This window comes from Streptomyces sp. NPDC086549 (assembly GCF_044746205.1).
GTDB lineage: Bacteria > Actinomycetota > Actinomycetes > Streptomycetales > Streptomycetaceae > Streptomyces.
In genome coordinates this window covers 171,138-283,857 of sequence record NZ_JBIVBS010000013.1, presented here as the reverse complement: position 1 = coordinate 283,857, position 112,720 = coordinate 171,138, and the positions used below count along the sequence as shown (strand labels likewise).

General features: G+C 70.8%; 104 protein-coding genes, 5 tRNA genes and 2 pseudogenes (1 of these 111 running past the window's edge). 76 read left to right on the top strand and 35 right to left on the bottom strand.

Features of this window, described 5'->3' with window-relative positions:
* Positions 1–586, bottom strand: partial view of a TIGR03086 family metal-binding protein gene (locus ACIPSA_RS34670; RefSeq protein WP_402641907.1) — the 5' portion only. It extends 17 nt beyond the left edge of the window; only the first 586 of its 603 coding nucleotides appear in the window; its start codon is at positions 584–586; its stop codon lies beyond the left edge, outside the window.
* A gap of 100 nt (positions 587–686) precedes the next feature.
* Here ACIPSA_RS34670 and ACIPSA_RS34665 point away from each other — a divergent pair, with 100 nt between their 5' ends.
* Both ACIPSA_RS34665 and ACIPSA_RS34660 read left to right on the top strand, forming a co-directional pair.
* The gene (locus ACIPSA_RS34665) at positions 687–1,664 is read left to right on the top strand and encodes a helix-turn-helix transcriptional regulator (protein ID WP_402641904.1); all 978 of its coding nucleotides are present in this window, start codon (positions 687–689) and stop codon (positions 1,662–1,664) included.
* A 140-nt stretch (positions 1,665–1,804) separates the two neighbouring features.
* Positions 1,805–2,167: a hypothetical protein gene (locus ACIPSA_RS34660; protein WP_402641903.1), complete on the top strand. Its 363-nt coding sequence runs from the start codon at positions 1,805–1,807 to the stop codon at positions 2,165–2,167.
* A 103-nt stretch (positions 2,168–2,270) separates the two neighbouring features.
* Here ACIPSA_RS34660 and ACIPSA_RS34655 read toward each other — a convergent pair whose 3' ends face one another.
* Positions 2,271–2,903: a TetR family transcriptional regulator gene (locus ACIPSA_RS34655; RefSeq protein WP_402641900.1), complete on the bottom strand. Its 633-nt coding sequence runs from the start codon at positions 2,901–2,903 to the stop codon at positions 2,271–2,273.
* A gap of 122 nt (positions 2,904–3,025) precedes the next feature.
* On the opposite strand from ACIPSA_RS34655, the gene ACIPSA_RS34650 reads away from it, so the two are divergent.
* The 4 genes from ACIPSA_RS34650 to ACIPSA_RS34635 all read left to right on the top strand — a co-directional run bounded on the left by ACIPSA_RS34650 (position 3,026) and on the right by ACIPSA_RS34635 (position 5,378).
* A complete protein-coding gene (locus tag ACIPSA_RS34650; protein WP_402641899.1) occupies positions 3,026–3,193 on the top strand; it encodes a hypothetical protein in 168 nt (55 codons plus the stop codon).
* 32 nt (positions 3,194–3,225) lie between these two features.
* Positions 3,226–3,504, top strand: coding sequence for a DUF4190 domain-containing protein (locus ACIPSA_RS34645; RefSeq protein WP_402641896.1), 279 nt, complete (start codon positions 3,226–3,228; stop codon positions 3,502–3,504).
* A 119-nt stretch (positions 3,505–3,623) separates the two neighbouring features.
* On the top strand, positions 3,624–4,787 hold the full coding sequence (locus ACIPSA_RS34640) for a cysteine desulfurase family protein (RefSeq protein WP_402641894.1): 1,164 nt from the start codon (positions 3,624–3,626) through the stop codon (positions 4,785–4,787).
* A gap of 276 nt (positions 4,788–5,063) precedes the next feature.
* Entirely contained in the window at positions 5,064–5,378 is a 315-nt protein-coding gene (locus ACIPSA_RS34635; RefSeq protein WP_402641892.1) for an FG-GAP repeat domain-containing protein, read from the top strand.
* A gap of 102 nt (positions 5,379–5,480) precedes the next feature.
* Here the strand turns inward: ACIPSA_RS34635 and ACIPSA_RS34630 are convergent, their stop codons facing one another.
* Positions 5,481–7,049, bottom strand: a complete 1,569-nt coding sequence (locus ACIPSA_RS34630) for a multicopper oxidase family protein (RefSeq protein ID WP_402641890.1) — start codon at positions 7,047–7,049, stop codon at positions 5,481–5,483.
* A 213-nt stretch (positions 7,050–7,262) separates the two neighbouring features.
* Positions 7,263–7,931: an N-acetylmuramoyl-L-alanine amidase gene (locus ACIPSA_RS34625; RefSeq protein WP_402641888.1), complete on the bottom strand. Its 669-nt coding sequence runs from the start codon at positions 7,929–7,931 to the stop codon at positions 7,263–7,265.
* Between the two features lie 60 nt (positions 7,932–7,991).
* Between ACIPSA_RS34625 and mnmA the strand changes: the two genes are divergently transcribed.
* Positions 7,992–9,122, top strand: a complete 1,131-nt coding sequence (gene mnmA / locus ACIPSA_RS34620; RefSeq protein ID WP_402641885.1) for a tRNA 2-thiouridine(34) synthase MnmA — start codon at positions 7,992–7,994, stop codon at positions 9,120–9,122.
* Positions 9,123–9,154: 32 nt separating this feature from the next.
* On the opposite strand, the gene ACIPSA_RS34615 is transcribed toward mnmA, so the two are convergent.
* Together ACIPSA_RS34615 and ACIPSA_RS34610 are read right to left on the bottom strand one after the other, a co-directional pair.
* On the bottom strand, positions 9,155–9,934 hold the full coding sequence (locus ACIPSA_RS34615) for an alpha/beta fold hydrolase (RefSeq protein ID WP_402641883.1): 780 nt from the start codon (positions 9,932–9,934) through the stop codon (positions 9,155–9,157).
* 88 nt (positions 9,935–10,022) lie between these two features.
* Positions 10,023–10,349 carry a DUF427 domain-containing protein gene (locus ACIPSA_RS34610; RefSeq protein ID WP_402641880.1) on the bottom strand — a complete coding sequence of 109 codons (327 nt, stop codon included), beginning with the start codon at positions 10,347–10,349 and terminating at the stop codon, positions 10,023–10,025.
* A gap of 51 nt (positions 10,350–10,400) precedes the next feature.
* Between ACIPSA_RS34610 and ACIPSA_RS34605 the strand changes: the two genes are divergently transcribed.
* The 6 genes from ACIPSA_RS34605 (at position 10,401) to ACIPSA_RS34580 (ending at position 17,953) form a co-directional block, all read left to right on the top strand.
* Entirely contained in the window at positions 10,401–10,940 is a 540-nt protein-coding gene (locus ACIPSA_RS34605) for a TIGR00730 family Rossman fold protein (protein WP_402641877.1), read from the top strand.
* Positions 10,941–10,958: 18 nt separating this feature from the next.
* Positions 10,959–11,657: an SDR family oxidoreductase gene (locus ACIPSA_RS34600; protein WP_402641876.1), complete on the top strand. Its 699-nt coding sequence runs from the start codon at positions 10,959–10,961 to the stop codon at positions 11,655–11,657.
* Positions 11,658–11,661: 4 nt separating this feature from the next.
* Complete coding sequence (locus ACIPSA_RS34595) at positions 11,662–12,063, top strand: hypothetical protein (protein ID WP_402641874.1); 402 nt, start codon at positions 11,662–11,664, stop codon at positions 12,061–12,063.
* A 174-nt stretch (positions 12,064–12,237) separates the two neighbouring features.
* Positions 12,238–13,245, top strand: a complete 1,008-nt coding sequence (locus ACIPSA_RS34590) for a methionine synthase (RefSeq protein ID WP_402641871.1) — start codon at positions 12,238–12,240, stop codon at positions 13,243–13,245.
* Positions 13,246–13,260: 15 nt separating this feature from the next.
* Entirely contained in the window at positions 13,261–15,453 is a 2,193-nt protein-coding gene (ligA, locus tag ACIPSA_RS34585) for an NAD-dependent DNA ligase LigA (protein WP_402641868.1), read from the top strand.
* A 259-nt stretch (positions 15,454–15,712) separates the two neighbouring features.
* A complete protein-coding gene (locus tag ACIPSA_RS34580; protein WP_402641866.1) occupies positions 15,713–17,953 on the top strand; it encodes a putative bifunctional diguanylate cyclase/phosphodiesterase in 2,241 nt (746 codons plus the stop codon).
* A 42-nt stretch (positions 17,954–17,995) separates the two neighbouring features.
* Here ACIPSA_RS34580 and ACIPSA_RS34575 read toward each other — a convergent pair whose 3' ends face one another.
* Positions 17,996–18,580 carry a TetR/AcrR family transcriptional regulator gene (locus ACIPSA_RS34575; protein ID WP_402641863.1) on the bottom strand — a complete coding sequence of 195 codons (585 nt, stop codon included), beginning with the start codon at positions 18,578–18,580 and terminating at the stop codon, positions 17,996–17,998.
* A gap of 87 nt (positions 18,581–18,667) precedes the next feature.
* Here ACIPSA_RS34575 and ACIPSA_RS34570 point away from each other — a divergent pair, with 87 nt between their 5' ends.
* The 6 genes from ACIPSA_RS34570 (at position 18,668) to gatB (ending at position 23,269) form a co-directional block, all read left to right on the top strand.
* Entirely contained in the window at positions 18,668–19,039 is a 372-nt protein-coding gene (locus tag ACIPSA_RS34570; RefSeq protein ID WP_402641860.1) for a DUF4267 domain-containing protein, read from the top strand.
* A 59-nt stretch (positions 19,040–19,098) separates the two neighbouring features.
* A complete protein-coding gene (locus tag ACIPSA_RS34565) occupies positions 19,099–19,593 on the top strand; it encodes a cupin domain-containing protein (protein ID WP_402641857.1) in 495 nt (164 codons plus the stop codon).
* 104 nt (positions 19,594–19,697) lie between these two features.
* Entirely contained in the window at positions 19,698–19,994 is a 297-nt protein-coding gene (gene gatC / locus ACIPSA_RS34560; RefSeq protein WP_007384860.1) for an Asp-tRNA(Asn)/Glu-tRNA(Gln) amidotransferase subunit GatC, read from the top strand.
* Positions 19,995–19,997: 3 nt separating this feature from the next.
* Positions 19,998–21,500: an Asp-tRNA(Asn)/Glu-tRNA(Gln) amidotransferase subunit GatA gene (gatA, locus tag ACIPSA_RS34555; protein WP_402641854.1), complete on the top strand. Its 1,503-nt coding sequence runs from the start codon at positions 19,998–20,000 to the stop codon at positions 21,498–21,500.
* Complete coding sequence (locus ACIPSA_RS34550; RefSeq protein WP_323377045.1) at positions 21,497–21,739, top strand: hypothetical protein; 243 nt, start codon at positions 21,497–21,499, stop codon at positions 21,737–21,739. The genes gatA and ACIPSA_RS34550 overlap by 4 nt, the downstream gene beginning before the upstream one ends.
* 15 nt (positions 21,740–21,754) lie before the next feature.
* A complete protein-coding gene (gene gatB / locus ACIPSA_RS34545) occupies positions 21,755–23,269 on the top strand; it encodes an Asp-tRNA(Asn)/Glu-tRNA(Gln) amidotransferase subunit GatB (RefSeq protein WP_402641851.1) in 1,515 nt (504 codons plus the stop codon).
* Positions 23,270–23,317: 48 nt separating this feature from the next.
* Here gatB and ACIPSA_RS34540 read toward each other — a convergent pair whose 3' ends face one another.
* Positions 23,318–24,121 carry an SAM-dependent methyltransferase gene (locus ACIPSA_RS34540; protein ID WP_402642060.1) on the bottom strand — a complete coding sequence of 268 codons (804 nt, stop codon included), beginning with the start codon at positions 24,119–24,121 and terminating at the stop codon, positions 23,318–23,320.
* A gap of 204 nt (positions 24,122–24,325) precedes the next feature.
* Here ACIPSA_RS34540 and ACIPSA_RS34535 point away from each other — a divergent pair, with 204 nt between their 5' ends.
* The 7 genes from ACIPSA_RS34535 (at position 24,326) to ACIPSA_RS34505 (ending at position 32,116) form a co-directional block, all read left to right on the top strand.
* Entirely contained in the window at positions 24,326–24,679 is a 354-nt protein-coding gene (locus tag ACIPSA_RS34535) for a hypothetical protein (RefSeq protein ID WP_402641848.1), read from the top strand.
* Positions 24,680–24,899: 220 nt separating this feature from the next.
* The gene (locus ACIPSA_RS34530) at positions 24,900–27,128 is read left to right on the top strand and encodes an MMPL family transporter (protein WP_402641846.1); all 2,229 of its coding nucleotides are present in this window, start codon (positions 24,900–24,902) and stop codon (positions 27,126–27,128) included.
* Positions 27,106–27,681: a GNAT family N-acetyltransferase gene (locus ACIPSA_RS34525; protein ID WP_402641844.1), complete on the top strand. Its 576-nt coding sequence runs from the start codon at positions 27,106–27,108 to the stop codon at positions 27,679–27,681. Before ACIPSA_RS34530 ends, ACIPSA_RS34525 begins: the two co-directional genes overlap by 23 nt.
* 35 nt (positions 27,682–27,716) lie before the next feature.
* Positions 27,717–28,316 (top strand): hypothetical protein, encoded by a 600-nt coding sequence (locus ACIPSA_RS34520; RefSeq protein WP_402641841.1) that lies wholly within the window; start codon positions 27,717–27,719, stop codon positions 28,314–28,316.
* Between the two features lie 203 nt (positions 28,317–28,519).
* Positions 28,520–28,705, top strand: a complete 186-nt coding sequence (locus ACIPSA_RS34515; protein ID WP_402641840.1) for a hypothetical protein — start codon at positions 28,520–28,522, stop codon at positions 28,703–28,705.
* 77 nt (positions 28,706–28,782) lie between these two features.
* A complete protein-coding gene (locus ACIPSA_RS34510) occupies positions 28,783–31,830 on the top strand; it encodes an AAA family ATPase (RefSeq protein ID WP_402642058.1) in 3,048 nt (1,015 codons plus the stop codon).
* A 37-nt stretch (positions 31,831–31,867) separates the two neighbouring features.
* The gene (locus ACIPSA_RS34505) at positions 31,868–32,116 is read left to right on the top strand and encodes a DUF6191 domain-containing protein (protein ID WP_402641837.1); all 249 of its coding nucleotides are present in this window, start codon (positions 31,868–31,870) and stop codon (positions 32,114–32,116) included.
* Between the two features lie 8 nt (positions 32,117–32,124).
* On the opposite strand, the gene ACIPSA_RS34500 is transcribed toward ACIPSA_RS34505, so the two are convergent.
* Both ACIPSA_RS34500 and ACIPSA_RS34495 read right to left on the bottom strand, forming a co-directional pair.
* On the bottom strand, positions 32,125–33,273 hold the full coding sequence (locus ACIPSA_RS34500; protein ID WP_402641834.1) for a PQQ-dependent sugar dehydrogenase: 1,149 nt from the start codon (positions 33,271–33,273) through the stop codon (positions 32,125–32,127).
* A 165-nt stretch (positions 33,274–33,438) separates the two neighbouring features.
* Positions 33,439–34,437, bottom strand: coding sequence for an aldo/keto reductase (locus tag ACIPSA_RS34495; RefSeq protein WP_402641831.1), 999 nt, complete (start codon positions 34,435–34,437; stop codon positions 33,439–33,441).
* Between the two features lie 76 nt (positions 34,438–34,513).
* Here ACIPSA_RS34495 and ACIPSA_RS34490 point away from each other — a divergent pair, with 76 nt between their 5' ends.
* The 6 genes from ACIPSA_RS34490 to serA all read left to right on the top strand — a co-directional run bounded on the left by ACIPSA_RS34490 (position 34,514) and on the right by serA (position 44,606).
* A complete protein-coding gene (locus ACIPSA_RS34490; RefSeq protein ID WP_402641829.1) occupies positions 34,514–35,476 on the top strand; it encodes a 2-hydroxyacid dehydrogenase in 963 nt (320 codons plus the stop codon).
* Between the two features lie 412 nt (positions 35,477–35,888).
* Positions 35,889–39,032 carry a putative bifunctional diguanylate cyclase/phosphodiesterase gene (locus ACIPSA_RS34485; RefSeq protein WP_402641827.1) on the top strand — a complete coding sequence of 1,048 codons (3,144 nt, stop codon included), beginning with the start codon at positions 35,889–35,891 and terminating at the stop codon, positions 39,030–39,032.
* Between the two features lie 243 nt (positions 39,033–39,275).
* A complete protein-coding gene (locus ACIPSA_RS34480) occupies positions 39,276–41,126 on the top strand; it encodes an acetolactate synthase large subunit (RefSeq protein WP_402641825.1) in 1,851 nt (616 codons plus the stop codon).
* A gap of 20 nt (positions 41,127–41,146) precedes the next feature.
* A complete protein-coding gene (gene ilvN / locus ACIPSA_RS34475; RefSeq protein WP_402641822.1) occupies positions 41,147–41,671 on the top strand; it encodes an acetolactate synthase small subunit in 525 nt (174 codons plus the stop codon).
* A gap of 111 nt (positions 41,672–41,782) precedes the next feature.
* Entirely contained in the window at positions 41,783–42,781 is a 999-nt protein-coding gene (gene ilvC, locus ACIPSA_RS34470; protein ID WP_402641820.1) for a ketol-acid reductoisomerase, read from the top strand.
* Positions 42,782–43,016: 235 nt separating this feature from the next.
* A complete protein-coding gene (serA, locus tag ACIPSA_RS34465) occupies positions 43,017–44,606 on the top strand; it encodes a phosphoglycerate dehydrogenase (protein WP_402641817.1) in 1,590 nt (529 codons plus the stop codon).
* A 165-nt stretch (positions 44,607–44,771) separates the two neighbouring features.
* Here the strand turns inward: serA and ACIPSA_RS34460 are convergent, their stop codons facing one another.
* On the bottom strand, positions 44,772–46,328 hold the full coding sequence (locus ACIPSA_RS34460; protein WP_402641815.1) for an MFS transporter: 1,557 nt from the start codon (positions 46,326–46,328) through the stop codon (positions 44,772–44,774).
* A gap of 97 nt (positions 46,329–46,425) precedes the next feature.
* Between ACIPSA_RS34460 and ACIPSA_RS34455 the strand changes: the two genes are divergently transcribed.
* A complete protein-coding gene (locus ACIPSA_RS34455) occupies positions 46,426–46,998 on the top strand; it encodes a TetR/AcrR family transcriptional regulator (protein WP_402641813.1) in 573 nt (190 codons plus the stop codon).
* Between the two features lie 178 nt (positions 46,999–47,176).
* Here ACIPSA_RS34455 and ACIPSA_RS34450 read toward each other — a convergent pair whose 3' ends face one another.
* Entirely contained in the window at positions 47,177–48,451 is a 1,275-nt protein-coding gene (locus tag ACIPSA_RS34450; protein ID WP_402641811.1) for a PucR family transcriptional regulator, read from the bottom strand.
* Positions 48,452–48,601: 150 nt separating this feature from the next.
* Between ACIPSA_RS34450 and ACIPSA_RS34445 the strand changes: the two genes are divergently transcribed.
* From ACIPSA_RS34445 to ACIPSA_RS34425, 5 genes are all read left to right on the top strand, one after another.
* A complete protein-coding gene (locus tag ACIPSA_RS34445; RefSeq protein WP_402641808.1) occupies positions 48,602–49,528 on the top strand; it encodes a proline dehydrogenase family protein in 927 nt (308 codons plus the stop codon).
* A gap of 39 nt (positions 49,529–49,567) precedes the next feature.
* The gene (gene pruA, locus ACIPSA_RS34440; protein WP_402641807.1) at positions 49,568–51,199 is read left to right on the top strand and encodes an L-glutamate gamma-semialdehyde dehydrogenase; all 1,632 of its coding nucleotides are present in this window, start codon (positions 49,568–49,570) and stop codon (positions 51,197–51,199) included.
* A 92-nt stretch (positions 51,200–51,291) separates the two neighbouring features.
* On the top strand, positions 51,292–52,137 hold the full coding sequence (locus ACIPSA_RS34435; protein ID WP_402641804.1) for an alpha/beta fold hydrolase: 846 nt from the start codon (positions 51,292–51,294) through the stop codon (positions 52,135–52,137).
* Positions 52,138–52,146: 9 nt separating this feature from the next.
* Positions 52,147–52,686 (top strand): GNAT family N-acetyltransferase, encoded by a 540-nt coding sequence (locus ACIPSA_RS34430; protein ID WP_402641801.1) that lies wholly within the window; start codon positions 52,147–52,149, stop codon positions 52,684–52,686.
* Between the two features lie 282 nt (positions 52,687–52,968).
* Positions 52,969–53,100 (top strand): hypothetical protein, encoded by a 132-nt coding sequence (locus tag ACIPSA_RS34425; RefSeq protein ID WP_015493350.1) that lies wholly within the window; start codon positions 52,969–52,971, stop codon positions 53,098–53,100.
* Positions 53,101–53,155: 55 nt separating this feature from the next.
* Here ACIPSA_RS34425 and ACIPSA_RS34420 read toward each other — a convergent pair whose 3' ends face one another.
* Complete coding sequence (locus tag ACIPSA_RS34420) at positions 53,156–54,718, bottom strand: purple acid phosphatase family protein (protein ID WP_402641797.1); 1,563 nt, start codon at positions 54,716–54,718, stop codon at positions 53,156–53,158.
* A 141-nt stretch (positions 54,719–54,859) separates the two neighbouring features.
* On the opposite strand from ACIPSA_RS34420, the gene ACIPSA_RS34415 reads away from it, so the two are divergent.
* The 9 genes from ACIPSA_RS34415 (at position 54,860) to cimA (ending at position 65,922) form a co-directional block, all read left to right on the top strand.
* On the top strand, positions 54,860–55,903 hold the full coding sequence (locus ACIPSA_RS34415; protein WP_402641796.1) for a 3-isopropylmalate dehydrogenase: 1,044 nt from the start codon (positions 54,860–54,862) through the stop codon (positions 55,901–55,903).
* A gap of 245 nt (positions 55,904–56,148) precedes the next feature.
* Positions 56,149–57,237, top strand: a complete 1,089-nt coding sequence (locus ACIPSA_RS34410) for a branched-chain amino acid aminotransferase (RefSeq protein WP_402641794.1) — start codon at positions 56,149–56,151, stop codon at positions 57,235–57,237.
* 79 nt (positions 57,238–57,316) lie between these two features.
* Positions 57,317–58,390 (top strand): hypothetical protein, encoded by a 1,074-nt coding sequence (locus tag ACIPSA_RS34405; RefSeq protein WP_402641792.1) that lies wholly within the window; start codon positions 57,317–57,319, stop codon positions 58,388–58,390.
* Between the two features lie 14 nt (positions 58,391–58,404).
* On the top strand, positions 58,405–59,706 hold the full coding sequence (locus tag ACIPSA_RS34400) for a KamA family radical SAM protein (RefSeq protein WP_402641791.1): 1,302 nt from the start codon (positions 58,405–58,407) through the stop codon (positions 59,704–59,706).
* 149 nt (positions 59,707–59,855) lie between these two features.
* Positions 59,856–60,560 (top strand): urease subunit gamma, encoded by a 705-nt coding sequence (gene ureA / locus ACIPSA_RS34395; RefSeq protein WP_402641789.1) that lies wholly within the window; start codon positions 59,856–59,858, stop codon positions 60,558–60,560.
* Complete coding sequence (locus ACIPSA_RS34390; RefSeq protein WP_402641786.1) at positions 60,557–62,266, top strand: urease subunit alpha; 1,710 nt, start codon at positions 60,557–60,559, stop codon at positions 62,264–62,266. The genes ureA and ACIPSA_RS34390 overlap by 4 nt, the downstream gene beginning before the upstream one ends.
* A gap of 74 nt (positions 62,267–62,340) precedes the next feature.
* Positions 62,341–63,378 carry an agmatine/peptidylarginine deiminase gene (locus tag ACIPSA_RS34385; RefSeq protein WP_402641785.1) on the top strand — a complete coding sequence of 346 codons (1,038 nt, stop codon included), beginning with the start codon at positions 62,341–62,343 and terminating at the stop codon, positions 63,376–63,378.
* 11 nt (positions 63,379–63,389) lie between these two features.
* Complete coding sequence (locus ACIPSA_RS34380) at positions 63,390–64,007, top strand: TetR/AcrR family transcriptional regulator (RefSeq protein ID WP_402641783.1); 618 nt, start codon at positions 63,390–63,392, stop codon at positions 64,005–64,007.
* A gap of 310 nt (positions 64,008–64,317) precedes the next feature.
* On the top strand, positions 64,318–65,922 hold the full coding sequence (gene cimA, locus ACIPSA_RS34375; RefSeq protein WP_402641781.1) for a citramalate synthase: 1,605 nt from the start codon (positions 64,318–64,320) through the stop codon (positions 65,920–65,922).
* Positions 65,923–65,929: 7 nt separating this feature from the next.
* On the opposite strand, the gene ACIPSA_RS34370 is transcribed toward cimA, so the two are convergent.
* Positions 65,930–66,418 carry a hypothetical protein gene (locus tag ACIPSA_RS34370; protein ID WP_402641779.1) on the bottom strand — a complete coding sequence of 163 codons (489 nt, stop codon included), beginning with the start codon at positions 66,416–66,418 and terminating at the stop codon, positions 65,930–65,932.
* Between the two features lie 35 nt (positions 66,419–66,453).
* A complete protein-coding gene (locus ACIPSA_RS34365) occupies positions 66,454–68,319 on the bottom strand; it encodes a ricin-type beta-trefoil lectin domain protein (RefSeq protein WP_402641776.1) in 1,866 nt (621 codons plus the stop codon).
* A gap of 117 nt (positions 68,320–68,436) precedes the next feature.
* Here ACIPSA_RS34365 and ACIPSA_RS34360 point away from each other — a divergent pair, with 117 nt between their 5' ends.
* Entirely contained in the window at positions 68,437–71,448 is a 3,012-nt protein-coding gene (locus ACIPSA_RS34360; RefSeq protein WP_402641773.1) for a glycoside hydrolase family 3 protein, read from the top strand.
* Between the two features lie 84 nt (positions 71,449–71,532).
* The gene (locus ACIPSA_RS34355) at positions 71,533–72,918 is read left to right on the top strand and encodes a hypothetical protein (protein ID WP_402641771.1); all 1,386 of its coding nucleotides are present in this window, start codon (positions 71,533–71,535) and stop codon (positions 72,916–72,918) included.
* A gap of 58 nt (positions 72,919–72,976) precedes the next feature.
* Here ACIPSA_RS34355 and ACIPSA_RS34350 read toward each other — a convergent pair whose 3' ends face one another.
* Positions 72,977–73,411 (bottom strand): MarR family winged helix-turn-helix transcriptional regulator, encoded by a 435-nt coding sequence (locus tag ACIPSA_RS34350; RefSeq protein WP_402641770.1) that lies wholly within the window; start codon positions 73,409–73,411, stop codon positions 72,977–72,979.
* 71 nt (positions 73,412–73,482) lie between these two features.
* On the opposite strand from ACIPSA_RS34350, the gene ACIPSA_RS34345 reads away from it, so the two are divergent.
* Complete coding sequence (locus tag ACIPSA_RS34345) at positions 73,483–74,535, top strand: FUSC family protein (protein ID WP_402641768.1); 1,053 nt, start codon at positions 73,483–73,485, stop codon at positions 74,533–74,535.
* Here the strand turns inward: ACIPSA_RS34345 and ACIPSA_RS34340 are convergent.
* From ACIPSA_RS34340 to ACIPSA_RS34330, 3 genes and pseudogenes are all read right to left on the bottom strand, one after another.
* Positions 74,516–74,752, bottom strand: a complete 237-nt coding sequence (locus ACIPSA_RS34340) for a hypothetical protein (protein WP_402641765.1) — start codon at positions 74,750–74,752, stop codon at positions 74,516–74,518. The genes ACIPSA_RS34345 and ACIPSA_RS34340 overlap by 20 nt on opposite strands.
* A 112-nt stretch (positions 74,753–74,864) precedes the next feature.
* Entirely contained in the window at positions 74,865–75,044 is a 180-nt protein-coding gene (locus ACIPSA_RS34335; RefSeq protein ID WP_402641762.1) for a DUF397 domain-containing protein, read from the bottom strand.
* A pseudogene (locus ACIPSA_RS34330) lies at positions 75,041–75,854 on the bottom strand (helix-turn-helix domain-containing protein). Before ACIPSA_RS34330 ends, ACIPSA_RS34335 begins: the two are co-directional and overlap by 4 nt.
* Before the next feature lie 112 nt (positions 75,855–75,966).
* Here ACIPSA_RS34330 and ACIPSA_RS34325 point away from each other — a divergent pair.
* Both ACIPSA_RS34325 and ACIPSA_RS34320 read left to right on the top strand, forming a co-directional pair.
* Entirely contained in the window at positions 75,967–76,374 is a 408-nt protein-coding gene (locus tag ACIPSA_RS34325) for an ATP-binding protein (RefSeq protein ID WP_402641760.1), read from the top strand.
* A gap of 37 nt (positions 76,375–76,411) precedes the next feature.
* Entirely contained in the window at positions 76,412–77,032 is a 621-nt protein-coding gene (locus ACIPSA_RS34320; RefSeq protein WP_402641757.1) for a YdeI family protein, read from the top strand.
* A 45-nt stretch (positions 77,033–77,077) separates the two neighbouring features.
* Here ACIPSA_RS34320 and ACIPSA_RS34315 read toward each other — a convergent pair whose 3' ends face one another.
* Positions 77,078–77,686 (bottom strand): YceI family protein, encoded by a 609-nt coding sequence (locus ACIPSA_RS34315; protein ID WP_402641754.1) that lies wholly within the window; start codon positions 77,684–77,686, stop codon positions 77,078–77,080.
* 128 nt (positions 77,687–77,814) lie between these two features.
* Here ACIPSA_RS34315 and ACIPSA_RS34310 point away from each other — a divergent pair, with 128 nt between their 5' ends.
* The 3 genes from ACIPSA_RS34310 to ACIPSA_RS34300 all read left to right on the top strand — a co-directional run bounded on the left by ACIPSA_RS34310 (position 77,815) and on the right by ACIPSA_RS34300 (position 82,137).
* The gene (locus tag ACIPSA_RS34310) at positions 77,815–80,136 is read left to right on the top strand and encodes a polysaccharide lyase 8 family protein (protein ID WP_402641752.1); all 2,322 of its coding nucleotides are present in this window, start codon (positions 77,815–77,817) and stop codon (positions 80,134–80,136) included.
* 154 nt (positions 80,137–80,290) lie between these two features.
* Positions 80,291–81,886 (top strand): acyl-CoA carboxylase subunit beta, encoded by a 1,596-nt coding sequence (locus ACIPSA_RS34305; protein WP_402641750.1) that lies wholly within the window; start codon positions 80,291–80,293, stop codon positions 81,884–81,886.
* A 56-nt stretch (positions 81,887–81,942) separates the two neighbouring features.
* On the top strand, positions 81,943–82,137 hold the full coding sequence (locus tag ACIPSA_RS34300) for an acyl-CoA carboxylase subunit epsilon (protein ID WP_402641748.1): 195 nt from the start codon (positions 81,943–81,945) through the stop codon (positions 82,135–82,137).
* Between the two features lie 142 nt (positions 82,138–82,279).
* Here the strand turns inward: ACIPSA_RS34300 and ACIPSA_RS34295 are convergent, their stop codons facing one another.
* From ACIPSA_RS34295 to ACIPSA_RS34260, 8 genes are all read right to left on the bottom strand, one after another.
* Positions 82,280–82,861: an ATP/GTP-binding protein gene (locus ACIPSA_RS34295; protein WP_054239772.1), complete on the bottom strand. Its 582-nt coding sequence runs from the start codon at positions 82,859–82,861 to the stop codon at positions 82,280–82,282.
* Positions 82,842–83,408: a DUF742 domain-containing protein gene (locus ACIPSA_RS34290; RefSeq protein ID WP_402641745.1), complete on the bottom strand. Its 567-nt coding sequence runs from the start codon at positions 83,406–83,408 to the stop codon at positions 82,842–82,844. Before ACIPSA_RS34290 ends, ACIPSA_RS34295 begins: the two co-directional genes overlap by 20 nt.
* A gap of 96 nt (positions 83,409–83,504) precedes the next feature.
* Complete coding sequence (locus ACIPSA_RS34285; RefSeq protein ID WP_005479603.1) at positions 83,505–83,918, bottom strand: roadblock/LC7 domain-containing protein; 414 nt, start codon at positions 83,916–83,918, stop codon at positions 83,505–83,507.
* 10 nt (positions 83,919–83,928) lie between these two features.
* Positions 83,929–87,162, bottom strand: a complete 3,234-nt coding sequence (locus tag ACIPSA_RS34280) for a nitrate- and nitrite sensing domain-containing protein (protein ID WP_402641743.1) — start codon at positions 87,160–87,162, stop codon at positions 83,929–83,931.
* A gap of 380 nt (positions 87,163–87,542) precedes the next feature.
* Positions 87,543–88,118: a GTP-binding protein gene (locus tag ACIPSA_RS34275; protein ID WP_402641740.1), complete on the bottom strand. Its 576-nt coding sequence runs from the start codon at positions 88,116–88,118 to the stop codon at positions 87,543–87,545.
* The gene (locus tag ACIPSA_RS34270) at positions 88,099–88,497 is read right to left on the bottom strand and encodes a DUF742 domain-containing protein (RefSeq protein ID WP_019058642.1); all 399 of its coding nucleotides are present in this window, start codon (positions 88,495–88,497) and stop codon (positions 88,099–88,101) included. Before ACIPSA_RS34270 ends, ACIPSA_RS34275 begins: the two co-directional genes overlap by 20 nt.
* Positions 88,498–88,608: 111 nt before the next feature.
* The gene (locus ACIPSA_RS34265; RefSeq protein ID WP_003973453.1) at positions 88,609–89,022 is read right to left on the bottom strand and encodes a roadblock/LC7 domain-containing protein; all 414 of its coding nucleotides are present in this window, start codon (positions 89,020–89,022) and stop codon (positions 88,609–88,611) included.
* A gap of 9 nt (positions 89,023–89,031) precedes the next feature.
* On the bottom strand, positions 89,032–92,718 hold the full coding sequence (locus ACIPSA_RS34260) for a nitrate- and nitrite sensing domain-containing protein (protein ID WP_402641738.1): 3,687 nt from the start codon (positions 92,716–92,718) through the stop codon (positions 89,032–89,034).
* Between the two features lie 576 nt (positions 92,719–93,294).
* Between ACIPSA_RS34260 and ACIPSA_RS34255 the strand changes: the two genes are divergently transcribed.
* From ACIPSA_RS34255 to ACIPSA_RS34215, 9 genes are all read left to right on the top strand, one after another.
* Positions 93,295–93,483 (top strand): hypothetical protein, encoded by a 189-nt coding sequence (locus ACIPSA_RS34255; RefSeq protein ID WP_402641736.1) that lies wholly within the window; start codon positions 93,295–93,297, stop codon positions 93,481–93,483.
* A 129-nt stretch (positions 93,484–93,612) separates the two neighbouring features.
* Positions 93,613–94,398 carry a fumarylacetoacetate hydrolase family protein gene (locus ACIPSA_RS34250; RefSeq protein ID WP_402641734.1) on the top strand — a complete coding sequence of 262 codons (786 nt, stop codon included), beginning with the start codon at positions 93,613–93,615 and terminating at the stop codon, positions 94,396–94,398.
* Positions 94,391–95,875, top strand: coding sequence for a glutamate--tRNA ligase (gene gltX / locus ACIPSA_RS34245; RefSeq protein WP_402641732.1), 1,485 nt, complete (start codon positions 94,391–94,393; stop codon positions 95,873–95,875). The genes ACIPSA_RS34250 and gltX overlap by 8 nt, the downstream gene beginning before the upstream one ends.
* Before the next feature lie 148 nt (positions 95,876–96,023).
* Positions 96,024–96,755, top strand: a complete 732-nt coding sequence (locus ACIPSA_RS34240; protein WP_402641729.1) for an HAD family hydrolase — start codon at positions 96,024–96,026, stop codon at positions 96,753–96,755.
* A gap of 91 nt (positions 96,756–96,846) precedes the next feature.
* Positions 96,847–96,918 (top strand) — tRNA-Gln (locus ACIPSA_RS34235).
* A 39-nt stretch (positions 96,919–96,957) separates the two neighbouring features.
* Positions 96,958–97,030: transfer RNA gene (locus ACIPSA_RS34230), tRNA-Glu, on the top strand.
* 29 nt (positions 97,031–97,059) lie between these two features.
* A tRNA-Glu gene (locus tag ACIPSA_RS34225) sits at positions 97,060–97,132 on the top strand.
* A gap of 20 nt (positions 97,133–97,152) precedes the next feature.
* Positions 97,153–97,224 (top strand) — tRNA-Gln (locus ACIPSA_RS34220).
* Between the two features lie 28 nt (positions 97,225–97,252).
* Positions 97,253–97,325: transfer RNA gene (locus ACIPSA_RS34215), tRNA-Glu, on the top strand.
* A gap of 53 nt (positions 97,326–97,378) precedes the next feature.
* Here ACIPSA_RS34215 and ACIPSA_RS34210 read toward each other — a convergent pair.
* Positions 97,379–98,023, bottom strand: a complete 645-nt coding sequence (locus ACIPSA_RS34210; RefSeq protein WP_402641727.1) for a MerR family transcriptional regulator — start codon at positions 98,021–98,023, stop codon at positions 97,379–97,381.
* 79 nt (positions 98,024–98,102) lie between these two features.
* On the opposite strand from ACIPSA_RS34210, the gene ACIPSA_RS34205 reads away from it, so the two are divergent.
* The gene (locus ACIPSA_RS34205; protein ID WP_402641724.1) at positions 98,103–98,621 is read left to right on the top strand and encodes a DUF4188 domain-containing protein; all 519 of its coding nucleotides are present in this window, start codon (positions 98,103–98,105) and stop codon (positions 98,619–98,621) included.
* A gap of 123 nt (positions 98,622–98,744) precedes the next feature.
* On the opposite strand, the gene ndgR is transcribed toward ACIPSA_RS34205, so the two are convergent.
* Positions 98,745–99,464, bottom strand: coding sequence for an IclR family transcriptional regulator NdgR (gene ndgR, locus ACIPSA_RS34200; protein ID WP_402641721.1), 720 nt, complete (start codon positions 99,462–99,464; stop codon positions 98,745–98,747).
* Positions 99,465–99,651: 187 nt separating this feature from the next.
* Here ndgR and leuC point away from each other — a divergent pair, with 187 nt between their 5' ends.
* The 4 genes from leuC to ACIPSA_RS34180 all read left to right on the top strand — a co-directional run bounded on the left by leuC (position 99,652) and on the right by ACIPSA_RS34180 (position 102,942).
* A complete protein-coding gene (gene leuC / locus ACIPSA_RS34195; RefSeq protein ID WP_402641719.1) occupies positions 99,652–101,079 on the top strand; it encodes a 3-isopropylmalate dehydratase large subunit in 1,428 nt (475 codons plus the stop codon).
* A 6-nt stretch (positions 101,080–101,085) separates the two neighbouring features.
* A complete protein-coding gene (leuD, locus tag ACIPSA_RS34190) occupies positions 101,086–101,679 on the top strand; it encodes a 3-isopropylmalate dehydratase small subunit (RefSeq protein WP_402641717.1) in 594 nt (197 codons plus the stop codon).
* A 263-nt stretch (positions 101,680–101,942) separates the two neighbouring features.
* Entirely contained in the window at positions 101,943–102,173 is a 231-nt protein-coding gene (locus ACIPSA_RS34185) for a hypothetical protein (protein ID WP_402641714.1), read from the top strand.
* Between the two features lie 136 nt (positions 102,174–102,309).
* Complete coding sequence (locus ACIPSA_RS34180) at positions 102,310–102,942, top strand: HU family DNA-binding protein (protein WP_402641711.1); 633 nt, start codon at positions 102,310–102,312, stop codon at positions 102,940–102,942.
* Positions 102,943–103,012: 70 nt separating this feature from the next.
* On the opposite strand, the gene ACIPSA_RS34175 is transcribed toward ACIPSA_RS34180, so the two are convergent.
* Positions 103,013–103,225, bottom strand: a complete 213-nt coding sequence (locus ACIPSA_RS34175; protein ID WP_402641708.1) for a hypothetical protein — start codon at positions 103,223–103,225, stop codon at positions 103,013–103,015.
* Between the two features lie 280 nt (positions 103,226–103,505).
* The gene (gene cofC, locus ACIPSA_RS34170; protein WP_402641706.1) at positions 103,506–104,144 is read right to left on the bottom strand and encodes a 2-phospho-L-lactate guanylyltransferase; all 639 of its coding nucleotides are present in this window, start codon (positions 104,142–104,144) and stop codon (positions 103,506–103,508) included.
* A 156-nt stretch (positions 104,145–104,300) separates the two neighbouring features.
* Between cofC and ACIPSA_RS34165 the strand changes: the two genes are divergently transcribed.
* Genes ACIPSA_RS34165 through ACIPSA_RS34155 form a run of 3 tightly spaced genes read left to right on the top strand, consistent with a single transcriptional unit; the run spans position 104,301 to position 107,289 of the window.
* Entirely contained in the window at positions 104,301–105,065 is a 765-nt protein-coding gene (locus ACIPSA_RS34165) for a lysophospholipid acyltransferase family protein (protein WP_402641703.1), read from the top strand.
* Positions 105,062–106,072 carry an NAD(P)H-dependent glycerol-3-phosphate dehydrogenase gene (locus ACIPSA_RS34160; protein WP_402641701.1) on the top strand — a complete coding sequence of 337 codons (1,011 nt, stop codon included), beginning with the start codon at positions 105,062–105,064 and terminating at the stop codon, positions 106,070–106,072. The genes ACIPSA_RS34165 and ACIPSA_RS34160 overlap by 4 nt, the downstream gene beginning before the upstream one ends.
* A 59-nt stretch (positions 106,073–106,131) precedes the next feature.
* A complete protein-coding gene (locus ACIPSA_RS34155; protein ID WP_402641698.1) occupies positions 106,132–107,289 on the top strand; it encodes a D-alanine--D-alanine ligase family protein in 1,158 nt (385 codons plus the stop codon).
* A 49-nt stretch (positions 107,290–107,338) separates the two neighbouring features.
* On the opposite strand, the gene ACIPSA_RS34150 is transcribed toward ACIPSA_RS34155, so the two are convergent.
* Together ACIPSA_RS34150 and ACIPSA_RS34145 are read right to left on the bottom strand one after the other, a co-directional pair.
* The gene (locus ACIPSA_RS34150) at positions 107,339–107,857 is read right to left on the bottom strand and encodes a DUF3515 domain-containing protein (protein WP_402641695.1); all 519 of its coding nucleotides are present in this window, start codon (positions 107,855–107,857) and stop codon (positions 107,339–107,341) included.
* Positions 107,858–107,877: 20 nt separating this feature from the next.
* Positions 107,878–108,111, bottom strand: a complete 234-nt coding sequence (locus tag ACIPSA_RS34145; RefSeq protein WP_003993216.1) for an Lrp/AsnC family transcriptional regulator — start codon at positions 108,109–108,111, stop codon at positions 107,878–107,880.
* Positions 108,112–108,317: 206 nt separating this feature from the next.
* Here ACIPSA_RS34145 and ACIPSA_RS34140 point away from each other — a divergent pair, with 206 nt between their 5' ends.
* Entirely contained in the window at positions 108,318–109,283 is a 966-nt protein-coding gene (locus tag ACIPSA_RS34140; RefSeq protein WP_402641692.1) for a thiamine-phosphate kinase, read from the top strand.
* Positions 109,280–110,077, top strand: a complete 798-nt coding sequence (gene thiD, locus ACIPSA_RS34135; RefSeq protein ID WP_402641689.1) for a bifunctional hydroxymethylpyrimidine kinase/phosphomethylpyrimidine kinase — start codon at positions 109,280–109,282, stop codon at positions 110,075–110,077. The genes ACIPSA_RS34140 and thiD overlap by 4 nt, the downstream gene beginning before the upstream one ends.
* A gap of 122 nt (positions 110,078–110,199) precedes the next feature.
* Here thiD and rpmB read toward each other — a convergent pair whose 3' ends face one another.
* Entirely contained in the window at positions 110,200–110,385 is a 186-nt protein-coding gene (gene rpmB, locus ACIPSA_RS34130) for a 50S ribosomal protein L28 (protein ID WP_003993230.1), read from the bottom strand.
* Positions 110,386–110,641: 256 nt separating this feature from the next.
* Here rpmB and ACIPSA_RS34125 point away from each other — a divergent pair, with 256 nt between their 5' ends.
* Both ACIPSA_RS34125 and ACIPSA_RS34120 read left to right on the top strand, forming a co-directional pair.
* Positions 110,642–112,333, top strand: a complete 1,692-nt coding sequence (locus ACIPSA_RS34125) for a DAK2 domain-containing protein (RefSeq protein ID WP_402641686.1) — start codon at positions 110,642–110,644, stop codon at positions 112,331–112,333.
* A gap of 51 nt (positions 112,334–112,384) precedes the next feature.
* Positions 112,385–112,720, top strand: a pseudogene (locus ACIPSA_RS34120) (hypothetical protein); the annotation flags it as partial.

Below are 112,720 nucleotides of genomic sequence, written 5' to 3'. Positions count from 1 at the left end.
GCTTGCGGCCCAGCCAGGAGGCCAGCTGTCCGTAGGGGCCGGAGCCGTCGGGGGTCTCGACCGCGGAGGCGAAGGGGGTCTCCGCGTCGCGCTCGGGGTCGGGCAGGACCCTGCGGGCGGTGGTGAGGGCGAACTCGGCGAGTTCCGGGTCGAGTCCGTGCGGGTGGCCGAGGGCCTCGGAGAGGTCCCAGGTGTGGGTCACCAGCTCCATCGTGTAGCCGGAGAGCGCCGCGCGCCCGGGGACCTCGCCCCACGGCACGCGGACCGGCGCGGCCATGCGTCCGTCGGCCGACCAGGCCCGGAGCACCCGCTCCCTGACCTCGTCGTACGCGGCCGCCCAGCCGTCGTCCCCGACGCCTTCCGCGAACGGGTGCACGGCCATGCCGTCGCCGCCCTCGCCGACCACCGCGATCCGCAGCGTGCCGCCGACCATGTGGCTCAGCAGGGTGCGGACGTCGAACTCGGTACAGGGCGTCGGCCCCGCCAGCTGCTCGGGTCGTACGGTCTTGATGAGCGCGGCCGCCTGCTCCGTGGCGCGGGCGTAGAGGGGACGGGGGTCGATGGGCAGGGTGTTCGTGGCGTTCATGCGAGCCTCTCCTCGGGTCGATGCGTCGAGGATCGCCGGATAACCTGACAGTTTCCGTCAACATTTGCGCCCGGTCCGTGCGCGGCGGGATTCTGGGCGGGTGAAGTCCGACCGCCTGCTGTCGATCCTGCTGCTCCTGCAGACCCGGGGCCGCGTCCCGGCGCACGAACTCGCCGACCGCCTGGAGGTGTCGGTGCGCACCATCTACCGCGACATCGAGGCCCTGTCGGCCTCCGGCGTCCCCGTGTACGCCGAGCGCGGCCGGCACGGCGGCATCGAACTCCTCGCCGGATTCCGCACGGACGTCACCGGCCTGACCGCCGACGAGTCCCGGGCCCTGTTCATCCTGGCCGCCCAGGGCGCGCACGCCGCGCTCGGTCTGGACGCGGCGCTCGGCTCGGCGCTGCGCAAGGTGATGGCGGCGCTGCCCGCGCCGCACCGGCCGGCCGCGGAAGCCACCAGCCGTCGTGTCCTGGTCGACGCCACGCGCTGGAAGAGCGGTCCGCAGAAGGCCGTCGACCTGGAGGTGCTCCAGGACGCGGTGTTCTCCGACCGCCGCCTGAGGCTGCGCTACCGGCACGGCGGGGAGCGGGAGGCGCGGACGTACACCGTCGACCCGTACGGCCTCGTCGCCAAGGCGGGCGTCTGGTACCTGGTCGCCGACCGGCGGGCGCGGCCGCAGCTGTTCCGGGCCGACCGCGTGCGGTCCGCCAGGCTGCTGGACGACCCGGTGCGGCGTCGCCCGGGCGTCGAACTCGCCGACGTCTGGGAGGTGCTGCGCCGACAGGTCGAGGAGCGTCCGGGCGGGGTCGTGGTGACCGTGCGGGTCCGCAGGGAGCGCCTCGACATGTTCCAGCGCATGCTGGCCTCGGCGCTGACCGAACTCCCGGACGACGACGGCGGGAGCGAGTGGGTGACCGCCCGGCTGTCGTTCCCGTTCGTCCTCGCCGCCCGCCAACTGCTGGCGTTCACCGACCAGGTGGAGGTGCTGTCGCCGCCCGAGGCGCGCGCGGAGCTGGCGGCCGCGGCCCGTTCTGTCACGGACTTGTACCAGCCAGTAGTCGAGGGGCGCGGCTGAAAGCCCAGGTCGGCGCGGTCTCTTGGGCTTCGCTTTACCCGATTGACAGGCAGGGGACAGGGCGGGCCCAAGAATGCCCTAAGCGCCGTTGATTGAGTTCCCGCCTCAGGACTCCCTCAGCATCCGTGGAGCTGTCTCTCATGAAGCGTGTACGTCTCGTCCCCGCCGTCGCCCTGTTGGCGCTGTCCCCGCTGCTGCTGACCGCGTGCGGTTCGGGCGACTCGTCGTCCTCGAACAGCAACTCCGGGCAGCAGGGTTGTCAGGCACCGTCCGGCATGCCCTCCGGCGGTGCGTCGGGCCGCCCGAGCGGTGCCCCGTCCGGCGCGCCCTCGGGCAAGCCGACCGGTACTCCCACCGGCACCCCGACCGGTGTCCCCTCGGGCATGCCGAGCGGTGGCCCCGGTGGCGGCGGCCAGGGCGGACCCGGCGGCGGCCAGGGCGGCGGCTGCGGCGGTCCGGGCGGCGGGCAGCAGGGCCAGGGGCAGCAGGCCCAGCAGGGCTGACCCGGGATTTCGTACGACAGGGGCGGCGCGCTCGGTGAACGGGCGCGCCGCCCCTGTGCGCTGTATTGCCCGGGTGCCGTATTGCCTGCGTGCCGTATTCGGGTCAGTCCAGCCAGTGGCCGCGGCCGAGGCTGATCAGCCGCATCTGACGGGCCGCGATCTGGGCGACCCGCTCCCGCTCCTTCTCCGAGGCCGACGTCTCCAGGGCCTCCAGGAACAGGGAGGCCGTGATGAGCATCTGGTCGACGTAGAGGTGCGCGAGCATCAGCAGGTCGTCGTCGCTCCAGCCGACGGCCTCCGGGTCCTTGGCCAGTTCGGTCCGCACCTCCTCGGCGAACCTGGTCAGCTGGGACCGGATGGCCTCCCGTACCGGCTGGACGCCGCCGTGCCGTTCGCGGGCGATGAAGCGGACGTGGGCGGGGTGCGTCTCCACATGCCGGGCGATCAGGTGGATGGCGCGGGTGATGCGCTCGTCGGTGTCGCCGGCCGTGGACACCGTCGTCCGCACCATCGGGTGCAGGCTGCCCAGCGCCTCGTCGACCAGGGCCACTCCGAGGTCCGCCGTGGAGCGGAAGTGCCGGTAGAAGGCGGTCGGGGCGACGCCGACGGCGCGGGTGACCTCGCGCAGGCCCAGGCTGCTCAGGCTCTGCTCCTCCAGCAGCCTCAACGCCGCGTCCAGGAGCGCCTGCCGGGTCTTCTGTTTCTGGGCCTGCCGGATGCCGAGGGTGTGACTCATGTCATCCAGTTAACAACTGTTCTCCGGAATTTAAAAGCCGTCGGACGCGCTAGACTCAAAGTCAGTGAACAATTGTTACTACAACCGTTCACCGAAACTTCACGGAGGGGGGATCGAATCCCATGCTGTTCCTCGTCGCCGCACTCATGCTGCTCGGTGTGGTGCTGGGCACCGTCGCCCACGCGCCGCTGGCCGTCAGTGCCGCCGTGGCCGCGGTCATCGCCGTCTGGCTCGGCATCTTCGCGCTCCGCGAGCGCCACAGCCGTCGTCGCCGCACCTCGGCCAACTGACCGTCCGAACCGCCCTACAGGAGCTGAGTACCATGCAACTCACCGCACCGGTCACGGGTCGCACCGACGTCCGCCCGACCACCCGCGACGCCGACGGCATGGCCGTGGCGTCCTTCATCCTCGGCCTCCTCGGCCTTCTCGTCCTCAACGTCTTCCTCGGTCCGATCGCCCTCGTGCTGGCGGGTGTCGCCCTCTGGCGCGGCACGGCCCGCCGCGGCCGTGCGTACCTCGGACTGGCGCTGGGCGCGGCCGACCTGGCGGTCCTGGTGATCGCCATGCAGGTGACCAACACCATCTCGTGGAGCCTGTGATCCCGCAGAACAAACCTTGAACGACGGCCGACGCCCCGAGGACGACGGGGCGCCGTCGGTCACACCGTCCGGCCTGGACACCGGGCCGCCGCCCAGGGCCCCGTAGAATCGGGCTCACCATGGCTTACCTCGACCACGCCGCGACGACCCCGATGCTCCCGGAGGCGGCAGAGGCACTGACCGCCGCGCTGAGCGTCACCGGCAACGCCTCCTCCCTCCACGCGTCCGGCCGCAAGGCCCGCCGAACGGTCGAGGAGTCTCGAGAGACGCTCGCCGAAGCGCTCGGCGCTCGCCCCAGCGAGGTCGTCTTCACCTCCGGCGGCACCGAGGCCGACAACCTCGCGGTCAAGGGCCTCTACTGGTCCCGGCGCGACGCGGACCCGGCCAGAAACCGTGTCCTCGCCAGCCCCGTCGAACACCACGCGGTGCTCGACGCCGTCCACTGGCTCGGCGAACACGAGGGCGCCACCGTCGAGTACCTGCCCGTCGACACGTACGGCCGGGTGCACCCGGAAGCGCTGCGCGAGGCGATCGCCCGCAACCCCGACGACGTCGCCCTGGCGACGGTCATGTGGGCCAACAACGAGATCGGCACGGTGCTGCCGGTCCCCGAACTCGCGGAGGCCGCCGCCGAGTTCGGTGTCCCGCTGCATGCCGACGCCGTTCAGGCCTTCGGTCAGATCCCCGTCGACTTCGCCGCGTCCGGCCTCGCCGCGATGACGGTCTCCGGCCACAAGATCGGCGGCCCGTACGGCATCGGGGCCCTCCTCCTCGGGCGTGAGTACACCCCCGTACCCGTCCTGCACGGCGGCGGCCAGGAGCGCCATGTGCGCTCCGGCACCCTCGACGTCCCGGCGATCGCCTCCTTCGCGGTCGCCGCCCGCCTGGCCGCCGAGCAGCGCGAGTGGTTCGCCCGGGAGATCGGCGCCCTGCGGGACGACCTGATCAAGGCCGTCCGTACGGCGGTTCCGGACGCGATCCTCGGCGGTGACCCGGTGGACCGCCTCCCGGCCAACGCCCACTTCACCTTCCCGGGCTGCGAGGGCGACTCCCTGCTGCTCCTGCTGGACGCCCAGGGCATCGAGTGCTCCACCGGCTCCGCCTGCACCGCCGGCGTCGCCCAGCCCAGCCACGTCCTCCTCGCCACCGGCACCGACCCGGACCTGGCCCGCGGCACCCTCCGCTTCTCCCTCGGCCATACCTCCAGGGAGGCGGACGTGGACGCGGTGGCGAGGGCGATCGGCCCGGCGGTGGAGCGGGCCCGAGTGGCGGGCCTGACCTGAGGCTCGCCGCGGACGCGGCAACGAGGGCACGCGGACGCCAGGCGCGTCCCCCGCGTGCGCCCGCACCAACTCTCGGACCGGCGCCGCCGCCGACGCTGCGGACGCGGGGGCGTCGCGGCGTGATCCGTGGTGCTGCCCTCCCATGAGTCTCACGGCTTCCACACCCGTGTCACGCGAGGCCGTGTCATGCGCGGCCCTGCCGCTCGCGGTGCGCCCCGGAGACACGCGGATTGCATCCCAACTCCCTTATAAGAAAGAGGAGTTGGTGGCTAGTTGGTGGCTCTCTCCTCAGCTTCATGGGCGCGGTCCGCGGGCGCCACGTACGCGGTCGGGACGCACCCCTACCAGACCGTGGTCGCCGACTTCGACGGCGACGGACACCCGGACCTCGCGACCGCCGACTTCGGCGGCGCCCAGGTCAGCGTGCTGTTGAATGCCGGCGACGGCACCTTCGGTACCGCCTCCGCCCTCGCGGTGAGCGGGTCGCCGCGTTCGCTTGCCACTGGTGACCTGGACGGCGACGGTGTCCGTGACCTCGCGGTGGCGAACAGCAGCGGCGGCCAGGTCGACGTGTTCCGGGGGACGTGCTAGCCGCCGGAACCTCCCGACTGGCTGCCGCCGGCACTTCCACTGCCGGCGGCAGCCTCCCGGAGAGGCCGAACGGGCCGTCCCTCGCGGCCTTCCAGCGGCCTTCTAGCTGTCCGTGACCATGAGGGAGGCCATCATTCCCTCGTCCTCGTGCTGCAGGAGATGGCAGTGGAGCATGTACATGTAGGTGTCGTCGGAGAAGTCGGTGAACTCCATGGCGATCTCGATGGAACCGCCGCCGACCACTTCGTAGGTGTCGTACCAGCCGAGTTCCACGCCGGTGGGATCCTCGCCGTTGATGGAGATCAGCTGGTACGGCACGTCATGCAGGTGGAAGGAGTGTTCCAGCTGTGTGTTGTTCTTGATCGTCCAGATCTCCTTGGACCCGACCGTGGTGCTGATCATGGCCATCGAGGACATGCTCGTCCCCGCCGACCCGTTGATCAGCATCGTCGCGCCGCTCTGCCCGAGCGTGATCGTCCGCGCGGTGAAGTCGCTGGTGTCGTACCGGTCGATCGTCTGGAGCGTGCTCGGCAGGTCGTCCGGGGTGTCCGTGCCGCTCGCGGTGACGGTCAGGAAGTCGTACGTACCGCTGCCGCCGCGCACCCAGCCGGTGGTGACGACCGCCTGCAGGGTCACGTCGTCCGAGAGGTCCATGACCACCTCGGCGCGGGCGCCGGCCACCAGACGGACCGACGTCACGTCGACGGGCTCGGCCAGATAGCCCTGGTCCGAGGCGATCTGGCTCATCGTGCCGCCGTCGCTGCGCTGGACGGTGATGATGTCGGACGGCGAGGCGTTCAGGATCCGGAAGCGGTTGCGGGTCTTCGTGGCCTCGAAGGTGAGCGTGGTGTCGTCGACGTTCGTGCCGTTGCACAGCACCGGGTAGACCAGGCCGCTGCCGAGGTAGCCGGACAGGTCGTACTTGATGTCGCCCGAGCTGTCGGACGCCAGGCACTGGAGGATGATCGGGATGTCGTCGACGCCGTAGTCGCTGGGCAGCGCCGAGGAGGTGTCCGTGCTGTCCTCGACGATGATCATGCCCGCCAGACCGTGCACGGCCTGCTTGGCCGTGGTGCCGAGGGCGTGCGGGTGGTACCAGAGGGTCTTGGCCTCGTCCTTCACCTCGAAGGTGGGGGACCAGGTCTCGCCGTCGGCGAAGGCGACCTGCGGCCCGCCGTCCATCTTGGCCGGGACGTGGGCGCCGTGGAAGTGGACGGTGGTGTCCTCGCCAAGGCTGTTGGTGATGTTCAGCAGGACGGTGTTGCCGTTGGTCCACTTCATGGTCGGGCCCAGGTACGACTGGTTGTAGCCCATGGTGGTGCTGCTGACGCCGCTGACGACCTCGCTGGTGCCGGTCTTGGCCTCGAGGGTGAACGTGGTCGTGCTGTCCGAGGTGGTGCCCTCCAGGAGGTCGGGGATGGTGAGCGTGCTGGTGCTGGACGCGGCGGACGCCTTGTCGCCGCCTTTGCTCAGCAGGGTGAAGGTCGTGCCGGCCGCCCCGACGGCCGCCAGGCCCAGCCCGACCGTCCCGCCGAGGAACTTGCGCCGGTGCAGGCCCTTGCCGCCCTTGGCCCTGCTGGTCTTGGAGTGCTCGCGCTTGCCGCGCCTGCCCGTGGTGCCCGTGTCGCCCGTGGTGTCGTTGGAGCCGGCGGGCTCTGTGATGTTGTCCATGGCCCGGGATGTTTGGCCTAAGGACTGTGTGAAGACTGGGACGAAGTTAGGAGGGAACCCCACGGGCTGTGAGGTCTCAGTGATTGACGGGCTCCATCAACTCTCCTGAAACAAAGCCAAGTTGAAGCGCCGCAGGTTGAGCGCGGGGCCAGGGACGCATCGGACACTTGATGTACGGAGGCCGCTCACAGCAAAGGGTTGGTATGGCGTACATCATGTCGCGCGGGTTTGCCGGACCAGCCTGATGTACCGCTCCCAGTCCCAGTACCGCCCCGGATCCGTGTGGTCCGTCCCCGGAACCTCCACATGCCCGATGATGTGCTCCCGGTCGACGGGTATGCCGTAGCGCCCGCATATTGCGGCCGTCAGCCGCGCCGAGGACGCGTACATCGCGTCCGTGAAGGACGAGGCCCGCTCCACGAACCCCTCGTGCTCGATGCCGACACTGCGCTCGTTGTAGGCCCGGTTGCCCGCGTGGAACGCCACGTCCAGTTCGCGGATCAGCTGGGTGACGCGCCCGTCCCTGCGCACGATGTAGTGGGCCGCCGCCCCGTGCGACGGGTCCTGGAAGACCTTCACCGCGCTCTTGTAGCCGCCCTGGGTGACGTGGATGACCACCCGGTCGATCGGATAGTCGTCCGGCCGGTCCGCCCGCCGGTAGTTCGCCGGGGACGCGGCCACCCACCGCGCACCCCGGAAGTCCACCGCGCCCTCGACCCGCGGCTTCTCCACTCCGGGCAGCCGCCACCACAGATGGGAGAGCTCCTCGCGGGCCAGCGCCGCGGTCCCCACGGCGGCCGCGACACCGCCGACGAGCAGGGCCCGCCGCCCCAGCCGCCGATCCGAGTCGCCCTTCGCCGCACCCGTCTGAATCGCCCCCATGTGATCGTCAACGGATACTCGCGGGTCCAGGTTCCCGCGCCCCCGTACCCTGGAAGGGCTATGACTGACACCCCGCAGCGCACCCGACCCCTCCGTGTCCTCGCCGCCATGTCCGGCGGCGTGGACTCCGCCGTCGCCGCCGCCCGCGCGGCCGAGGCGGGCCACGACGTGACCGGCGTCCACCTCGCGCTCTCCGCCAACCCGCAGTCGTTCCGCACCGGAGCGCGGGGCTGCTGCACCATCGAGGACTCGCGCGACGCCCGCCGGGCCGCCGACGTCATCGGCATCCCGTTCTACGTCTGGGACCTCGCCGACCGCTTCCGCGAGGACGTCGTCGAGGACTTCATCGCCGAGTACGAGGCCGGCCGCACCCCGAACCCGTGCCTGCGCTGCAACGAGAAGATCAAGTTCGCCGCGCTCCTGGACAAGGCGCTGGCCCTCGGCTTCGACGCCGTCTGCACCGGCCACTACGCCCAGGTGATCGTGAACGAGGACGGCAGCCGGGAGCTGCACCGGGCCTCCGACATGGCCAAGGACCAGTCGTACGTCCTCGGCGTCCTGGACGAGAAGCAGCTCGCGCACGCCCTGTTCCCGCTGGGCGACACGGTGACGACCAAGGACGAGATCCGCGCGGAGGCCGAGCGTCGCGGCCTCGCGGTCGCCAAGAAGCCCGACTCGCACGACATCTGCTTCATCGCCGACGGCGACACCCAGGGCTTCCTCGCATCCCGCCTCGGCAAGTCCGACGGCGACATCGTCGACGAGTCCGGCGCCAAGGTGGGCACGCACGAGGGCGCGTACGGCTTCACCATCGGCCAGCGCAAGGGCCTGCGCATCGGCACCCCCGCCGCCGACGGCAAGCCGCGCTACGTCCTCGACATCTCCCCGGTGACCAACACGGTGACGGTCGGCCCGGCCGCCGCCCTGGACGTCACCGCCCTGACCGCGATCAAGCCCCGCTGGTGCGGCGCGGCCCCGGCCGGCCCCGGCACCTACACCGCCCAGCTCCGCGCACACGGCGGCGAGACCGAGGTGACGGCGGAGCCGGTCGACGGCGAGCTGCGGGTCACCTTCACCGAGCCGGTCCGCGGCGTCGCCCCCGGCCAGGCGATCGTCCTGTACGACGGCACGCGCGTGGTGGGGTCGGCGACGATCGCGACGACGGCCAGGGCCACGTCCGCGACGGTGTAGCCACTGGCAGCCGGCGGTGTGGCCACTGGCAGCTACTGCGTGAAGAACTCCGCCAGCACCGGCGCCAGGACGTCCGGGTCCACCATGTGGGTCTGGTCCTCCAGCGTGCGGTACGTCCCCTCGGGCGCCGCTTCCGCGACCGCCCGCGCCGCCTCGCGCAGCCAGGCCGGGCTCGCCCGGCCCGCGACGGCCAGCACGGGGACGGTGATCGCGGTCAGCCGGTCCCGGGGCACCAGGCCGTCGCCCATCACGGAGTCGTCGTACGCCAGGGTCGGGGCGATCGCCTCCATGTCGGCCCACATGGGGGACTGGCGGGCGCCCCGGATCATCCCCTCGGCCAGGCCCGTGAGCCGCAGGAAGTGCTCCACCGCGTCTCCCCGCCGCCCCTGCGCGAGGGCCTCGGTCAGGTTCCGGGTGTACTCCGCGCGCTCCTTCGCGCCGTCCTCGTGGACGGCGAACGGCGGCTCGTACACGGCCACCTGGCGGACCGGCAGTCCGCTCGCCGCCGCCTCCAGCGCCAGCGCGCCGCCCGACGAGATGCCGTAGAGCGCCGCGTCCCCGCCCACCGCCTCGATCAGCGCCGCCAGGTCCTCGACCTCGCGGGCGACGGCGTACGGCGCCGTGTCCCCGCTCGCACCGCGACCCCGGCGGTCGTACGGCACGACCGTGCAGCGGTCGGCGAGCCGTGCGGCCAGCGGGGCCACCGTGGCGCCCGTGGACATCGCGCCGCTCACGAGGACGACCGTCGGGCCCCGCCCGCGGCGCTCGTACGCGATACGGGTGCCGTCGCGCGAAATGATCTGCTTGTCCATGTCTGAGGAGACTGCCATCAGGGACGCGACCGATCGGTCAGGACACCGCTACTCGTGTCCCCTCGTGTCCCCTCGTGTCCCCTCGTGTCTACTCCTGGACCTCCACTTCGTAGAAGCACAGGTGGTCCTTGATCCGGGCGACCCCGTCCTTGGGCTCGGGATAGGCCCATACGAGGTCGGGGGCGTCCGGCAGGGACCAGTAGGACGCCGTCCCCTTGAAGGGGCATTCGGTGTGGGTGTCGGAGGGGGAGAGAAGGTCGAGGCGCACGTCCTCGGGCGGGATGTAGTACCGGACGGGAGAGCCGGTCTCGCGCAGCACCAGGGGGCGGTCGGTCTCCGCCAGCACCTGGCCCCCGTGCACCACGCGCACGTGCTGCTCGCCCTGCTCGATCGTGATCGTGTGTCCATTGGCCATACTGGGAAAAGCGCTCGCGTGGCCCCGCTTCTTCCCCCCTAGGCTGACCGCATGAGAATCTGCGTCTTCCTCTCCGCCGCCGACCTCGACGACCGCTACACGCGCCCCGCGCGCGAGTTCGCGAAACTGATCGGCAAGGGCGGGCACACCCTGGTGTGGGGAGGGTCGGACGTCGGTCTGATGAAGGTGGTCGCCGACGGCGTCCAGGACGCGGGCGGCAGGCTGCTGGGCGTCTCCGTCGAGTTCCTGGCGGCGAAGGCGCGGCCCGGCGCCGACGAGATGGTGATCGCGAAGGACCTCGCAGAGCGAAAGAGGCTGCTGCTGGAGAATGCCGACGCGGTGGTCGTCATGGTGGGCGGCACCGGAACGCTCGACGAGGCCACCGAGATCCTGGAACTCAAGAAGCACGGGCACACGGACAAGCCCGTCGTCCTGCTCAACACCGAGGGCTTCTACGACGGCCTGAAGGAGCAGTTCCGCCGGATGGAGGACGAGGGATTCCTGCCCCGTCCACTCACGGACCTGGTGTTCTTCGCGGACGAGCCGGTGGGCGCGCTCGCCTACCTGGAGGAGAGCCAGGGCATCGCGTAGGCGTCCGGTGATGCGAGCATGGCGGACATGGCTACTCATGTGATCACCGGGGCGGGTTCCGGCATCGGCGCCGCCGTCGCTCGCCGCCTGCACGCGCGCGGGGACGAACTCGTGCTGCACGCGCGCGACGCGGGCCGCGCGAAGGAACTGGCGGCGGAGTTCCCCGGGGCCCGCACCCTGGTCGGCGACCTCTCCGACCCGGACAAGCTCTCCTGGGCCTTCTCCCACCAGGCGCTCCCGGACCGCGTGGACTCGCTGCTGCACATCGCCGGGGTCGTCGACCTGGGCCAGGTCGGCGAGCTGACCCCCAAGGCCTGGCGTCACCAGCTCAACGTCAACCTGATCGCGCCCGCCGAGCTGACCCGGCACTTCCTGCCGCAGCTCCGCGCCGCCCGCGGCCATGTGGTCTTCGTGAACTCCGGCGCGGGCCTCAACGCCGCCGCGGGCTGGTCCGCGTACGCCGCCTCCAAGCACGGCCTCAAGGCCCTGGCCGACTCCCTCCGCCAGGAGGAGCACGACCACGGCGTCCGCGTCACCTCCGTCTACCCGGGCCGCACCGCGAGCCCCATGCAGGCCAAGGTCCACCAGCAGGAGGGCAAGGACTACGAGCCGGGCCGGTGGATCGACCCGGAGTCGGTGGCGACGACGATCCTGATGGCCATCGACCTGCCCGGCGACGCGGAGGTCAACGACCTGACGGTGCGGCCGGGGCGGTGACACGGTGACCTCCGAAGGACGCGGCGGTCGTGGTGGTGACGAGATCCGTGTCTGGCTGGACGACGTCTGGGACCGCGCCGAGGCCGCGGTGATCCTGCGCGGCGGGGACTACGCCGGGCCGCTCGCCCGGCGCCCCGTCCTGGCCGAGATCTATGACGACGGCACGCTCGCCGAGCTGCGCGCCCTGACCACGGCCGGCGACTTCACGGGCGACATCTGCCGCTGCCACGGCAGCCTGACCGTCGCCCTGCTGGACGCCTACGGCGACTTCATCGGCAGCGGCAGCTACCACGGGCAGACCGACATGGCCTGGGAACGCGGCCGCTTCCGCAACAACCTCGAGGTCGCCGATCCGGCCCGGCTGCTCGCCTTCCTGGAACGGCACGGGGTGTACCGGCTGTCGTGACCGGGTATCGGCCGGCAACATCCAGCCCGTCCGGCGTTCGAGGACGAGGCCGTCCAGGCCGAAGCGGGGGTCTGGGGGCGGCAGCCCCCAGCAGCGGCCCGCGCGGACGCCGGGTACGAGGCACCGGACGGCGCCCCCAATTCGGCTGAACCGCCGGAGGCATAGGCTTCCGGGGTGAGCGATGACAGCCAGTTCAGGTTCGGTGCCGCCACCGGCGTCGGGTCCATGCCCGGTGGGGACGCCCGGGAAGCCGCCAAGACCGTCACCGGGTCCTTCGAGGACTTCCCGTTCCTGCCCGAGCTGCCGGCCCGCGGCCCCGGCGCGGACATGATCGGTCGCACGGCCGGGATGCTCGTCGAGCTGTACGCGCGCGTGGAGCCGAGCGGCTGGCGGATCGGGGACCGGCCCGGCCGGGACACCAAACGGGCCCGGTCCTGGCTGGGCGAGGACCTCGACGCCCTTGAGGAGTTCACCCAGGAGTACGCGGGGCCGCTGAAGGTGCAGGCGGTCGGGCCGTGGACGCTGGCCGCCGCCCTCGAACTGAAGAACGGCGAGGCCGCCCTCTCCGACCCCGGCGCCTGCCGCGACCTCGCCGCCTCCCTCGCCGAGGGACTGCGCCTGCACCTGGCCGAGGTGCGCCGCCGCGTTCCCGGCGCGCAGCTCGTCCTGCAGCTCGACGAGCCCTCGCTCACCGCCGTGCTGCGTGGTCAGGTGAAGAGCGCCAGCGGCTACCGGACCCACCGGGCGGTGGACCGGCAGGTCGTCGAGGCCACCCTCCGGGATCTCGTCGCGGTGCACGGCGACGGGCCGGTCGTGGTCCACTCCTGCGCCCCGGACGTGCCGTTCGCGCTGCTCCGCCGCGCGGGCGCCGCCGCGGTCTCCTTCGACTTCTCTCTCCTCACCGAGCGTGACGACGACGCGATCGGCGAGGCCGTGGAAGGCGGCACGCGGCTGTTCGCCGGTGTGGTGCCCGGCACGGATGCACCGTTGTCAGACCCTGCCGGTAGCGTCATGGGTGTCAGGACGCTGTGGCGCAGGCTGGGGCTGCATCCGGGGCTTCTCGCGGAGGCGGTCACGGTCACGCCGTCGTGCGGACTCGCGGGCGCTTCCCCCGCGTACGCGCGCCAGGCACTCGCCCATTGCGCCCGGGCGGCGAGATCCCTCGCGGACAACCCAGAGTAACGGGAGGACAACACGGTGGCCGGCGACAAGCAAGCGGAGACGACGGTGCCCGCCGAGGCACGGGAGAAGCACGCGCTGCTCGCTGAGCAGATCGAGGAGCACCGCTTCCGGTACTACGTGAAGGACGCTCCCGTCATCAGCGACGCGGAGTTCGACAAGCTCCTGCGCGCCCTTGAGGCGCTGGAGGAGGAGTATCCCGGGCTGCGCACGCCCGACTCGCCGACCCAGAAGGTCGCGGGAGCGTACGAGACCGAATTCACTTCCGTCGAGCACCGCGAGCGCATGCTCTCCCTGGACAACGCCTTCAACGACGAGGAACTGGCCGCCTGGGCCGAGCGCGTCGCCAAGGACGTCGGCACCTCCGACTACCACTTCCTGTGCGAGCTCAAGGTCGACGGCCTCGCCGTCAACCTCACCTATGAGCACGGCCGTCTCACCCGCGCGGCGACGCGGGGCGACGGCCGCACGGGCGAGGACATCACGCCCAACGTCCGTACGATCGCGGAGATCCCGGACCGGCTGACGGGCGACCACGTCCCCGACCTCGTGGAGGTCCGCGGCGAGGTCTACTTCCCGATGGAGAAGTTCCTCGAACTCAACGAGCGCCTGGTCGCGGCCGGTGACAAGCCCTTCGCCAACCCGCGCAACGCGGCGGCCGGTTCGCTGCGTCAGAAGGACCCGCGCGTCACCGCGACCCGCCCGCTGCACATGGTCGTCCACGGCATCGGCGCCCTGGCGGGGTACGAGGGCCTCACCCGTCTCTCCCAGGCCTACGACCTGCTGAAGACCTGGGGTCTGCCCACCTCCACGCACAACAGGGTGGTCGACGACCTCGACGGCGTACGGGAGTTCATCGCGTACTACGGCGAGAACCGCCACTCCGTGGAGCACGAGATCGACGGCGTGGTCGTCAAGCTCGACGAGATCCGCCTCCAGGGCCGCCTCGGCTCCACGGCCCGCGCACCGCGCTGGGCGATCGCGTACAAGTACGCGCCCGAAGAGGTCAACACCAAGCTGATCGACATCAAGGTCGGCGTGGGCCGCACCGGCCGCGTCACGCCGTACGCCCAGGTCGAACCGGTCACGGTCGCCGGCTCCGAGGTCGAGTTCGCCACCCTGCACAACCAGGAGGTGGTCAAGGCCAAGGGCGTCCTCATCGGTGACACGGTGGTGATCCGCAAGGCCGGCGACGTCATCCCGGAGATCCTCGGCCCGGTCGTCGATCTGCGCGACGGCGGCGAGCGGGAGTTCGTGATGCCCGCCGAGTGCCCCGAGTGCGGGACGCCCCTGCGGCCCATGAAGGAGGGCGACATCGACCTCCGCTGCCCCAACGCCCGTACCTGCCCGGCCCAGTTGAGGGAGCGCGTCTCGTATCTCGCGGGCCGCGAGTGCCTGGACATCGAGCACTTCGGCGAGGTGGCGGCGGCCGCCCTCACCCGCCCGCTGGAGCCGGCCGACCCGCCACTGGCCGACGAGGGCGACCTGTTCGACCTGACGGTGGAGAGGCTGCTGCCCATCAAGGCGTACGTCCTCGACCCGGACAGCGGACTGCCCAAGCGGGACCCCAGGACGGGCGAGGAGAAGGTCGTCACCGTCTTCGCCAACCAGAAGGGCGAGCCGAAGAAGAACACCCTCGCCCTGCTGGAGAACATCGAGGCGGCCAGGCAGCGCCCGTTGGCGCGCTTCATCAACGGACTGTCCATCCGGCACGTCGGCCCGGTCGCGGCCGAGGCGCTCGCCCGCGCCTTCCGCTCCATCGACCGCATCGAAGAGGCCACCGAGGAGGAACTGAAGAACACCGACGGCGTCGGCCCGATCGTGGCCGCCGCGGTCAAGGAGTGGTTCGCCGAGGAGTGGCACCGGGAGATCATCCGCAAGTGGAAGGCCGCTGGAGTCCGGCTGGAGGACGAGGCTTCCGGAGAGGACGAAGGACCCCGTCCCCTGGAAGGGCTTACCGTCGTCGTCACCGGCACGCTGGAGAACTTCACCCGCGACGGCGCCAAGGAGGCGCTGCAGAGCCGCGGAGCGAAAGTGACCGGTTCGGTGTCGAAGAAGACGTCCTTTGTCGTCGTGGGTGAGAATCCCGGATCGAAGTACGACAAGGCCATGCAGCTCAAGGTGCCCGTTCTGAACGAGGACGGCTTCGGCGTCCTGTTGGAGCAGGGACCGGAAGCCGCGGCCGAAGTCGCCCTTCCGACCGGGGAGTAGCGGTTGAAGGCCACCCGATCGGCGCATATCAGATGCATACGGGTGGCCGGGGCGCATTCGGGCAACCGTAGACGACCGCTGCCCGTGGAAGCCTTCTGCGGCCTACTGTTGAGATGTGCGCCTGCCGTGCCCAGCTGCGGTTGGGGCATCCCCGTGCTCATGGTGAGCACGGGGAAGGGTTTTCCAACGCGAAGCCGTTGATGGTCGTCGGGCAGCGGACCGCGTGGCGTGGGCACCGCCGGCTGTGAGAGGGACGGGAATGGAACCGACCGAGAGCGCCGCCCCGGACTCATGGCTGCGCCTGCGCCGCAGGGTGGGCGCATGGCGGGGGAACCGGTGGCCGGCGCGGGCCGCGGCACGGACGGGCGCGGAGGTCCGCGCCGCCGCACCGCGCAGCGTGACGGACCCGCGTGTCCCCATACCCCTGGCCATCGAGGCCGCCCCCGCACTCCCGGGCAGTGACCACGAACGGCACCTGTCCTGGCCCGCGCTGCCCGCCGCCGTCGTCGCGGCCGCCGGGTTCGCACTGGGCGCAGGCTTCCTCCGCGCCTTCACCGGGAACCACGCCCTCTTCCCGTCCGGCGCGGTCGGCTGGTCGCTGGCCGTGCTGACCGGCATCATCGTCGGCCACCTGGTCATGCTCGGCCGCTCCCGCTGGTGGGGCGGCACCGGCTCCGGCGCCGCCCTCACCCTCGCCGTGCTCCTGCTGTACGGCTGGGTGCCCGCCGGAATGGTCAGCCTGACCGTCGTCGTCCTGGTCGGCGCAGCCCGCCGCAACCGCTGGCGCCAGGGCGTGCTGCAGGGCGCGGTGGACATCCTCGGCATCGGCGCCGGCGCCCTGGTCCTGGGCGCCTTCGGCCGCGTACCGAGCGTCGAGAAGCCCTGGAACCCCCACAACTGGACCGTCACCACCGCTCCCGAGGTCGTACTCGTGGCGGCCGCCTACCTCGCGGTCACCCGCACCCTGCTGTGGTACCTGCACGCCCCGCGCGGCGGTGGACTGCCCACCGTCGCCCGCACCGCCCTGATCAGACAAGGCCTGGTCGCGGTCGCGCTGCTCGGCATCGCGCCCCTGGTCTGTGTGGTCGCCGAGGCCCAGCCGGTCCTGCTCCCGCTGTTCTCCATCCCCCTCATCGCCCTCGACTCCACCCTGTGGATAGCCCGGGCCCGGGCGGAGGAGCAGTTGCGCGACCCGCTGACCGGGCTGCCCAACCGGCAGTGGCTCCTGGAACGGATCTGGACCGCCCTCGACGACGCCGAACGCATCGGCGCGCGGGCCGCCCTGATGCTCATCGACCTCGACCGCTTCCGCTCGGTCAACGACACCCTCGGTCATCTCGCCGGCGACCGGCTGCTGCTGCAGATAGCCGACCGGCTGCGGCTGGCGCTGCCGCGCGGCGCGGAGGCCGCCCGGCTCGGCGGTGACGAGTTCGCCGTGTTACTGCCCGTCGCCGACTCCACGACGTCGGCGACCCGGGTCGCCCGCAATCTCGTCGCCGCCCTCAGTTCCCCGCTCGACCTCGACGGGCTCACGCTCGTCCTGGAGGCCAGCGCGGGCGTCGCCGTCTTCCCCGACCACGCCCTGGACGCCGAGGGGTTGCTGCGCCGGGCGGACGTGGCGATGTACCAGGCGAAGCGGGACCGTACGGGTGTCGAGGTGTACGAGTCGAAGCGGGACTCCAACACCCCGGACCGGCTCGGGCTGCTCGCCGATCTGCGCCGGGCCCTGGACGCGCACGAGGTCCAGCTGCACTACCAGCCCAAGGTCCGCTTCGACGGACAGGTCGCTGGGCTGGAGGCCCTGGTGCGCTGGGTGCATCCCGAGCGCGGGAAGGTGCCGCCGGACGAGTTCATAGCGATCGCCGAGTCCTCGGGACTGATGCCCCATCTGACCGAGTACGTCCTGGAGACGGCGCTCGGGCAGGTCGCCAAGTGGCGCGCCCAGGGCCTGCGGGTGCCGGTCGCGGTCAACGTCTCCCCGCGTGACGTCCACACGCCCGGCTTCGCGGGCTCGGTGGCCGCACGCCTTGCCCGGCACGGGGTTCCGGCGGGAGCGCTCCAACTGGAGATAACGGAGCACGTGCTGCTGGAGGACCCGCAGCGGGCCGCCGACACCCTGGCCGGGCTGACCGGGCACGGCGTGAAGATGTCCCTGGACGACTTCGGCACCGGGTACTCGTCGCTGGTGCATCTGCGCCGGCTGCCGGTGAGCGAGCTGAAGATCGACCGGTCGTTCGTGGCCCGGCTGGCCGTGGACACGGAGGACGCGGAGATCGTGCGGTGCACGGTCGACCTCGCCCACTCCCTCGGGTTGTTGGTCGTCGCCGAGGGGGTCGAGGACGACGAGACCTGGGAGCGGCTGCGGGACCTCGGGTGTGACGCTGTGCAGGGGTGGCTGGTCGCCGCCGCGATGCCGCCGGAGGAGACGACGGCGTGGCTGCGGGCGCGGGGCTCTCGCGGGTGGCAGCGGCCGCGGGCCGCCTTGCCGGCGGGGGAGTGACGGTTCGTTCCCCCCTCGATGTCGGCGGCCACGGGTCGTCCCTCAGGTCGCGCACGCCGTGAAGCGGGCCGTCAGCAGGGACAGGCGGTCGGCGTGGGCCTCCTTCGGGAGGCGGCCGCTGCGCATCAGGGTCGCCAGGCCGTGCAGGCTCGCCCAGTAGGTTTCCGTGAGGAAGCCGGGGTTCTCGCCCTCCGCCGCGATCGGCTCGACCGCGAGGAGCAGTTCACCGAACGCCTCCCGTAGCGGTGCGGGTGCCTCCTCCGTGGCGAACGGCAGGTCCACGAGGTGGGTGAACATCGCGTCGTAGAGGGCGGGCCGGCGCCGGGCGAAGTCTGTGTACGCCTCGCCGACCGCCGCCAATGACTCCCGTGTGCCCTCGGCCGCCGTACGCGCCTCCCGCAGCTCCACCGCCAGGTCCGCGCAGCCCTGTACCGCGACCGCGGCCATGATCGCGTCCTTGCCCTTGAAGTGGCTGTAGAGGACCGGCTGGCTGTACTCGATCTCGGCGGCCAGCCGGCGTGTGGTCACCGCGTCCCAGCCCTCCGCCTCGGCCAGCTCCCGTGCGGCCGTCACGATCAGCCGCTCGCGTTCCGCTCGTTCGCGCTCCCGGCGCGTCTGGATCGCCATGACCTCGATTCTAGCGTCGCTAGCATTTCTGTCGACGCTCTGCTAGTTTCACTCTTGTTCCTAGCGCTGCTAGCAAGGGGAGATGTCATGACCGTCACCGCCTACACCCTGGCCGTCGTGCTCGATCTGTTCTGCGTGTTCCTCGGGTACCGGTTCCTGTTCCAGCCCGCATCCGCCGCCACCGGCTACGGCCTCCCCGCCCGGCCGGACGGCGACGCCGGTCCCTACCTGACGATCAAGGGCCTCAAGGACGGCGTCTACGGCCTGCTCGGCCTGGCGCTGCTGGCCTTCGTCGGGGCGCGGGCCGAGGCCTGGTTCATGGTCTGCGTGGCTCTGGTCCCGCTCGGCGACACGCTGATAGTCCTGCGCAACGGTGGTACGAAGGCCGTCGCCTTCGGGATCCACTTCGCCACCGCGGTCGTTGTACTGATCAGCGCCGCGCTGCTCTTCCTCGTCTGACCACGGCACCACCGTCACCACGTCTGACCACGGCACCACCGTCACCAGGGGGTTTCGAGATGTCGCTGTTCGTTCCGAAGTTCGACGAGTCCGTGATCGTCCGCGAGGCCGAGGCCGAGGTCGTCGGCCGCGCGCCCACCACCATGCGCCTGCTGGCCGACAGCAGCCGGACGGGCGGCGCCCTGTCCACCCAGCGCGTCACCCTCACGGCGGGCGCCGACGGCGCCAAGCCGCACTGGCACGACAACTCCGCCGAGATGTTCTTCCTGCTCGACGGAGCCGCTGAGATCCTCTCCGGCGAGGAGGTCGTCACCGCCGGCCCCGGTGATCTCGTCATCGTCCCGCCCGGCAAGCCGCACGCCTTCGCCGCCGTACCCGGCGCCGACGCCGACCTGCTCATCGTCATCACGCCGGGCGTCGAGCGCTTCGAGTACTTCCGCCACCTGCAGCGCATCGCCCTCGGAGAGATCCCCCCGGAGAGCCTCCTGGACGTGCAGGAGCTGTACGACAACCACTTCCTGAGGAGCGAGGTCTGGGCCGCGAGGCAGCGCTGACGGAGTGCTGTCGGAGGGGCCCCGGCAAACCGTTTCACGGCTACCGGGGCCCGACCCATAGGATTGGGCCCTAACCACACACACTCACCCCAGAGGATCGCTGCATGCCTGGCATCACGCGCGAGGAGGTCGCCCACCTCGCCCGGCTGGCGCGTCTGGAGCTGAAGCCCGAAGAACTCGAACACTTCGCAGGCCAGCTGGACGACATCATCGGCGCGGTCGCACGCGTCAGCGAGGTCGCCGACCAAGACGTACCGCCGACCTCTCACCCGCTCCCGCTGACGAACGTCATGCGCGCGGACGAGGTCCGTCCCTCGCTCACCCCCGAGCAGGCGCTCTCCGGCGCCCCGGCCCAGGAGCAGCAGCGTTTCAAGGTGCCGCAGATCCTGGGGGAGGACTGACCCATGACGGACAACGTCAACATCATCAAGCTCACGGCCGCCGAGACCGCCGAGAAGATCGCCTCCGGCGAGCTCACGGCCGTCCAGGTCACCGAGGCCCACCTCGCCCGGATCGAGGCCGTCGACGAGAAGGTGCACGCCTTCCTGCACGTCGACCGAGAGGGCGCCCTGGCGCAGGCCCGTGCCGTCGACGAGAAGCGGGCACGGGGGGAGAAGCTCGGTCCGCTGGCCGGCGTTCCCCTCGCGCTCAAGGACATCTTCACCACCGAGGGCGTTCCGACCACCGTCGGTTCGAAGATCCTCGAGGGCTGGATCCCGCCGTACGACGCGACGCTCACCAAGCGCCTGAAGGCCGCCGACGTCGTCATCCTCGGCAAGACCAACATGGACGAGTTCGCCATGGGGTCCTCCACCGAGAACAGCGCGTACGGGCCGACCGGCAACCCGTGGGACCTCACCAAGATCCCCGGCGGCTCCGGCGGCGGCTCCTCCGCCGCCCTCGCCTCCTTCCAGGCCCCGCTGGCCATCGGCACCGACACCGGCGGCTCCATCCGCCAGCCGGCCGCCGTCACCGGCACGGTCGGCGTGAAGCCGACGTACGGCGCGGTCTCCCGCTTCGGCATGGTCGCCTTCTCGTCCTCCCTCGACCAGGGCGGTCCCTGCGCCCGTACGGTCCTGGACGCGGCGCTCCTGCACGAGGTGATCGCCGGGCACGACCCGCTCGACTCCACCTCCATCGACGCCCCGGTCCCGCCGGTCGTCGAGGCCGCCCGCAACGGCAGCGTCCAGGGCATGCGGGTCGGTGTCGTCAAGCAGTTCCGCGGCGAGGGCTACCAGGCCGGCGTCATCCAGCGCTTCGACGAGTCCGTCGAACTGCTGAAGGAGCTGGGCGCCGAGATCGTCGAGCTGGACTGCCCGTCCTTCGACCTGGCGCTGTCGGCGTACTACCTGATCGCCCCGTCCGAGTGCTCGTCCAACCTCGCCCGCTTCGACGGCCTGCGCTACGGCCTGCGTACGGGCGACGACGGCTCCCACTCGGCCGAGGAGGTCACCTCGCTCACCCGTGAGGCGGGCTTCGGTCCCGAGGTCAAGCGCCGCATCATCCTCGGCACGTACGCGCTCAGCTCCGGCTACTACGACGCGTACTACGGCTCCGCCCAGAAGGTCCGCACGCTCATCACGCGGGACTTCGAGAAGGCCTTCGAGCAGGTCGACGTGATCGTCTCCCCGACGACCCCGACCACGGCCTTCGCGATCGGCGAGCGCGCCGACGACCCGATGGCGATGTACCTGGCCGACCTGTGCACCATCCCGACCAACCTGGCGGGCAACGCGGCCATGTCACTTCCCTGCGGTCTCGCCCCGGAGGACAACCTCCCGGTCGGCCTGCAGATCATCGCCCCGGCGCTGAAGGACGACCGCCTTTACAAGGTCGGCGCCGCCGTCGAGGCCGCCTTCGTGGAAAAGTGGGGGCACCCGCTTCTGGAGGAGGCTCCGTCGCTGTGAGCAAGGCACTGTCGAAGGCCAAGGGCTTCAAGAAGTCCAAGTCCGGTACGTACCTGTCGATGGCCACCACCGCCTTCGGTGCGGTCGGTGTCGCCAAGCAGATCAAGAAGGCCCGCGCCGAGCACGACACGCTGCGGCTCATCGACGCCACCGTCTCCGCGGTCGCGATCGTCACCGGCCTCGCCATCCTGTACCGCGAACTGAAGCGGCTGGGCGACGACGACGTCCTGCTGGGCTGAGAGGGAAGTTTCACCGTGACCACCACGACCGACCTGGTGCCGTACGAGGACGCGCTCGCGTCGTACGACCCCGTCATGGGCCTTGAGGTCCATGTCGAACTCGGCACCAAGACCAAGATGTTCTGCGGGTGTTCGACCGAGCTGGGCGCCGAGCCCAACTCGCAGACCTGCCCGACCTGCCTCGGCCTGCCCGGCGCGCTCCCGGTCGTCAACGCGACCGGCGTCGAGTCCGCGATCAAGATCGGTCTCGCGCTCCACTGCGAGATCGCCGAGTGGTGCCGCTTCGCCCGGAAGAACTACTTCTATCCGGACATGCCGAAGAACTTCCAGACCTCCCAGTACGACGAGCCGATCGCCTTCAACGGCTACCTCGACGTGCAGTTGGAGGACGGCGAGACCTTCCGCGTGGAGATCGAGCGCGCCCACATGGAGGAGGACACCGGCAAGTCGACGCACGTCGGCGGCGCCACCGGCCGAATCCACGGCGCGCAGCACTCGCTGCTGGACTACAACCGCGCCGGCATCCCGCTCATCGAGATCGTCACCAAGCCGATCGTCGGCGCGGGCGACCGTGCCCCCGAGGTGGCGAAGGCGTACGTCCGTGAGCTGCGCGAGCTCATCAAGGCGCTCGGCGTCTCCGAGGCCCGTATGGAGATGGGCCAGATGCGCTGCGACGTGAACCTGTCGCTGATGCCCAAGGACGCCGACAAGTTCGGCACGCGCTCCGAGACGAAGAACGTCAACTCGCTGCGTTCCGTGGAGCGTGCGGCCCGCTTCGAGATCATGCGGCACGCGGCCGTGCTCTCCTCCGGCGGCACGATCATCCAGGAGACCCGTCACTTCCACGAGGACACGGGGTCGACGACCTCCGGCCGCGTGAAGGAGGAGGCCGAGGACTACCGGTACTTCCCGGAGCCCGACCTCGTCCCGGTGGCGCCGTCCCGTGAGTGGGTCGAGGAGATCCGGACCGCGCTCCCGGAGATGCCGCTGGCCCGCCGCACCCGTCTGCTCGCGGAGTGGGGCGTCTCGGCCACCGACATGCAGGCGATCCTCAACGCCGGCGCGCTGGACCCGATCGTGGCCACGATCGAGGCCGGTGCCGACGCGGCCTCCGCCCGCAAGTGGTGGATGGGCGAACTGGCGCGCAGCGCCAACGAGTCGGGCAAGGCGCTGGACGAGCTGGCCATCACGCCCGAGCAGGTCGCCCGGGTCGCGCAGCTGGTCTCTTCCGGTGACCTGAACGACAAGCTGGCCCGCCAGGTCATCGAGGGCGTCCTCGCGGGCGAGGGCACCCCGGACGAGGTCGTCGAGAAGCGCGGTCTGAAGGTCGTCTCCGACGAGGGCGCGCTGACGGCCGCCGTCGAGGAGGCCATCGCCGGCAACCCGGGCATCGCCGACAAGATCCGCGGCGGCAAGGTGGCCGCGGTCGGTGCCCTGGTCGGCGCGGTCATGAAGGCCACGCGCGGCCAGGCCGACGCGGCCCGCGTCAAGGAGCTGATCCTGGAGCAGCTGGGCGTCAGCGAGGGCTGAGCGGACGCGCGGTACGGCCCCGGAGGCATCGCCTCCGGGGCCGTACGGCTACTTACGGCGGCCCACGACCCGTACGAAGCCCAGCGCGCGGCCCTCGTCCGCCCGCACCATCTCGCCGACCCGGCGGGCCATGGTGCGGTGGAACTCCTCCGGGCTCTCCTCGGCGACCACGTCGCACCACAGCAGCCAGTCCCGCCAGCCGTCCGGCTGCCAGTCGGCCGCCTCGACCTCGACGGCCCCGCTGCGCGTCCAGTGGCGCCGCCACCAGCCGGGGGAGTGGAAGCACCAGAAGTCCGGCTCCCACCAAGGCTTGAGATGCGCCGGCGGCTCCGTGCCCTCCGGCTCCTCCCGAAGTGCCGGTACGACGGCACCGATCCGCCCGCCGGGCTTCAGCAGCCGGGTCAGCGTGGGCAGATACAGGTCGTTCGTGCCGAAGTACTGGTACGCGTCGACGGAGACGATCGCGTCGAACGTCCCCTCGCCGAAGGGCAGATCGTGTGCCTCGGCGAACACGGGCAGCACGCGGTCGGCGACGCCGGCCTCGGCGACGCGCGCGGCGTTGTCGTCGGGTTTCACCCACAGGTCGGCGGCGACGACCTGGACGCCGTACTCCTTCGCGAGGAAGACGGAGGTCATGGCGCGGCCGCAGCCGAGGTCGAGGACGCGCGCCCCGGGGCGCAGCTCCTCCAGGCCGAGGGCGGGGGCCAGCCACTCCAGCAGCCACAGGGCGTGCGGGCCCATCTGGTTCTCGATGGCCCAGCGGACGTCGTAGCGGTCGCTGCGCGGGTGACGGGGGTGGGTCAGGCGGTCAGCCAGAGGGTCGTTCGAGGTCCTGGATGTGGCGTTGGACATGGTGTCGGACATCGGTGAACGGGCTCCTTGAGTCCTTCGTAGGGAAAAGGTATGCGTAGGAGCTCGGTCGGACCTTCAAACAATGCACCTGCTTCGGTCGGCGGCGATGTGCCGGCTGCCGGGACTGCGGACGGCGGGACGCTAACAGCTGTCCCCGCGTCCCACACCCGGATTTCTCAGGTGCAGGTACTACGCTCGCCCGCCATGAGTGGACGCACCGATTCCGACACGCGACCCGAGACGGCCGGGGCGAAAGACGTGAACGACGTGAACGACACGGACGACGTGGACGACGACGGGGACGACCCCGCCGAGGACGCGCGCCGGGCCCGCTGGACGGCGACCGGCACCGGAGCCCTGCTGACCCTCGCGGGCCTCGCCGCGTCGTTGATGCGCCTCACCGGCTCGGCCCCTGCCCTCGTCCCGGCCGCCTACGCGTTCGGAGCCGCGGTGTGCGCGTTCGCCGCGGTCCTGGGCTCCCGGGGCCGTACCCGCCGGGCCCTGTGGCTGCTGATCGTCGGGACGATGATCATGGCGCTCGGAGACCAGTTCGACTGAAGTACCCGTCGCGGCGCCAGAGTTCACCGGACTGTCCTGTGACGTGTCTCCCACTCTTGTGGACAACCCCGCGAAGGCGGCGAACGGTCACTTTCGCCTGCAAGAGTGTCCTGCGATTGCTCATACGTTCTTTCTGCTCATACGTTCTTTGCGGGCTGTTCAGTACCTGGACGATCTCTCCCGGTCAAAGATCCACAAATCGTCACCTGGGAGCATGTCCGTGGCAGCCCTTGCACGTTGGTGTGTCCGGCACCGCCTGGTAGCCGTCCTGCTGTGGCTCCTCGCCTTCGGCGGCGTCACCGCGGCCGCCGCCGTCACCGGCTCCGCGTACTCGAACGACTACGAGGTCCCCGGCACCGAGTCGGGCCGCGCCACCCAGCTGCTGAGGGACGGGTTCCCGGGCCTCGGCGGCGACACCGACACCGTCGTCTGGCACACCACCTCCGGCACGGTCCGCGCCTCCGACGTCGAGCAGACGATGAGCCGCACGCTGGACGAGATCGCCGACCTGCCCGGGGTGTCGTCCGTGACCGGCCCCTACGACACTTCGGCAGGCCGCCGGATCAGCCGTGACGGACATACGGCGTACGCCACCGTCACCTTCGGCCGGCCGGCCGAGGACATCACGAAGTCCGAGGCACAGGCCGTCGTGCGCGCCGCCAAGTCCGCGGAGACCGACGGCCTCCAGGTGGAGCTGGGCGGCAGCGCCATCGGGCTCACCGAGTCGTCGAGCGGGCACGTCGCTGAGACGGTCGGCGTGGTCGTCGCCGCCGTCGTGCTGTTCCTCGCCTTCGGCTCGCTCGTCGCCTCGCTGCTGCCCATCGCCACCGCGCTGGTGAGCGTCGGCACCGCGTACGCCGCGATCGTGCTGCTCGGGCACGCCATGACGGTCGCCGACTTCGCGCCCATGCTCGGCATGCTCGTCGGGCTCGGCGTCGGCATCGACTACGCGCTGTTCATCGTGACCAGACACCGGCGCGGCCTGAAACGCGGCCTCACCGTCGCCGAGGCCGCCACCAACGCCGTCGCCACCACCGGACGCGCGGTCGTGTTCGCCGGCGCCACCGTCTGCATCGCCCTACTGGGCATGCTGATCCTGCGGCTGGGCTTCCTCAACGGCGTCGCCGTCGCCGCCTCGTCGACCGTCGTGCTCACCGTCGCCGCCTCGGTGACCCTGCTGCCCGCACTGCTGTCCTGGATCGGACCGCGCGCCCTCAGCCGCCGCGAACGGCGCCGACTGGCCGAGCACGGGCCGCAGCCGGAGCTGCCGACCGGCTTCGCCGCCCGCTGGTCCGCGTTCGTCGAACGTCATCCCAAGCTCCTCGGCTCCGTCGCCGTGGCCGTCATCGCGCTCCTCGCGCTGCCCACGCTCTCCCTCCGCCTCGGCACCTCCGACCAGGGCAACGACCCCAGGACGTCGACCACACGGCAGGCGTACGACCTCCTCGCCGAGGGCTTCGGCCCCGGTGTGAACGGCCCGCTGACCCTGGTGACCCGGGTCGACGGCGCCGCGGACAGGCTCGCCCTGGACAACCTCGACACCACCCTGCGCGACACCGCGGGCGTCGCGTCGGCGACACCGGTGAGGTACGACACCGGGGGCGACACAGCCTGGCTGACCGTCGTCCCCGACTCCGCGCCCCAGTCGCAGCGGACCAGCGACCTCGTCGACCGGCTGCGCGCCGAGGTCCTCCCGCGCGCGGAGACCGGCACCTCGCTCGACCTGTACGTCGGCGGAGTGACGGCCGGCTACGACGACTTCGCCGCCGTGATCGTCGGCAAGCTGCCGCTGTTCGTCGGAGTCGTCATCGGGCTCGGCTGCCTGCTGCTCCTGCTCGCCTTCCGGTCGCTCGGCATCCCGCTGAAGGCTGCCGCCATGAACATCGCCGCCGTCGCCGCCGCCTTCGGCGTCGTCGTCGCGGTCTTCCAGTGGGGCTGGGGCAGCGAACTCCTCGGCCTCGGCCGCGCCGGCCCCATCGAGCCGTTCCTCCCCGTGATCATGGTGTCGGTCCTCTTCGGACTCTCCATGGACTACCAGGTCTTCCTGGTCAGCCGGATGTACGAGGAGTGGCTGGAGACCGGCGACAACCGGCGGGCCGTCCGCGTCGGACTCGCCGAGACCAGCCGGGTGATCAACTCCGCCGCGGTCATCATGATCTCGGTCTTCCTCGCCTTCGTACTCAGCGGCGACCGCGTGATCGCCATGTTCGGCATCGCCCTGGCCTCCGCGGTCGCCCTGGACGCCTTCGTCCTGCGCACCCTGCTCGTGCCCGCCCTGATGCATCTGCTCGGCGGGGCCAACTGGTGGCTGCCGGGCTGGCTGGACCGCCGTATGCCACGGCTCAGCATCGAACCGCCCGAGTGCCGCGCCGCGCATGAGAGGCTCACCGAGGCCGTGGAGGAACTGACGAAGGAGCGGCGGCAGGATGTACGCGATATCCCTGGGTGACGACGGAGCGGAACTGCGTCCCCTGGAGTCCTGGCACGCCGGGGAGTTCCTCGCGCACCTAGACCGGGGGCGGGAGTTCATCGGGCAGTACATCGGCTTCGGCGCGCGCGAGACCGACGTCGAGTCCGCGCGGGCCCTGCTCACCTCGTACGCCGACAAGCGAGCCGCCGACAGCGGCGGACTGCACGGGATCTGGCTGGACGGGGAGTTGGTCGGCGGGGTGCTGTTCCGGACGTTCGACGCCGTGCAGGGCACCTGCGAGGTCGGCTGCTGGCTGGAGCCCGCCGCGGCCGGGCGGGGCCTGGTCACCCGCGCCGTCACGGTGCTCATCGACTGGGCGGTCGACGTGCGCGGCATCCACCGTGTGGAGTGGTACGCGGCCTCCGCCAACCGGCCGAGCATCAACGTCGCCCGGCGGCTGGGGATGACACGGGACGCGGTGCTCCGCGAGTGCCGCCTCCACCGGGGCGTCCGGCACGACATCGAGGTGTGGTCGGTGCTGGCACCCGAGTGGCGTGCGGCACGCGCGCGTACCGCCCACGACGATCATTAAGAGACCTCTCAGACAGCGTCCGTACGGTGCGGGGCATGGGAATGAAGACAGTTGACGGCGCCGGGACCGGCACCGAGGCGAAGAGCGACGACGCGAAGATCGACGAGGCGACGGAGACCGAGGTGACGGACTCCTCGGTGACGGACTCCTCGGTGACGGAGACCGAGGAGACGGAGTCCGAGGAGACGGACGAGGCCGAAGCCGAAGCCGAGGCTGAAGCTGAGGCCGAGGCTCAGGGCCCCTCCGGTGTCGGACAGGGCGCCGCCGCCGTCGTCTCCGCCGCACTGGGCCTCGTCTCGCTCAGCGGCGGCTGGATCGGCACCGTGGCCGCCGCCCGCGAGACCCTGGTCGGCCAGCTCCAGACCTCGTCCACCGCGAGCGTCGCCAAGCAGGTCAAGGAGGTGTACGGCGACGCCTGGCACACCACCGCGCTGTGGGCCGGGCTGTTCGCGCTGACCGCGCTGATAACCGGCGTCGTCGTCCTGGCCCGGCCCGCGTTCGGCGCCCCCGGCAGGCCGCAGGCACCCTGGATCAAGTCGGTCGCCTGGGCGGGCCTCTCGCTCGGCGTCATCGGCCTGCTGCTGGCCGTCCTCAAGTACTCCGACGCACTCCTCGCGCTGCCCTCCACGAGCTGAATCACCGCAGATCACAAGGGGTCTTAGGGCGTCCGTAAGTACCTTACGGACGCCCTAAGACCCCTTACGCGCGTCAAGGGCCCGTCACCCGCCCGAAGATGCGGAACTCTCCCGATGTGGCACACCCCCCTGGGAGACGAAGGTGGAGGCATCGCGGAAAGCGAAGCCCGAAACCCGACTCCCGAACTCTCAGGGGACACACCATGTTCGCGTACGAACTCCACCGCATCCGTTCCGCCGAACTGCGCCGCCAGGCGGAGCTCGACCGCCTGGCCCGCGAGGTGGTACGGGGCCGCCGCGCCGCCCGCCACGCGGAGCAGGCCCGCCGGGCCGCGACCGAAGCCCATACCGACCGCCCCCACCGGCACCGACTCGCCCGCGCCGCATGAGCGCCGGCGGACTCGCCGGTACGACGAATCCCCTGGGGCTGTGGAAAACCGATGCCGTACCGTCCGAGCCCCGTGCGATGCTCGGACTCGTGGAGACCAGGTCCGTCAGTCCCGTCTTCGTCGGCCGCGCCGACGAGTTGGACACGCTGAACGACGCGCTCGCCCGTGCCGCCGCGGGCGAGCCGCAGGCATTGGTGGTCGGCGGCGAGGCGGGCGTCGGCAAGACCCGCCTCGTCGAGGAGTTCGCCACCGCCGCTTGCCGTCGGGGCGCCGTCGTGGCGCTCGGCGGCTGTGTGGAGATCGGCGCCGACGGACTGCCGTTCGCCCCCTTCTCCACCGCGCTGCGCGCCCTGCGCCGCGCCCTGCCCGGCGAACTCGCCGCCGCGGCCGCCGGACAGGAGGAGGAACTGGCCCGGCTCCTGCCCGAACTGGACGAAGCCGCGCCCACCCGGACCACCGGCCGGCACGACGAGGAGGGCATGGCCCGCCTCTTCGAACTCACCGCCCGCCTGCTGGAACGGGTCGCCGCCGACCGCACGGTCGTCGTCGCCCTGGAGGACCTCCACTGGGCCGACGCCTCCACCCGCCACCTCCTCTCCTACCTCCTGCGCACCCTGCGCACCGGCCGCCTGGTCGTCCTCGCCACCTACCGCTCCGACGACATCCACCGCCGCCACCCGCTGCGCCCCCTGCTCGCCGAACTCGACCGGCTGCGCACCGTCCGCCGCGTCGAACTCGCCCGCTTCAACCGTGCGGAGGTCGGCTGCCAGATCGCCGGCATCCGCGCCACCGAACCGGACCCCGCCTGGGTCGACGAGATCTTCGAACGCTCCGACGGCAACGCCTTCTTCGTCGAGGAGCTCGCCGTCGCCACCCACGAGGGCTGTTGCACGGGACTCACCGACTCCCTGCGCGACCTGCTCCTCGTGCGCGTCGAGGCACTGCCCGAGACCACCCAGCGGGTCGCCCGGATCGTCGCCGAGGGCGGCTCCACCGTCGAGTACCGGCTGCTCGCCGCCGTCGCCCGGCTCGCCGAGGACGACCTCATCGAGGCGCTGCGGGCCGCCGTGAACGCCAACATCCTCACCGCCGCACCCGGCGGCGACGGCTACCGCTTCCGTCACTCCCTGGTCCGCGAGGCCGTCGCCGACGACCTGCTGCCCGGCGAACGCTCCCGTCTCAACCGCCGCTATGCCGAAGCCCTCGAAGCCGACCCGACGCTCGTCCCCGCCGACGAACGCCAGATGCGCCAGGCCAGCTACTGGTACCACGCCCACGACCCAGCCAAGGCCCTCCCCGCCGTCCTGGACGCCTCCGTCGTCGCCCGCCGCCGACACGCCTACAGCGAGCAACTACGGCTCCTGGAACGGGCAATGGAGCTGTGGGACAACGCCCCCGAGGAGGTACGGGCCGCACTGCGCCCCGCCGACTACACCGACTGCCCCGCCTGCGGCTGCGACCCCGCCACCACCCCCCTGCGCTACCTCGACCTGATGGCGGAGGCCGCCGTCGCGGGACGGCTGTGCGGGGAACGCGAACGCGCCCTGAAGATCACCAAGAGGGCGCTGCGCCTGCTGGAGGACGAGGGCGACCCCCTGCGCGCCGCCTGGTTCTGGACCCAGTGCTCCAGCCTGGTCCAGGCACAGGGCCGAGGCGACGGACGGCAGGAACTGGCCACCGCCGAGGAACTGCTGCGAGGCCTGCCGCCCTCCGAGGTGCACGCCGAGGTGCTGGGCAGCGTCGCCAACTGGTCGATGCTGCACGAGCCGGGACCCGAGGCTCTCGCCGCCGCCGAACGGGCCGTGGAGTACGCGCGCATGGTCGACGCCCGCGAGATCGAGCTGAACGCGCGCGTCACCCGAGGCAGCCTGATGGTCGACTCGGGCGCGGTCGAGGCAGGCCTCGCCGAGCTGTACCGGGCCAAGGAGCGATCCCTCCAGGAGGGCTTCCCCTACGTCGCCGGCCGTGCCTATGTGAACCTCCCCTCCAAGCTCCAAGCGGTCGGCCGCTCCCGGGAAGCCGCCCCCATCCTGGAGGAAGGCACCCGCTTCACCCAGAAGTTCGGTCTGCTGGGCTCCGAGGCCTGGGTCTGGGCCAACTTCTGCGAGTCGCTGTACTCCCTCGGCCGCTGGGAGGAGGCCGCCCGGGCCGCGGCCAACGCGGCACGCCGGGGGCCGAGCGCCAAACCCCTGGGCACGGCCGCCATGTGCCTGGCCCACCTCGCCCTGGGCCGTGGCGACCTGGCCGAGGCCGCCCGCCAACTCGCCGCCGCCCGCCGATACTTCGGCACCCACGATCCCATGCCCCAGCAGTGGCTGCCGCTGGCCCGCACAGCCGTCGGAGTGGCCGCCGCGGAGGGCCACCTGCTCGACGCGCGCGCCGAGCTCGAACGGGCCCTGGACTGCGGCATCCCGCCCGGCACACACCACTGTGCCTGGCCCCTGCTCCTGGCCGCCGCCACCGCGGAGGCGGACGCCCGCGTCCTGCCCGCCGCGCAAGCGGGCCGCGCCGAAGCCCTCGAACGCATCCGCGAGGCCGCCCGGACCCTCACCACCGGCGCACCCGTCTGGCTCGCTCATGACGAGTGGGTCCGCGCCGAACTCCGCCGCGCCGAGGGCACGGACACCCCGGACACCTGGTCGGAGGTGGTCACCGCCTTCGAGGCACTGGAACGCCCCTACGACCTCGCCCGCGTCCGCCACCGCCTCGCCCAGGCCCTCCTGTCCGAGGGGGGCGACGACGAGCGCGACCGCGCCGCGGAACTGCTGCGCCTCGCCCGTGCCGTCGCCGGCCACCTCGGCGCCCGCCCGCTCGCCGACTCCGCGGCACTCCTCGCCCAGCGCGCCCGCCTGCCCCTGACCTGCGCCGCGCGACAGGCGCCCGCCGACCCCGTCGAGGCCCTCGGCCTCACCAGCCGGGAACGCGACGTGCTCCGCCTGGTCTCCGTCGGCCGCACCAACCGCCAGATCGCCGAGGAACTCTTCATCTCCCCGAAGACCGCGAGCGTCCACGTATCGAACATCCTGGGCAAGCTCGGCGTCTCAGGAAGGGGCGAGGCGGCGGCGGTGGCCCATCGACTGGGGCTGTTTCCGTCCGGCCCGCACCCCGCCGCGACGGCGGGGTGAGTCCGGCACCGCTGAAAACCGGCATGGGGGAGGCGCTGTGTTCAACATCTTCGAGGAACTGTTCGCACCGGGCCGTAAGCACACGGACGAGGAGCGGAACAGGCTTGAGCTGACCCGGGAGGACGTCGGGGACAACGATCCCGGGCGCGGGCCGATAGACCTCGCATCCGGGAAGGTCGTCGTGCGCCGGCCCAAACCCTCGGACGAGTCCGAGTCCGAGTCCGAGTCCGAGTCCGAGTCCGAGTCCGAGTCCGAGACAGAGGGAGAGGCGGAGGTGGAGGAGTAGGCCGGCTGTCAGTGCACCTCCAGCTCCAGGATCCGGTCGTCGCCCTTCTTCGGTGTGCCCCGGCCGTCGGTGTTACTGGTGACCAGCCAGACCTTGTCGCCGCCCGCCGCGACCACCGTGCGCAGCCGGCCGTACCGGCCGGTGAGGAAGTCCTGGGGGGCCGCCGAGGCCGCCGTGCCGTCAAGGGGGATGCGCCACAGGCGTTGCCCCTTCAGAGCGGCCATCCAGATGACCCCGTCGACATGGGCGATGCCGCTGGGGGAGGCCTCGTCGGTGTGCCACTGGGCTATCGGGTTGTGGTAGGCGGGGTCGGACGACCTGCCCTCGGCCTCCGGCCAGCCGTAGTTGTCGCCGGGCTTGATCGCGTTCAGCTCGTCCCAGGTGTCCTGGCCGAACTCCGAGGCGAACAGCCGCTGTCTGTCGTCCCAGGCGAGCCCCTGCACATTGCGGTGGCCGTAGCTGTACACGGGGGAGTCGGGGAACGGGTTGCCCGGGGCCGGCTCGCCCTCCGGGGTCATGCGCAGGATCTTGCCGCCCAGGGACTCCTTGTCCTGGGCCAGGCCCCGTCGGCCGCTCTCGCCCGTGCCGGCGTAGAGCATGCCGTCCGGGCCGAACGCGATCCGGCCGCCATTGTGGATGCGGCCCTTGGGGATGCCCTTGAAGATCGTGTCCGGCGCGCCAAGCTGTTCACCGGCGGGCTTTCGCTCGTCGTACAGCATGCGGACGATGCGGTTGTCCGAGGCCGAGGTGAAGTACGCGTAGATCATGTGGTCCGAGGCGTAGCCGGGGGAGAGGGCGATGCCGAGGAGGCCGCCCTCGCCCGCCGGGGACACCCCGGAGACCTTGCCCAGCTCGGTCCGCCCGCCCGTCTTCTCGTCGACCCGGGTGATCGTCCCGTCGTCGCGCGAGGAGACGAGCAGGGCGCCGTCCGGCAGGGGAGCCAGGCCCCACGGGGTCCTCAGGCCGTCGGTGACCGTGCGCAGCACCTCGACCGAGCCCTTCGCGGGCGGGGTCGCGCCGCTCGCCCGCCCGGAGGGGGAGGCACTGGCCGCCGTCCCCTTCGACGCCGTGCCCCCGCCCCCGAACGGTGAGCCTCCTCCGCCCGAGGAGCAGCCGGCCGTCAGCAGGAGTGCGGCCGTGGCCAATCCGGCCGTCACAGCTCGACGTTGCACGATCAGGTCCCTTCGACACGGCGGTCCGGCGGCGTCTTCTCCCTGTCATACACCGCTCGCGCCACCCGGGTTCCCGATCCCCGGCACCGAATCCGGCCCGCCGGTCACCGTGCGGGGCCGGAGCCCGCCCGGCAGGCCCTGGGACCGGTCTCAGTCCCAGGAGCCCTGCGCGGGCGGCAGCTGGGCCAGTTCCATCAGGTCTTCCGCGGTCAGGTGCACGTCGGTCGCGGCGGCGTTCTCCGTGGCCCAGCGTTCCTGTTTGGTGCCGGGCACCGGGACCACGTGGCGGCCCTGCGCCAGTACCCAGGCCAGCGCCACCTGGGCGGGAGTGACCTCCGCGCCGTGCCGGCGGGCCACGCGGCGCAGGCCGGCGACGACGGGCTGGTTGGCGGCCATCATGTCGGCCGTGAAGCGGGGATGGCGGGCACGCACGTCATCGGGTTCGAAGCCCTCGCCCGGGGTCAGGGTGCCGGTCAGGAAGCCGTTGCCCAGCGGCATCGCCGCCAGGAAGCCGACGCCCCGCGCCGCGCACCAGGGGAGCAGGGACTCCAGGGCCTCCGGCGACCACACCGACAGCTCGGCCTGCACCGCGCTCACCGGGAAGACCTGCTGCACCCGCCTCAACTGGCGGAGCGTGGCGTCGTGCAGACGGGTGCCCGAGCGGCGCCCGCCGCGCGCGCCCACCGCGCACAACCCCAGCGCACGCACCTTTCCGGCCTGCACCAGTTCCGCCATCGCGCCCCACGTCTCCTCGACCGGGACCTCCGGATCGGCACGGTGCAGCTGGTAAAGGTCGATCACGTCCGTCTGGAGGCGCCTGAGCGACGCGTCGCACGCCCGCCTCACATACCCCGGGCGGCCGTTCGCCACGATGTGCTGCTCGCCGACGAGCAGGCCGACCTTCGTCGACACGAAGGCGTCCTCGCGTCGTTCCTTCAGCACCCGGCCGAGCAGCAGTTCATTTGTGAACGGGCCGTACATGTCGGCTGTGTCCAGGAGCGTCGAGCCCAGGTCCAGCGCCCGGTGCGCGGCCCTCAGCGACTCGTCGCCCCGCTGCCGTGACCCGCTGTACGCCCAGCTCATCGGCATGCATCCAAGTCCGACGGCCCCCACCGCGAGTGCCCCCGCGCCGATCGTCCTGCGCTCCACCTGCTCGTGAACCTCCCTCTCCTGCCACCCCAACCTAACCTCTGTGCACACGCACTCCTGACATAGCCTCCTGAGCATGACTGCAGACGTGTGGCTTCCCATTCCGCCGGCGGACATCGAGGGGCTTCCCGAGGGGCTCCACTACCTGTTCTGGGACGGGGGTGAGGACGGGCAGCAGGAGTTTCCCGGCGATCCCGGGGAGTGCGTCGTGTACGTGGTGCCGTACATGAAGCGACAGCCGGTGAAGGTGCGCCCCCTGGAGCAGATGCGGAACCTCCAGGTCATCCAGACCCTCACGGCCGGAGTCGACGACATCACCGCGCGGCAGTCGTGCATCGTGCCGGGCGTACGGCTCTGCAACGCGCGCGGTGTGCACGAGGCGAGCACGGCCGAGCTCGCGCTCACCCTGACCCTCGCCTCCCTGCGCGGCATCCCGCAGTTCGTCAGGGAGCAGCAGCAGGACACATGGCAGGGGGAGTTCCGGCCGGCCCTCGCCGACAAGTCCGTCCTCATCGTCGGCTACGGCGCCATCGGCTCCGCCATCGAGGACCGGCTCACGCCCTTCGAGGTGGCGCGGGTGGCGCGCGTCGCGCGCTCTGAGCGCACCACGGCGCGCGGACCGGTGCATCCGCTCACCGAACTGCCCAAGCTGCTCCCGGAGGCGGACGTCGTCATCCTGTCCACCCCACTCACGGAGACCACGCGGGGCCTGGTCAACGCCGACTTCCTCACGCTGATGAAGGACGGAGCGCTGCTCGTCAACATCGCCCGCGGGCCCGTCGTCGACACCAAGGCGCTGCTCACGGAGCTGGAGACCGGGCGGATCACCGCGGCCCTGGACGTCACCGATCCGGAGCCGCTGCCCCCGGGACATCCCTTGTGGCAGGCGCCCGGTGTGCTGATCACCCCGCATGTCGGCGGGCCCACCTCGGCCTTCCTGCCGCGGGCCAAGCGGCTGCTGGTGGACCAGTTGCACCGCTTCGTGAACCGGGAGCCCCTGCGCAACGTGATCCTTACGACGGGCTCCACCGGCGTGTGACGACCAGGGCGACGCTCTTGTGATCCGGTTCGGTCACCCTCCGCAATCTTCCGAACGCGGTGTGTGCGCGCATTGCCTTTGATCGTCACGGAGCGTAGAGAAGCTATGTCCCTGAGTGACGAGACTGGTGTATCGTCCCGACAGGGGCTGCGCCGCGCACCGTTTCGGCGCCGGGGATGAACATTTCAGATCTGTGAGGGGGGCGACGGGCGATGCACGGCCTATGGACGAACGATCCGACGCGGCGGAGCCGCCGACGGAGGCCCTGGCGCACAGCTGCGCGCAGACGCGGCCACCACACCAGCCACCACCACACCAGCCACCACCGCAGGCACAGCGGACGCAGGGGGCATGCTCACTCAGCGCACCGGGACCCGCGGGACCCGGGAGCGGCGCGGACCGGGAGGCCCCGGTGAGTTCCCCGCCGACTGTGACGACCGCCCTCAACGGAGCGCTGCGGGCACAGCCTTCGTCGGGGACGCCGCTGTCCCGCCCGCCGGCCCTCGGCGGCGGGTCCGGCCTGGTCCACCAACTGGTCCTGGCCCTGCTGTGCGCGGCATACGCCGTCGGTTCCGCGCTCGGCTGGGGTTCGGACGTGCTTGCGCTGATCATGGGCGACTTCGGACTGACCGCCGCGGCGGGCACCGCCGCCGTCTCGTGCTTCCTCTACGCCCGAAGCTCCGGTGTCCGCTTTCGACCCGCCTGGCTGCTGTTCGCCCTCTCCTCGGCGATGGCGGCCCTGGGCAACGCGATCTGGGGGTGGTACGAGGTCGTCCTGCAGCGGCCCGTGCCCAGCCCCAGCTACGCCGACCTGTTCTTCCTGTGCTTCGCGCCGCCCGCCATCGTGGGGCTGCTGGTGCTGGCCAAGCGGCCGGTGTCGAAGGCGGGATGGATGTGCCTGGCGCTGGACGCCTGGCTGATCGGCGGCTCGCTGCTCACCCTGTCCTGGAGCCTCGCGCTCGCCCAGGCCGCAAAGTTCGACGGGCCGAGCGTGGCGCACACCGCGCTGTCACTGGCGTACCCGCTGCTCGACATCGCGCTGGTCAGCATGGTGCTCGCGACGCACTTCCGGCGCTCACCGGGCAACCGCACGGCGGTCAACACCGCCATCGGCGCGCTCGCCCTGACCGTGATGTGCGACGCCCTGTTCACCTCGCCGCTGCTGCACAGCAGCTACCACTCCGGCCAGCTGCTCGACGCGGGCTGGTTCGCCGGCTCGCTGCTCCTCGCGTACGCCCCCTGGGCCGCACCCCGGCGCCAGGGCCAGCAGGAGTCCGACCGGCACGGCGACGACCGGCACAGCGGCGACGGCCACACGCGCGTGGTCCACGAGCACCTGCCCGGACAGCGGACAGCCGGCCACCTCCAGACGCCCGCGCCCGCCCCGGGGGGTGATCACAGCCGGTATCCGGCCGGCCCGCCCATCACCGGCTCCCTGGCCGCGCTCACCCCGTACCTGGCCGCGGCCGTGTGCACCCTGGGCATCCTCTACAACGTCCTCAACGGCCGCAGTCCGGACCACGTCGTGCTCATCACCGCCGGTGCCGTCGTGCTCGCGCTCGTCGTGCGGCAGGGCATCATGCTGCTCGACAACATCATCCTCACCCAGGAACTGGCCCAGACCGAGAGCCACTTCCGCTCCCTGGTGCAGGGATCCAGCGACGTCATCATGATCGCCGCGCCCAACGGCATCCTCCGGTACGTCTCCCCGGCCGCCGCCGGGGTCTACGGGCGGTCCGCGGAGGACCTGGTGGGCACGGAACTCGCCAATCTCATCCATCCGGAGGACCTGGGCTGCGTGGTGCACGAGGTGCGCCGCTTCCTCGCCGCCAGCCCCCTCGAAGAACCCACCACCCGCATCGAATGCCGCTTCCGGTCCGGCGGTGGGGGCACCTCCCGCTCTGGGGGCACCTCCCGGCCGGAGGCTGGGGGAGAAGCCGGGAGTGGGGGAGGCTGGCTCAACGTCGAGTCCACCGTCAACCGCCACCACGGCGGCCTCATCTTCAACAGCCGAGACGTGACCGAGCGCGTACGTCTGCAGGCGCAGCTCCAGCACAACGCCGAGCACGACCCGCTCACCGACCTGCCCAACCGCGCGCTGTTCACCAAGCGTGTGCAGCAGGCACTGTCCGGCCGCCGTGCCTCCGACCGCGGCGCCCACCTGCGCGGCACCGCCGTCCTCTTCATCGACCTGGACGGATTCAAGGCCGTCAACGACACGATCGGGCACCAGGCCGGGGACGAGCTGCTCGTCCAGGCCGCCCGCAGACTCCATGAGGCGGTGCGGCACGGGGACACCGCCTCCCGGCTGGGCGGCGACGAGTTCGCGGCCCTGTTCGTCGGGGACGGTACCCGTGACCGCAGTGCCCGGGAGCGGCACATCCTGGAGCTCGCCGACCGCCTCAGGATGACCCTCTCCCAGCCGTACCTCATTGACGGCAACGATGTCCGTGTCAACGCCTCCATCGGCGTCGCCTTCGCCGAGCCAGGTCTGGGAGCGGGCGAGTTGCTGCGCAACGCCGACCTCGCCATGTACCGCGCCAAGTCGGCGGGAAAGGGCAGGGTCGAGCTGTACAAGCCGCAGATGCAGCAGGACGTCGTACGGAAGGCGGAGCTGGCCACGCGGCTGCGTGCCGCACTGCACGACGGCGAGTTCACCCTGCTGCACCAGCCGGTGGTGTGTCTGGAGAACGGCCGGATCGCATCGGTCTCCGCGCAGGCGCGCTGGCGCTCCTCCCAGGGGGTGCTGTTCACACCGGCCGAGTTCCTGCGGGTCGCCGAGGACAGCGACAAGACCTCCGAACTGGACCGCTGGATCCTGGAGGAGGCCGTGGAACAGGCCGCCGAACGCGCCGCGACCGGGCTCACCGTGCCCGTGGCCGTCCGGATGAGCGCCCGGCGGCTGCTCGACCGGTCGATGCCGCTCGGCTCGGTGGAGGCCCTGCTCACCCGGTACGGGCTGCCCTCCGGCTCCCTGATGATCGAGCTGGCCGACACCGACCCACGGGTCTCCCTGGACGAGCTGGAGCGCCGTCTCGGGGCCCTCAGGCGCCTGGGCGTCCGGATCGCGCTGGACGGCTTCGGCAGCGGCTACGCGGCGATCACCGCGCTCCGCCGGCTCCCCGTCGACGTGCTGAAGCTCGACCGGGGTCTGGTCGAGGGCGTCGTCGAGTCCGCACGGATGCACAAGATCACCTATGGGCTGCTGCGCATCGCCGCCGACCTGGGCATGCAGTCCGTGGCCGAGGGCGTGGACCTCCCGGAGCAGGTCGTCGCGCTCCGCTCGATGGGCTGCACCCACGGGCAGGGCATGGCGTTCGCCGGGCCGCTGGACGAGTACCCGCTGCGCCGGGCGCTCGGATCCGGCCAATATCCGGTTCCCCATGGACCGGTCGAGCCGGCGTTCGCGGGCGCCGCGAGAGAGCCGGAGGGGCGCCCCGGAGGTGAACGTGCCATGAAAAGCGGCGCGGGGGTGTACACAGGTGGTGTGCCCGCTGTCTTCGGAGGCGGAAATGCCCTTCGCTCACATAATGAGACTCCCGTCCCACCCACTTGACACGTGGTACGCGTCGGGGGGAGGGTCAGTGCCATGCGCACCCGAATTCTCGTACTTGGACAGCGCGTCGGCTGAGCTGGGACCCACCGGAGGACGATCCGGAACTCCCAGCGACCACACCGGCGCGCTCCCCTCGCTTGCCTTTTGGCACGAGGGGTTTTTTGTTGCACCAGCACCATCCGTACGGACGTAAAAACCCGTACGAACTTCGCGAAAACCCTCAGCATCGAGAAGAGAATGCCGATGACCGAGCAGGCCACCGGGGCCCGCCATCCGCACCCGCGGCCCCGTTCCGGAGGACAGCAGTCCGCGACCGTCGAGCACGTCACGGGTGCGCAGTCCCTCATCCGTTCGCTTGAGGAGGTCGGCGCGGACACGGTATTCGGCATTCCCGGTGGCGCGATCCTGCCCGCCTACGACCCGCTGATGGACTCCACCAGGGTCCGCCACGTCCTGGTCCGCCACGAGCAGGGCGCCGGCCACGCGGCCACGGGCTACGCGCAGGCCACCGGCAAGGTCGGTGTCTGCATGGCGACCTCGGGCCCGGGTGCGACGAACCTGGTCACGCCGATCGCGGACGCGCACATGGACTCGGTGCCGCTCGTGGCGATCACCGGGCAGGTCGCGTCCAAGGCGATCGGCACGGACGCCTTCCAGGAGGCGGACATCGTCGGCATCACGATGCCCGTCACCAAGCACAACTTCCTGGTCACCAAGGCCGAGGACATCCCGCGGGTGATCGCGCAGGCGTTCCACATCGCCTCCACCGGACGCCCCGGCCCGGTCCTGGTCGACATCGCCAAGGACGCGCTGCAGGCGAGGACCACCTTCTCCTGGCCGCCCACCATGGACCTGCCCGGCTACCGCCCGGTGACCAAGCCGCACGCCAAGCAGATCCGCGAGGCGGCCAAGCTGATCACCTCCGCCAAGCGGCCCGTCCTCTACGTCGGCGGCGGTGTCCTCAAGTCACACGCCACGGCGGAGCTCAAGGTCCTCGCCGAGCTCACCGGAGCGCCCGTCACCACCACCCTGATGGCGCTCGGCGCATTCCCCGACAGCCACCCGCTGCACGTGGGAATGCCGGGCATGCACGGTTCGGTCGCCGCCGTCACCGCGCTGCAGAAGGCCGACCTGATCGTCGCCCTCGGAGCCCGCTTCGACGACCGCGTCACCGGCAAGCTGGACAGCTTCGCCCCGTACGCCAAGATCGTCCATGCCGACATCGACCCGGCCGAGATCGGCAAGAACCGCGAGGCCGACGTGCCGATCGTCGGTGACGCCCGCGAGGTCATCGCCGACCTGATCCAGGCCGTCCAGAAGGAGCACAGCGAGGGCCACAAGGGCGACTACACCGCCTGGTGGAAGGACCTCAGCCGCTGGCGCGACACCTACCCGCTCGGCTACGACCAGCCCGAGGACGGCTCCCTGTCCCCGCAGCAGGTCATCGAGCGCATCGGGCAGCTCGCCCCGGAGGGCACGATCTTCGCGGCGGGCGTCGGCCAGCACCAGATGTGGGCCGCGCACTTCATCCAGTACGAGAAGCCCGCCACCTGGCTGAACTCCGGCGGCGCCGGGACGATGGGCTACGCGGTCCCGGCCGCGATGGGCGCCAAGGCCGGCGTGCCGGACAGGGCCGTCTGGGCGATCGACGGCGACGGCTGTTTCCAGATGACCAATCAGGAGCTCACCACCTGCGCCCTGAACAACATCCCGATCAAGGTCGCCATCATCAACAACGGCGCCCTCGGGATGGTCCGCCAGTGGCAGACCCTCTTCTACAACCAGCGTTACTCCAACACCGTCCTGCACAGCGGCCCGGGCGACGTCAACCCGGAGGCCAGGGGCACCCGCGTCCCCGACTTCGTGAAGCTGTCGGAGGCCATGGGCTGCTACGCGATCCGCTGCGAGCGGCCGGAGGACCTGGACAAGGTCATCGAAGAGGCGAACTCCATCAACGACCGCCCCGTCGTCGTCGACTTCATCGTCCACGAGGACGCGATGGTGTGGCCGATGGTCGCCGCCGGCACCTCCAACGACGAGATCATGGCCGCCCGGGACGTCCGCCCCGACTTCGGCGACAACGAAGACGACTGAGCGAGAGAGACCACAGAGAAATGTCCAAGCACACGCTCTCCGTCCTGGTGGAGAACACGCCGGGCATCCTGGCCCGGATCGCCGCCCTCTTCTCGCGCCGCGGCTTCAACATCGACTCGCTCGCGGTCGGTGTCACCGAGCACCCCGACATCTCCCGCATCACCATCGTGGTGAACGTCGAGGACCTGCCGCTGGAGCAGGTGACGAAGCAGCTCAACAAGCTCGTCAACGTGCTGAAGATCGTCGAACTGGAGCCTTCGCAGGCCGTTCAGCGTGAACTCGTTCTGGTGAAGGTCCGCGCCGACAACGAGACGCGCTCCCAGATCGTCGAGATCGTCCAGCTGTTCCGCGCCAAGACCGTCGACGTCTCGCCGGAGGCCGTGACCATCGAGGCCACCGGGAGCACCGACAAGCTGACCGCCATGCTCAAGATGCTGGAGCCGTACGGCATCAAGGAGCTGGTGCAGTCCGGCACGATCGCGATCGGCCGCGGCGCCCGCTCGATCACGGACCGCTCGCTGCGCGCGCTCGACCGATCCGCGTAAGGCTGGATACGGGCGGTCCACGGCCGCCCGTATACCGAGACCCCGAAACGTCACTTCCGCCCGCCGTCATACGGTGGGAGCAACATCTGCACCCCAAGGAGAGAACCCAAAGTGGCCGAGCTGTTCTACGACGCTGACGCCGACCTGTCCATCATCCAGGGCCGCAAGGTCGCGGTCATCGGCTACGGCAGCCAGGGCCACGCGCACGCCCTGTCGCTGCGCGACTCCGGTGTCGACGTCCGTGTCGGTCTGCACGAGGGCTCCAAGTCCAAGGCCAAGGCCGAGGAGCAGGGCCTGCGCGTGGTGAGCCCGGCCGAGGCCGCCGCCGAGGCCGACGTCATCATGATCCTCATCCCGGACCCGATCCAGGCCCAGGTCTACGAGGAGTCCATCGCCCCGAACCTGAACGACGGCGACGCGCTGTTCTTCGCCCACGGCTTCAACATCCGCTTCGGCTTCATCAAGCCCCCGGCCGGTGCCGACGTCGCGCTGGTCGCCCCGAAGGGCCCGGGCCACCTGGTCCGCCGCCAGTACGAGGAGGGCCGCGGCGTTCCGGCGATCGCCGCCGTCGAGCAGGACGCCACCGGCAACGCCTTCGCGCTGGCCCTGTCGTACGCCAAGGCGATCGGCGGCACCCGTGCCGGCGTCATCAAGACGACCTTCACCGAGGAGACCGAGACCGACCTGTTCGGTGAGCAGGCCGTGCTGTGCGGCGGCACCTCCGCCCTGGTCAAGGCCGGCTTCGAGACCCTCGTCGAGGCGGGCTACCAGCCGGAGATCGCCTACTTCGAGTGCCTGCACGAGCTGAAGCTGATCGTCGACCTCATGTATGAGGGCGGCCTGGAGAAGATGCGCTGGTCCGTCTCCGAGACCGCCGAGTGGGGCGACTACGTCACCGGCCCGCGCATCATCACGGACGCCACCAAGGCCGAGATGAAGCAGGTCCTCGCCGAGATCCAGGACGGCACGTTCGCGCAGAACTGGATGGACGAGTACCACGGCGGTCTGAAGAAGTACAACGAGTACAAGAAGCAGGACTCCGAGCACCTGCTGGAGACCACCGGCAAGCAGCTGCGCAAGCTGATGAGCTGGGTGAACGAGGAGGCGTAAGCCCCACGTCAGGGGGGTCGGGGCACACTGCTCCGGCCCCCTTTGTCCACCCCGTCCAGCCACGGACGGGTGATCCTTCCGCAGAGGCGCAAGACGCCCTAGGGCACGCCACTACACTGCTGCACAACATACGCGTCAGGCCCACAGCGTCGTGCGTCTTCCGCGGCTAGCCCCCTCCTCCGCCTGCGGCCGTCGGGACGGCCGTCCGCACGCATTGGACTTGTGAGGACCTCACGTGAGCTCGAAACCTGTCGTACTCATCGCTGAAGAGCTGTCGCCCGCGACCGTGGACGCACTCGGCCCGGACTTCGAGATCCGGCACTGCAACGGCGCCGACCGCGCCGAGCTGATCCCCGCCATCGCCGACGTGGACGCGATCCTGATCCGCTCCGCCACCAAGGTCGACGCCGAGGCGATCGCCGCCGCGAAGAAGCTGAAGGTCGTCGCGCGCGCCGGCGTCGGCCTGGACAACGTCGACGTCTCCGCCGCCACCAAGGCCGGCGTGATGGTCGTCAACGCCCCGACCTCCAACATCGTGACCGCCGCCGAGCTGGCCTGCGGTCTCCTCGTCGCCACCGCCCGCCACATCCCGCAGGCCAACGCCGCGCTGAAGAACGGCGAGTGGAAGCGCAGCAAGTACACGGGCGTGGAGCTGGCCGAGAAGACCCTCGGTGTCGTGGGCCTCGGCCGCATCGGCGCGCTCGTTGCCCAGCGCATGTCCGCCTTCGGCATGAAGGTCGTCGCGTACGACCCCTACATCCAGCCCGCTCGCGCCGCGCAGATGGGCGTCAAGGTGCTGTCGCTGGACGAGCTGCTGGAGGTCTCCGACTTCATCACCGTCCACCTGCCGAAGACCCCCGAGACCCTCGGCCTCATCGGCGATGAGGCGCTGCGCAAGGTCAAGCCGAGCGTGCGCATCGTCAACGCGGCGCGTGGCGGGATCGTCGACGAGGAGGCGCTGTACGCGGCGCTGAAGGAGGGCCGGGTCGCCGGCGCCGGCCTCGACGTCTACGCGAAGGAGCCCTGCACGGACTCCCCGCTGTTCCAGTTCGACCAGGTCGTCTGCACCCCGCACCTCGGTGCCTCCACCGACGAGGCGCAGGAGAAGGCCGGAATCGCCGTCGCCAAGTCGGTGCGCCTCGCGCTCGCCGGTGAGCTGGTGCCGGACGCGGTGAACGTCCAGGGCGGTGTCATCGCCGAGGACGTCAAGCCGGGTCTGCCGCTCGCGGAGCGCCTCGGCCGCATCTTCACCGCGCTCGCGGGCGAGGTCGCGGTCCGCCTCGACGTCGAGGTGTACGGCGAGATCACCCAGCACGACGTGAAGGTGCTGGAGCTGTCCGCGCTCAAGGGCGTCTTCGAGGACGTCGTCGACGAGACGGTGTCGTACGTCAACGCCCCGCTGTTCGCCCAGGAGCGCGGTGTCGAGGTCCGCCTCACCACCAGCTCCGAGGCGACGGACCACCGCAACGTCGTGACCGTGCGCGGCACCCTCGGCAACGGCGAGGAGGTGTCGGTCTCCGGCACCCTGTCCGGCCCGAAGCACCAGCAGAAGATCGTCGCGGTCGGCGACTACGACGTCGACCTCGCGCTCGCCGAGCACATGGTCGTCCTGCGGTACGAGGACCGTCCGGGCGTCGTCGGCACCGTCGGCCGCATCCTCGGCGAGGCGGGCATCAACATCGCCGGCATGCAGGTCGCCCGCTCGGTGGCGGGCGGCGAGGCGCTGGCCGTGCTGACCGTCGACGACACGGTGGCCGCCGGCGTGCTGGGTGATGTCGCCGAGGAGATCGGGGCGACGTTCGCCCGTTCGGTGAACCTCGTCTGAGGTGACCGTCCCTGGGGGCTGCCGCCCCCAGGCCCCCGCTTCGGCCTGAAAGACCTCGTCCGCACGCCGGACGGCCGAGACGGGTCGCCCCGTGACAAAGCGCCGGGCGGGCTGGTGGATCCAGCCCGCCCGGTGCTTTCGCGTGTCGTGTCGGTCGGTGTCGTGTCAGTCGGCTACCGGCTCCGGCTCCGGGACGGCCACCGCCTCCGGCTCAAGCAGGTGGATCCGGCGCAGGGTCAGCGCCGCCCCGGCCGCCGCCCCCGCCAGCAGCACCGCCCCGGCGATCGCCGCGCCCTGCATCCCGCTGACGAACGCCTCCCGCGCCGCCGTGACCAGGGCGTCGCCCGCGTGGCCCGGAAGGCGGGCGGCGGTCGCCAGCGCGCCACCGAGGGTCTCGTGGGCCGCGGCCGGGGCCGAGTCCGGGATCTCGTGGCGGTAGACGGCGGTGCCGATGGAGCCGAGGACCGCCATCCCGAGCGCGCCGCCGAACTCCGTGCCGGTCTCCAGCAGGGAGGAGGCCGTGCCCGCCTGCTCGACCGGGGCGGTGCCCATCGCGAGGTCGGTCAGCTGGGACATGACCACCACGACCCCGCAGGCCAGGACGCCGGACGCGGCGAGCACCAGCCACAGGGAGTCGGTCCCTGCGAGGGTGAGCATCGCGTAGCCGCCCGCCGTGATGGCGAAGCCGGCGGCGACGACGTACCCGCGGTTGACGCCCTTCTGGACGATCTGCGTCGTCACCGGTGCCGCCACACCGATGAACACCGACGGGAGCAGGCTCCACAGCGCGGCCTGGAGCGGGGTCTTGCCGAGCACGGACTGCAGGTACTGGGTGGTGAAGATGGCCGAGCCCATCATGCCGAACGCGGACACGAGGGTCAGGACCACCGCCGGGGTGAAGCCGTGGCCGCGGAGCAGGGCCGGCGGGATCAGCGGAGAGGCCGCGGTGCGCTGCCGGCGGACGAACAGCGCGGCGAAGAGCAGGCCGACGGCGATCGAGGCGCCGTAACGGATGTCCCAGCCCTCGGACGGGATCTCCTTCAGGCCGTAGATGACGGGGAGCACGGCGGCCATCGACAGGGGGATGCTCGGCCAGTCGAAGCGGCCGGGGTTCGGGTTCTTCGACTCGGGGAGCAGGAACGGGCCGAGGACCAGCAGCAGCGCCATCGCGGGCAGGTTGACCAGGAAGACCGAGCCCCACCAGAAGTGCTCGACGAGGACGCCGCTCATCACCGAGCCGAGCGCGATCCCGCCTGTCATCACGCCGGACCACAGGCCGATCGCCTTCGCGCGCTCGCCGGGGTCGGTGAACATCGTGCGCAGCAGGGCCATCGTCGACGGCATCAGGGTCGCGCCGCCGATGCCGAGGATCGCGCGGGCCGCGATCAGGGTCTCGGCGCTGTTCGCGTACGCCGCCAGCAGCGAGGCGGCGCTGAAGGCGGCGGCGCCCATGAGCAGGAGCCGGCGGCGGCCGATGCGGTCGCCCAGCGAGCCCATCGTCATCAGCAGGCCGGCCAGGACGAAGCCGTAGATGTCGAAGATCCACAGCTGCTGGGTGCCGGTCGGCCGCAGGTCCGCGCTCATGGCCGGGACCGCGAAGTAGAGGACCGAGACATCCATCGAGACCAGCAGCAGCGGAAGCATCAGCACGCCGAGCGCCGTCCATTCGCGGCGGCCGGCACGGGCGGTCGGGGTCGTGGTGGTGCTCGTCGAGTTCGTCATGACAGCGAATGTACAGGCGTCTTAAACGCTTGTCTAGAACGTTTGTATAGGTCATGCGTCTAGGACGCTCGTATGGATCGGAGGTAGGCTGGTCCGCATGGGACACCGTGAGGATCTGCTCGAAGGCGCCAAGCGCTGCCTTCTGGAGAAGGGCTTCGCGCGCACGACGGCGCGCGACATCGTCAAGGAGTCGGGGACGAACCTGGCCTCGATCGGCTATCACTACGGCTCGAAGGACACGCTCCTCGCACAGGCGTACATCTCCCTGGTGGACGAGATGTCCTTCGAAGGTGGTGGGGACGCGGGGCTCAGCGGTGCGCCCGGCTCGTTGGAGCGGTTCCGCGAGGTGTGGTCGAACATCGTCGACTCCATGCGGGAGCCCGGCTCGATCTGGCGGCTCAGCATGGAGGTCATGACCATCGATCTGCCCGAGGTGCGCGACCATCTGGCCCGTGCGCAGCGCGAGGGCGGGCGGGGCATGGTCGCGCTGCTCATGGACGTACCGGAGGAGGACGTGTCCGACGAGACCGCGGACACGCTGGGCCGGTTCTACCTGACGCTGATGTCGGGCCTCATCGCGCAGTGGATCTTCGACCCGAAGACCGCCCCCGACGGGGACGTCCTGACGGAGGGCCTGCGCCAGGTCGTCGAGGCCGCCACGCGGACGTGACCGGTCCCTCCCGCGGCTCCTCCGCCCGGCGGCGGCGGGCGACCCGCAGTCCGTCCGGGTACGGCATGAAAGCCTGCCGATCCCCGGGTGCCACCGAACCGGCCCGGCTCGTCCCGGGATTCGGCGATGCGACGGAGCGTCCGATCGCCGTGGGGACGGCCGCCGCGGGGGACGGGTTCTAGAGCCGCGCCCCCTTCAACGCCATGTGCAGCAGCAGCCGGTCCTCGCCGTCGTCCAGGTCGAGGCCCGTCAGCTGTTCCACGCGGGACAGCCGGTAGTAGAGGGTCTGGCGGTGGATGCCCAGTTCGGCGGCGGCACGCCCGGCCTGGCCCGCGCGGTCCAGATAGACCTCGGCGGTGCGGGCCAGCTCCTGGTGCGCAGGGGAGAGGAGCGGGCCGACCACGGGGTCGTGGACGGACTTGGGGGGCAGCGCGGTCAGCATCCGGTACGGCCCGATGCGCCCCCACTCGGCGACGGGCCCGAGCCGCGGCTCGGCCAGCGCGGCCCGCGCGGCGGCGGAGGCCTCCCGCCAGACGGCGCCGAGGTCGGCGAGGCCGGCGCGGGGTTCGCCGATACCGGCGGCGGCCCCGGCCGCGTGCCCGCGCGTCCCCTCCGCCTCCTTCAGCAGCCGCGTGGCCGCCGTCAGCGCGGGTGCGGCCACATCCGTCGAGCGCAGCCGCACCAGGATCGCGAGGCTCTGACCAGTCTCCCCCGCTGCCTTGAGGGCGTGGGAGGCACCCCCACCCCACGGCACCGTGCACAGGGCGGTGGCGTGCGGGACCGTACGCGGGGACGGGGCCTGCTCCGGGTCCGCGGAGGGCCAGGGGGCGACACAGACCACCGTGTGGGGGCCGTCCGCGCGGGGGCCGAGGGCGGTGCGCAGCTCCACCACCGCCATGTCCCGCTGCCAGCCGCTCTCCGCGGTCAGCACCGCCCGCAGCTCCCGGCTCAGATCGGCCCCCGCCCGCGCCTCGTCGGCGAGCAGCGCGCCGATCCGGCCCGTCACCCGCATGGCGGCGGCCAGCTGCGCGTCCGTCGGACCCGGGTCGTCGTCCAGCAGCCAGACATAGCCGAGGACGACACCCCGATGGCGCACCGGCAGGCAGATGCGCCCGCGGTAGACGCCGGCCTCGGGCGTCGGCGGGATCCGCACCGGTTCCGTGGCCCGGGTGATGCCGAAGCCCTCGAACCACGTCCGCACCGCCGCCGTGGAGCGCCGGGTCAGGATCGAGCGGGTGCGCACCGGGTCCAGGGCCGAGGGATCCAGGTCGCCCTCGCTGTCGTACGCCCCGAAGGCGATCAGCTCGAAGTCCCGGTTCTCCAGGGTCGCGGGCGCCCCCAGCAGCTCCGAGATCTCGTCCACCAGCTCCTGGTAGCCGCCCGCGTAGTGAAAAGGTCCAGCATCCGTCGCCACTCGGGCATTCTGTCGCAATTCCGGTCTGCCTTCATACATCTGTCTGAGATCCCGCACGCGGATGCGTGACAGCTGTCGATGGCAGACGATCGGAGGGATCCTTAGATTTCACGGTGGTTCTCCGTGCCGTACCCAAAAAATCATCTGCGTCGGGTCGGCATTCCGTAGGTCTTGTTGTGGAGGTGCCCCGTGCTGGGTCCCGTGATTCTCGCCGCTTCGCGCAGCGACCGGATGCGACGCCTGATCTCGGCGGCCCCGGTGACCAAGCAGGTCGTCGACCGCTTCATCCCCGGCGAGACCGTCGGTGACATCGTCCCGATCATCCGGGAGCTCACCGCCAAGGGCCTGGAGCTGACCATGGACGTGGTCGGCGAGGACATCACCACCCGTGAGCAGGCCACCGCCGCCCGGGACGCGTACCTGCTGCTCATCGACCGCATCAAGGACCTGGGGCTCGGCACCAAGGTCGAGATGTCGGTCAAGCTGTCGATGTTCGGCCAGGCGCTGGAGGGCGGCCACGAGCTCGCCCTGGAGAACGTCCGCCCCGTCGTCGAGGCCGCCGCCGCGATCGGCACCACGGTCACCCTCGACGCCGAGGACCACACCACCCTCGACTCGATGTTCGCCATCCACGAGGAGCTGCGGAAGGACTTCCCGCAGACCGGCTGCGTCATCCAGGCCTACCTCTTCCGCACCGAGGCCGACGCCCGCCGCCTCGCCGCGGCCGGCAGCCGGGTGCGGCTCGTGAAGGGCGCGTACAAGGAGCCCGCCGAGGTCGCCTACCAGCAGAAGCACGAGATCGACAAGGCGTACGTCCGCATCCTGAAGACGCTGATGGAGGGCGAGGGGTACCCGATGATCGGGTCCCACGACCCGCGCCTGATCTCCATCGCCCAGGAGCTCGCCCACCAGGCCGGGCGCAAACTGGACGAGTACGAGTTCCAGATGCTCTACGGCATCCGCGGCGAGGAGCACCTGCGCCTCGCCGCCGAGGGCCACCGCATGCGCGTCTACACCGCCTACGGCACCGACTGGTACGGCTACTTCATGCGCCGCCTCGCGGAGAAGCCGGCGAACCTGCGCTTCTTCGTCCGCAGCATGATCACCAAGGGCTGAGCCCGAACACCCGCTCACGTACAAGGAGTCAAGGATCTCATGGACGCTGTGACCCAGGTCCCCACCCCCGTCAACGAGCCGGTGCACGGCTACGCCCCCGGCTCGCCCGAGCGTGCCCGCCTGGAGGTCAAGCTGAAGGAGCTGGCCGAGAACCCGATCGACCTGCCGATGACCATCGGCGGGGAGAAGCGGATGGGCGGCGGCGAGGCCTTCCAGGTCGTCCAGCCGCACAACCACAAGGCCGTCCTCGGCACGCTCCGCAACGCCACCCAGCAGGACGCGCGGGACGCCGTCGACGCGGCCCTCGCCGCCGCGCCCGCCTGGCGCGCGATGTCCTTCGACGACCGCGCGGCGATCATCCTGCGCGCCGCCGAGCTGCTGGCCGGCCCCTGGCGCGAGACCATCGCGGCCTCCACCATGCTCGGCCAGTCCAAGACCGCCCAGCAGGCCGAGATCGACAGCCCCTGCGAGCTGGTCGACTTCTGGCGCTTCAACGTCCACTACGCCCGCCAGATCCTGGCCGAGCAGCCCCCGGCCAACTCCCCGGGCGTGTGGAACCGCATGGACCACCGCCCGCTGGAGGGCTTCGTCTACGCGATCACGCCGTTCAACTTCAGCGCCATCGCGGGCAACCTGCCCACCGCGCCCGCGCTGATGGGCAACGTGGTGGTCTGGAAGCCGTCCCCGACGCAGACCCACGCCGCTGTCCTCCTCATGCAGCTGCTGGAGGAGGCCGGTCTGCCCAAGGGCGTCATCAACCTCGTCACCGGCGACGGCATCGAGGTCTCCAAGGTCGCCCTTGAGCACCGCGACCTCGCCGGCATCCACTTCACCGGCTCGACCAGGACCTTCCAGTACCTGTGGAAGACGGTCGGCAACAACATCGAGAAGTACCGCACCTACCCCCGCCTGGTCGGCGAGACCGGTGGCAAGGACTTCCTGGTCGCCCACCCGAGCGCCGACCGCGCCGTCCTGAAGACCGCCCTCACCCGCGGTGCCTTCGAGTACCAGGGCCAGAAGTGCAGCGCGACCTCCCGCGCCTACATCCCGGCCTCCATCTGGAACTCGGGCTTCAAGGAGGAGTTCGCCGCCGAGGTCGACTACCTCACCATGGGTGACGTCACCGACCTGTCGAACTTCATCGGCGCCGTGATCGACGACCGTGCCTTCGCCAAGAACAAGGCCGCCATCGACCGCGCCGAGGAGGACCCGACCTGCACGATCGTCGCGGGCGGCTCCTACGACGACTCCGTCGGCTACTTCGTCCGTCCGACCGTCATCGAGTGCACCGACCCGGAGAACGAGGTCTTCCGCACCGAGTACTTCGGCCCGGTCCTCGGTGTGTACGTCTACGAGGACGACAAGTACGACGAGATGCTGGAGCAGATGGAGTCGGTCTCCGACTACGCCCTGACCGGCGCGGTCATCTCCAACGACCGCGCCGCGGCGGCCCACACGATGGAGAAGCTCCGCTACGCGGCGGGCAACTTCTACATCAACGACAAGTCGACCGGCGCCGTGGTCGGCCAGCAGCCCTTCGGCGGCGGCCGCGCCTCCGGCACCAACGACAAGGCCGGCGCCCCGCAGAACCTGCTGCGCTGGACCCTGGCCCGCGCCATCAAGGAGACGCTGGTCCCGCCGACCGACTACACGTACCCGCACATGGGCTGATCAGCCCTCCCCCCGAGCAACGGGCCGGGAAGCCTGCCACCCGAACAGGCTTCCCGGCCCGTTTCCAATTGCCCGGCAGTCAAACTGGGCCCATGACGGTGACGACGGACGACGGGATACGGCTGTGGGCGCGGCGCTCGGGCGGCGCGGGTGACCCGCTGGTGCTGTGCCACGGCGGGCCGGGCCTGTGGGACATGTTCGGTGACGTGGCCGAGCTGCTCGCGGACGTGACCCCGGTGATCCGCTGGGACCAGCGCGGGTGCGGGCGCTCGCAGCGCTGTGACGGGCCGTGGACGAGCCAGCGGTTCGTCGCGGATCTGGACGCCGTACGACGGCACTTCGGGCCGGCGCGGATGGCGGTGCTCGGCCATTCCTGGGGCGCGCAGCTGGCACTGAGCTACACCCTGGCGCACCCGGACCGGGTGAGCACGCTGGTGTACGTCGCGGGCACGGGCATCGGTCCGGACACCGACTGGCACCCCGGCTACCGCCATGGCTTCCGCACCCGTCTCGCCGACCATCCCGAACGCCTCGCCCGCTGGCAGGAGTTGACCGATCGCGCCGAGCGTACGGAGGACGAGGAACGGGAGCGGGCCGTCCTGCAGTGGTCCGTGGAGTTCGAGGACCGGGACGGGGCCCTGGAGCCCGCCCGGCGCATGGCCGACCCGTGGTTCGGCATCAACCATGCGTGCGGCAGGGCGCTCAACGAGGAACGCGAGCGCACCTGGGGCACTCCCGAGCTGGCCACCGCCTGCCGGGCCCTCGACGTGCCGGTGCTGATCGTCGACGGCGCCCGGGACATCCGCCCCCGCGCCGCCGTCGACTCCCTCGCCGAAGCCCTGCCCCACGTCCGCCGGGTGACCCTCCCGGACGCGGGCCACCAGCCGTGGGCGGAGGACCCGGAAGGCTTCCGGACAGCGGTGGCGAGCGCGCTCTAGCGTGATCCCATGACTCTCCGGCTGCGCACCGCCCACACCGCCGAGCTCGACCCCGCCGACCTGCGCGCCGCCCGCGCCCTGCTGGACGCGGCGTTCGAGGGGGACTTCGACGACCAGGACTGGGAGCACGGCCTCGGCGGCATCCACGCCCTCGTGTACGACGGCACCGGGCTCGCCGCGCACGGCTCGGTCGTGATGCGGCGGACACGACACCGGGGGCGCTGGCTGCGCACCGGATACGTGGAGGCCGTCGGCGTACGGCCCGACGCGCGCCGTACCGGACTGGGCGGGCGGGTGATGGAGGCGCTGGAGCGGTTCGTCGACCGGGCCTACGACCTCGGTGCGCTCTCCGCGAGCGACGACGGCGCCCGGCTCTACGCCGCCCGTGGCTGGCAGCTGTGGACCGGACGCGTCCACGCGCTCTCGCCGGACGGGATCGTCCGCCTTTCGGAGGAGGAGGGCAGCACCTTTGTGCGGCCCGCGCTCGCCGGTCCGCTCGACCCCGCCCACGAGCTGTTGTTCGACTGGCGGGACGGTGACGTGCTCTGACGGCCGGCCTCACCCCGTATGAAGAAAGGCCAGCTCACGGCGGTGTGACCGGATCGGCCGTCTCAGATAGTAGGAAGTCCGAGTAATTGTGGAGACAGGAGCGCGTCCCTCCTTTAGCTTTGTAGAAGCCGAACGTCTCGCTCGATCAAGCGAATGGCGGTCGTGAGCCGGGCCCCGTGCAGGCAACCCCTGCGGCACCGCTCCCCGCCCCTTCCGGCGTCTCGTATCCCCCCTTGCCGAACCTTGCCGAACCTCCAGGTTTGCCGAAGGAGTCGATTTCCCATGGCCGAGACGACCGTCCGCCGCCGAGTCCGCCACGTGTCCCGCACGAGCGAGTCCGACCGCAAGAACGCCGCAGCCGCCCTCCAGCGCGCCCTCGACCGCCGCGACAACGGCGGCGAGACCGGCCACTGAGCCGAGCCGCGCCACCCCACAGCCGGGAGCCGCACCCGTGAGGTGCGGCGCGGCCTCATCCGCCGCGCCGCACCTCGAAGTGGTCGATCCGCTCGCCGCTCTGCGCCAGGGCCGACACCTTCAGCCTCGGGGTCGTACCCGCCTCCGCCTCGACCGAGAGGAAGGAGAAGCCGGTGTACCGGACGCGCGACCACTCCACCGTCTCCGCGCTGGGGGCCTGGGACTTCGTCCAGTGGAAGGTCTTCACCTCGTTGTGCCGGGTGACGTGTCCCTCGTAGCTGTCCTTGACGCCCGTGGGGAACGAGTAGAGGTTCCGGCCGCCGCCGCCCGCGGTGACGTAGACGATTCCGTCCCGCTGCGGATCCGTCGACGCGCCGATCGGCACGGTCCTGCCGACCTCCCCCTGCCTGATCGCGTCCGTGCGCTCATACACATGGTTGTGCCCGTTGATCACCAGGTCCACCTGGTGCTTCGCGAACAGCGGCAGCCACTCCTTGCGGACACCGCCGTCCGAGGCGTGCTGCGAGGTCGAGTACGCGCAGTGGTGGAAGAAGACGACCACGAAGTCGACGTCCTTCGCCGCCCGCAGCTCGCCGAGCGTGCGGTCCAGCCACTTGGTCTGCCGGCCTCCGGTGTGGCCGAAGTTGGCGGGGATCTCGTACGACACGTCGTTCGCGTCCAACGCCACGAAGCCGACGTTGCCGTAGGTGAACGCGTACACGCCCGGCGCCCCGTGCGGGTCGAAGCCGCTGTCCGGGAGGGAGAAGCGGGCCAGCTGGCCGCCGTAGCCGTCCGGTGAGTACCAGGCCTCCATGTCGTGGTTGCCGGTGGTCACCATCCACGGCACCGACTTCGCGACCGTCTCGGTCTGCTTGAGGAACAGGTCCCAGAACTGGGGGTCGTACCCGTCCGTCTTCTTGCCCGCGCCGTTGACGTCGGCGTAGCAGATGTCGCCCGCGTGCAGATGGAAGGCCGGCTTCTGGCGCAGCAGGACGTGGTCGTTGGTGCTCGCGGCCGTGCCGACGCCCTGGTCGCCGAAGGCGGTGAACACGAACCGCTCCGGGGTCGCGGGGGCGGTACGGAACGAGGTGATCGTCGAGCGGTGGACGGGGGAGACCGGGTCCCAGCCGTCGTGGCCGACGCCGTAGTAGTACGTCGTGCCGGGCTTCAGGCCGTCCAGGGCCGCGTGCACGTAGTACTGCTCGACCGCCGGCCGCACCCCCTGTACCCCCGGCGTGTGCAGGTTGCGCACCTCGGCCTCGACACGGCGGCTCAGGTCGTCGGGCCGCAGCCCCACCCGGACGAACGGCCGCTCGACCGCGAACGGCACCTGCCAGGAGATCCGCATCCGGGTCTTCGGGTCCGCGCCGAAGGCGAGGTGACGGCCGAAGGGGCGGACGGCCGCGCCGCGGACCCGCGACGTGGCCGGGGCCGGGGCCGGGCTCGCGACCGTGCTGCCGGACGCCGTCGAGCAGCCGGCCAGCAGCCCGCTCGCCACCGCGCCCGCCGTCACCAGGGTGCGGCGCCGGGTGAGCCGGGTGCGCAGGTACTCGTACTGCTCGGCCATGCTCATCCGGCGGGCGAGCTGCGGCGGAATGCCGAAGTCAGGGGTCTCCATGCGGGAGAAGTTCCCAGCGAATCCCAACACCGGCCCCACATACGGGTGAACGGCGGCCAACAGGATGACGCCGACCCCCGCCCGGCGTCCGTATGGCGGACAGTGTGTGTCATCCCATGGGACGAGGAGTAGGGTGCCGACATGTCTCGCAGCATCAATCTCGCAGTGATTCCCGGTGACGGCATCGGCCAGGAAGTCGTGGCCGAAGGCCTCAAGGTCCTCTCCGCCGTCCTTCCGCAGGATGTGAAGCTGGAGACCCAGGAGTACGACTTCGGCGCCAAGCGCTACCACGCCACCGGTGAGACCCTCACCGGCGCCGACCTCGACGCGCTGAAGCGGCACGACGCCATCCTGCTCGGCGCCATCGGCGACCCGAGCGTTCCCTCCGGCGTCCTGGAGCGCGGCTTCCTGCTCAAGCTCCGCTTCGCCTTCGACCACCACGTCAACCTGCGTCCGTCGAAGCTCCTCCCGGGCGTCGCCACCCCGCTGGCCGGCCAGCCCGAGATCGACTTCGTCGTCGTCCGCGAGGGCACCGAGGGCCCGTACACCGGCAACGGCGGCACCATCCGCAAGGGCACGCCGCACGAGGTCGCCACCGAGGTCTCCGTGAACACGGCCTTCGGTGTCGAGCGCGTGGTCCGTGACGCCTTCGCACGCGCCCAGGCCCGCCCGCGCAAGAAGCTCACGCTGGTCCACAAGAACAACGTGCTGGCCTTCGCCGGGCACCTGTGGACGAACATCTTCAACCAGGTGGCCGCGGAGTACCCCGAGGTCACCACCGAGTACATCCACGTCGACGCGGCGACCATCTACCTGGTCACCCAGCCCGAGCGGTTCGACGTGATCGTCACCGACAACCTCTTCGGCGACATCATCACCGACCTCGCCGCGGCCGTCTCCGGCGGCATCGGCGTGGCCGCCTCCGGCAACATCAACCCGAGCGGCGAGTTCCCGTCCATGTTCGAGCCGGTCCACGGCTCGGCCCCGGACATCGCCGGCCAGGGCAAGGCCGACCCCACCGCCACGGTCCTGTCGGTCGCCCTCCTGCTGCGCCACCTCGGCTACGAGGCCGAGGCCGCCCGCATCGAGGACGCCGTCTCCGCCGACCTCGCGGAGCGCGGCGCGCTGCCCGCCCGCTCCACCTCCGAGATCGGTGACGCGCTCTCCGTACGAGTAGCCGGCTGACCCGCCGCGCCGCACGAAGCCGTCGGGTAGCCCAGGCGCCCGGCGGCTTCCCCATGTCCCCGCCGGGGTGCCACCATCGACCCCTGGGTCGCATTCACGCCGATTCCTTCCGCCCACGCCTCCGCGCGATAATCGAACGCGGAGCCGCGGTATGAGGTAATGCTCGGACGTCCTAACACTGGCCACCGGCCGTGCGGGCGTGAGCGCGGCCCGTCACTTACAACCCCGGTGAAGGACAACCACTCATGACGACGCCCACGATCGAGCTCAAGCCCTCCGCCCATCCGCTCGCCGCAGCGGAGCGCGAGGCGATGCTGGCCAACCCCGGGTTCGGCCGCCACTTCACCGACCACATGGTGACGATCAAGTGGACCGAGGGCCGGGGCTGGCACGACGGCCAGCTCGTTCCGTACGCGCCGATCCCCCTCGACCCGGCGACCAACGTCCTGCACTACGCCCAGGAGATCTTCGAGGGGCTGAAGGCCTACCGTCGCCCCGACGGCTCGGTCGCCACCTTCCGCCCGGACCAGAACGCCAAGCGCTTCCAGCGCTCCGCCAAGCGCCTGGCGATGCCGGAGCTGCCGGTCGAGACGTTCATCGAGGCCTGCGACGCCCTGGTCCAGCAGGACAAGGACTGGGTGCCCGCGCACGGCGGCGAGGACTCCCTCTACCTGCGTCCCTTCATGATCGCGACCGAGGTCGGCCTGGGCGTGAAGCCCGCCAACGAGTACCTCTTCATCGTCATCGCCTCCCCGGCGGGCGCCTACTTCCCGGGCGGTGTGAAGCCGGTCTCCATCTGGGCGTCCGAGGACCGCGTCCGCGCCGTCCCCGGCGGCATGGGTGACGCCAAGACGGGCGGCAACTACGCGGCCTCCCTGCTCGCCCAGGCAGAGGCCGCCGCGCAGGGCTGTGACCAGGTCTGCTACCTCGACGCGGTCGAGCACAAGTGGGTCGAGGAACTCGGCGGCATGAACCTGTACTTCGTGTACGGCAACAAGATCCTCACCCCGACCCTCACCGGCTCCATCCTGGAGGGCGTCACCCGTGACTCCCTGCTGACCGTCGCCCGCGACCTCGGCTACGAGTCGGTGGAGGCCCGCGTCTCCATCGACCAGTGGCAGACCGACTCCGAGAACGGCACCCTGACCGAGGTCTTCGCCTGCGGCACCGCCGCCGTCATCACCCCGGTCGGCACGGTCAAGCGTGCCACCGCCGAGTGGAAGCAGTCCGACGGCGAGCCGGGCGAGGTCACCCTCAGGCTCCGCCAGGCCCTCCTCGACATCCAGCGCGGCATCACGGAGGACAAGCACGGCTGGATGCACCCGCTGGGCTGACCGAACCCCGCCCGTCCGTTCGACGCGTATCGCCTCCCCCGTGCGGGTATCTCCTGATTCCACGGGGGAGGGAGCACGCGTGAGCGGACGGTCGCCGATGCCACGGCTGCGCTGGCTCATGCGGACGTTACGGACGCCGCGCCGCCCGCAGAGTCTCACCGTGCTCGCGCTGCTCACCGCCGTCGCGGGCCTGCTGCTGTGGCGGGCCTCGACGATGGGCAACTACGGCCAGAACCTCGCCCTCAACCTCGGCACCGACATCATCGGCGTGGTCGTCACCGTGTTCGTCATCGGACCGCTGATATCCCGGGCCCAGGAGGGCCGCGTCCGCGAACACACCCGGCTGGACTACGAGTGGTTCGCCGCACAGGTGTACGGCTCGACGTCCAATGTGAAGGTCCTGGACACCTTCTCCAACCTGTTCGGCCCGCAGTTCTCCGAGCGTCTCTTCCGGGGCATCAGGTCCGCCACCGCGCACGGCACCCGCGTCCAGATCCTCCTCCTCGACCCGGACTCCCTCGCCGTCATCCTGCGCGGCCGGGAACTCGGCGAGCAGAGCGCCGACATCCGCCGCGACATCATGCGCAACCTGCGCACCCTCGACGAGTTCGCGCGCCGTCTGGACGACACCTCCCGGCAACTGCTGGAGGTACGGCTGTGCTCGACGTCCCCCGGCGTCACCCTCTACCGCTGGGACGAGCGCTGCCTGGTGTCCTTCCTCACCGTCGGCCGGCTCTCCGGCGAGGGCGTCCAGCTGGAGGTCGCGGTCCGCTCCCCGCTCGGCACCTTCGTGGAGCAGCGCTTCGACGAACTGTGGCAGCAGGGCATGCCGATGGAACGGTTCACCCGTCTCCCCGTCACCCTCGTCGACGCCACCGACGGGCGGCGCGAGTTCACCTGCCGCTTCGTCTTCGCCGACGACCGCCTGTACGTCGCCGCGCCCGACCTCGTCACCTATCTGGCCCGCCGCCGGCTCGACCGACTCAGCGCGTACAGCCCGGCGCTGAGCGGGTCCGGGGCGCACGAGGTCATCGTCGTCGACGACGAGAGCGAGCTGCATCGACGGCTCATCCACCACTTCGGGGAGAAGTACGATGCGCAGGCGGCCGCCTTCGTGGAGTTGCGGCCGTCTACGGTCCTGGTCACGGAATAGAGGGCCCCGGCACCATGAGTTCAGCGCACCACCCCCGTTTCCGCGCCTTCACGCCCCGTGACCTGGACGGTCTGCTGCGGCGTGTGTCCCTGACGGACGATCAGCGACTGGCGCTGCGGGCGGTCTCGTCGGTCCTGCCGTTCCGTACGAACGCGTATGTCGTCGACGAGTTGATCGACTGGTCGGCCGTGCCCGAGGATCCGATCTTCCGGCTGACGTTCCCGCAGGCCGGGATGCTGCCCGCGCCCGATGTCCGCCGGATGGCCGGCCTGCTCGCCCGTCAGGCGCCCAAGGCCGAAGTCCTGCGTGCGGCCCACGAGATCCGGATGAGGCTCAACCCGCACCCCTCGGGCCAGCTCGACGCCAACGTCCCCGTGCACGAGGGCCGCCGCCTCACGGGCCTCCAGCACAAGTACCCGGAGACCGTGCTGGTCTTCCCGCGCCAGGGCCAGACCTGCCACGCCTACTGCACCTACTGCTTCCGCTGGCCGCAGTTCGTCGGCGAGGCCGACCTGCGCATCGCCACCGACGACATCGCCGCCACCAGCGCCTATCTGCGCGCCCACCCGGAGGTGGCCAGCGCCCTGATCACCGGCGGCGACCCGCTGGTGATGAGCACGGACGTGCTGCGCCGCTATGTCGAGCCGCTCCTGGAGATCGACACGATCCGCTCGGTGCGCATCGGCACCAAGTCGCTCGCCTTCTGGCCGTACCGCTTCACGACCGACCGCGATGCCGACGAGCTGCTCCGCCTCTTCGAGCAGGTCGTGGCGAGCGGCCGCCATCTCGCCCTGATGGCCCACTTCACGCACCCGCAGGAGCTCCGCCCGCCCGTCGTGCGGGAGGCGATGCGCCGCGTCCGCGACACCGGAGCCGTGATCCGCTGCCAGGGCCCGCTGGTGGCCGGGATCAACGACAGCGCGGACGCCTGGGCCGAGCTGTGGGAGGAGACGACCAGCCTGGGCGCGGTGCCGTACTACCAGTTCGTGGAGCGGGACACCGGTCCGCAGGGCTGGTTCGGCGTCCCCCTGGCCCGTGGCCACGCCATCTTCCGCAACGCCTACGCCCGCGTCTCCGGCCTCGCCCGCACCGTCCGGGGCCCGGTCATGTCGGCGATGCCCGGCAAGGTCTGCGTGGACGGCGTCGCCGAGGTGGCAGGCGAGAAGGTCTTCGTCCTGCACCTGATCCAGGCCCGCGACCCGGACCTGGTCGACCGCCCGTTCTTCGCGGCGTACGACGAGGGCGCGACCTGGTTCACGGACCTGAAGCCGGCGTTCGGCGCCGCCCGGTTCCTCCCTGGGCTGGAAGCGGGCTGACCAGCGCTCGGCACCCCGCGACGGCCGCCTGACACTTTGAGCGACGTTCAATGTGACGTGACCTGCGCTCCTCCATCGATGCTTCTGTTTCGCGAACCCTGTGTTTAGAGTGGTGCTCTAAGTGGGTGGAAGCAAGGAGGTGCCGCGTCGTGAGACTGACCCCCACGGAACGTGACCGGCTGCTGCTCTTCGGAGCCGCCGAGCTGGCCCGCGCCCGCCGCGCCCGCGGCCTGCGGCTGAACGTGCCGGAGGCCACCGCGCTGATCGCGGACACCGTCTGCGAGGCCGCCCGGGACGGCGCCCGGCTCGCCGAGGCCATCGAGCGCGCCCGCGCGGTCCTCGGCCCGGCCGACGTGCTGCCTGGCGTCGCCGACGTCGTCACCGAGGTGCATGTCGAGGCCGTATTCGACGACGGTTCGCGGCTCGCGGTCGTCAGCGACCCGATCGGCGGCGGGCTGGGCGAGGACGGCCCGGGCGCGCTGCTGCCGGGGCCCGAGCACACCGAGCCCGAGCCGGTCGTACGGCTGACGGTCACCAACACCGCGACCGTGCCCGTCTCCGTCACCTCCCACTTCCACTTCTTCGAGGCCAACCCGCGGCTCGACTTCGCCCGCGCCGACGCCTACGGGATGCGGCTGGCCGTGCCCGCCGGCTCGTCGGTGCGGTTCGGGCCGGGGGAGTCGCTGGAGGTCGGCCTCGTGCCGGTCGGCGGTGCCCGCGTCGCCGTCGGCTTCGCCGGTCTCGTCGACGGACCGCTGGACGCGCCCGGCGCCCGCGAGGAGGCGCTGCGCCGCGCCGCCGCCTGCGGCTACCTCGGCGTACCGGAAACCCCTGACCGGGAGGTCGAGCGATGAGCCGCCCCGGAGGCCACCCCGCCGAGGCCCGCCACCTCACCCCGTACGAGTACGCCGCCACCCACGGCCCCCGCGCCGGCGACCGCGTCCGCCTCGGCGACTCCGGGCTGACGGTCAAGGTCGAGTCGGACTCCCAGTCGTACGGCGACGAGTTCCTCGCCGGGTTCGGCAAGACCGCCCGCGACGGGCTGCACCTCAAGGCCGCCGCCGTACGCGAGACCTGTGACGTGGTGATCAGCAACGTCGTCGTGATCGACGCGGCGCAGGGCATCCGGAAGGTGTCCATCGGGATCCGGGAGGGGCGGATCTGCTCGATCGGGCGCGCCGGGAACCCCGACACGCTCGACGGGGTGGACGTCGTCGTCGGCACGGGCACCTCGATCGTGTCCGGCGAGGGGCTGATCGCCACCGCCGGTGCCGTCGACACGCATGTCCACCTGCTGTCCCCGCGCATCATGGAGGCCTCGCTCGCCTCCGGGGTGACCACGATCATCGGGCAGGAGTTCGGACCGGTGTGGGGCGTCGGCGTCAACTCGCCCTGGGCGCTGCGGCACGCGTTCAACGCGTTCGACGCCTGGCCGGTCAACATCGGGTTCCTGGGCCGCGGTTCGTCGTCCCACTCCGCACCGCTCGTCGAGGCCCTCGCCGAGGGCGGCGCGTCCGGCTTCAAGGTGCACGAGGACATGGGCGCCCACACCCGCGCCCTCGACACCGCGCTGCGCGTCGCCGAGGAGCACGACGTCCAGGTCGCCCTGCACAGCGACGGGCTGAACGAGTGCCTCTCGGTGGAGGACACCCTCAGGGTGCTGGAGGGCCGTACGATCCACGCCTTCCACATCGAGGGCTGCGGCGGCGGACACGTGCCGAACGTGCTGAAGATGGCGGGCGTGCCGAACGTCATCGGCTCCTCCACCAACCCCACCCTCCCCTTCGGCCGGGACGCGGTCGCCGAGCACTACGGCATGATCGTCTCCGTCCACGACCTGAAGACCGACCTGCCCGGCGACGCCGCCATGGCCCGCGACCGCATCCGCGCCGGGACCATGGGCGCCGAGGACGTGCTGCACGACCTGGGCGCGATCGGCATCACCTCCTCGGACGCGCAGGGCATGGGCCGGGCGGGGGAGACGGTCCGCCGTACCTTCGCGATGGCCGGGAAGATGAAGGCCCAGTTCGGCGCCCCCGAGGACCACGACAACGAACGCGTGCTGCGCTACATGGCCAAGCTCACGATCAACCCCGCCATCGCGCACGGCCTCGCCCACGAGGTCGGCTCCATCGAGGTCGGCAAGCTCGCCGACATCGTGCTGTGGCGCCCGGAGTTCTTCGGCGCCAAGCCGCAGCTCGTCCTGAAGGCCGGCTTCCCGGCGTACGGCGTGACCGGCGACCCCAACGCGGCCACCGATACTTGCGAACCCCTCGTCCTCGGCCCGCAGTTCGGCGCGCACGGCGCCACGCCCGCCGACCTCTCCGTCGCCTTCGTCGCCCGCGCCGCCCTGGACCAGGGCAACGACTCGATGCCGACGCGCAGAAGGCGGGTCGCCGTCCGCGGCACGCGCGGCATCGGCCCCGCGGACCTGCGCCTCAACTCCCGTACCGGTGCCGTCGACGTCGACCAGCGCACCGGCCTGGTCACCCTCGACGGCGACCCGATCGGCTCGGAGCCCGCCGACTCGGTCTCCCTGAACCGTCTCTACTTCCTCTAGTCCTCACTTCCTCCAGTCCTCACTTCCTCCAGTCCTCACTTCCTCCAGTCCTCCGATTCCTCCAAGGACCCCTGATGTCTGCTGCCGCCGACGGCTTCCGCATGCCCGCCGAGTGGACCCCGCACGAGCGCACCTGGATGGCGTGGCCGGGCCCGAACCCCACCTTCGACGACCTCGACGACCTCGCCGCCTCCCGTGCCGCCTGGGCGTCGGTCGCCCGCACCGTCCGCCGCTTCGAACCGGTGACGGTGGTGTGCGGCCCCGGACAGTCCGCCGAGGCCCGCGCCCTGCTCGGCCCGGACGTCGACACCGTCGAGCGCGACCTCGACGACGCCTGGATGCGGGACATCGGTCCCACGTTCCTGACCAACGGCAAGGGCGAACTGGCCGCCGTGGACTGGACGTTCAACGGCTGGGGCGCCCAGGCGTGGGCCCGCTGGGAGCACGACGCGAAGATCGCCTCGTACGTCGCGGACCTCGCGGGGGCCAGGACGTACGCCTCGAAGCTGGTCAACGAGGGCGGCGCGATCCACGTCGACGGCGAGGGGACGGTCCTGCTGACCGAGACCGTGCAGCTGGGCCCCGAGCGCAACCCGCACTGGAGCCGCGAGGAGGTCGAGGCCGAGATCCACGACCGGCTCGGCACCCGCAAGGCGATCTGGCTGCCGCGCGGCCTCACCGGTGACTACCCCCCGCACGGCTTCGGCACCCTCGGCCATGTCGACATCGTCGCCGCCTTCGCCCGCCCCGGCGTCGTGGTCGCCCACCACCAGCCGGACCCGGCGCACCCCGACCACGAGGTGACGAAGGAGGCCATCGGCATCCTGCGCGCCCAGACGGACGCGCACGGCCGCCCTCTGGAGGTCGTCGAGGTGGCCGCCCCGACCGTCCTGGAGGCCGACGGCCACTGGGCCGACTACTCCTACATCAACCACTACCTCTGCAACGGCGGCGTCGTGCTCTGCGCCTTCGACGACCCGCGCGACGAGCTCGCCGCCGATGTCTTCCGCCGTCTCTTCCCGGAGCGGACGGTGACCCTGGTGGACGCCCGTACGATCTTCTCCGGTGGCGGTGGCATCCACTGCATCACACAACAGCAGCCGAAGGTCTGAAGGAGTCACGGATGGCCGGTGCGCGCAGGAACGCGCCGCCGCGCGAGGAGGTACTCGCCGCCGCCATGGGCATGATCGCCGAGCGCGGTCTGGAGAAGCTCACCATGGCGGCGCTGGGCCGCGAGGTCGGCATGAGCAGCGGCCATCTCCTTTACTACTTCCGCACCAAGGACGAGCTGCTGCTCCAGGCCCTGGAGTGGAGCGAGGGCAGACTGGGCGCCGAGCGCGGCCGGCTGCTCACCCGCACGGCCCCCGCCCGTGAGCGCCTCGACGCCTATGTCGACCTGTACGTCCCCGACGGCCACCGCGACCCGCACTGGACGCTGTGGCTGGAGGTCTGGAACCGCTCGCAGAACGCTGCCGCCGACGCCGACGCCCGCGATCGCCAGGCCGCCATCGAGGGCGCCTGGCACCGCGACCTCGTCGCCCTGATCGCGGAGGGCATCTCCCGCGGTGAGTTCCGCCCAGTCGATGCCGACCGCTACGCCGCCCGGCTGCGCGCCCTCCTCGACGGCTTCTCCATCCACGTCGCGGTGGGCCTGCGCGGTACGGACCGCGGGCAGATCCTCGCCCACGTACGGGAGTTCCTGGACGACTCCCTCGGCCGGCCGAAGATCACGGACCGTTGATCACCCATATGCGTACCGCATCCTGAGACAGTCGGTGAGCCGGGGGCGGGGGTGTGCCAAACTGCCTCCGTGCTCTCGTTCGCCACGATTATTGGCAGCAGGCGCGCCGGTCCGCAGTGACCACCACGTACGACCAGGTACGGGTGGCCACCGTCGTCCTCGACCCGCGCGCAGACCTCTCGCACCCGCGAGGGGTTTTTTCGTTTTCCTGGCCCACCTTCAGCCGGGGGCGGAGCGCGAGGGAGTATGGAGGGACGGTGGAGCCGGTCATTCCGGTAAGACCGAGATTCAACACAGGAGCCTTGAGACCATGACCGCAACCAGCGAGCTCGACGATTCGTTCCACGTCTTCGACACCACGCTGCGCGACGGCGCGCAGCGCGAGGGCATCAACCTCACCGTCGCGGACAAGCTCGCCATCGCACGGCACCTGGACGACTTCGGCGTGGGCTTCATCGAGGGCGGCTGGCCGGGTGCCAACCCGCGGGACACCGAGTTCTTCTCCCGCGCCCAGCAGGAGATCGACTTCAGGCACGCCCAGCTGGTCGCCTTCGGCGCCACCCGCCGGGCGGGCGCGAAGGCTGCCGACGACCCCCAGGTGAGGGCGCTGCTGGAGTCCGGCGCCCCGGTGATCACCCTCGTGGCCAAGTCGCACGACCGGCACGTGGAGCTGGCGCTGCGCACCACGCTCGACGAGAACCTGGAGATGGTCCGCGACACCGTCTCCTACCTGCGCGAGCAGGGCCGCCGCGTCTTCGTCGACTGCGAGCACTTCTTCGACGGCTACCGGGCGAACCCGGAGTACGCGAAGGCGGTCGTCCGGGCGGCCTCGCAGGCCGGCGCGGACGTGGTGATCCTCTGCGACACCAACGGCGGCATGCTCCCCGCGCAGGTACAGGCGGTCGTCTCGACCGTCCTTGCGGACACCGGCGCCCGCCTCGGCATCCACGCCCAGGACGACACCGGCTGCGCCGTGGCCAACACCCTCGCGGCGGTGGACGCGGGCGCGACCCACGTGCAGTGCACGGCGAACGGCTACGGCGAGCGGGTCGGCAACGCCAACCTCTTCCCGGTGGTCGCGGCCCTGGAGCTCAAGTACGGCAAGAAGGTCCTGCCGGACGGCCACCTGCGCGAGATGACCCGCATCTCGCACGCCATCGCCGAGGTCGTCAACCTCACCCCCTCCACCCACCAGCCGTACGTCGGCGTCTCCGCCTTCGCCCACAAGGCAGGACTGCACGCCTCCGCGATCAAGGTCGACCCGGACCTGTACCAGCACATCGACCCCGAGCTGGTCGGCAACACCATGCGGATGCTGGTCTCGGACATGGCGGGCCGCGCCTCGGTCGAGCTCAAGGGCAAGGAGCTCGGCATCGACCTGGGCGGCGACCGCGAGCTGGTCGGCCGGGTGGTCGAGCGGGTCAAGGAGCGCGAGCTCAAGGGCTACACCTACGAGGCGGCGGACGCGAGCTTCGAACTGCTGCTGCGCGAGGAGGTCGAGGGCAAGCCCCTCAAGTACTTCGAGGTCGAGTCCTGGCGCGCCATCGTCGAGGACCGCCCCGACGGCACCCACGCCAACGAGGCCACGGTCAAGCTGTGGGCCAAGAGCGAGCGCATCGTCGCCACGGCGGAGGGCAACGGCCCGGTCAATGCCCTGGACCGGGCCCTGCGCGTCGCCCTGGAGAAGATCTACCCCCAGCTGGCCAAGCTGGAGCTCGTTGACTACAAGGTCCGCATCCTGGAGGGCAAGCACGGCACCCAGTCCACCACCCGGGTCCTCATCTCCACGTCCGACGGCGCGGGCGAGTGGTCCACGGTGGGCGTGGCGGAGAACGTGATCGCCGCCTCGTGGCAGGCCCTGGAGGACGCGTACGCGTACGGCCTGCTCCGGGCCGGCGTCGAGCCCGCCGCGTAGCGGACGCTCAGCAGGAGTCCTCGGCGAGTTTCTCGAACTCGCCGAGGCTCATCGCCCGGTCGTCGGCCCAGACCTGACCGGGCTTCAGCCTGCCGATGTCCTCGGCGGAGAACTCGACGATCCCGTTGTACGAGTCGCCGGTGACGTAGTGCCCGAAGCCCAGCGAGTAGCGATGCTTCGGGAGCAGCCGCTGCGCGCCCCGGTGCCGGGCCCGCCAGGCGTCCGGCGGCGAGAAGAGCGGGAACTCGGCGTCCCCGCTCAGCTTCTCCTTCCGCACGTCCCACCCCGTGGTGACCGGCCCGTCCCCGCCGCCCTCGGCCCATCCGTCGAGCGAAGGCGTGCGGTACTCGTCGTCACCACAGGGCCGGATCAGCGCGTACGGCTTCCCGTCCGCCCCGGCCCGCACCCCGGCGAGCGGCAGATCGACCGCAGCGCACCCGCTGAGCAGCAGCGCCCCGGCGACGACACCCGCCGCTGCGGCACCCGCACGTCTCATGTCCCGTCCCCCTCATGGACGGGACACGGCCCGCCCTACTGCAAGTGCCACTTCTGGTTGGCCGCCCCGGAGCACGACCAGATCTGCGCCCGAGCCCCGTTCGCCGACGAGTTGTCCGTCACGTCCAGGCACTTGTTCGCCGCCGTGTTCACGACATCACCGGTGGAGGAGTTGTACGACCACCGTTGCGCACCGGTTCCGTTGCAGTCGTACAACTGCGCCTTGGCGCCGTTCGCGGTCGAACCCGACGTCACGTCAAGGCACTTGCCGAGCGCCTGGACGGAGCCGTCGGCCGCCACGGTCCACTGTTGTGCCGTGCTGCCGTTGCAGTCGTAGAGCTGCACCGCGGTCCCGTTGGCGCTCGAACCGCCCGCTACGTCCAGGCACTTGCCCGCGAGCCCCACGAAGGTCCCCGACTGGCCGCCCCCGCCCGACTGCGTGCCCGACCAGGTGAAGGTGGCCGATGTCTTGCCCGGCAGTGAGTAAGTCGCGTGCTGCGAGCCCCAGTTGATCGTCATCGTCTTGGCCGCCGACGAGTCGTTGTAGGCGATCAGCGCCTTCGAACCGTCGGGGTTGCGCCATGCCACGTTCGGCACGGCCGACGACGCCGTCGACGCGATCCGCTGGGCGCCCGGCCGGACGAACTTCGTCAGGTGGCCCATCGTGTAGTACTCGACCGTGTAGTCGACGCTCCCGCTCTGACCGTCCCCGTTGTGCACGGTGATCAGCCCGCTGCACGTCCCGCAGCCGCCGTTGTGCGGGCCCCGGTTCTGGTCCACCGCCAACGACCACTTCGTCACCGACTTCGCCCAGTTCCGGGTGTAGTCGACGATGTTGAGCATGTCCTCGCGCTGCTGGTTGGCGATCCAGGTACCGCCCGAGTGCTCGGTGCCGAACGCGTCCAGCTGCGGGTACTGGTTGTGCACGGTGGTCTGCTTGGCGACGTCCCCGCCGTAGCCGTGCCAGGCGATTCCGCCGAAGTTGGGGTGGTTGCGGATCGCCGCGTCGTCGACCGTCTGGGCGGCGTAGGAGTCGTACACGTCCCAGTTCCAGTCGTGCGCCAGCACCTTCGTCGACAGGCCGGCCGCCTGGAGCTTCGGCAGCAGCTCGCTCTTGAGGAAGTACTGCAGGCCGGAGGCGTTCCAGCTCATCGACGGATAGCCGGAGCAACACGTGGGTTCGTTCTGCGGGGTGACATACGAGACGTTGATGCCCTGGTCCCGGTACGCCTGGAGGTACTTCACGAAGTACGAGGCGTACGCCCCGTAGTCCTCCGACTTCAGCCAGCCCCCGTTGAGCTGCCCGCTGTCCTTCATCCAGGCGGGCGCGGTCCACGGCGAGGCCATGACGGTGAGGGACGGGTTCAGCTGGAGGGCCTGCTTGGTGAGCGGGACGACGTCCGCGAGGTCGTGCGAGATCGAGAAACCGGTCAGGTTCGGGTCGGTCTGGCCGGCCGCCACGTCGTCGTACGTGTACCCGTACCGAGCCAGGTCCGACGCGCCCATCGGATTGCGCAGGAACGACAGCCCGATCCCGTCCGTCGGCGAGAACAGCTTGCGCATGGTCGCGTCGCGCGTCGTCTGGGACAGCGCCCCGCTGCTGTTCATCAGCCAGGCCGCGGTGTCCGTGAAGGACGCGCCGCCTCCGGTGAAGGTCTGGTAGCGGGTGTTCTCGTCGACGGTGATGTTCTCGCCGCCGCCTGAGGTGCCGGACTGGAAGGCGAACGGCGTCTGGGCCTGGAGCCCGCGGACCACATGGCGTCCGCCGTCGTCGTCGGTGGTGGTGAGCCAGGCGGTGACCTGTTCACCGGCCGCGTGTGCGGGAGTGGTGGCCGCGGTGATGCCGGCCGTGGAGAGCAGTCCGGCCAGCAACAGCCGGACGGCGCGGGGGGTTCTCCTCATGATGCGTCGCCTTTCCCGAAATGTGTGACGCGACGTCTTGACGGTTCTGTGGGGCCGTTAGTTAACTCACGGCGTGATCTAAGTCATGAGTGAAACACGAGAGTTGAGGGTTGGTCTATGCCAAGAACCGCTCTGCTCGTCTCCGCGGCGCTCCTCGCCGCCCTAGTGCCGCTCTCCTCGGCTCGCGCGGCCGACGACCCCGCCCCCGTCCCCGTCGACCGCTTCGAGGGAGAGGTCCCCTTCGCCTCCCAGCCCGCCGACGGCATCTTCACCTGGGGCGGCGACAGCGACGACCCGCCCGCGCTCCAGCTGACCGCCCGCGCCGACGCCCCCGAGGGCGAGAAGGTCCTCACCGGCACCTACGACATCAGCGGCTACGGCGGCTTCACCCACGACTTCGCCGCGACCGGACCCGCCCACGACTGGTCCGCCCACAAGGGCATCCGCTTCTGGTGGGACGGCCAGGACAACGGCAAGAAGATCGCCTTCGAGATCAAGGACGGCGGCGCGAACGGCGAGGCCTCCGAGCTGTGGACGACCTCCTTCACCGATGACTTCACCGGCTGGAAGCAGATCGAGATCCCCTTCACCGACTTCGTCTACCGCACGGACTACCAGCCCGTCGGCGGCATCGACCACGTCCTCGGGCTGACCGGGATGTGGGGGTACGCCGTCACGCTCCCCGTCGGCGTGCACGGCCGGTTCGCCATGGACGACGTGGAGTTGTACGGCAGGGCCGACCAGTCCCTGCGCGCCTCCGTCACCACCGACGCCGCCGTGTACCCGGTGAAGGAGGGCGGTACGGCCGCCGTCAAGGTCACCGTCGCCACCACCGGCGCCGCCCCGATCGACGACCCGGTGACCGTCACGTACGAGACCACCGGCGGCACCGCCGATCCCGGCAAGGACTACACCCCGGTCTCCGGCACCGTCACCTTCCCGGCGGGCACGGCCTCCGGCGTCTCGCGGACCATCCAGGTCCCCACCCTGAAGGACCGGACCGCCGAGTCCGCCGAGACCGTACCCCTCAAGCTCACGGTGACCGGCGCCAAGGCCCCCGCCGAGACACCGCAGGTCGTCATCGGCGCGCACGGACTGCCGTATCTGAACGCCAAGTTGCCGGTGAAGAAGCGCGTCGCCGATCTCCTCTCCCGCATGTCCCTGGAGGAGAAGGCCGGCCAGATGACCCAGGCCGAGCGCGGCGCGATCGGCACCGGCGGCGACCTCACGACGTACGGCCTCGGCTCACTGCTCTCCGGCGGCGGCTCCACCCCGACGCCCAACACCCCCGAGGCCTGGGCGAAGATGATCGACGGCTTCCAGCTGAGGGCACAGGCCACCCGCTTCCAGATCCCGCTGATCTACGGCGTCGACGCGGTCCACGGCCACAACAACCTGGCCGGCGCCACGATCATGCCCCACAACATCGGCATCGGCGCCACGAGGGATCCCCGACTCGCCGGGAAGACAGGCGCGGTGACGGCGGCCGAGGTGCGCGCCACCGGCATCCCCTGGGACTTCGCCCCCTGCCTCTGCGTCAGCCGCGACGAACGCTGGGGCCGCTCCTATGAGTCCTTCGGTGAGGACCCGGCGCTCGTCCAGTCCATGGAGACGATCATCCAGGGCCTCCAAGGGCGGGCGAACGGCAAGGACTTGAGCCGGAACGACAAGGTCCTCGCCACCGCCAAGCACTTCGTCGGCGACGGCGGTACCGAGTACGGCTCGTCGACGACAGGGAAGTACAAGATCGACCAGGGTGTCACCAAGGTCACCCGGCAGCAGCTGGAGGCCGTGCACCTGGCGCCGTTCCAGACCGCCGTCGACCGGGGCATCGGCACGGTCATGCCCTCGTACTCCTCCCTCGACATCATCGGCGACGGTCTGGGCCCGGTGAAGATGCACGCCCGCGCCGACATGATCAACGGCGTGCTCAAGGACCGCATGGGCTTCGACGGCTTCGTCATCAGCGACTGGAACGCCATCGACCAGCTCCCCGGCGACTACGCCTCCCACGTCCGCACGTCGGTCGATGCGGGCGTGGACATGATGATGGTGCCGTACAGCTACAAGGACTTCACCGCGGCCCTGATCGCCGAGGTGAAGGCGGGCCGGATCGGCGAGCAGCGGATCGACGACGCGGTCTCCCGCATCCTCACCCAGAAGTTCAGGCTGGGCCTCTTCGAGCACCCGTACGCCGACACCACCGGCGCCGCCGCGATCGGCTCGCCGGAACACCGGGCCGTCGCCCGCCGGGCCGCCGCCGAGTCCCAGGTGCTGCTGAAGAACGACGGCGGGGTGCTGCCGCTGAAGAAGAGCCAGAAGGTCTACGTCGCCGGCTCCAACGCCGACGACATCGGCAACCAGACCGGCGGCTGGACCATCACCTGGCAGGGCTCCTCCGGCAACATCACCAAGGGCACGACCATCCTGCAGGGCCTGCGCAACGCCGGCGGTGACGTCACCTACTCCAAGGACGCCTCGGCACCGACCGGCGGCTACGACGTCGGCGTGGTCGTCGTCGGCGAGACCCCGTACGCCGAGGGCGTCGGAGACGTCGGCAATGGCCACGACCTGGAGCTGTCCGCCGCCGACAAGGCGGCCGTGGACAAGGTGTGCGCGGCCATGAAGTGCGCGGTGCTGATCGTCTCCGGGCGGCCGCAGCTGATCGGCGACCGGCTCGGCGAGATCGGCGCGCTGGTCGCCTCCTGGCTGCCGGGCACGGAGGGCGACGGCGTGGCCGACGTGCTGTACGGCAAGCGGCCCTTCACCGGGCAGCTTCCGGTCACCTGGCCCCGGTCCGAGGCCCAGCTGCCGATCAACGTCGGCGACTCGTCGTACGACCCGCAGTTCCCCTACGGCTGGGGGCTCACCACCCTGACCAAGGCGCCGGGGGGCGGCGCGGCGACACTGCGGGCGCTCGGCGTCGCGGCGGCGAAGGCCGAGAAGGCGGGCGCGGACGAGACCGGGCGCGCGCTGGTCGCCAAGGCGCGGCTGATCGTGCAGAACAAGGTCGGCGAGCGCATCACGGCGGCGGTGGCGAAACCCTTCGCCGACGCGGACCACTCGCTGCTGACCGGGCGGTACGCACAGGCCGTGCGACAGCTGACGGAGGCCTATCGGGCCGCCTGAGCCGCAGGTGGGAGGCGCACTCGACGGTGGGCGCCTCCCACCTGCTCCCGTGCCCATCCGAACGGGTTCGGGTAGCGTCGAATCATGAAGGCCGTCGTGCGGACCCGAAGCCTGGCCGGACTGTTGCTGGCGCTGGCGCTCACCGTGTTCATCGTTCTCGCGCCGGGCGCCTCGGCGGCCACCGGTGTCTCGGCGGCCAAAGGCGTCTCGGCGATCGCCGAATCCCTCCGCAAGAGCCCGGTCTACGTCGACCCGGCGGCCTCCGGACAACTGACGCCGGCGGGCACGGCGGCCCTCAGCCGACAGATCAAGCGCGCCGGCAAGCCTCTCTTCATCGCGGTCCTCCCGGCCGACTACCCCACCCGGAACCTCTTCACCGACCTGCGCACCGCCACCGGCATCACCGGCCTGTACGCCATCCGCCTCGGCGACCGTTTCGACGCCCGCGCCGACTCCTCGGTCATGTCGCGCACGGCCGTGCGGAACCTGGTCACCAGCGTCCAGGGCGAGAACGCCAGGACCCAGCTGACCGACTTCACCGACCGTGCCCTGGCCAACATGGGCGGCCATGCCCCCGCGTCCTGGGGATCCCCCGGCGGCCACGGCGTCTCCAGCACGGCGCTGATCACGGCCGGTGCCGTGGTGGTGGCTGGCGGCGCGGGCGCGTACGCCCTGGTCCGGCGCAACCGCCGGCGCCACGAGGAGGAGCAGCGGGCCGCCCTCGAGCGGCTGCGGGTGGTGGTCGACGAGGACATCACCGCCTTCGGCGAGGAACTGGACCGGCTGGACTTCCATCCGGCGGAGGCGGGTGCCGACGACGCGATGCGCGCGGACTACGAGCGTGCGCTGGACGCCTACGAGCAGGCCAAGCAGTCCATGGCCGAGGCCCGCAGACCGGAGGACGTCCGGGCCGTCACCCAGGCACTGGAGGACGGCCGTTTCTCCCTGGCCCAGCTGGCCGCCCGCCGGGAGGGCCGCCCGCTGCCCGAACGCCGGCCGCCCTGCTTCTTCGACCCGCGCCACGGCCCCTCGGTCGCCGACGCGACGTGGACCCCGCCCGGAGGCGCCGCCCGTGAGGTCCCGGTCTGCGCGGCGGACCGGACCCGCCTGGCCGACGGCCGCGACCCCGTCGTCCGGGAGGTGGACACCGACTACGGCCGCCGCCCCTACTGGGACGCGGGCCCGGCCTACGGTCCCTGGGCGGGCGGCTACTTCGGCGGCGGCATCCTGCCCGGCCTGCTCGTTGGCACCCTGCTCGGCAGCGCGATGGCCACCCCGTCCTACGCGGCCGACTACGGCACCGGGTACGGCGACTTCGGCGGCGGCTACGAGGGCGGCGACGTCTCCGGCGCGGACTTCGACCCCGGCGACTTCGGGGGCGGGTTCGGGGACGGCGGGGGCGGTGGCGGGGACTTCGGCGGTGGCGGCGACTTCGGTGGGGGCGGCGACTTCGGCGGCGGCGGTTTCTGAGCGGACGTCCTGACCGGGGCGGTGGTCCGCCGCTGGTTCACGCCTCCCGGCCGGTGGTTCACGCCTCCTGTCCGGGCAGGTCGGCCAGCCGCTCCAGCAGCGCGGCCGCCAGCGCCAGCACCCCGCGCTCGGTCTCCCCGAGGGACGCCAGCGCGGTGGCCAGCCAGGCGTCGCGTTCGGCCATGTCCCGCTCCAGTGCCCGCCGTCCGTGAGCCGTGAGCGTCAGCACCGACCGGCGTCGGTCCTCCGGGCCCGGCTCCCGCACGATCAGCCCCTCGGTCTCCAGTTCCGCGAAGACCCGGGTGAGCGACTGCGGCCGCTGCCGCTCGGCCGCCGCGATCTCACCGGGGGTGGCGGAGCCGTGCCGGTGCAGATGTCCGAGGACGACGAGCTGGTTGAGGGTCAGGCTCCCGTCCCCACGCTCCTGCCGCAGGCGGCGGTTCAGCCGCACGAGACCGTGTCGGATGCGGGCGGCTTCGGAGAGATGGTCCATGACCCGGATCGTACGCGAGAACTTACTATTCTGACGGAGGAACAGCCTGAACGGCCCGTAATATCGGCCGAGTGACCGCCAAACTAATACGCAATGCGTACGAAGCAGCGCTGACGATGACGGCCGTGCTGCTCTGCTGGGCCGCCACCCTCCGGCTGGAGGGCGCCGCCGGACTGCACACGGACTCCCTCGTCCTCGCGGTCGCCCTGACCTTCACTCTCGCCAGGAGCCAACGGACGGCCGACTTACGCGGACGGCTCACCGCCCTCGCACTGCTCCCCGCGGTCGCCGCGGTCTGCACGCTGGTCGGCCGACTGATCGCCGCGCACTACGCGCTGGGCGCGGCCGTCTTCACCGCCGGAATCTCGCTGCCCATCTGGATCCGCCGCTACGGCCCCGCCGCCACCAGGGCGGGCACGCTGATGACCCTGCCGTTCGTCGCGCTGCTGGTCGTCCCCGGCCCTGCACTGCCGTCCGAGGCGCAGGGAGCCCTGGTGGGCTGGGCCTGGTCGGCGCTGATCGGGGTCATGGCGTGCTGCTCCGTCTGGCTGGTGCAGGGGCTCGCCGACCGGTACGGCCCCTGGCCCGCCGAGCCCGGCACCGGGCCCGCCCCTCGGCGTCCCTCCCGCCTCCACCCCCGCCCCAGCACACGCATGGCCGTGCAGATGGCGGTGGCCGTGGCCGCCGCCTTCGCCCTCGGCCGGTTCTTCTTCGGCCAGCACTGGCCGTGGGCGGTGCTCACCGCGTACGTCACCGCGAGCGGCAACCGAGGCCGAACCGACGTGCTCCGCAAGGGAGTCGAACGGTTCGTCGGAGCCTGCGCGGGCACGCTGCTGGCCACCGGCGTGGCGGCGGCCGGGATCGGCGGGCACGCCGCGGTGGCGGTCATGTTCGCGGTCCTGGCCGTGGCCCTGTGGCTGCGCCCGCTGAGCTACGCCTACTGGGCGGCCGGCATGACCGCAGCCCTCGCCCTGCTCCTCGGCTACTTCGGCCAGGACGCGACCACCCTGCTCCCCACCCGCCTCGCCGGGATCGGCCTCGGCGCGGCCCTCTCGGTCGCGGTGGCGTGGTGGCTGCTTCCGGTTCCGAAGCGGCGCGTGCCGCTCAGGACGCGTGACGCTTGACGACGGGCTGCGGCCGGAGGGCGTAGCGCTCACCTGCGGCATGCCACCAGGCGGGCGGCGAGGGCCCGTCGACGACGGAGGTCGGCTGATCCGGGTGCAGCCCGAGCCGCCGTAGGGCGCGGGCATCGACGGAGAGGCCGATCCGGTTGTCCCAGTGCCCCGATGTCTCGCGGCGGCACCAAAGATCGCACCGGATCTCTTTCATCTCGAACGGCATCCAGTCGATGCCGCGTTCACGCAGTCAAGCGCAGAGGGTAGTGATCCCGTGAGGACGCCCCGGCGCGTTCTCGAACGAGAACATGTACACCCAGTCGACCTGCTCGGCCTGTTCAGCGGGTGACGCGGTCAAGGAACTCACTCCAGGTGGAGGGGGAGACGGTGAGGATGGGGCCGTCGGACGTCTTGGAATCACGGACGTGCACGGTGGCGGGGGCGGTGGCGACCTCGACGCAGTTGCCGCCCTCGTCGCTGCTGTAGCTGGACTTGAACCACTCAAGTGCGGTGCTCATCGGTCTCCTAACAGTCCGTTCAGGAGGCGCGCGCTCTCGTCGGGTGAGAGGGCCTGTGACCGCAGCATTCCATATTTGTGGTGATAGTCGCTGACGTCATCGGGGTCGTCTACGAGGAAGCTGGCACGGTGTACCTCCAGGTACGCCAGACGCTCGTGTTCGGGAGTCTCCAGCAACATCATGGGCCCCGCGAGTCCACAGTGCGGCGTCCGATCCATGGGCATGACCTGCATGCTCATGTGGACGGGCTCGGTGTACTCCAGGATCTGACGGATCTGCTCCCGCATCACTTCAGGACTGCCAACGTTTCGCCGCAGGATGCTCTCCTCCAGGATGAAGTGACCCACAGGCGGCCGCTCACACCAGCTGCCGCTCCATGCGGGCGTTCACCCACTGCTCGGCCGTCTCGCTCCCGAGCGCGGGGTAGCGATAGTCGAATACGGCACGGCAGTAGTCCCGGGTCTGAAGCAGGCCTGGGACCACCTGAACCTCGTACGAGAGGAGACTGGCCGCCTCCTGTTCGTGATCGACCAATCCCTGAGCGAACTGTACGATCCGCTCCCGCACCGGCATCTTCGCCACCAGCACGGCCAACGCCCCTCCAGTACCCAGCAGTTCATCGAACTGTTCGGCACGATCCGGCTGAAGGGCCAGCCTCCCCTGCTCGATGGATCCCACCGTGTCCACGTGCACGCTCGCCAATTCGGCGAACTGCTCCTGCGTGAGCCGCGCCTGCCTCCGATAGTGGGCGACCAGCGCCCCAACCGCCTGCCACGAACCGACCTTCTTGGGCTTCCTCGCCACGTGCATGCGTGGTCCCTTCCCCCGTGCACACTCGAAGTCCTCGTAGTGGAGTCGTAGCAATCAGAACTACGACTTCACCCATTGGTCCACTGTAGTGACACACGGTGACACTGGCCTCATGAGCGCGGAACCCCAACACCCCCACACCCGGGAGGTGTTCTACCGCCGAGACCGCAGATCGGTCCGGCTGGCCCGGGACTTCACCCGCGAGGCCCTCACCGACTGGGCCGTGGCCGAGCGCAGCGACGACGTACTGCTCTGTGTGAGCGAACTGGCCACCAACGCGTTACTGCATGGCGTACCGCCGGGCCGGGGCTTCGGTCTGCGTCTCGCCCTGGACGGCGACGGAGTGCTGCGGGTGGAACTCCACGACAGCGGCCCCGGCGCGGTCCGGATCCCGGACCCGTCCCCGGAGTCGGAGCACGGCCGCGGGCTCCTGCTCGTGAGTGTCCTCGCGGACAAGTGGGGCGTGGGGGAGCGGGACCCGGGCAAGTTCGTGTGGTGCGAGTTCGGCGTGCGGAACTAGGGCGTTTTCTGACCTATTTGGCGCCTACGTTGGCCTCATGACGCCTACTCCCAGCACCCCGCACCCCCTCGCCTTCGAGACCGCGGCCCACCTGGACGCCTGGCTGACCGGCCGGCCCGCCCCGCACCTCGGCCTCTGGGTGAAGGTCGCCAAGAAGGGTTCGGGACTGCCCTCCGTCACCGCTGCCGAGGTCAACGACGTCGCCCTCTGCCACGGGTGGATCACGGGGCAGCGCAAGGGGCTCGACGCCTCGTACTACCTGCAGAGGATCACTCCGCGCCGGCCGGGGAGCCTCTGGTCGATGGTGAATGCCCGGAGGGTGGGGGAGCTCACCGACGAAGGGCGGATGCGGCCGGGCGGCATCGCCGAGGTCGAGGCCGCCAAGACGGACGGGCGGTGGGACGCGGCGTACGAGTCGCAGAAGGATGCCGCCGTACCCGAGGAACTGGCGGCCGCGCTCCATGGCGACCCCAGCGCTCAGGCGGCCTTCGGCTCGCTCGGCAGGACCGACCGGTACCTCGCCATGCTCGGCGTGCTCCGCGCCCGGACCCCGGAGAGCCGGGCTGCCCAGGTGACGGCCGCTGTCGCGAAGTTGCGGGTACGCGAGCGCCCGCCCTTCGTACGGGGGAGTGAAGGGCGGGCGCGCTCGGGGGCGTGAGATGTCGGGCGAGGCGACGGCCGTTCAGGCGGCCCCGCCGGAGGGTCACGCGTTCTTGATCGCCGAGATGTCGAACTTCAGCTTGATCTTGTCGGAGACGAGGACGCCACCGGTCTCCAGCGCGGCGTTCCAGGTGAGGCCCCACTCGGAGCGCAGGATCTCCGCCTTGCCCTCGAAGCCGACGCGCTCGTTGCCGAAGGGGTCCTTCGCGGCGCCGTTGAACTCCAGGTCGATGGTCAGCGGCTTGGTGACGCCGAGGATCGTGAGGTCGCCGGTGATGCGGTAGTCGTCGCCGCCCACGATCTCCGCCTTGGTGGAGCGGAAGGTCATCGTCGGGTGCTGGTCCGTCGTGAAGAAGTCCGCCGACTTCAGGTGACCGTCGCGGTCGGCGTTGCCCGTGTCGATGCTCTCCATCTTGACGTCGAGGGACGCGGTGGACTTCGACGGGTTGGAGCCGTTCAGGTGCAGCGAGCCGCTGAAATCGAGGAACCCGCCCTTGACGTTCGTGACCATGGCATGGCGGGCCACGAAGCCGAGCGTGGTGTGGGACGGGTCGATCGTGTAGTCGCCGGTCAGCGCGGCCAGCTCCGGGTTCACGGCGGTCTGCGTGGCGGTGGCGGACTCGGAGGTGTTCTTGCGGCCGAAGATGCCCATGTCGTGCTCCTTGGGGGACGGAGATCCTGAAGTTGAATGTTCAACGAGGTCAACATGGACGACCATAGACCTATTCCGTTCAACATTCAACATCATCCATCCGCGTGTTTCCGCCGATACGGTGCGTCATGGCCTCCACGCGTCGCACCTTCCTCTCCGCCGCCCTCCTCGCGACGGCCCTGGCCGGGGCGGCGGCCGTGTCCGCCCGCGCCGCCGCCGGTGACGCCCCCTACGACAGCCTCCGTCGCCGCTGGCTCGACATCACCCTCGGTGCCGGTTACGACCCGGCCGCCGAGCCCTACGCCTCCCGCCTCGCCTGGACCGGCGAGGCCGCCCGCGCCTTACACGCCACCATGGCTCCGACCGCCGCCTCCCTCTGGCCGGACCGCCCCTTCGACCCGCCCTCCGGCATCACCGGGAGCTACCGCCGTCTGTGGACGATGGCCCAGGCGTACGCCCAGGCGGGCACCGGGTCCACCGGCGACGAGACCCTCCTCGCGGGCCTCCTCCGCGGCCTCGACCACCTCTCCGCCACCGTCTACAACCCCGCCACCACCCGCTACGGCAACTGGTGGGAATGGCAGATCGGCAGCCCCCGCCTCCTCATGGACATCACGGCCGCCCTGTACGACCACCTCGGCGACGCCCGTGTCACCGCGGCCTGCGCGGCCGTCGACCACTTCATCCCGGACAGCGCGCTCACGGACTACTCCGGCACCTCCACCGGCGCCAACCGCGTGGACCTGTGCCGCTCCGTCGCCCTGCGCGGCGTCCTCGGCAGGGCCGGGGACCGCATCGCGCTCGCCCGTGACGGGCTCTCGCCCGTGTTCCCGTACGGGACGAAGGGGGACGGGCTGTATGCCGACGGCTCGTTCGTCCAGCACACCTGGGTCGCCTACTCCGGGACGTACGGGCAGGTCGTGCTCGACGGGCTCGGTCGGCTCTTCGCGCTGCTCGCCGGGTCCGCGTGGGAGGTCACCGATCCCGGCAGACGGAATGTCCTGGACAGCGTCGAGCGGGCCTACGCACCGCTCGTCCACGACGGGCTGGTGATGGACAGCGTCAACGGCCGTGCCATCAGCCGCGGTTACCTGACCGACGACGACCAGCACGTCATGCGCGGCGACCACTTCCACGGGCACGCGCTCATCGCGGCCGTCGCGCTGCTCGCGGGCGGGGCGGACGAGGAGGAGCGGGAGCGGTGGTACGGCCGGATCAAGGGGTGGATCGAACGGGACGATGTCACCCCGATCCTGACGAGCCGTCAGTTCGACGTCGCCGATCTCGCCCGGCTGCACGCCGTCGCCGGCTCACCCGCGCCCGCCGCCCCCGATCCGGTCGGTCACCACCTCTTCGCGGCCATGGACCGCGCCGTGCACCGCCGCCCCGGGTTCGTGGCCAACATTTCCATGAGCAGCGACCGCATCGCGTACTACGAGTGCGGCAACGGCGAGAACCCGCGCGGCTGGCACACGGGCGCCGGAATGCTCCACTGGTGGGCCGGCGGAGGCGGTGGCCAGTACACGGACTGGTTCTGGCCCACGGTCGACTGGTACCGGCTGCCCGGCACCACCGTGTCCACCAGGCGGCTGGCCGACCGGGCCGGCGGGGAGTGGGGCGCGCCCAGGCCGGACGTGCGGTGGGTGGGCGGCACGACGGACGGCGAGTACGCGGCGGTCGGGCAGCACCTGAAGGGCCTCGGCTCGACCCTGGAGGCCCGCAAGTCGTGGTTCTGCGCCGCGGACGCGGTGATCTGCCTGGGCGCCGGGATCACCTGCGCCGACGGGGTCCCGGTCGAGACGGTCGTGGACAACCGGAACCTGGGGGAGGGCGGCACGCAGGCCTTCGTACGGGGCGGGACCTGGGCCCACCTGGAGGGACATGGCGGCTGGATCCTGCCGTACGGCGGAGACCTGCGCGCCCTCCGCGAGGACCGCACCGGGGCCTGGTCGGACATCAACACCGCGAGTACGGCGGAGCGCCGCACCCGGCGCTGGCAGACGCTGTGGCTGGACCACGGAACCGACCCCACGGACGCCGCGTACGTCTACGTCCTCCTCCCCGGTGCTTCCCGGCACACCGTCGCCGCCCGCGCGGCCGACCGACGCTGGCTGTCCGTCCTCGCCAACGACGCCCGGGGACAGGCCGTCGCGGTCCCGTCCCTGGGGCTGACGGCCGCCAACTTCTGGCAGGCCGGGACGGCAGGACCCCTGACCGCGTCCCGGGGTGCGAGCGTCCTGGTCCGGCACCACGGCCGTACGGCTACGCTCTGTGTGAGCGAGCCCCCGCGCACGGGCGAGCCGCTGGAGATCGTCTGGGACCGTCCCGTGCGCTCGGTGGTGCGGGCGGACGACACGGTCGAGGTGGTGTCGGCAGGGCGCCGTTTGAGGCTCCGTGTCACTCCGGGGATGGCATGTGCCACGCATGAATGTGAGGCGGCTCTCAGGTGACCGCTTTGTGGCACCCCTACAACGGCGACGCCCCCCAAGCAGTCGGAACGCCTGCATGCGGTTGAGGTTCTGTTCAGTGGCACCAGGAAAACGGGCCGGAGACTGTACGGAGTCGACGGCTCGCTTTGCTTGCTGTCCTTCGTAAGGTCGCTACATGACCGTTTTGGAAGAGAAGACGGGTGAGCCGACCGGCGAGCCGACGGACGCACGCGGGCGGGTCGCCGAGCTGCACGAGATCCGTGCGCAGGTCGTGGCGGGCCCCAGCGAGAAGGCGACCGAGGCGCAGCACGCCAAGGGCAAGCTGACGGCCCGGGAGCGCATCGAGCTGCTCCTGGACCCGGGTTCCTTCCAGGAGGTCGAGCAGCTGCGCCGGCACCGTGCGACGGGGTTCGGCCTGGAGGCGAAGAAGCCGTACACGGACGGTGTGATCACCGGCTGGGGCACGGTGGAGGGCCGTACGGTCTTCGTCTACGCCCACGACTTCCGGATCTTCGGCGGCGCGCTGGGCGAGGCCCACGCGACGAAGATCCACAAGATCATGGACATGGCCATCGCGGCCGGCGCTCCGCTCGTCTCGCTCAACGACGGCGCCGGCGCCCGTATCCAGGAGGGCGTCAGCGCGCTCGCGGGCTACGGCGGCATCTTCCAGCGCAACACCAAGGCGTCGGGCGTCATCCCGCAGATCAGCGTGATGCTCGGCCCGTGCGCGGGCGGCGCGGCCTACAGCCCCGCCCTGACGGACTTCGTGTTCATGGTCCGCGAGACCTCGCAGATGTTCATCACCGGCCCGGACGTGGTCAAGGCGGTGACGGGCGAGGAGATCTCCCAGAACGGCCTGGGCGGCGCGGACGTGCACGCGGAGACCTCCGGTGTCTGCCACTTCGCGTACGACGACGAGGAGACCTGCATCGCGGAGGTGCGCTACCTCCTGTCGCTCCTCCCGCAGAACAACCGCGAGAACCCGCCGCGTGCGGAGTCCTCCGATCCGGCCGAGCGCCGCAGCGACGTCCTGCTGGACCTTGTCCCGGCGGACGGCAACCGGCCGTACGACATGACCAAGGTCATCGAGGAGATCGTCGACGACGGCGACTACCTGGAGGTCCACGAGCGCTGGGCCCGCAACATCATCTGCGCCCTCGCCCGGATGGACGGTCAGGTCGTCGGCATCATCGCCAACCAGCCCCAGGTGCTGGCGGGCGTCCTGGACATCGAGGCGAGCGAAAAAGCTGCGCGCTTTGTCCAGATGTGTGACGCTTTCAATATCCCGATCGTCACGTTCTTGGACGTTCCGGGGTTCCTCCCCGGTGTCGACCAGGAGCACGGCGGAATCATTCGGCACGGCGCGAAGCTGCTGTACGCGTACTGCAACGCGACGGTGCCGAGGATCTCGCTCATCCTGCGCAAGGCGTACGGCGGTGCCTACATCGTCATGGACAGCCAGTCCATCGGTGCCGACCTGACGTATGCCTGGCCCACCAACGAGATCGCCGTCATGGGCGCGGAAGGCGCGGCCAACGTCATCTTCCGGCGTCAGATCGCCGGGGCCGAGGACCCCGAGGCGATGCGTCAGAAGATGGTCAAGGAGTACAAGGCCGAGCTGATGCACCCGTACTACGCGGCGGAGCGCGGTCTGGTCGACGACGTCATCGACCCGGCCGAGACCCGCGAGGTGCTCATCAAGTCACTGGCGATGCTGCACTCCAAGCACGCCGACCTGCCGTCGCGCAAGCACGGCAACCCCCCGCAGTAACCCGGCGGATTTTCCGCGGTACCCCCGCGGAAACCTCTCTCACGGAGACTGAACTTATGAACACCCCTGACATTCGCGTCGAGAAGGGCCACGCCGAGCCCGAGGAAGTCGCCGCCATCACGGCCGTCCTCCTGGCCCGCGCCGCCGCCCGCAGCTCCGAGCCCACGGCGACGCACCGCGGCCGTGCCAAGGCCGGCTGGCGCCGGCTGGAGCGCGAGCCCGGCTTCCGCGCCCCGCACAGCTGGCACTGAAGCCTGTACGACGGAAGAAGGAGAAGGGCCCCTCTGCTCAGAGGGGCCCTTCTCGGTGTCCTTGTACGGCCGTACAGCGCCGCGGGAGACAGAAGGGGCGCCCTCCCACCGGAGGGCGCCCCTTCTGTGCGTACGGGTCCCGCTACCGCAGGCGCGCCATCAGCGCGTGCTCCACGAGAGTGATGAGCGCCGACTTGGCGTCCGCGCGGTGGCGGGCGTCGGTCGTGATGATCGGGGTGTCGGGGCCGATCTGCAGGGCCTCACGGACCTCGTCCGGCTGGTACGGCTGGCTGCCGTCGAAACCGTTGAGGGCGACGACGAAGGGCAGGCCCGAGTTCTCGAAGTAGTCGACCGCGGGGAAGCAGTCGGCGAGACGGCGGGTGTCCACGAGGACGATCGCGCCGATCGCGCCGCGCACCAGGTCGTCCCACATGAACCAGAAGCGGTCCTGACCGGGCGTACCGAAGAGGTACAGGATGAGGTCCTGGTCCAGGGTGATACGGCCGAAGTCCATGGCGACCGTCGTGGTCGTCTTGTCTCCGGTGTGGGTGAGGTCGTCGATGCCTGCCGAAGCGGACGTCATGACGGCCTCTGTGCGCAGCGGGTTGATCTCCGAGACGGCGCCGACGAACGTGGTCTTGCCCACGCCGAAGCCGCCCGCCACCACGATCTTCGCGGAGGTGGTGGAGCGGGAAGGACCGCCGCTAGAGCTTGCGAAGTCCACTGAGCACCCTTTCGAGCAGTGTCACGTCTGGCTGGCCACCGGCGTTCTCGTCGCCGCCGGGCTGATGGATGGCGACCAGGCCCGCCTCCGCCAAGTCGGCGACGAGGATCCTGGCCACGCCGAGGGGAATGGTCAGCAACGCCGAGATCTCGGCGACCGACTTGATCTCTCGGCAGAGGTTGCAGATCCGCTGATGCTCGGGCAACTGGCCCTGCATCTGGTGCGGCTGCGCAGTGGTGTGCACCAGCGCCTCGATGGCGAGCTGGTACCGGGGGCGGGTCCGGCCGCCGGTCATGGCGTACGGACGCACCAAGGGGTTGTTCGACGCCGTGGCGGGCGCCGGCTCGGGACGACGCTGCGGCTGCACCGGCTGAATGCGCGGTGCCGACGGCTGGTCGTACGGCGAGGGCCCGGGGCCCTGCGGCGCGTACGGCTGCCGGTGGCTGGGGGCGGAGGGGAAGTTGTACCGGTTCGAACCGTCGCCCTGGCCCTGGGCAGGGCCGTACGACCAGTTGCCCGAATTCGAACCACCTGGGGGTGTTGCCACTTTCTCTCCTCCTCCGACCGTGCCGGGCACCCATCCTTGTGGAGCCGCGTCCCGAAACCTTACGGCCCCGGGACGCTAAAACGCACCGTCTGACTATTAGTTGAGAAGGCTTCCCTGGAGTTCCGCACGAAGATCCGGGGTAAGAACCGTCCCCGCGCGGTCCACAAGGAGCGCCATTTCGTACCCGATGAGGCCGATGTCCGCCTCGGGGTGGGCCAGGACCGCCAGCGATGAACCATCGGAAACGGACATGATGAACAGGAATCCCCGCTCCATCTCCACAACCGTCTGGTTCACGCTGCCTCCCTCGAAGATCCGGGAGGCGCCTGCCGTCAGCGACGTCAGACCGGAGGCGACGGCCGCGAGCTGATCGGCGCGGTCGCGGGGGAAGCCTTCGGACATAGCCAGAAGGAGTCCGTCGGCGGAGACCACCACCGTGTGGGACACCCCCGGGGTGTTGTCCACGAAGTTGGTGATCAACCAGTTCAGGTTCTGTGCCGCCTGGCTCATCGGGCTCACACTAACGCTCCTGGTTGTAGGTGCTGTCAGGGCCGAAGCCCTGGCCGTTCGTTTCACTGCCTGCGTTGCGTCCGCGCTGGACGCCTCGACGCAGGTTGCTCAGCCTGCCCCGGACATCCTCCGGGGCGCGGGAGACCTGTGGGCCTCCCTGAGGGGTGCTCTCGGCGGCGCCCTCGACCAGGTTGGCCTTGGGAACCCGCCGCGGCAGGCCGGAGGAGGTGACCCCGCCCGCCTTGGGCTTCCGGAGACCGGAGGCCTGCTGCCAGCGCTCGTCGTTCGCCGAACGCCAGCCGTTGTCGCCGTTGCTCTCCGGTGCGGAGGCCGGCGCTTCCTGACGTGCGCGCCCCACACCGTTCGTGCCGTTCGCACCGTTCGGGGTGGATCCGCGGCGAGGCAGCCCGGCGTCGGTCAGCTGGTGGGAGGCGGCGGAGGCCGTTCCCGGACGGTCGAAGCCTACGCGGTTCCGCTCACTCACGTCACCGGCCTGCGCCGATTCCGCTTCCGGAGCGTACTGGGCGGGGTACCCGTTCTGGTAACTGTCCTGCTGCGGCCAGTCGTCCTGGTAGGACTGCTCCTCGTAGGCCGGGTACGTCTCGGCGGCGGCAGCGTGCGCGGCCGCGGGCTCCTCCCGGAGCGCCTCCGGATACGAGGGCTCCGGGTAACCGCCGGCGGGCGCGAACCCGCCGTTCTGCGGCTGGCCGGCGTTCTGCGGCAGGCCGCCGTTCGGCGCGAAGTACTGCTCCTCGTAAGCCGGTTGCTGCGGCTCGTCGTACGCCGGCTGCGAGTCGTGGGCCTGGGGCTGCTCCTGGTAGCCGGTACGGCTGCCGTCGTAGCCCTGCTGGGCGTCGAACTCGTCGGCGTACGCCGGGGCCTCGGGAGCCTCCGGGCCGTGGGACTGGGCCTCCAGGGCCGCACGGCGCTCCTCACGCATCAGCGAGCGGCCCACGGGGTCCAGGTCGCGGATGTCGTCGGGGATCTCGGCGTAGCGGCTGTCGTCGAAGCCGAGCTCGGCCGCCGTGCGCATCGCCGGCTGCTGCTGCTGGAGCTGGTTGAAGCTCTCACCCTGGAACTGCTGCTCCGGGATGATCTGGGAGACCGTGAACTCCTCGCGGTCCAGCTGCTGTTCGCCACCGCCACCGTGGGTGATCGCGTCCGGCAGCATGACCAGGGAGGTCGTGCCGGCCTGCTCGCCCGAGGGACGCAGCTGGACACGGATGCCGTGCCGGTCGGACAGCCGGCCGACCACGAAGAGGCCCATGCGCTGGGAGATCGCGGCGTCCACGGTCGGCGGGTTGGCCAGCTTGTGGTTGATGTCCGCGAAGTCCTCGGCGGTCAGGCCGATGCCCTTGTCGTGGATCTCGATCATCACGCGGCCGTCGGGGAGACGGGTCGCGGTGACGCGGACCTTGGTCTGCGGCGAGGAGAACGTCGTGGCGTTCTCCAGGAGCTCGGCGAGCAGGTGCACGAGGTCGGTCACGGCACGGCCGTGGATCTCGGCCTCCGGGACGCCGGAGAGCTCGATGCGCTCGTACTGCTCCACCTCGGAGGAGGCGGCGCGCAGGACGTCGACCAGCGGGACCGGCTGGTCCCAGCGGCGGCCGGGCTCCTCGCCCGCGAGGACCAGGAGGTTCTCGCCGTTGCGGCGCATACGGGTCGCGAGGTGGTCCAGGCGGAAGAGGTTCTCCAGCTGGTCCGGGTCGGCCTCGTTGTTCTCCAGGTCGGTGATCAGGGTCAGCTGGCCCTCGATCAGCGACTGGTTGCGGCGCGAGAGGTTGGTGAAGATCGCGTTGATGTTGCCCCGCAGCAGGGCCTGCTCGGCGGCGAGCCGGACGGCCTCGCGGTGGACCTGGTCGAAGGCACGGGCGACTTCGCCGATCTCGTCGGTCGAGGTGATCGGGATCGGCGCCACCCGGGTGTCGACCCGGCCGGGGTCGGTGCGGGAGAGCTGGTCGACCAGCATCGGCAGGCGCTGCTCGGCGATGCCGAAGGCGGCGTTGCGCAGCTGGCGCATCGAGCGGCTCATCTGGCGGGCCACCATGCCGGCCAGGATGAACGCGGCGAGCAGGGCGACCACGACGGCGGCACCGGTGATGAACGCGGAGGTCTTGGCGTCATCGGCGATGCCGGAGGCCTCGCTCACCGCCTTGTCCGCGAGGTCGAACTCGATCTGGCGGTAGGCGTTGTACTTGAGCGTGTTGAACGCCCACCAGTTCTGCGCGGTGATGCCCTTGGTCGCGAGCCCGGCGCGCGTGGTGGTGCTGGTGTCCGGCAACTGCGCCAGAGCCGTGATCATCGTCTCCGGCTTGGACGGCGGGGCCACGTAGTTCGGGTCCTTGCCCTTGGCCGCCTCGGCCATCGCCGCGCCGTCGGTCTTGACCTTCGTCTCGAGGTCCTTGAGCTTCTGCGCGTCGGCCGCGGTGCCACCGCCCTGGTACTCCTCGACGGCGATCCGCTCCAGGTAGGCGTACGAGGAGAGGGAGACCCGCTGGGTCGCCAGGTTCGGCTGGTCCGGGCCCGGCTTGACCAGCAGATGCATGCCGATCGACCGCTCCAGCGACAGGGCGGCCTTGGTCAGCGAGATGGCGTAGACGGTACGGCCGTAGGAGGTGATGTTGCCGGTGCCCAGACCGAGCTCGTTGGCGAACTCCATCAGGGGGTGGGCGATCGCGACGTAACCCTCTTCGGTGTTGACGCCGGTCATCTTGGGGCCGTAGGCGGCCGTGCGCAGGGTCTGGAGCTTCGGCTCCCCGTCGCGGAACAGCTGCAGGCGGCGCTGCAGGCCCGACTTCTGGGGCATGTTCTGCGCGGCCTGGTCGAACACGTCGGCGGCCGAGTCCGTCTTCTTGCGGGCCGCGACGACGATGCTGTTGCTCTGGCCCTTGCCCTGCAGCAACGGAGCCGCCGTGACGTCACGCTCGGTGTAGAGGGCGTCGGCGTAGCCGAGGGCGGCGCGGACCAGGCGTGCGGTGTTCTCCGCGTCCTGCGCCTCCTGCCAGGTGTCGATCGAGTTCTTCACCTGGAAGCCGCCCATGACGAGGCCGACGACCACGGGTATGAGCAGGATCGCGTTCAGCCTGGTCGGTACTCGCCAGTTGCGCGGGGAGAACCGGCCGCCGCTCTGTGGCGGTGCGGCCGCCGGCTCGGGGCCGGGCACAGGGGTGGGTACCGCAGCGCGCGGCGGCGGGGTGAAGTTGCCCCGTGCCGACGGCTCGGGACCGTTCTTGCTTCGCCTCACTCGACCAACAACCTCTCGGCGGCGGGCACCATCGACGTGCCGCAGTCTCTCAGCGCCCGGTGTGTCATAGACCACTAGTCAGTACGTCTTTGACTATTGGGCAGTTCAGGCATTCCAGCACGTCGACCAGTGCACTTCCAAACAGTGCAAACCTCTGATTGGGAGGGATGTAAGCCCCAGATAAAACGGTCATAAAGAACGAGCCCCGCCAAAAGGCGGGGCCTTTGTGCGCGCAGCGGCACCGAGTGACCGCGACGCGTGTCCATACCACCCGATTCCTCTGCCGAAACGTTATGAACACCGGAGCCGGCCGTGTCAAAGGACACAGCCGGCTCCGAAGCGTTTACGACAACTGTCGTACGGAACTCCCGACTTACGGGCTACCGCAGCCGTGCCATGAGGGCGTGCTCGACCAGCGTGATCAGCGCGCTCTTGGCGTCGGAACGATGCCGGGCGTCCGTCGTGATGATCGGGGTGTCCGGCCCGATCTGCAGCGCCTCGCGCACCTCTTCCGGCTGGTAGGGCTGCTGCCCGTCGAAGCCGTTGAGCGCCACGACGAACGGCAGACCGCTGTTCTCGAAGTAGTCGACCGCCGGGAAGCAGTCGGCGAGGCGCCGGGTGTCCACCAGGACGACGGCGCCGATGGCACCGCGCACCAGGTCGTCCCACATGAACCAGAAGCGGTCCTGACCGGGCGTACCGAAGAGGTACAGGATCAGGTCCTGGTCGAGCGTGATGCGGCCGAAGTCCATCGCGACCGTGGTGGTCGTCTTGCCCCCGGTGTGGGTCAGGTCGTCGATGCCCGCGCTGGCGGACGTCATGACGGCCTCCGTACGCAGCGGGTTGATCTCCGATACGGCGCCCACGAACGTGGTCTTGCCCACGCCGAAGCCGCCCGCCACCACGATCTTCGCGGAGGTGGTGGCCCGGCCCGCGTCAGAGCTTGCGAAGTCCACTGAGCACCCTTTCGAGCAGCGTCACGTCCGGTGCGCCGCCGTTGTTCTCGTCGCCACCCGGCTGGTGGATGGCGACCAGGCCGGCCTCGGCGAGGTCGGCGACCAGAATCCGTGCCACACCCAGCGGCATGGCAAGGAGCGCCGACACCTCCGCGACCGACTTCACCTCACGGCACAGATGGCAGATGCGCTGGTGCTCCGGGAGCAGCCCCATGAGCGCTGCCGGGTCGGCCGTGGTGCTGATCAGCGCCTCTATGGCGAGTTGATAGCGCGGCCGGGTCCGGCCGCCGGTCATCGCATACGGACGGACCAGCGGCTGGTCGCCCTCGTCCCCGTACGGCTCAGCGTACGGATCATGAGAGGCGGTGGGCGGGGTCATGAATCCTCCGGGCGGGACAGCAGGTCGGTCAGTCGTGCCGTCTGACGGGGCCGGTGGGGGGATTGTGGCGGCCGGACGGTGATTTCGTGAGGTGGGTGGTGCCGGTGCCGGTCAGTGGAGCAGACTGCCCTGGAGTTCGGCGCGCAGGTCGGGCGTGAGGACCGCCCCTGCACGGTCGACGAGCAGTGCCATCTCGTAGCCGACGAGACCGATGTCGCACTCGGGGTGGGCCAGGACCGCGAGGGACGAGCCGTCCGAGACGGACATCAGGAAGAGGAACCCGCGCTCCATCTCGACGACCGTCTGTGCCACGTTGCCGCCCTCGAAGATCCGGGAGGCCCCGGCCGTCAGCGAGGTGAGACCGGACGCGACGGCGGCCAGCTGGTCGGCGCGGTCCCGAGGGAAGCCCTCGGACATGGCCAGAAGAAGTCCGTCGGCGGACACGACGACGGTGTGGGACACACCCGGGGTGTTGTCCACGAAGTTGGTGATCAACCAGTTGAGGTTCTGTGCCGCTTGGCTCATCTGGCTCAACTAACGCTCCTGCTGGTGAGTGGGGCTCGGGTAGCTGCCGGTCTGGCCATTGCCGGCCTGTCGACCCTGTGCGATGCCCCGACGGAGATTGGTCAGCCGGCCGCGTACGTCGTCAGGCGCACGCGAGACCTGCGGACCGGCTTGGTGCTGTTGCTGCTGAGCCGTGCCCGGGACGAGGTTCGCCCGAGGCACCCGGCGCGGCAGGCCGGAGGTGGTGACGCCGCCCGCAGCCGGCTGCCGTACGCGCTCTGCCTGCCGGACGAGGTCGTCGTTCGGCGAGCTGCGCCAGGCGGTGGCGGCGGGACGCTGAGGGGGTGCCGCCGGAGGGGCGGCGGGAGCGGAAGCCTGCGGCTGCTGCGGGGCCGGGGCCGAGCCGTTGCTCTGCTGCCCGCCCTGCTGGCCACCGTGGAACCAGTTGGTCTCCAGGGTGTCGTACAGCGGCGTACGACCGTCGACCGGACCGCTCGCGGGAGGCAGCGCCTCGGGCTCCTGACGGACCGGATGCTGCTGCTGCGGGGCCTGCGGCCGCTCGAACTGGCCCGTGTGCTGCGGGCTGTGGTACTGGCCCGGCAGGGCGTGCTGTCCGGTGGAACCGGCGTCGTACGCCTGCGGAGCGGAGAACTGGCCCGTGTGCTGGGCGTTGTTCTGCTGTCCGGCCGGAGTGCTGAAGATGTCGGAGCGGAGGTACGAGCCCGTGTCCTGCTGGCCGTTCACACCAGGACGGGGGAACGAGCCCGTGTCCTGCTGGCCGTTCATCCCGGGACGGGGGAACTGGCCCGTGTTCTGGGAGCCGTTCACGCCGTTGTAGTCCGGGCGCGGGAACTGGCCGGTGCTGCCCGGACCCTGGGCGTCGATCGCGGGAATCGCCGGCATCTGCGCCGTCGAGTCCGGGGCGTGCCGGTCGTCGATGCGCGGCATGCGCGAGGTCTGTGCCGGGTCCTGCTCGTCGTGGCCGCGCGGGGCGTCCAGCGAGGCGCGGGACACCTGCGGCTGCGCGTTGTCGTCGCTCCAGCTGGGGGTGCGCTGCTGCGGGTTGCCGCCGGGCAGCTCGGGCCGTGCTCCGCCGCGCGGCGGGAGCTGCGGCTGGCGGCCCTGGTCGGAGGCGTTGTTGCCGCGCTTCGGCGTACGGCCGCCGAACAGGTCCTGCTGCTGTGCGCCCGTGCCGGTGGACTGCAGACCCTGCTGGGCACCCGGCGTCTGACCGCCGAAGCCACCGGCACCGGCCGGCCGGCCCTGCTGGTTCGCCGACGGGCCCTGCGGACCACGGGGTGCGCCCGGACCACCGGGACGGCCGCCCTGGCCCGCGCCGGGCAGTGCGGCCCGCGGCCCCTGACCGGTGCCGACCTGGCCGCGCGGGCCGGGGCCCGCACCGAGACGTCCGCCGCCGGAGGGAGCACCGCCGCCGAGGGCGCCACCGGGTGCGGCACCCGCACCGAGGGAACCGCCCTGGTTGTTGCGGCGGGCCGCGGCCACACCGGCCGCCGCCTGCGCGGCGGCCGGACCGCCGGTCGCCGCGGGGGCGCCGGGCTTGCCGGGAGCGGGCTTCTTGCCGCCCTGGGCGACGTCGACGGGCAGCATGACCAGCGCGGTCGTACCACCGGAGTCGGACGGGCGCAGCTGGATGCGGATGCCGTGGCGCTGCGACAGACGACCGACCACGAACAGACCCATTCGGCGGGACACCGAGACGTCCACGGTGGGCGGCGAGGCGAGCCGCTCGTTGATCGCCGCGAGGTCCTCGGGGGAGAGACCGATGCCGGTGTCGTGGATCTCGATCAGCACGCGGCCGTCGGGCAGCGCGTGACCGGTGACCTTGACCTTGGTCTGCGGCGAGGAGAAGGAGGTGGCGTTCTCGAGCAGCTCGGCGAGGAGGTGCACGAGGTCGTTGACCACGCGGCCGGCCACTTCGGTGGTCGGCACGGCGGCCAGCTCGATGCGCTCGTACTGCTCCACCTCGGACGCGGCGGCGCGGAGCACGTCGACCAGCGGGACCGGGCGGGTCCAGCGGCGGCCGGGCTCTTCACCCGCGAGGACGAGGAGGTTCTCACCGTTACGGCGCATACGCGTCGCGAGGTGGTCGAGCTTGAACAGCGAGGACAGCTGGTCGGGGTCGGCCTCGCGGGACTCCAGCTCGGAGATCAGCGAGAGCTGGCGCTGGATAAGACCCTGGGAGCGGCGCGAGAGGTTGGTGAACATCGCGTTGACGTTGCCCCGGAGAAGGGCCTGCTCGGCGGCGAGGCGGACCGCCTCGCGGTGCACGTCGTCGAAGGCCGCGGCCACCTGGCCGATCTCGTCCCGGGAGTGCACACCGACCGACTCCACGGACGTGTCGACGTCCTGCGGGTCGGACTCGGACAGCTGCTTGACCAGCTCGGGCAGTCGGTCCTGGGCGACCTTGGTGGCGGTCTCCTGCAGACGGCGCAGCGAGCGGATCATGGAGCGGGCCACGACGAAGGCGCCGACCAGCGACACGCCGAGGACGATGAGGATCAGCGCACCGGAGATGATCGCGTCCTGCTCGGTGGCGCTGCGCAGCTCGCGGGCCTTCTGCTCCATGTCCTCGAGCAGCGAGTGCTCGATCTTCTTCATCTGCTCGATCTTGGTCGAGCTGTCGTCCACCCAGTCGCGGTAGGAGCGCTTCTGGAGACTCTGGAGGCTGCCCCGGCCGGCGAGGGCACGCCCCGCGTACTTGTCCGCGGACTCGATGGTCGCGTTGCTGCCGTCGATGGGCGTGAGGAGTTCCTCGGCGCTGCCGGAGTAGGTCTTGCGGAAGACGCTGAGCTCGGAGGCCTCGCTCTGCAGCGCCGAATCGGCGTACAGGCGGTCGTTCTCGGAGATGTTGCCGGACTGCGTGTTGTTGGCCGGCAGGGCCGCGGCGATCACGGCGCGCTGGACGGACGCGTACTCCTTGGAGCTGGAGAACGCCGCGAGGGCGCGGGTGCGCTGGATCATCTCCGGGTTGCTGGTCGCCTCCGCCATGTCCTGCGAGAGGTCGATCAGCTGGGTGATCAGGCGGTGGTAGGACTCGACCGTCTGTGTCGAGTTGTCCTTCGACGCATAGGCCGTCTGGCGGATCTTCGCCAGGTTCTGCAGCTGGTTGGTCAGGAGGACGAGGCTGTCGCGGACGCCTCGGAGCTGTCCGTTCTTGCTGGCCGCGTCGATCGCCTCGGAGGCGTCCTCGAAGTTCTGGGCGGCGCGGTCCGTCTTCTGCTGGAGGCCCTTGACGGTGTAGTCGGTCGACTTCAGACCGTGCGCCAGGGGACCGGCGGACTGGTCGCGCTCGTCCTGGAGCGCGTTGGCCAGTTCGGTCGCCTGCTTGGTCATCTCCGTCAGCAGCTTCATGTTGTCGAGCTGCTGGATATCGTCCAGGGAGTCGTTGATACGCAGCGCGCCCAGCGACGTGGCCGCGACCACGGGCAGCGCGAGCAGCGACACAAGGCGCGTGGAGATGCGCCAGTTGCGCAGAGCTATTCGCGGTCCGGGGCCGACCGGGCCGGTGACGGCCTTCGCCGCCGGCGCGGGGCTCGGCGACACGATCGCGCCGGCACGCCCGGTGCGCTCACCGCTGTCACCGGATGGAACCGGGCCCGGGTTCTGGGCGTGCTGGGGCGAGGAACCGCGGTCGGTCCCGCCGTGCGACTCCGGCTCGGCCGAAGCGCTGCCATCCCTCTTGAAACGTCCCTGCACTAGCGTCGCAACCTCTGGACCAGGCGCCCCTCCGCGCGAACGGAGAGACACGGTGTCGGCGTTGTGGAGAGCGCCCTGAATGCGCCCACCTGGGTGTTCTTGAGCGACCGGCGCGGCTCCCCCTGTCTCGCCGTCACTCGGCGCTGTACTGCGCCCCCTGCGCGCCGGCGATCCCGCGGCGGTCCGTGGAATTCCAGCACAGTGCAGGATCTCCAACAAGGGCCGTGGACCGAGCTGTGACCTGAGTGACAGTGCGTGAGGGTGACGTCACGAGACGTAGATGATTATCCCGTGCATAACGGACGTATCCCTGCGAGTCACGGGAGTCCGGGGGGTGTCCCAGTCGCCATGATCAGGAGCGGAATGATGGCTTCAGGGGGTCAATGTCCGTTTCATCGAGGTGGACTGCGAGCCTGAATTGACCGGTTTGCCTGTGGCGTGGTGAGCAAACTCACACGCCGATCATGGGACCTTCACGACTTGGCCGGGGAATCGGATGTTTAGCCTGGCGCTTTACAAGAGGGGGATATCTGTTAACCCTCTGCCAACTCACACAGGACAAGGTCCAGAACAACCGTGAAGACGACGATGATGTTCCGCAACATAGCCAACCCGCGTCGCACGACTCTGGCGCACCTCGAAGACGCCGACGACCTGCAGATCCCGGAGCAGCCGGAGCACCCCGTCGACCTTCCCGCCCAGACAGCCAACCCCAAGCGCACCGTCCTCATGGAGGTCCCGGTGACCTCCGCCGTCGCGGAGTAGTACGGCCCGCGGCCCCCGAATGCTCAAGGCGGCCGACGCCCGTCCCTAATAGGCGGGGCGCGGCCGCCCTGCCGCGTTAGCCTGGAGCGTCAGACTCCAGCCGGCTCAGTTAAGGGGCGCAAGGATCCCGTGCGCATCGCCAGGTTCTCCATCGACGGGAACGTCGCCTTCGGCGCGGTCGAGGGCGAAAAGCAGGACGAGCTCGTCCTCGACATCATCAAGGGCATTCCGTTCGCGGACTACGAGCTCTCCGGTACGAAGGTGCCGCTGAGCAAGGTGAGGCTGCTCCCGCCGGTGCTCCCCAACAAGGTCGTGGCCTTCGGCCGCAACTACGCGGAGCACGCGAAGGAGCTGGACAACGAGGTCCCGGACGCCCCGTTCGCCTTCTTCAAGCCGTCCACCTCGGTGATCGGCCCCGGCGACGACATCCAGTACCCCTCCTTCTCCGAGGAACTCCACCACGAGGCCGAGCTGGCCGTGGTCATCGGCCGCATGTGCCGTGAGGTGCCGCGCGACCGCGTCAAGGACGTGATCTTCGGCTACACCTGCGCCAACGACGTCACCGCCCGCGACGTCCAGCGGCGCGAGAAGCAGTGGGCCCGGGCCAAGGGTTTCGACACGTCCTGCCCGCTCGGCCCCTGGGTGGAGACGGGCCTGGACCTCGCCGCCGCGAACGACCTGACGGTCCAGCTCACCGTCAACGGCGAACAGCGCCAGCTGGGCCGGACGAGCGAGATGATCCACTCCATCGAGGACCTGATCGTCAACATCTCCGAGGCCATGACGCTGCTTCCCGGCGACGTGATCCTCACCGGCACTCCGGCAGGGGTCGGCCCCCTCCATGTCGGCGACGAGGTCGCCGTCACCATCGAAGGCATCGGCACTCTCAACAACAAGGTTGTCAAGCGTGGCTAGCGCACCCGGCTCTCCCGTACGCGTACGTTTCTGTCCGTCCCCCACCGGTAACCCCCACGTGGGCCTGGTCCGCACCGCCCTGTTCAACTGGGCGTTCGCCCGGCACCACCAGGGCACGCTGGTCTTCCGCATCGAGGACACCGACGCGGCCCGCGACTCCGAGGAGTCGTACAACCAGCTGCTCGACGCGATGCGCTGGCTGGGCTTCGACTGGGACGAGGGCCCCGAGGTCGGCGGCCCGCACGCGCCCTACCGCCAGTCGCAGCGCATGGAGCTCTACAAGGACGTCGCGCAGAAGCTCCTGGACGGCGGTCACGCCTACCACTGCTACTGCTCCCAGGAGGAGCTGGACACCCGCCGCGAGGCCGCGCGCGCGGCGGGCAAGCCGTCCGGCTACGACGGCCACTGCCGCGACCTGACCAAGGCGCAGGTCGAGGAGTACAAGGCCCAGGGCCGTGAGCCCATCGTCCGCTTCCGCATGCCCGACGAGACGATCACGTTCACGGACCTGGTCCGCGGCGAGCTGACGTTCACGCCGGAGAACGTGCCGGACTACGGCATCGTCCGCGCGAACGGCGCCCCGCTGTACACGCTGGTGAACCCGGTCGACGACGCGCTGATGGAGATCACCCACGTGCTGCGCGGCGAGGACCTGCTCTCCTCGACCCCGCGCCAGGTCGCGCTGTACAAGGCGCTGACCGAGCTGGGCATCGCGAAGCAGACCCCGTCCTTCGGCCATCTGCCGTACGTGATGGGTGAGGGCAACAAGAAGCTGTCGAAGCGCGACCCCCAGTCGTCGCTGAACCTCTACCGCGAGCGCGGCTTCCTCCCGGAGGGCCTGCTCAACTACCTCTCGCTCCTCGGCTGGTCGCTCTCGGCCGACAAGGACATCTTCACGATGGACGAGATGGTGGCCGCCTTCGACGTCGCCGACGTGAATCCCAACCCGGCCCGCTTCGACCTGAAGAAGGCCGAGGCGATCAACGCCGACCACATCCGCCTGCTCGACGCGAAGGACTTCACGGAGCGCTGCCGCACCTGGCTCCAGGCCCCGTTCGCCCTCTGGGCCGCGGAGGACTTCGACGAGGCGAAGTGGCAGGCGATCGCCCCGCACGCCCAGACCCGTCTGAAGGTCCTCTCCGAGATCACGGAGAACGTCGACTTCCTGTTCCTCCCGGAGCCGGCCGAGGACGAGGCGAGCTGGACGAAGGCCATGAAGGAAGGCTCCGACGCCCTCCTGCGCACGGCCCGCGCCAACCTGGAATCCGCCGACTGGACGTCGGCGGAGTCCCTGAAGGAGGCCGTCCTGGCCGCCGGCGAGGCCCACGGCCTGAAGCTCGGCAAGGCTCAGGCCCCGGTCCGCGTGGCCGTCACCGGCCGCACCGTCGGTCTGCCCCTCTTCGAGTCCCTGGAGATCCTGGGCAAGGAGAAGACGCTGGCGCGGATCGACGCGGCGCTGGCGAAGCTGGCGGCCTGAATCACTGAAGGGTGAGGGGCGGTACCCGGGTCACCGGGTACCGCCCCTCACCCTTTCGTCTCAGGCCGCGATCGCGCGACGCGCCCGGGCCGGCCCCGGCTCGGGAATCCCGCGGACGTGCCCCCGCGCCCCGGGTTACTGTCGGATCATGAGCATTCGCGCCGTGGTCTGGGACGTGGACGACACCCTTTTCGACTACACGACCGCGGACCGTGAGGGCATGCGGGCGCATCTGGCGGTGGAGGGGCTGCTCAGCGGATACGCGACCCCCGAACAGGCCCTCGCGCGGTGGCGGGAGGTCACCGACGAGCAGTGGGCGCGGTTCGCGGCGGGGGAGATCTCCTTCGAGGGGCAGCGTCGTGACCGGGTCCGGGTCTTTCTGGGCGAGGTGATGAGCGACGACGAGGCCGACGCCTGGTTCCGGCGTTACATCGGTCACTACGAGGCCGCCTGGTCCCTCTTCCCGGACGTCGTGCCCGCCCTGGACGCCCTGGCCGCCAGCCACCGGCACGCGGTGCTCTCCAACTCCAGCCTCACGGTCCAGGAGCACAAGCTGCGCGCACTCGGCGTCCGCGACCGTTTCGAGGTCGTGCTGTGCGCCGCCGAGCTCGGCGTGTCCAAGCCCGAGGCCGGCGCCTTCCTGGCGGCCTGCGAGGCCCTGGAACTGCCCCCGCACGAGGTGGCGTACGTCGGCGACCACCCGGAGATCGACGGGCGGGGCGCCGCCGAGGCCGGGTTGCTGTCCGTGTGGATCGACCGCGGCGGGGTGTACGCGGGCGTTGCCGGGACCGCCGCACGGCACCGGATCGTCACCCTCGCCGAACTACCCGCGATCGTCGGCACGGATAGTCGTTTTGGAGCCCCGTCCACCTTCAGGTAATGTTCTTCCTGCGCCGAGGGAAGCGGGCCGAAAGGCCGGAAACCCTGGGCGCGAAACTAGAACAAGATCCCCTCAGGGGCTTGCGTTCCAGTGGCCTATGGTGTAATTGGCAGCACGACTGATTCTGGTTCAGTTAGTCTTGGTTCGAGTCCAGGTAGGCCAGCTCGCAGAGCTCATCTGCACCCGCGGATCTCATCCGCGAGCCCCCGTTGTGTAGCGGCCTAGCACGCTGCCCTCTCAAGGCAGTAGCGCCGGTTCGAATCCGGTCGGGGGTACTGGTTCCGATCAACTCGGAATCGCTAGGGCCCCCGTTGTGTAGCGGCCTAGCACGCCGCCCTCTCAAGGCGGTAGCGCCGGTTCGAATCCGGTCGGGGGTACGACTGGTCTAAGCCATCATTGGTCTATGGTGTAATTGGCAGCACGACTGATTCTGGTTCAGTTAGTCTTGGTTCGAGTCCAGGTAGACCAGCTCGGACCTGCGGAAACGCAGAGTCCACGCCCCCGTTGTGTAGCGGCCTAGCACGCCGCCCTCTCAAGGCGGTAGCGCCGGTTCGAATCCGGTCGGGGGTACAACACGAAGGCCCTCCGCTTCGGCGGAGGGCCTTCGTCGTGCCCGGCGCCGGCTACTCGAAGCCGTACCGTCGCGTCGACTCCTCCTCCTGGGCCAGCCGGTGCAGCGCCTGCAGCACCGGCTCGTTGAGGATCGCCCCCAGGACCGCGAACTCGATCCGCTCCGCCTCCGACTGGTGCGCCTCCATGTTGTCCAGGTCGAGGACGGCCGTCCGGTGCATCAACTCGGCGTATGGCGCCAGCAGTTCGGCCCCCCAGTCGTAGCCGAGCCGGCGGAACGCGGCCACCGCCACCACCAGCGAGCGGTACGCGGGGGAGATGGTCGAGAGCAGCTTGGCATTCTCCCAGCCGAGCCGGTCCAGGAGCGCGGCGACCTCCTGGTGCGCGGCCTGGACGTACTCGTCGTCCTCGTCCGGCTCCGGCACCTGCGGCAGCGCCCACAGTGCCGCGCCCAGGCGGATCGAGCGGCCCAGGGAGTCGTCGTCCACGTGCCCGAGCACCTCGCGCACCTTCGCCACCGGCACCCGGCCCACCTGGATCATCGCCCGCACCAGCCGCAGCCGGCGCAGGTGCTCCTCGTCGTACTCGGCCGTCGTGGCGTTGACCTGGCGGCCGGGCGGCAACAGCCCTTCGCGCAGGTAGTACTTGATCGTCGCCGTGGACACGCCGCTGCGCTCGCTGAGCTCCGCCAGCCGCATCTCTTGCGCCTTTCCTTGGGGAGTGCCACTATCCAAACATCCAGAAGGATAGTGAAGCTATCTGATGAGGGGGACTGTCATGTTCGCGAAGCCGGTGCCGGGCCGTACGACCGCGGCTGCCGAGGGTGATGCGGTGGTGCTGCTCATCGGCATGCGGATCAACCACTTCTGGGCGGTGCACCAGTGGCTGCCGGTCATGCTGTCGATGTTCCGCATGCTGGGGGAGCTTGCGCGGGACCATGACCGGGGGCTGCTGGGGCGCGTGCTGCTGACGGCCTCGCCGCGGACGTACTACGTCGTCCAGTACTGGGAGTCCAAGGAGAAGTTGTACGCCTACGCGACCTCACCGGACATGTTCCACCACCGGGCCTGGGCGGTCATCAACCGCAAGGAGCGCCAGGGCAAGGCGCGCGGACATGTGGGCCTGTGGCACGAGACATACATCGCGCCCGAGGGCTCCTACGAGTCCATCTACTTCGACATGCCGACCTTCGGCCTCGCGAAGGCGCACGGCCAGGTGCCGGTGGAGCGGCGCGGCCGGTACGCGAAGGACCGGTTCGCGCACCGGTCGGCGGGCGCGGCCCGCGAGGCGGGGTGACCTGAGGGGACAGGGGGGCAGGAGGGGCCGGGGGGATTCGGGGGATCGAGGAGGGCCTGCCGCGGCGTTGGGGCGGGCCCTCCTCGGATGCGCGTCCGAGGTGTTCCGGTGATCCCGTGGCGGTCAGCTGCCCGAGCGGCGCAGCGCCTCGGAGAGGCGGCCGGCGGCGTCGATGACCGCCTGGGCGTGCATACGGCCCGGGTGGCGCGTCAGGCGTTCGATGGGGCCGGAGACGGACACCGCGGCAACCACGCGGTTGGAAGGGCCGCGCACGGGCGCGGAGACGGACGCGACGCCCGGCTCCCGCTCGCCGATGGACTGGGCCCAGCCTCGCCGCCGCACGCCCGACAGCGCCGTCGCCGTGAAGCGGGCGCCCTGCAGGCCCCGGTGCAGGCGCTCCGGCTCCTCCCAGGCCATCAGGATCTGCGCGGACGAGCCGGCCTTCATCGTGAGCGTGGAGCCGACCGGGACGGTGTCCCGAAGGCCGGACAGCCGTTCCGCCGCTGCCACGCAGATGCGCATGTCACCCTGGCGCCGGTAGAGCTGCGCGCTCTCGCCGGTGATGTCGCGCAGGTGCGTGAGCACCGGGCCCGCGGTGGCCAGCAGGCGGTCCTCGCCCGCCGCCGCGGCCAGCTCGGCGAGCCGGGGGCCGAGAATGAACCGGCCCTGCATGTCGCGCGCCACCATGCGGTGGTGTTCCAGGGCCACGGCCAGCCGGTGGGCCGTGGGTCGTGCCAGTCCGGTGGCCCCGACCAGACCCGCGAGGGTGGCCGGACCGGACTCCAGAGCGCTGAGGACAAGGGCTGCCTTGTCCAGAACGCCGACGCCGCTACTGTTGTCCATGCAACGATACTCGCGTCTCACTCTGTGAAACGCAAGCTCAATTTTCCGTGAGACGCGCAACCCTTGTATGCACAGCGGCCCGAGCACCGAACGGGCCTGGCGGCGGGAGCCCGGGAACGGGGCGGGCGCTGCTTCCTCAAGATCTCTAGTTGGGCCGGCACACCACTTGCCGGCCGAAGGGAAAGCGATGGGTAGGACACTCGCGGAGAAGGTCTGGGACGACCATGTCGTCCGGCGCGCCGAGGGCGAGCCCGACCTCCTTTTCATCGATCTGCACCTGCTGCACGAGGTGACCAGCCCGCAGGCCTTCGACGGCCTGCGGCAGAACGGCCGCCAGGTGCGCCGCCTCGACCTCACCATCGCGACCGAGGACCACAACACCCCGACCCTCGACATCGACAAGCCCATCGCGGACCCGGTCTCCCGCACACAGCTGGAGACCCTGCGCAAGAACTGCGCCGAGTTCGGGGTGCGGCTGCACCCGCTGGGCGACGTCGAGCAGGGTGTCGTGCACGTCGTCGGCCCGCAGCTGGGTCTGACCCAGCCCGGTACGACGGTCGTCTGCGGCGACTCGCACACCTCCACGCACGGCGCCTTCGGCGCGCTGGCGTTCGGTATCGGCACCTCCCAGGTGGAGCACGTGCTGGCCACCCAGACGCTACCGCTGGCCCGCCCGAAGACCATGGCCATCACGGTCGACGGTGAACTGCCCGAGGGCGTCACCGCCAAGGACCTGATCCTGGCGATCATCGCCAGGATCGGTACGGGCGGCGGCCAGGGCTACATCCTGGAGTACCGCGGCTCCGCCATCGAGAAGCTCTCGATGGAGGCCCGCATGACCATCTGCAACATGTCGATCGAGGCGGGTGCCCGCGCGGGCATGATCGCCCCCGACGAGACGACCTTCGAGTACATCAAGGGCCGCGCCCACGCTCCGGAGGGCGAGGACTGGGACGCCGCGGTGGCGTACTGGAAGACCCTGAAGACGGACGAGGACGCGGTCTTCGACGCCGAGGTCCACATCGACGCCGCCGCGCTGTCGCCGTTCGTCACCTGGGGCACCAACCCCGGCCAGGGCGCGCCGCTTTCGGCGTCCGTCCCCGATCCGGCTTCGTACGAAGACGCTTCGGAGCGCCTGGCCGCCGAAAAGGCCCTGGAATACATGGGGTTGGAGGCCGGTCAGCCGCTGCGCTCCATCAAGGTGGACACCGTCTTCGTAGGCTCCTGCACCAACGGCCGCATCGAGGACCTGCGCGCCGCCGCCGACCTCCTCAAGGACCGCAAAGTCGCCGACGGCGTACGGATGCTGGTCGTCCCGGGCTCCGTGCGCGTGGGTCTGCAGGCCGTCTCCGAGGGCCTGGACGTGGTCTTCAAGGAGGCCGGCGCCGAATGGCGGCACGCGGGCTGCTCCATGTGCCTGGGCATGAACCCGGACCAGCTGGCCCCCGGTGAGCGCTCCGCGTCCACCTCCAACCGCAACTTCGAGGGCCGGCAGGGCAAGGGCGGGCGTACGCACCTGGTGTCGCCGCAGGTCGCGGCCGCGACGGCCGTCCTGGGCCACCTGGCGTCCCCCGCCGACCTGTCCGCCGACACCCCCGCGCCCGCTGGAGTCTGATCAGTCATGGAAGCATTCACCACCCACACCGGCCGGGCCGTGCCGCTGCGCCGCAGCAACGTCGACACCGACCAGATCATCCCTGCTCACTGGCTCAAGAAGGTGACCCGGGACGGGTTCGAGGACGGGCTGTTCGAGGCCTGGCGCAAGGACCCGGAGTTCGTGCTCAACCGCCCCGAGCGGCAAGGTGCGACCGTGCTGGTCGCGGGCCCCGACTTCGGCACCGGCTCCTCCCGTGAGCACGCCGTCTGGGCGCTGCAGAACTACGGCTTCAAGACGGTCATCTCGTCCCGCTTCGCCGACATCTTCCGGGGCAACTCGCTGAAGAACGGCCTGCTCACGGTGGTTCTGGAGCAGAAGATCGTGGACGCGCTGTGGAAGCTCACCGAGAACGACCCCACTGCTGAGGTCACTGTGGACCTTGAGGCGCGTGAGGTGCGCGCCGAGGGCATCACCGCCTCCTTCGAGCTGGACGAGAACTCCCGCTGGCGGCTGCTGAACGGCCTGGACGACATCTCCATCACGCTCCAGAACGAGGCCGACATCGCCGCGTACGAGGTCAAGCGCCCCTCGTACAAGCCGCGGACGCTTCAGGTCTGAACCAAGGGCCGCACGCGTCGAGATTCGGCCACCGCAAAGCCCTCTCCGTACCCCCGATCGCCACGATCGGGGGTACAGCCATGTCTGCCCCCGAACGGCCCCGGGCGTTCCCGCACGTCGGCCCAACTCCCCACGTTAGTAAGGCTGTTGCCGGGGTACGTGAGTGCTGTGTTCGCGGCCTTGGCAAGTGCCCGGAAGGCCATTTGAGGCGGTAGTTGCACCCTGCGCAGGCGACAACTCGCCCCAGATGGCACAATCTGTGCATGGAACACGACGGCCAACTCGAGCTCTATGCGGCGGTCGCGGACCAACTGAAGGAAGCGCACACAAGAGTGCGTGAACTGCAAGTCCCGGAGGGCGTACGGATGGCGCTGACCCGGAAGCTGCTGGTCATTACGGCCGCGGCCAAGCACGATCTCGCCGCTGCAGCAAGGCGTCTGGAGCGGTTCATGGCCGACCTCGACGAGGGTCGAATCCCCGACGAGGAACGCTGAACCGTCCGAGGCAGTCGAGTCTGTTGCGGCACAAGGGTGATAAGCCCGTTTCGTGTTTGATTTGCGGTATATATCTGCCTAACGTGCGAAAAAGCTTGAACACTTTCGTTCTGGCGATGTCTCCGAAGGGGAAGACGTGAACAAGGCGCAGCTCGTAGAAGCGATTGCCGACAAGATGGGCGGCCGCCAGCAGGCCGCCGATGCTGTCGACGCGGTCCTGGACGCCATCGTCCGCGCGGTCGTCGGCGGAGACCGGGTCTCGGTCACCGGCTTCGGGTCCTTCGAGAAGGTGGACCGTCCTGCCCGCTACGCCCGCAACCCCCAGACGGGCGAGCGGGTTCGGGTCAAGAAGACCTCCGTGCCGCGCTTCCGCGCCGGTCAGGGCTTCAAGGACCTGGTGAGCGGCTCCAAGAAGCTCCCGCGCGGTGGCGAGGTCGCCGTCAAGAAGGCGCCCAAGGGCAGCCTGACCGGCGGCGCTGCCGCGACGGTCAAGAAGGCCGCCGCGAAGAAGGTCACCGCCAAGAAGGCGGCGCCCGCGAAGAAGGTCACCGCCAAGAAGGCGGCGCCCGCGAAGAAGGTCACCGCGAAGAAGGTGACGGCGAAGAAGACCACCGCCAAGAAGGCCACGGCCACCGCGAAGAAGACCACCGCGGCCGCCAAGAAGACCGCCGCCAAGAAGGCCCCGGCGAAGAAGGTCACGGCCAAGAAGGCCCCCGCCAAGAAGTCGACGGCTCGCAAGACCACCGCCAAGAAGGCCACTGCCCGCTAGACCCAAGGGCACTCACGCGCCGGGCCGGACTCCCTCGGGAGCCCGGCCCGCGGCGCGTTCGGGCGGACGCTCAGAACGTCTGCAGGGTCACCAGCGTGATGCGGAGGCCTTCTCCGGCACCCTGCGCCGGTTCCGTCTCGATCCGCACCCGCTGTCCCGGCCGCAGCAGCCGGAGGCCCCCCGCGTCGAACGCCGCCGCGTCGAAGGGCACCGGGGTGCCGTCGTCGAGCAGTACCTGCCCGCTGCGGGTGTCGGGGTCGTACGTGTATGCGGTCGCCTGCATGACGGCCAGCCTAATGCCCGCCGAGGTGCGGGGTCGCGCCGTTGGGCTTGCGGCATGGCTGCCGGGTGCGGGTACGCCGTGGTTGATCGCGCCCACGCGGCGGAGCCGCATATCGACACAGCCCCGCGCCGCTACGGGGTTGCAGTGCCGTCGGCTCCATCGCACCCCCCCAGACTGCGGGCAGTCGTGCCGCTGGGGCGGCACGGGTGGGCGCAGCGGCACCCCGCAAGCGCGGGTCAGCGGAACCCACCCCCGCCCAGCTCCAGCACCGGGCGGCGGCTCAGGACCCAGGAATCAGCAACCCCGCCGACACCGCCGCCGTATGTGGCCCCACCCCGAGCGCCAGTGCCGCCCGCAGGTCATCGCCGGTGTCCACGTCCTGTCGTACGGAGTCCACCGCGTCGAGCCGGAGTTCCACGGCCCCCGAGGCGCGGTGCCGGGCCCTGGAATCCGTGCCGAATGACGGGCGCAATTCCCGGCCGGGACCCGCGGCCAGCAGGGTCGTGCCGATTGCGGCCGCATCGGCGAGAAAAGCGCGCGGGAATTCCGCCGCGGCGCCCAGCACCCTGGACAATTCCGCGGGGCGCAGAGCCGGCAGATCGGCGTTCAGGGCCGCGACCGGAGTTCCGGGACCCGCGGACCGTACGACTCCCGCCCCGTGCGCCAGGGCGGCGTTCAGGCCGCCGCCCGGCTCGTCCGGGACGATCCGGGCGCCCAGCGCCGCCAGCTCGCGGCCGGCCAGGGCGTCGTCCGTGACGACCGCCACATCTCCTACCTCCGGGCACGTCAGCGCGGCGACCACCGTGTCCTGCGCGAACGCGAGGGCCAGCCCCGGACGCAACCCATCGGCGGCGGTGTCCGAGAGTCTGCTCTTGGCCTGCGCCAGGGGCTTGAGGGGTATGACCAAGGTCCACTGCACCGACGTACCGTCCCTCTCTTGTTGCGGTCATTGTCACCCGGGTCAACCGGCGGTTCCGGTCGCGAGGCGTACGGTGTTCTCGACAGACCGGCGGTCCGGGGCGACACTTGTGCGGCCCCCGCGCCCCGGGGGGAAGTCCTAGAGGAAGGTGTTCGCGTGTCCCGCCGCAGAATCGGGTTCTGGTACCGCTTCGCAGCGGGCCTCTGCAAACCGCCGCTGGCGGTTCTGATCAAGCGGGACTGGCGCGGAATGGAGAACATTCCAGACGATGGCGGATTTATCACCGCGGTGAACCACAATTCCCATGTCGACCCCTTCGCGTACGGGCACTATCAGTACAACACCGGACGGGTTCCGCGATTCCTGGCGAAGAGCGGGCTTTTCAAGAAGGGATTCGTCGGGGCCATGATGCGCGGCACCGGGCAGATCCCCGTCTACCGCGAGAGCACGGACGCGCTCAGCGCCTTCCGGGCCGCGATCGACGCCGTGGAGCGCGGCGAGTGCGTCGCCTTCTATCCGGAGGGCACCCTCACCCGCGACCCGGACGGCTGGCCCATGACCGGCAAGACCGGTGCCGCCCGCGTCGCGCTGCGGACCAAGTGCCCGGTCATCCCGGTCGCCCAGTGGGGCGCCAACGAACTGCTGCCGCCGTACGCCAAGAAGCCCAACCTCTGGCCGCGCAAGACGCACCACGTCCTCGCGGGCCCGCCGGTCGACCTGTCGCGCTTCTACGACCAGGAGATGACCCCGGAGCTCCTCAAGGAGGCCACCGAGGTCATCATGGCCGCCATCACTCGCCAGCTGGAGGAGATCCGCGGCGAGAAGGCGCCCGAGACGCCCTACGACCCGCGCCGGGAGCGGATCGAGCAGCGCCTCAGGACCGAGGCGCAGGCACAGCAGGCAGAAGGGCAGGGCAAGTGAGCAAGCCGGTCAAGGCGGCGGTCTTCAGCGCCGGTTCGTGGGGCACGGCCTTCGGCATGGTGCTTGCCGACGCGGGGTGCGAGGTCACCCTGTGGGGCCGCCGCACGGAGGTCGTGGAGGCGATCAACTCCACCCGGACGAACCCCGACTACCTGCCGGGCGTCGAGCTCCCGGCGAACCTGCGGGCCACCACCGACCCGGCCGAGGCCGCCGCCCACGCCGACTTCACGGTCCTCTCGGTCCCCTCCCAGACCCTGCGCGCCAACCTCGCGGAATGGGTTCCGCTGCTCGCGCCCGACACCGTCCTCGTCTCCCTCATGAAGGGCGTCGAGCTGGGCTCCACGATGCGGATGAGCGAGGTCATCGGGGACGTCGCCAAGGTCGGGCCGGAGCGCGTCGCCGTGGTCACCGGGCCCAACCTGGCCCGGGAGATCGCCGCCCGCATGCCCGCCGCCGCCGTGGTCGCCTGCACCGACGAGGCGGTCGCCCGGCGGCTCCAGGCCGCCTGCCACACCCCGTACTTCCGCCCGTACACCAACACCGACGTCGTGGGCTGCGAACTCGGCGGCGCGGTCAAGAACGTGATCGGGCTCGCGGTCGGCATCGCCGACGGCATGGGGCTCGGCGACAACGCCAAGGGCTCGCTCATCACGCGCGGGCTCGCCGAGACCACCCGGCTCGGCCTGGTCCTGGGCGCCGACCCGCTGACCTTCTCCGGACTCGCGGGCCTGGGCGACCTGGTGGCCACCTGCTCCTCACCGCTCTCCCGCAACCACACCTTCGGCACCAACCTCGGCAAGGGCATGACCCTGGAGGAGACCATCGCGGTCACCAGGCAGACCGCCGAGGGCGTCAAGTCCTGCGAGTCGGTGGTTGATCTGGCCCGCCGGCACGGCGTCGAGATGCCCATCGCGGAGACCGTCGTGGACATCGTGCACGAGGGCAAGCCGCCGGTCGTCGCCCTCAAGGAGCTGATGTCGCGCAGCGCGAAGCCCGAGCGACGCTGAGCGAACCCCCGGGACGGACGCTGTCTCGGGGCCCTACCACCGGGTACTCTCGACGCGATATGAGCACCGAGAACCTCCCCCAGAGCCCCGAGCAGCCTGCTCGCAAGCCGCGTGTGGCCGTCGTGTTCGGCGGCCGCAGCTCCGAACACGGGATCTCCGTGGTCACCGCCGGCGCCGTACTGCGCGCCATCGACCGGACGAAGTACGACGTCCTCCCGATCGGTATCACCCGGGACGGCCGCTGGGCGCTCACCGCCGACGAGCCGGACCGCATGGCCATCACCGACCGCCGTACCCCCGAGGTCGAGGAGCTCGCGGAGTCGAGCGAGGGCGGCGTGGTGCTCCCGGTCGACCCCGCCAACCGCGAGGTCGTCTACAGCGAGCCCGGATCCGTGCCCAAGGCCCTCGGCGAGGTCGACGTGGTCTTCCCGGTGCTGCACGGCCCGTACGGCGAGGACGGCACCCTCCAGGGCCTCCTGGAGCTCTCCGGGGTCCCGTACGTGGGTGCGGGTGTGCTCGCCTCGGCCGTCGGCCAGGACAAGGAGTACATGAAGCGGGTGTTCACCTCCTTCGGGCTCAAGGTCGGCCCGTACGTGGTGATCCGTCCCCGCGAGTGGCGGCAGGACGAGTCGGCCGCCCGCAAGAAGATCGTCGACTTCGCCGGTGAGCACGGCTGGCCGCTGTTCGTGAAGCCCGCGCGCGCGGGTTCGTCGATCGGCATCACCAAGGTCGACGACATCGCCGGTCTCGACGAGGCGATCGCCGAGGCCCAGAGCCACGACCCCAAGATCCTGGTGGAGGCCGCGGTGCGCGGCCGCGAGATCGAGTGCGGCGTCCTGGAGTTCGAGGACGGCCCGCGCGCCTCCGTCCCGGCCGAGATCCCGCCGCCGGACGCGCACGCGTACTACGACTTCGACGCCAAGTACATCGACTCCACGCCCGGCATCGTCCCGGCCCCGCTGACCGACGAGGAGACCGCCGAGGTGCGGCGGCTCGCGGTGGAGGCATTCGAGGCGGCGTCCTGCGAGGGCCTGGTCCGCGCGGACTTCTTCCTCACCGAGGACGGCGAGTTCGTGATCAACGAGATCAACACGATGCCCGGCTTCACCCCGATCTCGATGTACCCGAAGATGTGGGAGGCGACCGGGATCAGCTACCCGGAACTGGTGGACCGGCTGGTGCAGGCGGCCCTGCGGCGCTCGACCGGGCTCCGCTGAGGACCAGGGCGAACAGGCGGCGGCCGTCAGCTCATGCGAGCGGCGGCCGTCAGGTCATGTTGGACTGTCCCTCGGGGATCGCCTTCTTGACGGCCGCCGCCAGGTCGATGAGGACCTGCTCCTGGTCGTCCTGACTCGACCGCTCCTTCGGCAGGATGACCTGCACATACGTCTCGCGCTCGGTCGTGGTGAACCGCCATGTCCCGTCGCCCTGCTTCTCCATCAGCCAGCCCACGCCGTTCACGCCGCCGCCGATCGCGTCCGGGTCGTCGCCTTTGGCCACCTTGGGGTCGACCATCTTCGGCGGCCGCGTGATACCGCAGCGCAGTATGATCGCCGGGCTTCCCCAGCCCGCCGTGTAGGCGGACCGGGGCTCGGGGTCGTCGCGGACCTGTCCGTCCACCTTCTTCGGCAGCACCTTGTGCAGGGCGCGGCACTGCCCGGCCGACTTCGCGTCGGGGGTGGGAACCACGACGGTGGCGCTGTCGTCTGCTGATGAGCAGCCCGTGACGGGGATCAGCAGGGCCAGCAGGGCCGGACCGACGAACCGGTGACGGAAGATGTTCACCGGCCAAGGGTAGACGGGGACTACAGATGCACGACCGGGCAGGTCAGGGTGCGGGTGATGCCGTCCACTTGCTGGACTTTCGCGACCACCATGCGACCGAGGTCGTCGACGGTGTCGGCCTGCGCGCGCACGATGACGTCGTAGGGTCCCGTCACGTCCTCGGCCTGCAGGACTCCAGGGATCTTGCTGATCGTTTCGGCGACGGTCGACGCTTTGCCGACCTCCGTCTGGATCAGGATGTACGCCTGTACCACGGAACCTCCAGAGCGGCCACGAGGATCATGTGGGGAAAAGGAACGCTACGGTATCGCGTTGCCGCTCGTCGCGGGGAGACCTGCGGGGACCGGGGCTTGCGCGCCGGGGTTCAGGCGCGGCAGTAGTTGACGGTCACCTCGACCGTATCGGGGACGATGAAGACGCGCGAGCGGGCACGGACAGGTACAGAAGGGGCGAAAGGGCAATGAAGGGCACTGTTGGTGAGCTCGGGGAATTCGGGCTCATCAGGGAGCTCACCTCCCGTCTGACGACCACCCCGGTGGTCCGGGTCGGCCCCGGCGACGACGCCGCGGTGATCGCCGCGCCCGACCGCCGGGTCGTGGCGAGCACCGACATCCTGCTGGAGGGGCGGCACTTCCGCCGCGACTGGTCGACGGCGTACGACGTGGGGCGCAAGGCGGCCGCGCAGAACCTCGCGGACATCGCCGCCATGGGTGCCGTGCCGACCGCGCTGCTGCTCGGTCTGGTCGTCCCCGCCGAACTCCCGGTCACCTGGCCCAGCGAGCTGATGGACGGCCTGCGCGACGAGTGCCAGGTCGCGGGTGCCTCGGTGGTCGGCGGGGACGTCGTACGGGGCGACACGATCATGGTGTCGATCACCGCGCTCGGCGACCTGCGCAACCAGGAGCCGGTGACCCGGGCCGGAGCGCAGCCCGGCGACCTCGTCGCGGTGACCGGCTGGCTGGGCTGGTCCGCGGCCGGGTACGCGGTGCTCTCCCGGGGCTTCCGCTCGCCGCGCGCCTTCGTCGAGGCGCACCGCCGCCCCGAGCCGCCGTATCACGCGGGCCCCGCGGCCGCCGGGCTCGGCGCGACCGCGATGTGCGACGTGAGCGACGGGCTGATCGCCGACCTCGGGCACATCGCGGAGGCCAGCAAGGTCCGCATCGACATCCGCTCCGGCGCGATCGACATCCCGACCCAGATGAACGACATCGGCCAGGCCGTCGGCGTCGACCCCATGCAGTGGGTGCTGACCGGGGGAGAGGACCACGCGATCGTGGCGACCTTCCCGCCGGACGTGAAGCTGCCGGCCCGCTGGAAGGTCATCGGCGAGGTTCTCAACCCCTCGGCGCTGCCCCAGGTGACGGTCGACGGGGCGCCGTGGACGAGCAAGGGCGGCTGGGACCACTTCGGGGACATCGAGTCGTGAACGCCCCGCCGAGGGTCCTGACCGTCGCCGGCTCCGACTCCGGCGGCGGCGCGGGCATTCAGGCCGACCTGAAGACGATGCTCGCGCTCGGTGTGCACGGCATGAGCGTGATCACGGCGGTCACCGCGCAGAACTCCCTCGGCGTGCGAGGTGCCTGGCAGCTGCCGGTGGAGGCGGTGCGGGCCCAGTACCGCAGCGTCGTCGACGACATCGGCGTACAGGCCGTGAAGACCGGCATGCTCGCCTCGGCCGAACTCGTCGAGGCGGTGGCCGGTTTGATCGGCGACACGGACGCGCCGGTCGTCGTGGACCCGGTGGGCGTCTCCAAGCACGGGGACCCGCTGCTGGCCGCCTCCGCCCTGGACTCGGTGCGCACGAAGCTGCTGCCGGTGGCGACCGTGGCCACCCCGAACCTCGACGAGGTGACCCAACTCACGGGTGTGCGGGTCGAGTCGGAGGAGGGGCTGCGGGAGGCCGCGGCGGCGGTGCTGGCGTACGGGCCGCGGTGGGCGCTGATCAAGGGCGGCCATCTGCCCGGGGAGGCCGTGGATCTGCTCACCGACGGCCGGGAGGAGCACTGGCTGCGGGCACCTCGGCACGACAACCGCCACACGCACGGCACGGGCTGCACGCTCGCGTCCGCGATCGCGGCGGGGCTGGCGAAGGGGCTCCGCATGCCGGACGCGGTCACCGAGGCCAAGGAGTACGTCACCGGGGCGATCGCGGGCGGGTTCGCGCTGGGTGGGGGGATCGGGCCGGTGGACCACGGGTGGCGGTTCAGAGCGCCCCAGTGATCTCGCGGGTGGGCGGGGCTTGTCTCGCGGGTACGGCAACGGGTACGGCAAAAAGCCGGCCCACCCGGAGGTGGACCGGCTTTCTGCAGCGAACCAGCAGTGGCCGCGCGCTTAGCTGTGCGTCAGCGCGAGACCTTGCCGGCCTTGATGCACGAGGTGCAAGCGTTCACGCGCTTCGGCGTCCCGCCGACCACGGTACGCACACGCTGGATGTTCGGGTTCCAGCGACGGGACGTACGGCGGTGCGAGTGCGAGATGTTGTTGCCGAAGCCCGGCCCCTTGCCGCAGACGTCGCAGTTGGCAGCCACGGGTCACTCCAAAGACTTCAGATGCACTTACGGTTGATCCCGGCATGCCGGGATCGAGATCTAGAATCTGAGATCTTGAGTGGCGTTGCCAGGGGAATGGCCCGATCGGATCGGGCAACCGGAGCAGCATACAACGACTGCGTCCGTACAACGAAACTACCATGGCAGCTCAGGGGCCCGCTCCCGGCCCTCTTCCGGCCGACACCGGCCCGGGGTCTACGCTGCGTCCGACGTCCAGCAGCTCAGGGAGGCGCAGGTGGCGCAGGTGCCGCAGACATTCTTCGATGCTCTCGCGGTACGCACCTGGTGCGGTCTCGCGCTCCGGGCTCTGGGACAGGCGCGCGAGGAGATCGACGCGATCAACGTGTATCCGGTGGCGGACGGGGACACCGGCACGAATCTGTACCTGACCCTGGAGTCGGCGGCGGGGGCGGTGGAGGCCGTGTTCGCCGGGTACGAGGCGGGACCCGCGCGGGGCGGGGGGCCGTCGCTGGCCGACGCCGTGCACGCCATGGCGCACGGGGCCCTCATCGGGGCACGCGGCAACTCCGGGACGATCCTCGCCCAGCTGCTGCGCGGCATGACCCAGGTGCTCGCCGCCGACGGTGAGACCGCCCACACCGACGGGCAGGGGCTGCGGCTTGCCCTGCGGCACGCGGCGGACTCCGCCCGCCAGGCCGTGGCCCACCCCGTCGAGGGCACGGTCCTGTCCGTCGCCTCGGCCGCCGCCGACGCGGCAGAGGGCGCCGAGGGCGACTGCGGGACGGTCGCACGGGCGGCCTACGAAGGGGCGCGTACGGCTCTGGCGGCGACTCCGGGGCAGCTGGCCGTCCTGGAGCGGGCCGGAGTGGTCGATGCCGGCGGACGGGGGCTGGTGGCCGTGCTGGCGGCCCTGGTGGAGACGTTCACGGGGGAGGTGCCGACGGCGGTCCGGGCGGCCGCGCACCCGCAGGCCGTTGCGGAGGCGTACGCGCGCGTGGAGCTCGTTTCCACAGAGGAGGCATGCGGCGACCGGGACGGCGCGGGCGGGCCCGCCTTCGAGGTGATCTACCTCCTGGAGGCCGACGACACCGCCGTGGCCCGGCTGCGGGAGCGGCTCGACACCCTCGGGGACTCCCTCGTCGTGGTCGGCGGCGACGGGCTGTGGAACGTCCACGTGCACGTCGACGACGCGGGCGCCGCGGTGGAGGCGGGCGTCGAGGCCGGGCGGCCGTACCGGATCCGGATCACGCACTTCGGGCTCGGCGACGTGCACACCGGCGGCGAGCGCCCGCCCCGCGAGCGGGTCCAGCGCGCCGTCGTGGCCGTCGTGCCCGGCGAGGGCTTGGCCGGGCTGTACACCGAGGCCGGCGCGACCACCGTGCTCGCGCGCCCCGGGGAGCCGCCCGCCAGCGGGGAGCTCGTCGACGCCGTACGGCGCGCCCACGCGCGCGAGGTGGTGCTGCTGCCCAACGACGCGGAGCTGCGCCACACGGCGGCCGCGGCGGCCGAACAGGCCCGCGCCGAGGGCATCCGCGTCGCCCTCATCCCGACCCGCTCGGCGGTCCAGGGCATCGCCGCGCTCGCGGTGCACGAACCGCAGCGCCGCTTCGACGAGGACGTCGTCCAGATGACCTCGGCGGCGGGCGCCACCCGCTACGCCGAGGTCGCCGTCGCCGAGCGCCAGTCCTGGACCATGGCCGGCATCTGCCAGGCCGGCGACGTCCTCGGCCTCATCGACGGCGACGTCGCGGTCATCGGTTCGGACGTCACCGCCGCCGCCGAGACCGTCCTGGACCGCATGCTCCAGGCCGGCGGGGAACTGGTCACCATCGTCCTCGGCGACGAGGCACCGGAGGAGATCGCGGACCGCCTGGAGACGCGGGTCCGCGAGTCCTACCTCGCCGTCGACACGGTGGTGTACCGGGGCGGCCGGCAGGGGGCTCTGCTGCTCATCGGCGTGGAGTGAGCCGGAACCGGCGTGGGCGCCAACCGGAGCCCGCACCGAGGAAAAGCCCCCGTGCCGGAAGACACCACGGCCGAGCCGGGCCGACTCACCGACGGACGCTCCGTACGGCAGGGCGGACCGGGTGCCACCGAGGTCTCCCGGGGCCGGGGCACGCCTCGCACCGGGTGCCTGCTGGGACGGGGGTGTGCCGGAGCCGAGGCGGCTGGAGCAGAGTCGGCCGCGGTCGGCTCGGCTCGTCGACGGCGGCGACGCTCCGTACGGCAGATCGGACCGGGTGCCACCGAGGTCTCCTGGGGCCGGGGCACGCCTCGCACCGGGTGCCTGCTGGGACGGGGGTGTGCCGGAGCCGAGGCGGCTGGAGCAGAGTCGGCCGCGGTCGGCTCGGCT

What these genes read in the sequence shown, in the direction of transcription:
- ACIPSA_RS34660 (WP_402641903.1), top strand. Translation starts at nt 1,805, where the DNA reads ATGAAGCGTGTACGTCTCGTCCCCGCCGTCGCCCTGTTGGCGCTGTCC.
- ACIPSA_RS34655 (WP_402641900.1), bottom strand. Translation starts at nt 2,903, where the DNA reads ATGAGTCACACCCTCGGCATCCGGCAGGCCCAGAAACAGAAGACCCGG.
- ACIPSA_RS34650 (WP_402641899.1), top strand. Translation starts at nt 3,026, where the DNA reads ATGCTGTTCCTCGTCGCCGCACTCATGCTGCTCGGTGTGGTGCTGGGC.
- ACIPSA_RS34645 (WP_402641896.1), top strand. Translation starts at nt 3,226, where the DNA reads ATGCAACTCACCGCACCGGTCACGGGTCGCACCGACGTCCGCCCGACC.
- ACIPSA_RS34640 (WP_402641894.1), top strand. Translation starts at nt 3,624, where the DNA reads ATGGCTTACCTCGACCACGCCGCGACGACCCCGATGCTCCCGGAGGCG.
- ACIPSA_RS34630 (WP_402641890.1), bottom strand. Translation starts at nt 7,049, where the DNA reads ATGGACAACATCACAGAGCCCGCCGGCTCCAACGACACCACGGGCGAC.
- ACIPSA_RS34625 (WP_402641888.1), bottom strand. Translation starts at nt 7,931, where the DNA reads ATGGGGGCGATTCAGACGGGTGCGGCGAAGGGCGACTCGGATCGGCGG.
- mnmA (WP_402641885.1), top strand. Translation starts at nt 7,992, where the DNA reads ATGACTGACACCCCGCAGCGCACCCGACCCCTCCGTGTCCTCGCCGCC.
- ACIPSA_RS34615 (WP_402641883.1), bottom strand. Translation starts at nt 9,934, where the DNA reads ATGGACAAGCAGATCATTTCGCGCGACGGCACCCGTATCGCGTACGAG.
- ACIPSA_RS34610 (WP_402641880.1), bottom strand. Translation starts at nt 10,349, where the DNA reads ATGGCCAATGGACACACGATCACGATCGAGCAGGGCGAGCAGCACGTG.
- ACIPSA_RS34605 (WP_402641877.1), top strand. Translation starts at nt 10,401, where the DNA reads ATGAGAATCTGCGTCTTCCTCTCCGCCGCCGACCTCGACGACCGCTAC.
- ACIPSA_RS34600 (WP_402641876.1), top strand. Translation starts at nt 10,959, where the DNA reads ATGGCGGACATGGCTACTCATGTGATCACCGGGGCGGGTTCCGGCATC.
- ACIPSA_RS34580 (WP_402641866.1), top strand. Translation starts at nt 15,713, where the DNA reads ATGGAACCGACCGAGAGCGCCGCCCCGGACTCATGGCTGCGCCTGCGC.
- ACIPSA_RS34575 (WP_402641863.1), bottom strand. Translation starts at nt 18,580, where the DNA reads ATGGCGATCCAGACGCGCCGGGAGCGCGAACGAGCGGAACGCGAGCGG.
- ACIPSA_RS34570 (WP_402641860.1), top strand. Translation starts at nt 18,668, where the DNA reads ATGACCGTCACCGCCTACACCCTGGCCGTCGTGCTCGATCTGTTCTGC.
- ACIPSA_RS34565 (WP_402641857.1), top strand. Translation starts at nt 19,099, where the DNA reads ATGTCGCTGTTCGTTCCGAAGTTCGACGAGTCCGTGATCGTCCGCGAG.
- gatC (WP_007384860.1), top strand. Translation starts at nt 19,698, where the DNA reads ATGCCTGGCATCACGCGCGAGGAGGTCGCCCACCTCGCCCGGCTGGCG.
- gatA (WP_402641854.1), top strand. Translation starts at nt 19,998, where the DNA reads ATGACGGACAACGTCAACATCATCAAGCTCACGGCCGCCGAGACCGCC.
- ACIPSA_RS34540 (WP_402642060.1), bottom strand. Translation starts at nt 24,121, where the DNA reads ATGTCCAACGCCACATCCAGGACCTCGAACGACCCTCTGGCTGACCGC.
- ACIPSA_RS34535 (WP_402641848.1), top strand. Translation starts at nt 24,326, where the DNA reads ATGAGTGGACGCACCGATTCCGACACGCGACCCGAGACGGCCGGGGCG.
- ACIPSA_RS34525 (WP_402641844.1), top strand. Translation starts at nt 27,106, where the DNA reads ATGTACGCGATATCCCTGGGTGACGACGGAGCGGAACTGCGTCCCCTG.
- ACIPSA_RS34520 (WP_402641841.1), top strand. Translation starts at nt 27,717, where the DNA reads ATGGGAATGAAGACAGTTGACGGCGCCGGGACCGGCACCGAGGCGAAG.
- ACIPSA_RS34515 (WP_402641840.1), top strand. Translation starts at nt 28,520, where the DNA reads ATGTTCGCGTACGAACTCCACCGCATCCGTTCCGCCGAACTGCGCCGC.
- ACIPSA_RS34510 (WP_402642058.1), top strand. Translation starts at nt 28,783, where the DNA reads ATGCTCGGACTCGTGGAGACCAGGTCCGTCAGTCCCGTCTTCGTCGGC.
- ACIPSA_RS34490 (WP_402641829.1), top strand. Translation starts at nt 34,514, where the DNA reads ATGACTGCAGACGTGTGGCTTCCCATTCCGCCGGCGGACATCGAGGGG.
- ACIPSA_RS34480 (WP_402641825.1), top strand. Translation starts at nt 39,276, where the DNA reads ATGACCGAGCAGGCCACCGGGGCCCGCCATCCGCACCCGCGGCCCCGT.
- ilvN (WP_402641822.1), top strand. Translation starts at nt 41,147, where the DNA reads ATGTCCAAGCACACGCTCTCCGTCCTGGTGGAGAACACGCCGGGCATC.
- ACIPSA_RS34460 (WP_402641815.1), bottom strand. Translation starts at nt 46,328, where the DNA reads ATGACGAACTCGACGAGCACCACCACGACCCCGACCGCCCGTGCCGGC.
- ACIPSA_RS34455 (WP_402641813.1), top strand. Translation starts at nt 46,426, where the DNA reads ATGGGACACCGTGAGGATCTGCTCGAAGGCGCCAAGCGCTGCCTTCTG.
- ACIPSA_RS34450 (WP_402641811.1), bottom strand. Translation starts at nt 48,451, where the DNA reads ATGTATGAAGGCAGACCGGAATTGCGACAGAATGCCCGAGTGGCGACG.
- pruA (WP_402641807.1), top strand. Translation starts at nt 49,568, where the DNA reads ATGGACGCTGTGACCCAGGTCCCCACCCCCGTCAACGAGCCGGTGCAC.
- ACIPSA_RS34435 (WP_402641804.1), top strand. Translation starts at nt 51,292, where the DNA reads ATGACGGTGACGACGGACGACGGGATACGGCTGTGGGCGCGGCGCTCG.
- ACIPSA_RS34430 (WP_402641801.1), top strand. Translation starts at nt 52,147, where the DNA reads ATGACTCTCCGGCTGCGCACCGCCCACACCGCCGAGCTCGACCCCGCC.
- ACIPSA_RS34425 (WP_015493350.1), top strand. Translation starts at nt 52,969, where the DNA reads ATGGCCGAGACGACCGTCCGCCGCCGAGTCCGCCACGTGTCCCGCACG.
- ACIPSA_RS34420 (WP_402641797.1), bottom strand. Translation starts at nt 54,718, where the DNA reads ATGGAGACCCCTGACTTCGGCATTCCGCCGCAGCTCGCCCGCCGGATG.
- ACIPSA_RS34415 (WP_402641796.1), top strand. Translation starts at nt 54,860, where the DNA reads ATGTCTCGCAGCATCAATCTCGCAGTGATTCCCGGTGACGGCATCGGC.
- ACIPSA_RS34410 (WP_402641794.1), top strand. Translation starts at nt 56,149, where the DNA reads ATGACGACGCCCACGATCGAGCTCAAGCCCTCCGCCCATCCGCTCGCC.
- ACIPSA_RS34400 (WP_402641791.1), top strand. Translation starts at nt 58,405, where the DNA reads ATGAGTTCAGCGCACCACCCCCGTTTCCGCGCCTTCACGCCCCGTGAC.
- ACIPSA_RS34390 (WP_402641786.1), top strand. Translation starts at nt 60,557, where the DNA reads ATGAGCCGCCCCGGAGGCCACCCCGCCGAGGCCCGCCACCTCACCCCG.
- ACIPSA_RS34385 (WP_402641785.1), top strand. Translation starts at nt 62,341, where the DNA reads ATGTCTGCTGCCGCCGACGGCTTCCGCATGCCCGCCGAGTGGACCCCG.
- ACIPSA_RS34380 (WP_402641783.1), top strand. Translation starts at nt 63,390, where the DNA reads ATGGCCGGTGCGCGCAGGAACGCGCCGCCGCGCGAGGAGGTACTCGCC.
- cimA (WP_402641781.1), top strand. Translation starts at nt 64,318, where the DNA reads ATGACCGCAACCAGCGAGCTCGACGATTCGTTCCACGTCTTCGACACC.
- ACIPSA_RS34370 (WP_402641779.1), bottom strand. Translation starts at nt 66,418, where the DNA reads ATGAGACGTGCGGGTGCCGCAGCGGCGGGTGTCGTCGCCGGGGCGCTG.
- ACIPSA_RS34365 (WP_402641776.1), bottom strand. Translation starts at nt 68,319, where the DNA reads ATGAGGAGAACCCCCCGCGCCGTCCGGCTGTTGCTGGCCGGACTGCTC.
- ACIPSA_RS34360 (WP_402641773.1), top strand. Translation starts at nt 68,437, where the DNA reads ATGCCAAGAACCGCTCTGCTCGTCTCCGCGGCGCTCCTCGCCGCCCTA.
- ACIPSA_RS34355 (WP_402641771.1), top strand. Translation starts at nt 71,533, where the DNA reads ATGAAGGCCGTCGTGCGGACCCGAAGCCTGGCCGGACTGTTGCTGGCG.
- ACIPSA_RS34350 (WP_402641770.1), bottom strand. Translation starts at nt 73,411, where the DNA reads ATGGACCATCTCTCCGAAGCCGCCCGCATCCGACACGGTCTCGTGCGG.
- ACIPSA_RS34340 (WP_402641765.1), bottom strand. Translation starts at nt 74,752, where the DNA reads ATGCCGTTCGAGATGAAAGAGATCCGGTGCGATCTTTGGTGCCGCCGC.
- ACIPSA_RS34335 (WP_402641762.1), bottom strand. Translation starts at nt 75,044, where the DNA reads ATGAGCACCGCACTTGAGTGGTTCAAGTCCAGCTACAGCAGCGACGAG.
- ACIPSA_RS34325 (WP_402641760.1), top strand. Translation starts at nt 75,967, where the DNA reads ATGAGCGCGGAACCCCAACACCCCCACACCCGGGAGGTGTTCTACCGC.
- ACIPSA_RS34320 (WP_402641757.1), top strand. Translation starts at nt 76,412, where the DNA reads ATGACGCCTACTCCCAGCACCCCGCACCCCCTCGCCTTCGAGACCGCG.
- ACIPSA_RS34315 (WP_402641754.1), bottom strand. Translation starts at nt 77,686, where the DNA reads ATGGGCATCTTCGGCCGCAAGAACACCTCCGAGTCCGCCACCGCCACG.
- ACIPSA_RS34310 (WP_402641752.1), top strand. Translation starts at nt 77,815, where the DNA reads ATGGCCTCCACGCGTCGCACCTTCCTCTCCGCCGCCCTCCTCGCGACG.
- ACIPSA_RS34305 (WP_402641750.1), top strand. Translation starts at nt 80,291, where the DNA reads ATGACCGTTTTGGAAGAGAAGACGGGTGAGCCGACCGGCGAGCCGACG.
- ACIPSA_RS34300 (WP_402641748.1), top strand. Translation starts at nt 81,943, where the DNA reads ATGAACACCCCTGACATTCGCGTCGAGAAGGGCCACGCCGAGCCCGAG.
- ACIPSA_RS34285 (WP_005479603.1), bottom strand. Translation starts at nt 83,918, where the DNA reads ATGAGCCAGGCGGCACAGAACCTGAACTGGTTGATCACCAACTTCGTG.
- ACIPSA_RS34270 (WP_019058642.1), bottom strand. Translation starts at nt 88,497, where the DNA reads ATGACCCCGCCCACCGCCTCTCATGATCCGTACGCTGAGCCGTACGGG.
- ACIPSA_RS34265 (WP_003973453.1), bottom strand. Translation starts at nt 89,022, where the DNA reads ATGAGCCAAGCGGCACAGAACCTCAACTGGTTGATCACCAACTTCGTG.
- ACIPSA_RS34240 (WP_402641729.1), top strand. Translation starts at nt 96,024, where the DNA reads ATGAGCATTCGCGCCGTGGTCTGGGACGTGGACGACACCCTTTTCGAC.
- ACIPSA_RS34210 (WP_402641727.1), bottom strand. Translation starts at nt 98,023, where the DNA reads ATGCGGCTGGCGGAGCTCAGCGAGCGCAGCGGCGTGTCCACGGCGACG.
- ACIPSA_RS34205 (WP_402641724.1), top strand. Translation starts at nt 98,103, where the DNA reads ATGTTCGCGAAGCCGGTGCCGGGCCGTACGACCGCGGCTGCCGAGGGT.
- ndgR (WP_402641721.1), bottom strand. Translation starts at nt 99,464, where the DNA reads ATGGACAACAGTAGCGGCGTCGGCGTTCTGGACAAGGCAGCCCTTGTC.
- leuC (WP_402641719.1), top strand. Translation starts at nt 99,652, where the DNA reads ATGGGTAGGACACTCGCGGAGAAGGTCTGGGACGACCATGTCGTCCGG.
- leuD (WP_402641717.1), top strand. Translation starts at nt 101,086, where the DNA reads ATGGAAGCATTCACCACCCACACCGGCCGGGCCGTGCCGCTGCGCCGC.
- ACIPSA_RS34185 (WP_402641714.1), top strand. Translation starts at nt 101,943, where the DNA reads ATGGAACACGACGGCCAACTCGAGCTCTATGCGGCGGTCGCGGACCAA.
- ACIPSA_RS34175 (WP_402641708.1), bottom strand. Translation starts at nt 103,225, where the DNA reads ATGCAGGCGACCGCATACACGTACGACCCCGACACCCGCAGCGGGCAG.
- ACIPSA_RS34155 (WP_402641698.1), top strand. Translation starts at nt 106,132, where the DNA reads ATGAGCACCGAGAACCTCCCCCAGAGCCCCGAGCAGCCTGCTCGCAAG.
- ACIPSA_RS34140 (WP_402641692.1), top strand. Translation starts at nt 108,318, where the DNA reads ATGAAGGGCACTGTTGGTGAGCTCGGGGAATTCGGGCTCATCAGGGAG.